Here is a 114,692-nt window from a genome sequence, read left to right as displayed (position 1 = left end):
ACAAGCTCGTGAGCTTTGGCACCCGCCATACCTTATCGGATACCAAAAGCAAGAAGCGCGGCATTGGCGCATCCCGCAATTGGGTGGAAGACGAGTTCAAGAAGTACAGCAAAGCCAGTGGCGGCCGCTTGAAAGTCGAGCAGGATACCTTCACCATCAAGCCCGACGGCCGCCGCATCAATCGGCCGGTAGTGATGGCCAACGTCATGGCTACATTGCCCGGCACCGACCCCAACGACAAGCGCATCTTCGTGGTGAGCGGACACATCGACTCGCGCGTTTCCGATGTGATGAACGCCACGGCCGACGCCCCCGGTGCCAACGACGACGGTTCCGGTACAGTAGCTGTGATGGAACTGGCTCGGGTGATGAGCAAACAGCAATTCCCGGCCACCATCATCTTCGTGGCAGTGCAGGGCGAAGAGCAGGGCCTCTACGGCTCCACGCACATGGCCAAACGCGCCAAAGCCGAAAACTGGAACCTGGTGGCCATGCTCAACAACGACATCATGGGCAACTCCACCGGCCATGATCCGGAAATCAAGAATACCACGCAACTGCGCGTGTTCAGTGAAGGCGTGCCCGCCAACGAAACGCCCGACGAAGCCAAGGTACGCCGCACTTTATCGTCGGAAAACGACTCTCCTAGCCGCCAACTCGCGCGCTATATCCGCACGGTAACCAAAAATCACGTAGCGGGCCACGAGGTGGTGCTAGAGTATCGTCCCGACCGGTTCCTGCGCGGCGGCGACCACACGCCGTTCAATCAGCAAGGCTTTACGGCCGTGCGCTTCTCGGAAATGAACGAAGACTTCCGCCACCAGCACCAGGATTTGCGCACCGAAAACGGCGAAGAATACGGCGACCACGCCAAGTTTATGGACTTCGCGTACCTGCGCAAAAACACCGGTGTGAACCTGGCTACGCTCGCCAACCTGGCCCTGGCTCCTGCCGCTCCCGAAAACGTGGGCGTACTCACCGCCAAGCTCACGAACCGCACTGAGCTTCAATGGGAAGCGCCCAAAGCCGGCGAAAAGCCAGCTGGCTACTACGTGCTGATGCGCGAAACCAGCACCCCGGAGTGGCAGCAAAAGTTCTTCGTAACGGACACCAAAGCCGACTTGCCCCATAGTAAAGACAACTTCATTTTCGGGGTGGTATCCGTAGACGCCGAGGGCCACGAAAGCCTACCCGTAACACCGAAGCCCGTACGCTAAGCATTTCAATTTAGGTTCTGCAACCGCCGCCTATCTGCACCAAGTGAGTGCAGGTAGGCGGCGTTGTTTTGTGTTAGTTAGCCGCATCAGCAAGATTGATTTCTTTACCAGCTTACTGTGCAGCCTGAGTTAGGTGCATCAACACCCATTTAGGTGGGTTTTACACAATCGTTAATCAAGTTTATAGTAGCTGTTCAATAGCACCTATGATGCTGGCTCAGTGCCGAATAAATACAAGCCATTCAATATCACTTATTTGCTTTTTATCTACTTCCTAGACACTATCGCTAACTACTACATAGCACAATACCTAGTTATTTAAAACAGGATAGCCTGTTTTTAGACGAGCCTACTAACGTAAGAGCACAACCATACAGGGGTCTACGAAAACCATTGCATACAGGAGAGTGCGGGACGGCAACGCGAAATTTAACAGGGTACTTTCTGTGGAATTTATTGAACCTCACCCCCAGTCTTATGGACAAACTCTATGGCTTGACTCGGAAGCTTCCTGTTGCAGCTGCGCTAATGGCAATAGCGCCCGCCGCAGTGGCCCAGGCAGTAACCGGTAAGGTTACTGCCGACGATTCGAAGGCCCCCCTGCCCGGCGTTACGGTTGTATTGAAAGGTAGCACCACAGGCACAGCAACCGGGGCAGACGGCAGCTTCTCACTGAATGTTCCTAACCGGCAGGGCACCCTTATTTTCTCCTTCATTGGGTATGCCACGCAGGAAGTGCCAATTAATGGCCGCTCGGAGGTTTCCATTGTCTTAGGCACCGATACCAAGGCGCTGCAAGAAGTAGTGGTAGTCGGCTACGGATCCCAAAAGAAAAGCGACGTAACGGGCGCTTTGTCGTCGGTTTCGGAAGAGCAGATTCAGCAGGTAACCACCCAAAACCTGACGCAAGCCTTGCAAGGTCGGGCGGCCGGGGTGGACGTAGCCGGCGGCAACTTCCGCCCCGGCGAAACACCCGCCATCCGCATACGCGGCAACCGCTCCATCCGGGCTTCCAACGAGCCGCTGTACGTGGTCGATGGTATTCCGCTGGCGCAGGGTACGGGCCTCAACGACTTCAACCCACAGGATATTCAGTCGGTGGAGGTGCTCAAGGACGCTTCGGCCACGGCTATCTACGGTTCGCGCGGGGCCAACGGCGTCGTGATTGTGACCACCAAGCGCGGGCAGGAAGGCAAGTTCACACTCAACTACAACAACTATTTCAGCATCGACAAGGCCTCGCGCACGCTGGACCTGTTCAACGGCGGCGAGTTCCTGGAATTGCAGCGCGAAGCCAACCGCAACACCAATGCCTACGCGCCCCGCTACGCTGACCCCGCTCTGGATTTCTCTTTGTTCGGCGCAGTAGACCTCAACGCCTGGGAAGGTATTGCCGACGGCTACGAGTGGATAGACCGCGAAAACCGGGTGGTAGCCAAGCGCCCAACCACTGAGGCAGAGCGCGCCCTCTACGGGGCCAACGTCACCGAGATTCCCATCTATGACCCGAGCAAAGTGCGCACCACCGACTGGCAGAAGCTAGCCCTGCGCACCGCCCTCACCCAAAACCACCAAATCAGCGCCAGCGGCGGCAACGACAAGTTGCGCGCCTCGATGTCGGTGGGCTACCTCAACCAGGAAGGCATTCAGAAAGGTCAGGATTTCACGCGCTACAACGCCCGCGTCACCCTCGACTACAAGGTCAACAACGTGATAACGCTGGGCGCTTCTACCAACGCCAGCTTGTCGGTGCAGAACTACGGCCCCGACATCTACGGTCGCGCCACTGGTCAGATTCCGTACGCGACGCCGTATGCGCCCGACGGGACGTTTATCGTTAGCCCGGCGTTTGTATCTACCATTTACAATCCGCTACGCGAGGCCGAAAATGCCTTCAATGAGCGGCGCGTAACCCGCTTCTTCGGCAGCTTCTACGGCGAAGCGAAGCTCCCCATTGAAGGGTTGCGCTACCGCCTCAACGTAGGGCCCGACTTCCGCAACAACCGCACGGGTATTTTCCAGTCGGCGCGGGCTATTGCCCGGGATGCTGGCGGCCCCAACTCCACGTCCTTCGCGCAGTACGACCAAGGCCAGAACTTCACCTATGTGGTGGAAAACCTACTGTTCTATGACAAGCAGATCAACGAAAACCATAGCCTCGGCATCACGGCCCTGCAAAGCGTGCAGGCTGACCGTAGCGAAAGCTCGTCGATCAGCGCCGTGAACTTGCCCTACGACAGCCAGAAGTGGTACAACCTAGGCTCGACGTATCAGGCGGCGGCCAACGGCTTCGGCACTGGCTTTTCTAAGCGCACCTTGGCCTCCTGGATGGGTCGCATCAACTACAGCTTCCTGGACCGCTACGTGCTGACGGCTACTGGCCGCGCCGACGGCGCCTCGGTGCTGGCCCCGGGCAACAAGTGGAGCTTCTTCCCCTCGGTGGCTTTGGCCTGGAAAGTGCAGCAGGAAAGCTTCTTACGCGGCGTAGAAGCCATCAACGAGTTGAAAATACGCGGTGGCTACGGCACCGTAGGCCAGGCTTCCGTGGATCCTTACACCACGGGCGGCACCCTGCAGCGTTCCTCTTACGCCTTCAACGAAACCCCGGCTTACGGCTACTCGCCCACGCCCGGCACCTTACCGAACACGCTTGGTGGTATTCCTAACCCCGAATTGCAGTGGGAACGCACCTCAACCGTCAACTTGGGTTTGGACTTCGGCTTGTTCCAGAACCGGATAAGTGGCTCGGTGGAAGTATACCGCGCCAATACCACCGACCTGCTGCTGCCGCGGGGCTTGCCTACGGCTGGCGGGGTGGCCAACATCTTGCAAAACATTGGGGCAACACGTAACAGCGGTATCGAAACCAGCCTGACCACCATCAACGTGGAAACGGCGGGCGGCTTCCGCTGGGCCACCGACTTCATTTACACCCGCAACAAAGAGGAATTCGTGAAGCTGGCTTCCGGCGCGCAGGACGACATCGGTAACCGCTGGTTTATCGGGCAGCCCCTCGGCGTGTACTACAGCTACCAAAACGCGGGCATCTGGCAACTCGACGAAGCGGATGCCGCCAAAGTATACGGCTTGGTGCCCGGCGACATCAAAGTGGTGGACCAGAACGGCGACAACATCATCAACGCCAACGACTACGTGATACGGGGCTCGAACCGGCCGAAATGGACGGGTAGCGTCAACAACACGTTCACTTATAAAGGCTTCGAGTTGAGCTTCCTGGTGTACGCTCGGGTAGGTCAGCTGGTGGCTACCGGCATCACGCCGGGCTTGAGCGGCGTGTTCCAGAGCCAGCAAGTAAACTACTGGACGCCGAACAACCCCACCAACGAATTCCCACGGCCTACTTACAAAGCCGAAGCCCGCAACAACGAAGGCTACGCCTTTGTGAATGGCAGCTTTGCCCGGGTGCGCAATATCTCGCTCACCTACACCGTGCCGCAGGCCATCAGCTCGAAAGTAAAAATGAGCAACCTGAGCGTGTATGCTAATGCCGTGAACCCCTTCTTGTTCACCAAGTTCAAAGGCCTCGACCCCGAAGCTACCGACGTCGGCACCACTTCCGGCGAACGGGCTCAGGCCCGCAACCTGGGCACCAAAAGCCTAGTGTTCGGCTTGCGCGTAGGATTCTGATTCAGGACTTTTTCAATTGCCTAACCTCATGAAAATCACCCGTACTGTACGCCTTGCCTCCCTGACCGTCCTGATGGGACTCGGGCTGGGCTCGTGCAAAGATTACTTAGAAGAAGAACTGGTTTCCACGCTCACCAACGACTACTTCAGCACCGAGCAGGGCTTGGAAGACTTGGTGAAATCCAGCTACGAGCAAACCCGCTACAAATTTGCCTTAGAGCACTCCTTCGCCATGTTCAACTATGGCGTGGATGAAATGACGAGCGCCGACCAGATCAACGTGGAGTGGTGGAACCGCTACGACAACCGCCTTAACTCTTCAGATGGGTTTGTAGATGGCGTGTGGACAGCCGACTACGACGGCATCAACCGCTGCAACATCGGCATTTCCCGCATTCCTGGTATTCAGGGCACCACCACGCTCCGCACCGACGCGCAGAAAACGCAGCGCTTGGCTGAACTTCGTTTCCTACGGGCATATTACTACTTCCAGCTAGTGCAGCAGTACGGCGCTATTCCGTTGCTGCTGGAGCCCACCGAAGGCGTGAAATTGGACTACACCCGCGCCCCCGTGCCCGATGTGTACCGCACCATCATAGCCGACCTGAAATTCGCGTCTGATAACCTGGCTCCAACCACGCCAGATTTCGGCCGGGCTACCAAGAATGCCGCCATGCACTACTTGGCCAAGGTGTATCTGACGCGCGGCAGTGCCGTGACCGACGTGCGCGGCCAGAAGCCGACCGACATGGACAGCGCCGCCTACTACGCTGACCAAGTCATTACCTCGAACCGCAACCCGCTGGCGGCTAACTATGCCGATCTATTCGATGTAGCTAACTCGCCTACTACTCCTTTCTCCGTTGCTAACCCCGCTACCTACACCAACAGCGTGGCGGCGCAAACCAACCGCGAAGTCCTCTTCTCGGCGCAGTTCAACAACATCGTGACGTTATCTGGCCGCTTCGGCAACCGGGTACACTCCTATTTCACGCTGCAGTACGACAACGAGCCAGGCATGAACCGTGACGTGCTCAACGACCGGCCCTTCCGCCGCGTGATGCCCACCAATTATGCCATGGACATCTTTGATCGGCGCAACGACTCGCGCTTCTATAAGATAATGAAAACGGCCTGGATAGCCAACCACACCAGCGCCTCTAGCTACCCCCGCTGGACGGCTGCCGACGCTCCTACGCCGGCCCAAGTAGGTCAGCCGAAGTTCGCTATCAACGATACAGCCTTCTACGTCATCGTTAACACCCGCGAAAACCCGATTCCGCAGGCGCAAATCAACCGCTCACGCTACAAAATATTTGCCCGCTTCGTGCGCAACGCCGCTGGCAACGTAGTGACGGGAGCCTACGACCCAACCGGCACGCTGGCCCTGCGCAACAAGTTTCCGCAGCTCATCAAGCACACCGACCCCTACCGGCCTAGCGCCGCCGAAGAAGCTGGTACTAAGGATGGTTTGTTAGCTCGTTCGGGCGAAACGTACTTGATTGCAGCGGAAGCCTATGGCCGCAAAGGCAATTACACCAAGGCCCTTGAGTACATAAATGTGCTGCGTCAGCGGGCTGCTTACAAAGCTGGTGAGGTGAAGCCCTCCGTGAACTGGCGCGTAGAAGGCGGCACCCGCGGCGACGTTACCAGCTCGTATCCGGCTATTACGGCCCGGCTGACCAACTTCACCACCAACGACCCCAAAGAGCTTTATCCGAGTTCGGTAACTACCACTGAGCAGCGTTTCATCCACTTCATCCTGAATGAGCGCACTCGTGAGTTGCTAGGTGAGTTGCACCGCTGGGAGGACTTGGCTCGTACCGAAACGTTGCAGTTGCGGGCGCCACTTTTCAACCCGGATGCTGCAGGCGCTACCGATCCTAAATTCAAGCTGCGCCCTATTCCGCAGACCCACTTGGAGCGCATATTCCGCAACGGCCAGCCCCTCACCAACGAGGAACGCCAAGCAGAGCAGAATCCAGGGTACTAGTACTGCAGGCAGGTTTTGAAATAAAAGGGAGTGAGTCAATTGTGGCTCACTCCCTTTTTGGTTTGTCCTGCTTTCCGCCCGCCAACCCTTCCATAATGGCAAAGGTGCGCTCCAAAACAGTAGGGTTAGGAATTCAGGCGTATGGTCAACAGCTATGATTTGGGCACATAACTAGGCTTTGTCTCATCGTGAAAAAGCCTTTTGGCAAGCAGTACGAGTGGATAAGTAAGGACACAGGTTATAAACTCCGTAACCAGTTGCTAAGGCGGCACCCGCTTTGTGACGGAAGTGGCACGGATGCATTAGTAGCTACCCGAAGCCATTCACCATTTCACGACTTTCTTACTGCCATGTCTTTCCTTGCTGTCATCTTGCTTATTGTTGGTTTTCTATTGCTCGGCATCCGCATTGCGCAGGAATACGAGCGGGCCATTGTGTTTCGACTGGGCCGGTTTACGGGGGTGCGCGGACCGGGCCTGTACTGGATTATCCCTTTTATTGAACGGCGCGTGACCATCGACATCCGCACCAAAACCGTGGACCTGGAGCAGCAGGAAACCATCACCAAAGACAGCGTTACCATCAAGGTGAATGCCGTGCTGTGGTTTCGGGTGGTTGATCCGGCAGCGGCCATTATCAAGGTGGCCAACTTCAACCAAGCCGTGTACCAGCTGGCCGTCACGGCGCTGCGCAACATCATTGGGCAGCACCAGCTGGATGAGGTACTGCGCGGCCGTCAGCAAATCAACGCCTCGCTGTTGCAGCTCGTAGATGCGGCCACCGAGCCGTGGGGCGTAAAGATTGAGCTAGTGGAAATCAAGGACGTGGAGATTCCCGAATCTATGCAGCGGGCTATGGCGCGCGAAGCCGAGGCCGTACGCGAGAAACGGGCCCGCATCATCAAGGCCGAAGCCGAGTTGGAAGCCAGCATCAAGCTCACGCAGGGCGCCCAACAGATGGAAAACAGTCCCATGGCGCTGGAGCTACGCCGCATGCAAATGATATCCGAAATCGGCATCGACAACAGCACCACAACGGTGGTCTTGATTCCGTCGGAATTCAGCCAGGCCGCCAAAAGCTTAACCGCTATGGCCAAGCCTCAGACCATGTAGCAAGGAAAGAGCGAGGTAAGATGCGGAGAAATGCAAATTATGTTTTTACTTGCGCTCCGAAGCCCGCCCAAGTGCCCGCTTCCCTTTCATATGACCACCTCCCCTTTCGTATGCGCTTTCGTTGCCCGGCCTTCGGCTGGCACTAAGCGCGTGTGCGGAATGGTCAAGAAATGCAAGAAACAGATTCCGGCCTGACCGTCGTTGCTGTTCCTTGCACTTAGTTGCTCCTGAACTCACTGCGCCGGTCCTCTTAGGGCCGGCGCTTTTTTTTGCTCTTCCGTCTTAGTATTTCGTTCTTCACCTGTATGAAAGTTCTCAAGTTTGGCGGCACGTCCGTCGGGTCGGCACAGCGGATGCGCGAAGTAGCCGAATTGATTTACGCGCCCGAGCAGCGGCGTATCGTGGTGTTGTCGGCTATGAGCGGCACCACCAACACGCTTGTTGAAATTGCCCGGCTGCTCCACAACGGCGACCTAACGGCTGCTATGTCGCGCATTGAAATCATGCGGCAGGACTACCACATGGTAGCCCGCGAGCTGCTGCCCGACGCCACTGTGGCTGCGGCCGCCATCAAGCACCTCGACGGTATTTTCCGCAGCATCTTCGACCTCACGCGTCAGCCCCTGTCGGCTTCCGGCGAACGAGTGATTTTGGCGCAGGGCGAGTTGCTAAGCACTTACCTGTTTCACCAGTACTACACGGGCGTTTTAGGGCGCGAGGCGGTGCTGCTGCCTGCCCTGGATTTCATGCGCATCGATGCCGACGACGAGCCCGACGCCGCCTACATTCGGGAGCACCTGCAGGCACTACTCGCGCAGCACGCCGATCAGCAATTGTTTATTACGCAGGGCTACATCTGCCGCAATACCCAAGGCTTTATCGACAACCTGAAGCGCGGCGGCTCCGACTACTCTGCCTCCCTGATTGGGGCGGCCGCCGAAGCCGCAGAAATCCAAATCTGGACTGACATCGACGGGCTGCACAACAACGACCCACGCGTAGTGAAAGACACGTATCCACTGCGCGAATTGTCATTTGATGAAGCGGCCGAGCTGGCGTATTTCGGAGCGAAAATCCTGCACCCAAGCTCGGTGCTGCCAGCCCGCCAACACGGCATTCCGGTACGGCTGCTGAACACCATGCAGCCGGAGGCTCCTGGCACCCTTATTTCCAGCAAAACCGGTCAGGAGGCTATTAAGGCGGTGGCCGCCAAAGACGGTATCACGGCCATCAACGTGAAGTCGAGCCGGATGCTGCTGGCGCATGGCTTCCTGCGCAATTTGTTTGAGATTTTCGAGCGATACCGTACGTCTATCGACATGATAACCACATCGGAAGTCGCCGTGTCCCTCACTATCGACGATGCCTCCCGCCTTCCGCAAATTCTAGAGGAACTACGCCGCTTCGGCACCGTGGAAGTGGACGAGCACCAAACTATCATTTGCTTGGTTGGCAATTTGGTGCAGACCAATTACGGGGCGGCCTACCGGGCGTTCGAGGCGCTGAAAGACATTCCGATGCGCATGATTTCCTACGGCGGCTCGCCCAACAACATCAGCGTGCTCGTGCATACTGCCGATAAAGTGCAGGCGCTGCGCGCTTTGAACGATGGCTTGTTCCGGCGGCCATCTTCCTCTCCTAGCCTATTCTCGGAAAAAGAAGGGGAACTAGCGCTGTAAGCACACGCTTTTCCGCATATCACTTAGTTATCTCATCATTTTTTGATTCTCAACCACCCCTAGCTAGCCTACCGACTGCGCGTTATCAATAAAAGAAAGCGGCTTGCTGCTCCTCTCTTTTATACTGCGCCGGCAGTTGGAAAAAGAACTACGAGTAGGGTTTCGCATACCATGTCTTTTCAACTGTCTCCCGCGCTGCTTACGCAGCCCACGCCCTTCTACCACTACGACCTTGGCCTGCTCGACCAGACCCTGACGGCTTTGCAGCAAGCCGCCGAGCCGCGCAATTTCCTGGTACACTACGCCCTGAAAGCCAATGCCAACCTCCCGGTTCTGGAACGCATCAAAAACCGCGGCCTTGGGGCCGACTGCGTAAGCGGCGGGGAAGTGCAACGTGCCCTGGATGCCGGCTTTGCCCCCAACCACATTGTATTTGCCGGCGTAGGCAAGTCGGATGCGGAAATCAACCTGGCGCTGGCCGCCGATATCTGGTGCTTCAATGCCGAATCGACAGAAGAACTGGCGGTGCTGGACGCGCTGGCCGGCGCACAAAACCGGAAGGCGCGTGTGGCCCTGCGCGTGAACCCCAACGTGGACGCCTACACGCACCCGCACATCACGACAGGCCTTGCAGCCAACAAATTCGGCATCAGCTTGACTGATTTGCCGGGCGTAGTAGCCCACCTGAGTTCGCTGCCGAACCTGGAGCTAGTGGGTCTGCATGCGCACATTGGCTCGCAAATCACCAATTTGCAGGTTTTTGCCAAGCTCAGCGAGCGGCTCAACGAGTTACAAACGTCCCTCAGCGACCAGGGCTACAATCTGCCGCACCTCAACGTGGGTGGCGGCCTCGGCATCAACTACGAGCAACCCGACGAGCAGGCCATTCCTGATTTTGAAGGCTACTTCTCGATGTTCGAACGCCACCTCATTCGGCGGCCGGGCCAGCAAGTGCACGTGGAGCTAGGCCGAGCCTTGGTGGCGCAGTGCGGCACGCTCATAAGCAAGGTGCTCTACGTGAAGCAGAGCCAGCAAACCAATTTCGCCATCCTCGATGCGGGCATGACCGAGCTGATGCGCCCAGCCCTCTACGGCAGCTATCACTACATCCAAAACCTGAGCAGCAACAGCACCGAGCAGCTTTACGACGTAGTAGGCCCCATCTGCGAATCGTCGGATACGTTCCGCAAGGGCGTGCTGCTCCCCGAGACGCAACGCGGCGACTTAGTGGCTATTCGCTCGGCGGGTGCTTACGGCGAGGTAATGTCGTCGGGGTACAATCTGCGGGAGAAGGCCGCTGCTGTATACGTGGGCGAGTAATAAGCCTAGCAAGGGGTACCCCTCTTCTATCCGGTTTCCAAAACAGCAACGCGTCCCCGGCTTCACACATGGAGCCGGGGACGCGTTGCTGTTTTGGCTGACTACCTTTTATTGATTTCCAGGATAGCTCAAGCCTTCGTCGTACTTAAACAAGACATAGCCTGGCGCTTCCTTGTAGCCTGGCACATCTTCTTGCTGCTTTTGCACTACTTCCTCGGAAACCGGGGTTGTGAACGGCATCTTGCCCGTGGGGTTAAACTTGCCCGTCACCACATCTAGCAGCGCTTCGGGGGTGGTACCGAAAGTGGCCAACACGCCTAGGCAACGGCTTTTCGTGCTTGCATTATACACCTCGTCGATAACCCACGGATTGCTGTAGTTAACTGCCAGAATCGTGGGCTTTTTGGCCATAAGCGCCTTGATGTAAGCAACCTCCACCGCATTCTTCGATAACGACAGGTACAGCGGCCCACCATCTGAGGCAAACAAGGACTTGCTCATGGGCTTGAGCCAGAGCAGCACAACGTCGGCCTCTTCGGGCGTGCCCACAAACTCTACGGGGTACGAACTGCCCTTAGCGGCATACACTTCCCCGGCTCCGGTGGCGGGTGCGTTGCCGGCTTTTTGGTAAGACTCGAAGTACACCTTGGTTTTCGCCTTTAGCGGCAACGCCTTGGCCTCGTTGCGCAACAGCACAATGGACTTGCGCAAGGCCACCGCCGCCCGGGCCGCCGACTTCGGATTGTTCACGATTGTCTCGGCTGCGGCTTCGTCCACGTACGGATTTTCAAACAAGCCCAAGGCAAACTTCTCCAGCAACAGCCGCCGAACTGAATCGTTGATAAGCGGCATATCGTCCGGGTTGCTTTCGACGGTTTTCAGAAGCTCGGTGGGGTCGGCGGTGCCGGAAAACAGGTTAACGCCCGCTTGCAAGGCCCGATGGTACCGCTGGGTGATGGTTAGCTCTTCGGCGCCCCAAGGCATCATTTCAATGGGGCCGGTGTCGGAGTTGATGATTCCCTTAAACCCTAGCTCGGTACGCAGCAAGTCTTTGATAACGGCTTTGTTGTAGGCGTAGGCTATCTGCTCGTACTTCGTACCGACCGGCATCGAATAGTACGGCATGATGGCGGAAGTACCCGCCTTAATTGCTGCCTTAAAAGGAATCAGGTTGTTGGCAAACTGGCCGCCCGGAAATACCTCTTTCTTGCCCCAGTCGAAGTGCGGGTCTTGGCCGCCCTCCCCGGCTCCCCCACCTGGGAAGTGCTTGGTGGTAAGTGCCACGGAAGTCGGGCTGAGCGTGGGCCCTTGGAAGCCAAGCACTACTTGGGTTATCATTTGCGCCACCCACTCGGCATTCTCGCCAAAAGTACCGTCTACGCGTTGCCAGCGGGGCTCCGTTGACAAATCGGCCATGTACATGTAGCCTTTGCGCAAGCCAACCGCGGCCCACTCCTGCCGGGCAATGTCGGCGAATTCACGCGTCAGCTTCAGGTCTCGCATGGCCGACAACCCCAACTCGCCGGGCCACTTCGAAAAAGCCGTAGTCCCGACGCTGGTACCAACCGCTGCGGCCGTCGTGATATGGTTGCGGGGATTGGAAGCCACAATGGCCGGAATGCCCAACGGCTGGCTCTCACACAGCGCCTGCAGCCGATTGGCCCATTCCGCCGTTGTGCGGGCACTCACATTGGCCCGCAGAATAAAGTGCCGCTGGTGAAATTGGGTTACCGCTTTGGTAGTGCCAGCAGCAGTCATGATGGGCACGGGCAACTGTTTGCGCGTGAACATGTTGGTGGACGTAACCAGATCCTCTTCGTTGAACTGGCTGGTAATGGGCTCCTTGTTTTTGGGTGCTTCAAACGCCCAATCATTCTGCAGGCGAGTGGAGCTAATGAGCATGAACCCCACCTTTTCGGCCACCGACATGCGTGCCACCAGGTCTTGCGCCCGCGCTTCTGCTGGCAAGCGCCAGTCTTCGTATGTATCGAGCTTGCCGTTCTTGTTTAAGTCTTTGAATTTCAGCCCGCCTATTTCCAAGACTTTAGCTGACCGGCTACCCAATACGGGCTGCTCCACCTTGGCTTTAGCTGGTTGATGAAGTGTCTGAAAAGCCCCAAGAAAGACAACAAGCATCATACCCACCGATGCTGTTACGTAAGTCTTACGCTGCTGCCGAACAATAATCCGGGCGCCCACAAGCAGTCCGCGGAATTTCTTAACTACAGTTTTCATAAAGCAGAGCAAGGGTGGGATGGGCAGGCAACGCCACCTAGCGCTGCCAAGTAGTTAAGTACTTAAATAGCAGCTAGATTAAACTAGAGTACAGAAGATTTATTCACGAAAACGTTATCGGTAAAGCATTCTGGCAAAAGCATCTCTCTAGCCTCTGAAGCGTAATGCCATACAAGCCAGTTCGGATCATTGACACCCTTGGTGTTCCACTTGCTATTGTCTAAGCTGAATCCAGTTTAGAAAGGCGCATTAGGTTAAGTAGGATCCTTTCTTTGTCTGCTTCTACTGTTCCTTACTTATCTCTTGTCCACTTAACGCGCAGGATTCTCGACTCCTTTTTCGTAGTCGGGTCCAGACGATATATCTCCAGTATCTCGGTGTCCTCGTTTACTATCGTGTACACCTCTTTCATGTCTTCCTCGATACCCGCTGAATTGTTCTGTTTGTAGCGCATAGAAAAGGATTTGCTCGCCTCATCCCAAGGGCCTTCCATCGCAACACCGTTGCCGCCATCCTGAATCATGGCCCGGGTAAATACTTTTTTAGTAGCGTCGTAGCCCGTGGTTCGTACCCCGGTGAGAAGCTTGCCCCTGATGTTCCATTTAACCTCCGACACCTGATATAGACCTCCCATTACCATGGTGTTTGTGAGCGTCGATGTGCTGGTTATGGGGGGTGTATCGGGCGCGAACGTCATGGTTGCCTCACCGGTCCAGGCGCCATTTGATCGAGCTAGCATTTTATGGAAATCGGTAGAAGCGGGTGCTTTCAGGGCGGAAGCCGCACTAACGGGCGAAGTGGCCTTTCCTTTGGTCGATACCAATGCCTGTTGGCTCAAAGCAGCGTGCGCCACGAAAAGGCTGATAAGAATACTAAGTGTAGTCGTTTTCATGTTGTCTGTAGTAATTAAGAGGACGATGAATAGACACTATATTACAAAAAGCAAGCTTATATATTAATTAATTTTAATTATTAATAAAACAAGATTACAATTAATTGCCAGCTGTTTTTTGTGACACTTATACGCTTACACAGAGCTGCTACACAGGCAAAAGAAAGGGCAGCTTGCACAACCCAATGGCCGCGCTTCGGTTAAAGAGAAACCACCTCTTTACTGTCCGCCATGAAAATCCTGCTCACTGGTGCCAATGGTTATATCGGCCAACGCCTGCTGCCCTTGCTAGTGGAAGCCGGCCACGAGGTTGTGTGCTTGGTGCGGGACCCACGCCGCTTCGAGTTGCCAGAGCGTTTGCGCACCCGCGTAACGGTAGCGCAAGGCGACCTGCTGAAGCCAGATTCGCTGCGGGACCTGCCTACTGACCTCGACGCGGCCTACTACTTGGTGCACTCGATGAGCGGCAACAACAAAAACTTCTTTCATTCCGAGCAGCAGTCGGCGCGGCACTTTGGGCAGTACCTCGATACCACCACAGCCCGGCAGGTAACTTATCTTTCCGGCATCGCCAACGACCACGACTTGAGCACGCACCTACGCTCGCGCAAAGCCGTGGAAGAGGTGCTTGGCAACTGCAAAGCGGCCCTGACGGTGCTTCGGGCCAGCATTATCATTGGGTCGGGGTCGGCGTCGTTCGAGATTATCCGAGACTTGGTGGAGAAGTTGCCCGTGATGGTGACGCCCCGCTGGCTGAACTCGCGGTGCCAGCCCATCGGCATCCGCGACGTGATGCACTACCTCACCCATGTGCTCGACAACGAAGCTTGCTTTAACCGCTCCTTCGACATTGGCGGCCCCGACGTGCTAACCTACCGCGAGATGCTACTGAAACTAGCTGCCGTGCGTGAGTACCGGCGCTACATCGTGACGGTGCCGGTACTCACGCCGCGGCTGTCGTCGTGGTGGCTGTTTCTGGTTACGCGCACCACATTTTCGCTGGCGCAAAGCCTAGTGGAAAGTTTACGTAATGACACCGTAGCCGACCCTAAACGCAGCATTGCGGAAGTGCTGCCGCACAAGTGCATGACTTACTACGCCGCCGTAGAACTGGCCTTCCAACGCATCGAGCAAAACGAAGTGGTGAGTAGCTGGTCTGATGCGCTGAGCAGCGGCGTAATGCCCCGCAACTACATGGACCACATCCAAATTCCGCAGTTCGGCCTGCTCACCGACCGCCAGACGCTGCGCTTCACCCGGCCTCCGCAAGAAGTGCTACAAAACGTGTGGAGCATCGGTGGAGAGCGGGGCTGGTATAAGGTGGATTGGCTCTGGCGCGTGCGCGGCCTCATGGACAAGGTAGCCGGCGGCGTAGGTTTACGCCGTGGCCGCCGCTCACCTACCAGCCTGCGCGCCGGCGACCCACTCGACTTCTGGCGCGTGCTCGTAGCCGACCGCAAAAGCTGCCGCCTGCTGCTCTACGCCGAAATGAAGCTTCCTGGCGAAGCATGGCTGCAATTCCGCATCCTGCCCAACGACGACGGTTCGCACACGTTGGAGCAGTTGGCCGCCTTTCGCCCGTACGGACTGGCTGGCCGGCTTTACTGGTACTCCCTGGTGCCGTTTCACTTTATCATTTTCCGGGGCATGATCGAAAACATCGTGCAGTACGGCGAATCAACTCCGTTTCCTCAGTTAGCGGCTCCTGCCAGCTAGATTGGCTGCCTATGATGGTGTAGGAGAAGACGGCCAAACATGGTCTAGGTGGGGTAGCAAACCACTATCTTCGAGCGGTTTCCAGAGTTTTTCCACCCTATTCTCGCTACCTCCTACTTAGGCATCTATGCTGAAACGCTACGCTTTTTTATTGTTCTTACTGCTGTTCTGGCGGGCAACTCAAGCCAACAACCTCACGGTTTCCAACGTCAGACTCGTCAACATCACGAGTGGCACGGCCGACATACAGTTTGATATTCGGTGGGACAATTCTTGGCGAGATGCCACCAATTGGGACGCCGCGTGGGTGTTTGTGAAGTACCGGGCTGTTGGCTCCAACAATGGGTGGAGCCATGCCACCCTCGGCGTCAACCGGCCGGTAGTACCAACCGACGTAGCCTTCAGCGACACGCCCGACGGCACCGGCATCCTGCTGCATCGGGCGCGTACGGGTAGTGGTAGTTTTGCCGCGACCAGCGCCCGTGTCACGTGGAATGCGCTTAGCAACGGTGCGATGTTGACGGGCTCGAACTTTGAAATCAAGGTTTTTGCCACCGAGATGGTATACATCCCCGAGCAAGCCTTTAACCTGAATGCCACCACGCAAAGCGCTCTCGACAGTGAGTTTGAAAGCGTAGCTGGTTCGTTGAGCCGGATTGAAAACGAAGCCGCATTGCCAGTAGGTGCCCTCCGATGGATAAACACCGGCTCGGGCGGTAGCGGCAACGAACTATCGATAGGGGGCACCACCTACGCCGGTTCAGCTGCCTTGCCAGCAACTTACCCGAAAGGGTTTGGCGCGCACTATTGTATGAAGTACGAGCTCAGCCAGGGTCAGTACACCGACTTCCTCAATTGCCTTTCCCGCACCCAACAAGTGCGGCGGGTGCCCGTCGATATTAGCGCCGATAGTCCCGCTGGCGGTAACACTTATGTAATGGTCCCGACGGGCTTAGCCAGCACCCCGCAGCGCAACACCATCACGTGTCCGGCCAGCGGCATGGGCACCACCTCGCCCGTGGTATTCAGTTGCGCCCGCCCCGACCGAGCGGCTAACTTCTTGATCTGGGCTGATGGCGCTGCTTATCTTGATTGGGCCGGTCTGGCTCCGATGACAGAGCTGCAATACGAAAAGATTTGCCGCGGCCCGGAGCCCGTGGTAGCCGGAGAGTACGCCTGGGGCAATGCCAATATCACGGCCGCTCGCACCATCAGCGGCCCCGAAAACGGCTCCGAAACCACCGACCAAGCGGCCAATTGTGCGTATGGCAACGTCACCTTCATGGGCGGTGACGGCGACGTGGGGCCGCTACGCTGCGGAATTTTCGCAAAAGCCAACACCACCCGCGAGCAAAGCGGCGCCACTTACTACGGCGTAATGGAAATGACTTCCAACTGCTGGGAACGGTGCATCACGGTGGCAGCGCAAGATGGCGGGCAGCCTACGAATGCCGGCCTGTTCGATGGCCGGCCCGGCGACGGCGCGCTAGCCGCCAATGGCGACCACAACCAGCTAACCTGGCCCAACAGCACCGATGCGCTTGGCTCCAATTTCCGAGGTGGCAACTGGAGCCGCCCCGACGTGTGGGCGGCCGTTTCGGATCGGCGCTACGGCGGCGGCGCCATCGCCGACCGCACAGGCCACCGCTCCATCCGTGGCGTCCGGACCATGAGCGGCTCCACGGCTCCTAGCACTCCAACCGGTTCGGGCACGGGCTTCAGCAACACCAAGTTCTGGGGCGGCGCTTTCGACGGGTACGCCAGCAGTTCACCCGCTCTGGTACAAGCCGTCCGCAATGCATGTGCTACTTGCGGGCAAGTGGCGGCGGTAGTGCTTCCGCAGCCACTCACCGAAACGGCTGTGCTGCGCCTAAGTGGCCGCCCCGCCCTGCGCAATGCTACCCTACTCCTGCGCGATGCCCTAGGCCGCTCGGTACGCCAGTTTTCCCACCTGAGTGGTCTGGAGTTGCCTTTCAACTGCGGTGGCCTCGCACCGGGCGTGTACTTCTACGAAGTCCAGGAAGCTGGAGAACCCGTAGTCAACCCGGGCCGGCTGCTGATTGAGTAGGTTGGTAAGAATCTAAAAGCTTGAGACCTTGCAAAAACTGGTAGACCAGCGCGTCTATAAAATCCCTATAACGATATTATAAACATCTATTTTATAGCTCTTTGCACAATATTACCTGTAGTATATGAAGTCTAAATACTTGCAACTTTGGCTTAGTCGCAACGAGGCTATTATTTAGTTTAGGAGATATATCAGAGCCCAAGCGTATACGACCAATATTAGATGTATCAGCCTACCTAATTACGAAGTCCAATAAGCCATTAAACCTGACTCTGTTTACTATTCATTTATGCTACTCGGTTATGAGGCCGCTCTTTGAGAACAAAAGATCAAAGAGCGGCTTCCGAGTTTTCAACGACGATTTAACTCCCTGCTGATCTGCAGTTGCTACTCAGCTTTATTACCAGTGTCCATGCCAATATTCACTACCCTTCTATTGCCTTCACCCGAGGGGCATCATTACTACACTATCTGCTATGTGCTGGCTTTTGCAGTGCAGCTGGCGTTGCTATTGCGTGCAGGCTATCAGCGCGGCTACCCGCTCCAAACCTGGCTGGTGCTCTTGGCTGCTAGCACGCTGGCCTTCATTGTGGGCACCAAGTTGATAACCCTACCCACCGAAGCATGGTCTGTGCTGCAACACGGAGCGTGGCCAACTACTACGGCTCGCTCGGTGCTGGGCGGCGGATTAGGTTTTATGGTGGCCATAGTGCTGTTGCGCCGCTGGCTAGGCTTTAGCTGGCATGTAGTTGATGCGTTTGCGATGCCATTTTGTGCGGGCCTGGTCGTGCAATGTATGGGCTGCCTACTGACGGGGTGCTGCTTTGGTGAACCCACAGATGGCAGTTGGGGCCTTAAGTATGCGGCAGGTACGTTGCCTTACTATTGGCAGCAACAGCAGGGTTTGCTGCCAGCGGGGGCGGCGCACTCGTTAGCGGTCCACCCCACGCAGCTTTACACGCTGCTGCTATGCGCTGGCTCCGGCCTAGTGCTCTGGCTGACACGCCACCGCCAGTGGCCAGCGGGCAGCTGGGCCCTGTTGCAAGCTGGATTACTCGTGCTGGGGCGGTTTGTCATCGAGTTCTGGCGCGACCCGGCCGGAGAACCAGTTGGCGCAACTGCTGTCACGCTCGGAAGCTTTTCCATGCTTGAACTGCAATGGGTATTACTGCCCTACGCGGTGCTTTTGCTAAGCGCCTGGGGTTTCCTGACGTATCGAACTCGCTTTGTGTCACCCGTACCAGAGGCTGTACCCGCCAATCAGCCAGTGCGCAATCTACTAGTTGTGGTAGGCTTGTTAACCAGTACCATCTTACTACCCGTAGGTGCGCTTACCTTCCCAGAGCTGATGGTAGTGAAAACGGTGCTACTCGCTGTAATTGTACTAGCTACGGGCACCGTGTTGCATGGCGCCATGACCACCCAACGAGTCGGCTTGCCCTTGGCTCTTATGTCGGCCATACTGCTCTTTACCAACCAAGTGCCCGTCGATTCAACTGGCAATGGACAGCATTGGTCGGCAGCAGTTGGTGGTGGCAGCGGAGAATTCAACCGAGAACAGCAACCCTACGATTCGGAAGGATGTGGAAACGGGCCCCCTGTCCGCCCTTTTCATCATAAGTACAAATCGGTCAGCGTTGACGCAACTAGCACTTGGCATCCACGCTCAAAATCTTCTGAGGCGGAAAACGAAGTAGGTGTTCGATTGACGGTAGGCCGGGATGAGCAACAGGCTTTAGATGTATCAGAGCCTATAAAGACCAAGACACTTATAGGCCTTAACCCCCATGTCATGATAAACCGGCGTAGCATAGGCATTGGCGGCGGCTTGATCATTGGGCCGTCAGGCTATTACGCGTTGAAAGGCGATACCTACAAATCCAAAGCAATAGCTCCACACTTCACGGTCTGGCTTGGACGGCGGGAGTATATCTATGTTCAAGGCGACCTTAATACACCCAACCAAGGCCTTGGCAACCCAGCTTCCCGCGTAGGTATCGGCTCCAGATTCCACTCGGGTGGACGCTACAGTTTATTGGCAGGGCTTGCTACTGGAGTTGGCTACCCTACCCCTACGGGTAGCCGTAACCAAGCATTTTTCCTAGAGTCCAGTTTGCAGGTGGCACCTCGCTTGAAAGTGCTACCCTATTTAACACTAGGTGGCCGTGAGTTCCGTCAGTTGCATTTGCAAGTGCGCTACGACCTACCAAATGGCCGATAAGTTTTTAGCTCAGCCGCCTCACCAGCCACATAATTCCACTCAGCAGCAAACTAATCAGCAGCATTGATACGATGGGCGCATACAGCCGGAAGCCGGGCCGCTCAACGCGAATATCACCTGGCAGCCGGCCGAACCAGCTAAGCAACGAGCCACCTCCAAGCCACAAGAAACTGCCAAGGGCCGCAACGGCAAGGCCGAGAAGGACGAGCGTTTTACCAAGTTGGGGAGTCATAGCCGACCCTGAGTTAGCTGTTACATGAACGTGTATACGCTATACGTCACTACTAGCGCTGTAAATACGCCAAACGCTATCCACTCCACACGTAGGCTGAAATCCTGAGGATAGCTGCTCCGAATTCGTGCTTGCCCCCAAATGCTAGCAAACAGTGTTACCACTAACAGCGGAAACATTACCTCTATGGATATGATGCTCCGTGAAGACAAATAAATGACTAGCAGCACCGGCAAGCCCATACAATAGGCAGCCAAACGCGGGAAGAAGGTAGACTGATTCATGCAGGCAGTATACTACTTAAGCAAACAGTTTCCTCTATCCCTGCCCGAATACTGGTTCAATGCGGCCTTCCGGGTTGATTTGCAGCACCGCCTCGTACCGCTGGCCCGACTTAGCCGACACAAAGCCACGAATGACCCCGGTCTTGCCTTTGCGCAGCAGCTGGTTCATCTGCGTGTCGCTCAGAGTTTTTCCACCCCACTCGAACGGCACCCGGAATTGGCAGTCTTCGCGGAAACGGGAGCAGCCGTAGGCAGCTTTGCCTTTGAGCATAGTACCGAGGCGGCACACCGGGCATGGAATCTGGCCGGGGTCGGTAGAGGTTGTGGGTTTGCTTTCGGCGGCGCGCACCAGTTCCAGGGTGCGCTGTGGGGTGAGGCGAATGGCGGCGTCGAACTTCTGGCCGGCATCATCCACGAAGCCTTTGATAACCGGTGTGCGGCCCTTAGCTAGCAACGGCTGCATCTGTTTGTCGGTAAGCTTCTTGCCTTCAAACTCGGTGGGTAGCCGGAACTGGCAGCCTTCGCGCCAACGGGAGCAGCCGAAAGCCGTTTTACCGCGTAGCACGTGGCCGTTGCCGCAGGCCGGACATGGCCCGAGCGCGCCGGGAACGGCAGGGGTAGGTGCCGCTTTAGGCGGATTAGCTTTGGTGGCGGCAGCTTTTTTCTGGCCTGTGAGGTCGGCTAACTCGGTTTTGCTCACGGTGATGCCGCGGCCCGAACCATCCTGCTTCACTTCCTGCACCATTTCGCGCACCAGCTGCTTGAGCTCATCCAGAAACAAGCCAGCATCAAGATTGCCGGCTTCTATCTGGCGCAGCTTCCGCTCCCATTGCCCCGTCAACTCCGCCGATTTGAGCGTGGGGTTGCGGATCAGACCGATGAGTTCAACGCCAGTGGCCGTAGGCAAAATCTTCTTCTTGTCGCGCACGATGTAGCCGCGCTTGAACAGCGTTTCGATGATGGCGGCGCGGGTACTCGGGCGCCCGATGCCGTTCTCCTTCATGGCCAACCGCAGTTCATCGTCGTCCACGTTGCGGCCGGCGGTTTCCATGCCGCGCAACAGCATGGCCTCGGAATACTCGCGCGGGGGCTGCGTTACTTTCTGGTCGAGGCGGGGCTTGTGGGGGCCGCTTTCGTCTTTCACGAAGGTGGGCAGCACGGTGCTTACGACATCATCGTCGCCTTCGCCCGCTGCTTTGGGCGCCGAGGGAGCCTGCTGCTTTTCCGGGTCGCCGTACACCACGCGCCAGCCAGGGTTCAGAATCTGGCGGCCCCGCACGCGGAACGGGTAACCGCCCGCCTCGGCCGTTACGGTGGTGTTTGAGACTTCGCAGTCGGGGTAGAAGGCGGCCAGAAACCGGCGCACGATGATGTCGTAAACGCTGCTTTCGTGGCCGCCGAGGCCGTTGGCACTGGCACCCGTCGGGATGATGGCGTGGTGGTCGGTGACTTTATTGTTGTTGAAGACCTTCGTGCTCTTGCGGATTTTGGTGGCCAACAACGGCGCCGTGAGGCCCGCGTAGCCACCTAAGCCGCGCAGAATATCCGGGATTTTCCCGTACTGGTCGTCGGGCAGGAAGGTGGTGTCTACGCGCGGGTAGCTCACCACTTTCTTCTCGTAGAGGCTCTGCACCGTCTTGAGCGTGTCCTCGGCCGAAAGTCCCAACTGGTTGTTGCACTGCACCTGCAAGGAAGTCAGGTCAAACAACGAAGGAGGCGTTTCGTACCCTTTTTTGATTTCGACGCCCGTTACGGTCAGGGGCACGTCCTTCACGGCAGCCATGGCAGCATCGGCTTCTTCTTGGCTAACGAAGTAGCCGCGCGCTTTCAGGCGGGCCTTTTCATCAGGTTCATCGTCGTCGGCCTTGCCTTTCTTGGGAGGCGCAACGTGGCTGAACATGGTGCCGCGGTATTCGGTGCGCAACACCCAATACGGCTCCGGCTTGAAATTTTGGATTTCGTGGTACCGGTCTACTAGCAGCGCCAGCGTGGGCGTTTGCACGCGGCCGAGGCTGAGCACCTGCCGCTGGCCGGCGGCGTACTTGAGCGTAAACAAGCGCGTGGCGTTCAGCCCGAGCAGCCAGTCGCCGACGGCGCGGCTCTTGCCGGCTTGATAAAGCTTGTCGAACTCGGCTCCGTCGCGCAGGTTGGCAAAGCCCTGGCGGATAGCTTCTTCGGTGAGCGAGGAAATCCAGAGGCGCTTGAAGGGCTTGCGGTACTTGGCTTCCATCAGCACCCACCGCTGAATTACCTCCCCCTCCTGCCCGGCGTCGCCGCAGTTTATCACCTCCTCGGCATCAGCGAGCAGGTTTTTGATAACGGTGAACTGCCGCACTACGCCGTCGTCGCGGCGCATGAGCTTGATGCCGAAGGTTTCGGGCAGCATGGGCAGGTCGTGGATGCTCCAGCGCTTCCATTCGGTGCGGTAGTCCTCGGGCTCCCGGAGCTGGCAGAAGTGGCCGAACGTCCAGGTGACCTGGTAGCCGTTGCCCTCGTAGTAGCCATCCATGCGGCGGTTGGCCCCCAATACGGTGGCGATTTCACGGGCAACGCTCGGCTTTTCGGCAATACAGACTTTCAATTCGTTGATTCTCGCTGAAGTGATGATGGCGCTGCTATGGGCAGCAAGGAATCAACAAAGATAACAGGAGAAAAAGTCGGTTGAGGTGTGCAGAAGTTAGGCTAGTGAACAAAGCCACTAGTAGAGAACCACATCAGTTCTGCTCACCTAGAATATCAATTCATTCATTGAAGCACTTGGGTATTGCGTCATGAATTCCCCTATCACCAATGATATACTAAAGTGATGCAACCCTTAAGTCGAGCCACTGGTCATGAGGATACTAGTCCTCCTTGTTATTAGTGACACAGCTTACAATAATTCTTCGCTTCGGCATCTTACCTCTACATCATGCGCAAATTCTTATTACCCCTTCTACTAGCTCTTAGTAGCCTTCCAGCCTTCGCTCAGTGGCAAGCTGTCAGTAACCCCGTGCCGATAAATTCCCCGCTGATAAGGGCTCAACTCGATGCTATTGATTCACAAACTGCTTGGTTTACTAACTATTCACCTTCTACTACTCAATTTTCGCGCACAATTGATGGTGGTCAAACTTGGCAGAACGTCGGGTTAGCACTTCCCTCCGGTGCTAGTTACACTTCTAATACCCTAGAAGCTGTAGATGCCCAGCACGCCTGGGCAATAATGAGCCGCACTAGTACCAGCACAGCTAACTCCACTTTGGAATTGTACTCCACCGCCGACGGCGGGGCCACATGGGTCCTACGCAAATTACCTGCTGTAACTAACCCAACAGGCATGCTACACTTCTTCAGTCTAACAGAGGGCGTTGTGTTGGATCGGGTATCGGGCGCCTTATATCGCACGACCGACGGGGGGATAAGCTGGCAGTTGCAAAGCACAACACCCGTGTTGTCAGCAGGCCAATTTTTGCTTAGTATGCGAGAAGCAAGCGGCGTACTTTGGGCCAATGTCTACAATGTGCAAGTACAGCCTGTTGCATTCTGGGCTAGCACTGACCGCGGCCTGACGTGGCGTAGTCAATCGATACCGGTCGCACCAAGTGGAGTGGTATTTCGGGATGCTCAGCACGCACTACTCCCTACTCCACAAGGCGGTATGTTGAGTAGCACCGACGGGGGCCTGACTTGGCAGAATGCCACTGCCCCCCCGTTCCGACTAGGACCATTGACACCTATACCAGGCACTCGCGCTTACATAGCAGGCGCTGAACACTGGATTGGAATTGCGAGTGACAAGGGCTCAGCGGTTACGTACGACGACGGCCAGACGTGGACAATACTAGAAAGCACCAACAGCTATCAAACTATACAATTCACTGCGCCTGATGCTGGCTGGCATCTTCGCGCTTCATTTGCTGCTCCCACTACATGGTATGAGTACGAAGGCATAGGACGCTACGTAGGTAATCCTTTAGCCAACCGCGCTGCTAACACATCAGCCCTTCAACTGGAAGTATTCCCTAATCCTAGCGCGTCAGGCTCTTTCACATTACAATTGCCCACCGCGGCGGGCCGCGTCAACAACGTACGCGTGTTTGATACACTGGGCCGCACAGTGTATCATGCCTCGGCCTTGCCTGCCGATCAACGTCTTGACCTAAGCCAACAGCTTAAGGGCCTGTATTCGCTGGAAGTACAGACGGATGCCGGCTTGTTACGGAGCAAAGTGTTGATAGAGTAGCCCATAACCTACCAAGAAGGTACTGTAGATAGCCATTCTGTTGCTACTATTCTCTCCAAAAAGAAGGCGCCCGGTCTTGTTGAGCAAGTAATCATGGCTTATCAAAACCAGGTGCTTTTTTAGACACCGGGCGTGAAACGGGACAGCCGCGCCGTGACAATGACTACTATCTAAAGATACGCGAAACCCCTCTGGTGTCTTCACCGAACCTACAAGGGCTGGTAGACTCGCTTAACGTCGAGACGCGTGAAAGCGCCTTTGCACATCATCGTGCTTTAAAAAGCGCTATTGCGCTCCAGATGACTTTCTCTGTACCTTCACCGTGGCTACGCACCGGAAACCCAGCCAACTTTGCGGCCCCTGATATACTTGGCGTGACTCTAGTTTCAGTTCCTGCGCGGAAGTCTTAAAAGAACCGCCTTTGGCCACGCCCTTGGTGGCCGTCATTTCGGCTACGTTGCCAATGATATGTTGCACTCCAAAGCCATTAAGTGGGCCGCTTGTGGTGAGTTGCAAGGGAAATTTCGCTGTGGAAGGCACACAGGTAAAGAGTTGGTTGCTGCCGGCCAAATAATAGTTCTCCTTCAGGTTGAACGGCAGTTCATAGGCTACCTCAGTGGCGGGATGCGGCAGTTGCTGTGCATCGAGGCAAGCCACTAAGCTTTTGGCCGCCCCTAGCTTTTGGCCTTTGGCCTTGCGAACGGGTTTGGTTTGTATCACCTCAAATGGGCGCGGACCCGACGGCAGGCCACCGGCGGCGCCTAGCTGCCATTCCATTTCCGTGGGCAATCGGTACTCCACTGTTACTTGATAATCGCGCAATTCGGGATGCTGCTTGCGAAACTCAGCACTCTGGAAATAGCCACGGTTGACCATGATACTGCGCCAGCGGCAATAGGCCAGCGCTTGCTCGTAGCTGATACCCACAACAGGAAAGTAGAAGTAGGCCGGCGTACGAAAATATGATTTGGGGGCTTCCTTTTGTTTGGGTGTCGGGGCAGGCTGCCAGGTAGTGGAATCGGGGAGTTGGCTGTTGTAGAACGTTAGCGCCGAGTCGCGGCGGATGAAGTGCAGGTATTCCAGCCAGTGGATGTTAGCTACTTCCGCTTGATCTACAAACAGGTTTTCGGCGGCACGTACGGTACCAGGAGGCACGGGGAGTGCGGGTGAGGCGGTGACTGAACGGCTACTTTGGGCCACCGAAGTCAAGGGTAATAAACTCGCTAGTAAAAGTAGCCCTTGTGCTACCGGCGCCATTCTTCTGGTTTGCATACGCTGCTGTGCTTGTTACGCCCACTCTGATTTCCATAGGCGGGAAAGCAACAAAGCTACCTCCGGAAAAGGTCGGTGCCGCCAAGTTCAACCACAGGCTAACAAGATTTAGCTATTCAAGGAATTCAACCAACTACGCACTAAACACGGCCGTAACTCCCTCATACTCCGGCAGCTTCGGCTGGCCGGGATGCCACGTCCTTTTCCACCTCCAAAACCAATCTTTCTACCTATGGAAACCAGCACTGCCGAAACTTCTAGCACCATTACCACCATCAAGACGCCCGCTTACGGCGCTACTAATTCGATTTTCAACGGCCTCAAGCGCATGGAAATCGAGCGGCACCCACCCCAGGCCGACGAAGTGCACATCGACATTCTCTACTGCGGGGTCTGCCACTCCGATTTGCATCAGGTGAAAAACGACTGGAAAAACACGGTGTATCCGTGCGTGCCTGGTCATGAAATTGTGGGCCAAGTCATCGAGGTTGGCAGCACCGTCACCAAGTTCAAGGTGGGCGACATCGTGGGCGTGGGCTGCATGATAGACTCGTGCGGCCAGTGCAAGCCTTGCCAGCAAGGCCAGGAAAACTACTGCCAAGGTCCGGTAAGCTGGACGGCCACCTACAATGGCCCCATGAAGCCCGACGGTAGCGGCGCTAACACGTTTGGCGGATACTCCACCAACATTACCGTGAAGGAGTCTTTTGTACTGCGTATTCCCGAAGGGCTCAATACCAGCGCTGTAGCGCCTATTCTGTGCGCCGGCGTTACTACCTATTCGCCTATGAAGCACTGGAACGTGAAGGAAGGTGACCGGGTAGGCATAGTGGGCCTCGGTGGGTTAGGCCACATGGCCGTGAAGCTGGCCAAAGCCCTGGGTGCTAATGTGACGGTAATCACCACGTCCAAAGACAAGCAAGCCGATGCCCAAGCCATGGGCGCCCACGAGGTGCTGATTTCCACCGACTCTGCCGCCATGAAGCAGCACGAAGCTTCGTTCGACTTCATCCTCAACACCATCCCCGACGCCTACGACATCAGCGACTACGTTAGCTTGCTCGACCTCGACGGCACCGTAGTAGCCGTAGGCTTGCTGGGCGAGTACAAAAAGCCGCTTAACAACATGGATATGGCCATGTACCGCCGCTCGGTCGCCGGCTCCATCATCGGTGGCATTGCCGAAACGCAGGAAGTCCTAGATTTCTGCGCCAAGCACAAAATTCTGCCCGAGGTCCAAATGATTTCCATGCAGGAAATTAACAAAGCCTTTGACGACCTGATGGACAAGGAAGTGCGCTACCGCCACGTCATCGACATGCAGTCGTTGAAAGAAGAAGCGTAATCATAGTTAACGAAGTTGCTCCTTCAGATTCTAGATTAGAGCTACAAGTTGACTCCCCGCATCTAGAAAGGGAGCTAGCTTGTAGCTCTAGCTTTTAAATGTTTATTCTTAAGACGCAAAACAGCCTTGCAGCAACTTCTAGATGGAAGTTGCTGCAAGGCTGTTCTACTTATATAACCTGAGTTCTGACTAGTAGGTACCCTCGGGCATTTCTTCGGGCCGCGACAGAGCACCCGCCATAATATTTACGGCACCGAGCAGCAAGAGCCCGTTACGAGCTTTTTTGTTGTCGGCGAAGCCAAACAGCCAAGGCGAAGCGGCGGCTATGACGCCTGCACCTATATCGAGCAGCAAGTGGGCTTTGAACGGTATTTTTTTAACTGCTCCCCACTCGGCGCGGGTGAACAGACCTACAGTTGCGACGTTGCCGGCCAGGAAGCGGGTTACCGCAACGGCTTTTTCTTCGTCTTCGAAGCCAGCGAGTTTGGGCAGGGCAAGTGCCATCGGAACATAGGAAAGGTCGGAGAAGCCATGCTGCTTACGAGAAATAGGCTGATTCATTCGGTTAAAGGTTAGATGGACAATAGAAATACCTACGCCAGAGGTGCAGAAAGGGTATTGTGGAGCTAGCACTAGGCCTTTGTATATTCAGAAAACACTAACTTTAGCAACGCATAGCCGCTACCACTTCCCGCATGATGCCCATCCGGCAACCCGACCTGTGGAACCGCATCCGGCGCTTCGAGCTGGATGATCCAACTGCGGCGTTTTCCTTTACCGACCGGCTGGCGCGCGAAAATGGTTGGCCTCTGGAATATGCTCTGCGAGCGGTACTGGAGTACAAGAAATTTATGTTTCTGCTGTGCCTGACCGAGCACCCGCTCACCCCCTCCGACCAGGTGGATCAGGTCTGGCACCTGCACCTGCTTTACACCCGCTCCTACTGGCTGGAGTTCTGTGAGCAGGTGCTCGAACGCCCTATTCACCACGGCCCCACCCGCGGCGGCGACGCCGAGCGCAGTAAATTCAACGACTGGTACGGCCAGACCAAGACGCTATACCAGGAGGTATTTGGTGCCGCGCCACCCGCCGATATCTGGCCCGACAATGAAACCCGATTTCGAGATGTAAACTTCCGCCGAGTGAACCTGAGTGCTTTTTGGCTGCTACCCAAACTTCGTTTCCGTCGCAAAACATGATTACCAGCCTACCCCCGCACTCCCCCGCCGAGCTGCTGTTGCTGCTCCAAAAGTACCACGACCCTAGTTTGCGCCGACTGCTGCGCGTCACGTTTCTCGATTTGCTGCGCCAGCAGGTACTGGCCATCAGCACCGAGCAATATCAGCCGCATGCGCAAGACTCAATCACGTGGCAGCAGTTCGTGATAGGTGGGCTCAAGCTAGCCACCCACCAAGCTTTGCCGCACGAAAAACTGCTACTCGACGCTTTCCGGGCCGATAATCAGCTGCGGATACCGTTCAAGCAATACGTGCGCATGATTTTCGAGAAAGCTCAGAGCGCGCGGGCGTATTACCAGCTTATCGAAGCAAATGCTCGCACCGGACAGCTGTTTTCGCAACACTGGTTTTGGCGTCTGACTAACACACGCTACTTCACTTCGAGCGGCAAGCAACTCCAGGAGGCCACCGAAAGCGAGTTAGCTCGTCTCGATAAAGATTTTGCCAGCCGAGCCGCCAGCAACGCCGTCGATGCTCACCAGTTCAGCCAGCAGCTCGGGGGCGTGGTGTTTCTGCTGCCTTCGTTCACTTCCGAAGTAGGCCGTCAGCTGGAACGGGAACTGCGCCAAATTCCGGAGCCGGCTTACGATACCAGCGCCGACATAGGCGACTCTGGCGGGGCCGACTCCAGCTGGCACGAACACAGTGACACCTTCGACAGCCATAGCGCCGGCCACGCCGACTCCGATAGCAGCGGCTGCGCCGGCGACAGTGGCGGTGATAGTGGTTGCGGTGGCGATAGTGGCTGCTCTGGCTGCGGTGGTTGCGGCGGCGACTGATGCATGTGGCCGTATAGGCTGTTTCTTTTAAGAAAGCGGGCAACTTCAGACTGAAGTCCACATCTTTAGGGCCTGAATCCTCTTTCTTCACTCACTTTCCTTTCATGAAGCACATTTCTGCACTGAGCTTGCTGATTCTGGCGGCCAGTGCCAACACACAGGGCCAGGCGCCTGCGGCACCGGCCGAGCCGGTTGGCCCCTATCGGGCGTCGGCCACCAAAATCAACGACCTGGTACACACCAAGCTTGATGTGCGCTTCGATTACGCCAAGCGCTACCTCTACGGCAAAGAGTGGGTGACGCTCAAGCCCCACGCCTACCCTACCGACTCGTTGCGCCTCGATGCCAAAGGCATGGATATTAAGGCGGTGGCCTTGATGAACGGGGAGCAGCAGCAGAAACTGAAGTTCGACTACGACCAAAGCAACCTGCGCATCAACCTCGGCAAATCCATGGCGCCGGGCACTGCTTACACCATCTACATCGAGTACACGGCCAAGCCCGACGAGTTGAAAGCGCAGGGCAGCGCGGCTATTACCGATGCCAAGGGCTTGTACTTCATCAATCCCGACAGCACCGAGAAAGGCAAGCCCGTTCAGATCTGGACGCAGGGCGAGACGGAAGCTTCCTCGGTTTGGTTTCCTACCATCGACCGGCCCAACCAGAAGACCACCTCGGAAATCAGCATGACGGTGCCGGCCAAGTACGTGACGCTCAGCAACGGGGCGCTGGTAAGCCAGAAGCCCGCGGAAGCCGGCCTACGGACCGACACCTGGAAGATGGACATGCCGCACGCGCCCTATCTGTTTATGATGGCCGTCGGCGACTTCAAAATCTATAAGGAAACGTGGCGCGGCAAGGAAGTAAGCTACTACCTGGAGCCAAAATACGCCCCCTACGCCAAGCAGATTTTCGGCAACACGCCCGACATGCTGGAGTTCTTCTCGACCCGCTTGGGCGTGGAATTCCCCTGGAACAAGTACGCCCAAATTGTGGTGCGCGACTACGTGAGCGGCGCCATGGAAAACACCACGGCCACGCTGCACGGCGACTTTGTGCAAATGACCGACCGGGAACTCCTCGACCGCCAGTATCAGAACGAGTCTGTAATTGCCCACGAGCTGTTTCACCAATGGTTTGGCGACTACGTGACGGCTGAAAGCTGGAGCAACTTGACCGTTAACGAGTCGATGGCCGACTTCTCAGAAGGCCTCTACGCCGAGCACAAGTACGGGGCCGATGCCGCCGACGCCCACAACTACCGCAACCTGCGCAACTACCTCTCTAGCCCCCCCGATGCCACCAAAAACCTGGTGCGCTTCCACTACGGCGACAAAGAAGAGATGTTTGACCTGGTGAGCTACCAGAAAGGCGGTGCCGTGCTGGACATGCTGCGCACCTACCTCGGCGACGACGTATTCTTCGCGGGCCTTCAGAAGTACCTCAAAGACAATGCCCTCGGCAACGGGGAAGCCCACCAAATGCGCCTCGCCATGGAGGCCGTTTCGGGTCAGGATCTGAACTGGTTCTACAACCAGTGGTATTTCCGGGCCGGCCACCCCGTTGTCACGATTGAGTCTTCTTGGGATGCGGCCAAAAAAGTACAGGCCGTAACGGTAAAGCAAACGCAGCCCGGTGACGTATTCCAATTGCCTTTCGCCATCGACTACTACGTGAAGGGCAAAGCCCAGCGCCAGCGCGTAACCATGACCGAAGCCACCCAAACCTTCCTCATGCCGCTCGACAGCAAGCCCGACTTGGTGAACGTAGACGCTGAGAAGACGCTGGTTTGGCAGCCCACTGAAAACAAAACTATAGCTGAATACGCGTATCAGTACGCCCACGCGCCCCTGTATCTGGACCGCCGTGAGGCCCTGTTGGCCGCTGCCAAAGAGCAGAAAACCAACACGGCTGCCCGCACGCTGCTCATTAGCGGCCTGCGCGACAAGTTTGCCAACTTACGCACGCTCACGCTGGAGCGCCTCGACCTAGAAGACAAGGCCGTGGCAAAGGCGGCCGCTCCTGCTATCCGCAAGCTGGTTAGCAGCGAGAAAGAAACTGCTGTGCTAGGCAATGCTCTTGTTGCTTTGGCCAAGCTGAAAGACAAGAAAGACGCCAAAACCTTCGCCAAGCAGCTAGCCGACAGCAAGTCTTACGGCGTGCAAGGTGCAGCTCTCCAAGCCTTAGCCCTCACCGATCCGGCGCAGGCTTTAACGAAAGCCAAGGCCTTTGAGACAGACGAACATGCCTCGCTGACGCAAGCCGTATCAGCTGTGTACGCCACGGCTGGCGGCACTGCCGAGTGGGCTTATATCCGTAATAAGTTTGATGCTGTTGGCCCCCAAGGCAAGTTTGGGATGCTCGAAGACATTGCAACCATGCTGCCCCGCCTCCAAGATCCTGCCGCTTTCACTGAAGGCGTCGACCGGATTAAGGCCATCGGCATTCAATACAAGTCGCGCGGTGCCGATAAGCCCATAATTGGCCTGCTACAGAGCATTACGAAAGACAAGGACAAGCCTGTATCCGCCGCTCAACAAGCCATTATCGATAAGGCTGTAACTGAGATTGAGCAGGCTAAGTAGAGCACTTATCTGTCATCACTCTGCACGGAGTGACCCATGAGCTAGGTAAAGCCCCTTCTGCAAATTGCAGAGGGGGCTTTTTGCTGTTATAAACCCGTTCAAATCATTCCACGGTCAGCACAATTTTTCCCGCGGCACTACCTTTTTCATTGTAGCGATGCGCCTCGGCAATTTCCTGCAGTGGGAACGTCTTATCGACAATAACGCGAATGGTACCAGTTTGTAACCAAACAGAAATCAGGGCCATATCGGAGCCGCTGTTTTTGGCCACGAATATGTGCGTCGTCTTATCGGAAAAGGCGGCCGCAGCCGTATCAACAAGAAGGTTGGTGGGATCGGGCGTGGTAGTCACGTAACGACCATTGCGCCGCAATGCAGCTTTGCTGGCTACAAAAGAGCTTTTACCAGCGGCATCGAATATGATGTCGTAGCGGCTTAAGTCCTTTGTGAAGTCGTGCTCTTTGTGGTTCAGGACCCGGTCTGCCCCGAGGCTGCGTACCAAGTCCTGGTTGTCAGGCCCTGCTACGCCGGTGACTTCGCCGGCGCCCAAGGCTTTAGCAATCTGCACGGCAAAGGACCCTACGCCACCGGAGGCCCCATTGATTAGCACTCGGTCGCCGGAAAGCAGTTGCGCTTTGTCGCGCAAGCCCTGTAAAGCTGTTAGAGCCGCCAAGGGCACTGCTGCTGCTTCCTCGAAGCTCAGCTTTTCCGGGATAAACGCTACTGTTGCTTCTTCCAGCACAACAAACTGCGCGTTGGCCCCGCCCACTCCGTCGCTGGGCATGCCGTACACACGGTTGCCGGGCGCAAACCGCGTAACATTGTCGCCTACTGCTACTACTTCGCCAGCTACGTCGCGGCCAGGTATCTTGGGGAATTTGTAGCCGGTGACAAATTTCAGCTCTCCCTTTCGCATTTTCCAGTCAACCGGGTTGACGCTGCTAGCGCGCACGCGGACTAGTAGTTGGTTGGCCTTGGGAATGGGCGTTGGCAACTCGCCATACTGCAGTACCTCGGCAGGGCCATACTGATTGAAATATGCTGCTTGCATTGCTGTGACGTTAGTGGAGCTACAGCATACGCAACCGCGGGCCCGAAGTCGGCTCCGGTCGAAACCGAAGTTTTGCACTGGCTGGCTTGTTACGAAGTTGTTAGTAAGCGAAAAACCGCCGCAGCCAAAGGCCACGGCGGTTTCAACCACACTTAACTAATAAAATAAACTTGCCGGAACGGCAAGACGGTTAATGCTAACTCACTGTGTGCATCAAATCTTCATTTTCTTCGGCGGGGCGCCTAATTCCTTCTAGCTGTTTGCACTACCCTCCTTTTAGAGGCTGTTTTATGCATTAATACCGTGTACTTTATTGGCTTTTATTCGGCGTGTTTCATGGTTTTCGTGCTGTAGATGTGCTCTAGTTTCGTCACAACGTCTTCATTTTCTTGTAACTCCTTCACCGTTACTGGTGTCGTACACAAGGCCGTGCAAACAAGCTAGGCGGGGTTAAGCAGTACATCTGTCAATTGGCAAACACAGGGGTCTTTAGTGGCCAATCACTTCGACCAACGGAATACCACGCAGTTCCAGGTTGATGCTCCGTTCCAAAGCTGTCTGACGAAAGTTGGCAATAGCTTCCAACACATCATAGTCAATCATCTGTGATTCAGTACCATCGATGATAACATGAGTTCCAGACGGGAACTGTTCTAATATGCGGACAATACTGGCCTTGTTTAGAAACGAAACGTGCTCACTCAGCTTAAGATGATACACTCCGGTGCCTTGCAACTCGGGCGTGGCGCGCATAAAAAAAGCTGACTCGTAGTGGGTTTTAAGGATGTAGAATATCCCTACGACCAACCCAATGGTAACCCCTTTCAACAAGTCGGTGAACAAAATGGCCAAGATGGTCACGATGAAAGGCAGGAACTGCTGCCAGCCTAGTTTCCACTGTGTTTTGTATAGCGCTGGTTTGGTAAGCTTGTAACCCACCAGCAACAACACCGCTGCCAGCGCCGAAAGCGGAATCTTGTTGAGAATTGTTTCCAGGAAAAGCAGGCTAGTCAATAGCAACAAGCCATGGAAGAAAGCAGAAACTTTGGTTTGGCCCCCGGCATTGATATTGGCCGAGCTACGCACAATCACGGCCGTCATGGGCAAGCCACCTAGCAGACCACTCACCACGTTGCCAGCTCCTTGCGCCATCAACTCGCGGTTGGTAGGAGTAGCGCGTTTGTGCGGATCGAGCTTATCCACTGCTTCCACGCTGAGCAAGCTCTCCAGAGAAGCTACAATGGCAATGGTGAAAGCCACCGTATAAGTAGACGACCGACTGAAAGCTGACCAGTCGGGCTGCGTGAAAATATTCAGCAAGTCGTTCCAAGACGATACAATTGGCAGCTGCACCAAGTGCTCGGGCCGCACGCGCAACACGGGTAAGGTAAGGTCTAGCAGCGAGCTAAGTGCAATGGAAAGCACCACAACTACCAGTGCCCCGGGTATCATTCGGAGAAGAGCAAAGCGCTTGCTCAGCACTTTTTCCCAAAGCAGCAACAAGCCCAGCGACAGCATCCCAATCAAAGCTGAGCCCCAGCCAAAGGAACGCAAAGCGCCACTCAGGGCCGAAAACGTGTTCTGCCCGTCGAACTGCAGAAACGTCATGTCTTCGAAATAATCCGTATCAGCGCCAAGCAAATGCGGTATTTGCTTGAGAATCAGAATAAGGCCAATAGCGGCCAACATGCCCCGGATAACTGAAGTGGGGAAGTACAGCCCAATAATACCAGCCCGAACTAAGCCCATTATTATTTGCAGTACTCCCGCTATGACCGTAGCGGCCAGTACGGCCTGGAACGACCCCAATGTTTGGAGAGCGGCCAGAACGATAGCCGTAAGACCAGCAGCAGGACCACTCACGCTAAGTTGTGAGCCGCTAAGCCACGACACCATCACCCCACCCACTATGCCCGTGATAATGCCCGCCAGCAAAGGAGCACCCGAGGCGAGCGAAATACCTAAGCAAAGTGGCAAAGCCACCAGAAAAACCACTAAGCCGGATGGAATATCCTTGCCAAGGTTGCTCAGGTAGCCAGCCTTGAGAGGCGAGGCAGCCGAAGAGGTTGAAGCCGCCGTTTGGATTGGAGCCTGAGCTTTAATTGACATAGGGAGGCTAGTGAAGAACCAAGCTATCAACTCAAATTGAGTTAGGCTGCACTGGAATTTTTACAAGTCTACGGGGCCGTAATTAAGACACAGTTAAAAAAGAGTTAAAACCAAATTAATTTGCACCTAGGCAGAATAGATACTACCCAACCGCTTTATACCAAGCACACTAGAGTTAAAACTCTCATCCCAATGCAGGCCACTCTAGCCACACCTGCGTGCCCTGATTCAATTGGCTTTCAACCCGCACAGATCCGCCGTGCAACGACATGATTTTGGCAGTAAGCGGCAGCCCAATACCGTGCCCAGGAATGGCGCGCATTGTTTCGGCCCGGAAGAACGGGACGAACACTTGCTGACGGTCAGCCTCACTCATGCCTACGCCATAGTCGCGCACTTCTAATACCACATCAGTGGCTGTTGTTGAAAGCACAGCTAGCACCGGCTCCTCGGAACCGGCTGAAAACTTACAGGCATTTTCCAGCACGTTCAGCAGAGCCGACAGCAGTAATGCCTCGTTGCCACGTACGGCAAAGGGTTGCCGCACCTTGGGCGGAATATCACCAAACTCTAAGTCGACACGGCAGGTAGGATGCCGACGCTGTACTTCCTCGTGGGCTTGCAGTAGCAGCTCATCCATTCTCACTGTGGTCAAGGGCACCTGCGAGGGGTCGTCGGACGCGCGGGCAATTTGCAGCAGGCCATTGGTGAGGTCCTTCAGCAAGCGGGCGGCATCGAGGGTGCTTTGCAAAACTCGGCGGTACTCTTGAGGGCTCCGCTCTTGCTGCAATAAGGCTACTTCCAATTCTCCAATCAGCACCGTGAGCGGCGTGCGTAGCTCATGGGAGGCATCGCGCACAAAGGTGCGCTGCCCGGCAAAGGCCACTTCAAGCCGGTCGAGCAGTTGATTAAAGCGCTTCGCTAAGTGCGCTATTTCGTCGTAGCCATCAGCCTGCGAGAGGCGGCGGTGCAAATCCGAAACGGTGATGCTGTCGACCTCACGCACCACTTTCTGCATGGGACTCAAGGCTTGGCCGGCGAAAAACCACCCCCCTATCCCCACAATGACCAAGGAAGCTAATAGCCCACCAATCATGATGTTGCGCAAGCCCAACTGCCGGTCGCGGGTATCAAGGTCAACCGAAGAGGCGACGACGACAAAGTCGCCGCGGCGCGCATCTCGGTAAAGCAGCCCTACTGTTTGATGAAAATTAGGCCCTATTTGCACTTGCCTGCCCTTTTGGCGAACCGCCATAAGCAAGCTGATGGGTATAGGCACTTCAGTGGGCTGCCCTTCCCGAAACACTACCCGGTTGGAGGTATTGTATACCCGCACTTCCTCTTCGGGCAAAGTACGGTAGAACTGGCGCAAATACCGGCGATACGAAGTTCGGCTAGCTTCATCGGCTCGGTTGGTACCATCCAAGTAGACGTGCGCCACAATACGAGCGCGCGCAAACAAGCTTTGCGTAAACGACTCTTGCCGCGCTTGGTAGGTGAAGTAATAAATCACCACCGAAAACAGCAGCAGCGTAACAGCTAGGATGGCAGCAAACTGCAGTGCCAAGCGCAGACGAATGCTCATGTTTTAGTGGTTTTAATTTTAGAAGAGGCAAGCATCGCCCGTAACCTAGCTGCACCTATCAGCACCACTACGTTACCGTTGCTCTCTATCGAAATTTATTCTTCCTTCATCACGTAGCCCATGCCTACTAGCGTATGGATTAGCTTGGGCGTAAAGTCTTTGTCGATTTTTTTACGCAGGAAATTGATGTACACATCAATCACATTGGACCCCGTGTCGAAGCTGGTTTCCCACACGTGCTCGAGTATGTCGACTCTGGAAATAACGCGGCCTTTGTGGCGGAGGAGGTATTCCAGCAACGAAAACTCACGGGCCGTAAGCTGAATAGGCTGCCCAGCCCGCTGCACTCGCTTGCTGCTTGGGTCAAGTGTAAGATCGGCAAGGTGCAGGATAGCCGCCGAAGAATTGGATTCAGGACGACGACGCACCAAAGCACGTACGCGCGCCAGCAGCTCCTGAAAAGCAAAAGGCTTTACCAAGTAATCGTCGGCGCCGGCGTCGAGACCCTTGATTTTGTCGTCTGTCTCACCTAAGGCAGTGAGCATCAGAATAGGTACGGCAGAATTAAGGGCTCGTACTTGGCGGCATACATCAAGTCCACTCAGGCCCGGCAGCAAATTGTCGAGGATAATAAGGTCGTGAGAACCGGCCAGGGCCATGCGTAGCCCGGTGGGTCCGTCCGTGGCTACCTCAACGGAATGTTGCTGCTCGGTGAGGCCTTTATGTAAAAACGACGCCACTTTGGGCTCGTCTTCCACCAACAGAATTTTCATGTGGGAGAAACTAGGTGTGGAACGCAGAACGAATTGGCCGAAGATACGGGGATAAAACTCGCTCCTGGACTATGCAACGCGTCTACTTGCTCTTTCGCGCTTGCTATTAGCGCGAATCTTAACCCACAAATAGCCGTTTTTTTTAGCTGCAGGCCAACAAATCGATGGAGGACACAAAAATTAAAGATGAAATACAAATGAAGTTGTTTTAATTCTATTTTAACCCTGAAGCTCATCTATATCCTATAGCTTTTAGCTAGCACCAAAGCCCACGAACAGATGTGTTTGGTGGCATTTTACCTAATCCGATTACCTGCCTGCACTACCAACGAAAAGACAACCCTTCACCCGCAAAATAAAAATAATTATATTTTATATTTTTCATTTTTAATAAATATTCCAATAAAATAGTTTTTTATATACAGACAAATAGAGCACAATAAAATAGCTTTAGGGCGTAATTAAGGCCCATTTAAGCCATACTCACCATATCTTCATCATTAATAAGATCATTTTAAATATAATTACATCTTCATTCCGAGCTACTTCATTTTACTCTATTCCTGTGACACCTGAGCAAAGGCAACTCGCCCTTGAAAATCTAGCCAACCCAAGCGATGCTACTGGGCCTCTGTTGCTCACTCAACTATTCGAGCAGGCGGCTATCCTTCATCATGATGTAGTGGCAGTTGAGTTCCACACATCTCGCCTTACCTACTCTCAGTTAAACCAAAAAGCGGATGCTCTTTCACAAGCTATCCTGCGGCATGCTCCTGACAACCCTATTATAGGCATAAGTACCTCCCGAGGTATCGAAATGGTAATTGGGCTCCTCGCCATCCTGAAAGCGGGCAAAGCCTACATACCGCTCGATCCTACCTATCCGGTAGCACGTCTACAGCAAATTATTGCTGGTGCTGGCATTACTACTTGCGTAGCCCCTACGCACGACCAGGCCATATTCGAAAGCCTTTCCTTGCAGACTGTCGCCTCCGATAAGGACTACAGTTACCCCATCCAAGCTGTGGCGGCATGGAACCAGGTGGCTTACGTGTTGTATACGTCGGGCTCAACCGGCGAGCCGAAAGGCGTGTGCATGGGACATAGCCCGCTGTTGAATCTGCTGCAATGGCAAAACCGCAGCTCGTGCGCCACCCGCGGAACGCGGACATTGCAATTTGCTACGCTCACCTTCGACGTTTCCTTTCAGGAAATCTTCGCCACCTTCAGTACGGGTGGCACCTTAGTTCTTATCGACGATGATTTACGCATTGACTTTACAGGGCTGCTAGCGTTTATCGAGCAGCAGAAAGTTAACCGGGTATTTCTGCCTTTCGTGGCGTTGCAGTATCTGGCCGAAGCGGCCGTGAACGAACAGCTGTTTCCTACTTGCTTGGCAGAAGTCATGACGGCAGGAGAGCAACTCAAAATCACGCCGCAAGTCAGAACCCTATTTTCTACCCTCCCAAACTGCACACTCTACAACCAATACGGCCCGACCGAGTGCCACGTCGTAACGCAGCTAACGCTGGCAGGCAATGCCGCTAGCTGGCCGGAGTTGCCCACTATTGGGCAGCCTATCGACAAGACCTTCGTCGTGGTTGTTGATAGCGCCCTGAACGCTGTTGCGGTAGGCAGTAGTGGGGAATTGTGCCTAGGGGGCGCCTGTCTGGCCGAAGGGTACCTAAATCAGCCCACTTTAACGGCCAGTAAGTTTATCAATTGGACCTCGCCGGCAGGAGAGAACATCCGCTTGTATCGCACCGGCGACGTTGGTTACCTCACCCCCGATGGCACCATTGAGTTTCAGGGCCGCCAAGACGACCAAGTGAAAATTCGTGGCCACCGCATTGAGTTAGGCGAAGTGGAGGTGATGCTCAACACCATCAGCCACATCAAGCAGGCGGTGGTAGTAGCCCGCACCTACGACGACGGCGAGAAGAAGCTATTAGCGTATCTAGTTTCCAAAACCCAGAACCAAGACACAGCTGCTGTAAGGAAAGCTGTGGAAACTAGCCTGCCCGACTACATGATGCCATCGGCGTTTGTGTGGATGGACGAGCTACCGCTAACTACCAGCGGTAAAGTCGATAAAAAGGCGTTGCCCGTGCCAGGCCTGCAACGACCTGACCTTTCCACTCTTTACCGAAAGCCTGCTTCGGGATTAGAAGAGAAACTTACAGCTCTTTGGGCTGAGCTGCTTTATCTGGATAAAGTTGGGGCCGACGATAATTTTTTCGAGCTAGGCGGCAACTCATTATTGGCGCAAAAGACGGTGGCGGTGCTAAAGCTGAAGCACCAGCTTTCCCTGCCCATAACAAAGCTCTACCACTACCCCACCGCGGCCGGAGTGGCAACCTTTCTGGGTCAACAGCCAGCCACAGGGGCTAAGCCCACGCAAGCACAGGATCAGCAAAGCCAGCCAGGGGCCGATATAGCTATTATTGGCATGGCGGGCCGCTTTCCTGGCGCTGATAGCATCACTGAACTGTGGCAACTGCTCAAGGAAGGCCGGGAAACCACTCGCTTCTTCACCACCGACGAGTTAGATGCCATCATTCCAGCGCAGCTAAAAAACGACCCGCTTTATGTGAAAGCTCGGGGCGTTATCAACCATGCCGATGCGTTTGACGCCAGCTTCTTTGGCTTGAATCCGAAGCTAGCGGAACTAATGGACCCGCAGCAACGAGTGTTCCTCGAAATTGCTTGGGAGGCCTTGGAGCAAGCAGGTTATCTGCCGCAGTATTATAAGGAAAGTATCGGCGTATTCGCGGGCACCGGCAACAACACCTACTACCAGCACAATGTGCAGCCCAATCGGGACTTAGTAGAACAGGTAGGTGGCTTTCAGGTGATGACGGCCAACGAGAAAGACTACATAGCTTCTCGCACGGCTTATCAGCTAAACTTGAAAGGCCCGGCAGTCAGCGTTTACTCGGCCTGTTCCACTTCTCTGCTAGCTATAACCCAAGCGGTTCAGAGCTTGCGGAGTGGCCAATGCACAGTGGCCTTAGCTGGAGGCGCCAGTATCACGTCGCCTATGTACAGCGGCCACCTCTACGAAGAAGGGGCTATGCTCAGTGCCGATGGGCACTGCCGGCCGTTTGATGCTGCGGCTAAAGGCACGGTGTTTAGCGATGGGGCCGGTGTGGTGCTCCTTAAGAGCCTGGCAGCCGCTCGCCAAGACGGTGATACTATCTATGCTGTAATTAAAGGTGTAGGCATCAACAACGATGGCGGCAACAAGGGCAGCTTCACGGCCCCTAGTGCCGAAGGGCAGGCAGCCGCTATAACAATGGCTTTGGCAGATGCCCGCATCGAGCCTTCTACCATCGGCTATGTGGAAGCCCACGGCACGGGCACCCCCATTGGCGACCCAATCGAGATAGAAGGCTTAACGCTGGCTTTTGGCGAACAGGCTGGTCGGCAGCAGTGCGCGTTGGGCTCTATCAAGAGCAATATGGGGCACCTCACTACGGCAGCCGGCGTCGCGGGCTTAATCAAGGCTACCCTGGCACTGCACTACAAACAGTTGCCTCCTTCGCTAGGCTTCACCACTCCGAATCCGCATATCGATTTTTCCAACAGCCCCTTCTTCGTAAACAACCAGCTCCGAGAGTGGCAAGCGGGCCAAGGTGCGCGCCGGGCAGGCGTAAGCTCGTTCGGCGTTGGGGGCACCAATGTCCATGTGGTACTGGAAGAGTTCGAGAACGAGCTTGCTGTCTCAACCCAAGGACGCAAGGCTCAACTGCTTACGTGGTCGGCAAAATCAACGGCTAGCCGGGACGCTTACGCTCAGCGCCTAGCCACTTGTTTGCAGGCGCCATTTCAGCCTGAATTGGCCGATGTGGCATATACGCTGCAAAAGACGCGGGCCCCATTCGCGCACCGTCGTTTCGTGGTGGCGGCAACCCCCGACGAACTAGTACAGGCCCTTCAGACCGAACCCACTTCGCTCGCCGGGGCCAATACGCTGCAGGCAGTACCGGGCGAAGTGGTGTTTTTGTTTCCTGGTCAGGGTGCGCAGTACCTGAATATGGGCCGCACTTTATACGAACAGGAGAGTGTGTATCGGCAAGCAGTGGATACGTGTGCCGAGTTGCTGCTCCCACACCTCGGAGCCGACATCCGGCACATTGTGTATCCCAGCAGTATTATTTCCGGAGTTGAGGATACGCTAAAAAATACCCGCTATGCCCAGCCGGCACTGTTTGTTACCGAGTATGCGTTGGCCCAACTTTGGCTAAGCTGGGGTATCGAGCCATCCGTTTTTTGCGGTCATAGCATCGGCGAATTTGTGGGAGCTTATTTGGCGGGCGTTTTCACCCTCGCTGAGGCGCTTACTCTCATTGCGGTGCGCGGCCGTTTAGTAAGCGAACTGCCCCGCGGCAGCATGCTTTCGGTACGCCTGGAAGCAGAAAAACTGCAAGGCCTTCTACCCGCAGCACTATCGATTGCCGCAATCAACAGCAGCAAGTATTGTGTGATAGCAGGCGAGGACAGTGCGGTTGCCGCGTTTGCTATGCTACTGGACGACAACAAAGTTCCGAACCGCGTTTTACCCACCAGCCATGCCTTCCATTCTGCTATGATGGAACCAGTTGTGGATGAGTTTCGGCGCGAGGTGGAGAAAGTAGCCCTACGCCGACCTCAGAAACCTATTGTCTCCACCGTTTCGGGCACGTGGCTGACCGACGCCCAGGCTACCGACCCGCAGTACTGGGCCCAGCACCTCCGGTTACCAGTCCGCTTTGCCGATGCCCTTGAGACACTTTTCCAGCAAGACACTCCCCTGCTCCTGGAAGTGGGCCCTGGCAGTGTCACGTCCACGCTAGCTCGCCAACAGCGCAACACCCGGCCCGTTACGGTGCTCTCCAGCTTGGGCACACCCCACGGCACACACACCGAGCAGCACACCATGCTAGAAGCGCTAGGCCAGTTATGGCTGCACGGGGTGGAGCCCGCCTGGGACGCCTTCTATGCTACTCAAAACAGACGCAAAATCACCTTACCCGCCTATTCCTTCAACCGCAAGCCCTGCTGGGTAGCGCCCCCCGCAATCAAAGTCACCGTAGACTCTCGGCCGGTGCCTGTGCTACCTCAGGTTGAACCTACTACGCACCTCGCTTCAGTCCCTATGAGAAGAGATACCCTATTTGCTAAAGTTAAGAACCTAATTGAAAACGCTTCAGGCATTGAAATGGACGGGGTAACGCCCGCCATGAGCCTGTTGGAAATCGGCCTTGACTCCTTATTGCTAACGCAGCTGTCTATTACTTTAAAGAAGGAATTTAATGTTCCCATTACCTTCCGTCAGCTAAACCAGGAATACGCAACGCTAGAAGCACTTGTCACTTACTTAGACAACAAGCTCCCTCCGGAAGCATACCAACCTGTAGCCCTCCCGCAACCAGCTAGTGTGAGTGCCCCCGTAGCGCCGGTTCTTCCGCCCGTGGCACCTGTAGCAGCAGCGCCCAGCCCCAACGGTGATACCATGCTAGGACTGGTAGCCCAACAACTGCAACTACTGTCGCAGCAGGTTATGCTCCTGCAAACCAGCAATCCGGCAGCTTCCTACGCTCCGGCGGCTCCTGCTGCGTTGCCAGCCCCAAGCCAGCCAATAGAAGAGACGCAGACCATAACTAAACCCGCCTTGAGTGCGGAGGAAGAAGCAGAACTAAAGAAACCATTCGGCGCTACTGCCCGCATCGAACGGCAAGCAACCGAACTGAGCGAACTGCAGCAGGAATTTTTATGGCAGCTCACGTCTCGCTACAATCAAAAAACGCGGAGCAGCAAAGCGTACGCACAGCAAAACCGCGCCCACATGGCTGATCCGCGTGTGGTTTCGGGGTTCAAGCCGCTCACCAAGGAAGTGGTTTACCCTATTGTGGTCAACAAGTCGAAAGGCAGTTCCCTCTGGGACATTGATGGCAACCAATACATTGATGCTCTAAACGGATTCGGCTCCTCGATGCTGGGGCATCAACCCGCGCCGATTGCCGAAGCCTTGCATCATCAGATTGAGGAAGGCTACGAGGTAGGTCCGCAGCACGAGCTAGCTGGCGAAGTCAGCAAGTTGATATGCGAATTCACTGGCTTCGACCGGGCCGCCTTGTGCAGCACAGGCTCCGAAGCAGTACTTGGCACGATGCGCGTTGCCCGCACTGTAACCGGGCGCTCCTTGATTGTGGCCTTCACCGGCTCCTACCACGGCATAGTAGATGAAGTACTGGTTCGCGGCACCAAAAAACTGGTATCGTTTCCGGCCGCCCCTGGCATCATGCCGGAAGCCGTGCAAAACATGCTTATCCTGGAATACGGCACCGACGAAAGCCTGCGCATCATCCGGGAGAGGGCGCATGAGCTGGCAGCCGTGCTGGTGGAACCAGTTCAAAGCCGCCGCCCAGAGTTTGTACCTATCGAGTTCTTGAAGCGAGTGCGGGAAATAACTGCTGCCTCCGGTACCGCCCTGATTTTCGACGAAGTGATTACGGGCTTCCGGATGCATCCGGGGGGCGCGCAAGCTCTATTTGGTATCAAAGCAGACCTAGCATCTTATGGCAAAGTAGTAGGTGGCGGTTTGCCCATCGGGGTTATTGCTGGCCAAAAAACCTTCATGGACGCCCTCGACGGCGGGTTCTGGCAGTACGACGACGCTTCGTACCCAGAAGTAGGCGTCACGTACTTCGCGGGCACCTTTGTGCGACACCCTTTGGCACTGGCGGCAGCCAAGGCGTCGTTGCTCTACATGAAGGCGCAAGGGGCTGCTTTGCAACAACGCCTTACTGCCAAAACCGATCAACTAGCCAATTCGCTAAACACCGAACTAACTCGGCAGCAACTGCCATTTTTTGTCGCGCATTTTGGCTCACTCTGGAAAATTAAATTCAGAGAGGATATTCCGTATAGTGAATTATTATTCACCCTGATGCGGGAAAAAGGAATACACATATGGGATGGGTTTCCTTGTTTCATGACGGAGGCACATACTACCGAAGATATAAATCAGATAATCACTGCTTGCCTCGATAGTATTGATGAAATGGTGAAGGCCGGTTTCTTTCCTTCCAGCTTATACAGCGCAAAAACGCCGCCCAAACAGCAAAATCTTATTTCACCGAATATTCCTCCCGTCCCAGGTGCCAAACTAGGCAGAGACAGTAAAGGAAACCCTGCTTGGTATATTTCCAATCCTGAGCTTCCAGGCAAATACCTGAAAATAGATTTAAACTAAAATCTATTGCTGTACAGAATACTAATTCGGCTCTCTCATTAAAAGCCAAGTTGCTATTCAATTACGCCTGCTTTTCAAATTAAGTAATTGAGTGCCCTATTTATTAAAACGCAACAAACAAATGTTACCTGAAACTCAAATAGCAGAGCTCGGATCTGATAACACATCATTTGCGGTTGAGTTTGATCCATTTGCCGGACCAGAAATTGCCCGAGTTGGGCTAACCACTGCTCCCCAATTAGAGATATGGCTTGCCTGCCTGCTAGGAGGCAATGCTGCTAATAGAGCGTACAACGAGTCGTTTTCCCTGCGCTTCACTGGCTCGCTAGACGGCCGGGCAATGCAACAGGCCCTACAGGAAGTGGCAGATAGGCACGAAGCGCTTCGCTCCGTCTTCAGTGCAGACGGCAAATACATCTGCGTATTCACGCGTGTTGAAGTCCCATTTTCCTACCAAGACCTTTCCAGTCTTCCCCTCAACAGAAGGGAACTGCTGACTACAAAAGCTGTTGCGAACGATGCCGAGCACGTATTTGATTTAGTGCAAGGCCCCTTGGTAAAGGCAACGCTGCTGAAGCTAACTGATGATCAGTATCATCTTATTATAACGGCCCACCACATCGTCTGCGACGGTTGGTCGCTGGGTATTTTGCTACAAGATGTAAGTGTGCTGTACTCGTCTTATTCGCAAGGCGTATCGGCTGCCCTACCCGCGCCTCCTAGCTTCAGTGAGTACGCTGATGAACAGCTGCTATTCCAGGCGAGCAAAGAATACAAGCATACGGAGGCTTTTTGGATAAATCAGTACAAGGATACTGTACCCGTTGTGGACATGCCAACGGATTTTCCGCGGCCACCCTATCGCACGTACGCTAGCGCCCGGCTAGATTTTTCGCTTTCTAATGAACTGGTCGCCAGAGTAAAAAGAACAGGGTTACAGGCCGGGTGTAGCTTTGTGACAACCCTACTGGCAAGTTTCGAAGTGCTGCTTCATCGTTTAACGGGGCAGCAGAGTATTGTAGTCGGTATACCTACTGCCGGCCAACCAACGAGCGGGAGCCAACACTTGATTGGCCATTGCGTGAATCTACTTCCCCTACGCAGCGAACACACCGCAACCGACAGTTTCAGCACGTATTTACAGCAACGCAAAACATATCTCTTCGACGCCTACGAGCACCAAGGGTTGACATTTGGCAGCCTCCTGAAGTCAATCAATATTAGCAGAGATGCCAGCCGAATCCCTTTGGTTCCTGTTGTATTCAACGTGGATATGGGGCTTGCCAATGGTGTCAGCTTTCACGGACTTACCTATCAACTGCAAAGCAACCCTAGAGCTTTCGAGACATTCGACTTGTTTCTTAATGCGAGTGGCACGGAAGAGGAAGTAGTACTAGAGTGGTCGTACAATACGGCTCTATTCAAGGCAGAAAGCATCAAAAATATGATGACTACGTTCGAGCAATTGCTCGATGAAGTCACTGCCAATCCTAATTCAACTCTAACTCCCCCTAGAAAGAATAGCGCAACAAATTTGCCGAGGGCTTACCAGGTACTTAACAATACTACAGTTAGCTATTCATCAACCGGTTATTTACCTGATTTAATTCAAGACATTGCCTATAAGCATCCGGCTGCTATTGCCGTTAAATTCAATGAAGCTACGCTCTCCTATTATCAACTTAACGCAAAAGCTAACCAGCTAGCGCGTTATCTTCTGGCCAAAGGTTTATCCGCTGGCGACGTCGTTGGCATTGCCCTCAATCGGTCGCAAGAACTGCTTGTAACCCTACTGGCCGTATTGAAATGTGGAGCTACCTATTTACCACTAGACCCCACTTATCCTGCGGACAGATTGGAATTCATGCTACAGGATTCTAAGGCTTCATTTTTATTGAAATCGAATACGCTTGGTTCCGGTTTCCATGACAGTATCAGTGTGGATATCGAAGATGCACTATACCAAGCGGAACGCTATTCCACAGACGCACTAGAAGTAGCCATAAGTGGTGATGCGGTAGTGTATATCCTTTACACCTCTGGTTCTACTGGTTTACCCAAGGGAGTACAAATCAAACATAGTGGCTTGGTGAACCTGCTGCGTAGTGTTCAGCAGGAAGTTGGTATTTCAACTGCTGATAAACTACTGGCTATCACTACCATTTCATTTGACATGGCTGTGCTCGAGCTTTTCTTACCCTTGGTAAGCGGGGCTATGGTTGTGGTAGCTGACAGCAAGGCAACCAAAGATGGGAATGCACTACGGCACCTCATCGAAGCTGAGGCAATTACCGTCATGCAGGCCACTCCTGCCACTTGGCGGATGATGCTCAATGCTGGTTGGACAGAACAGTACCCCCTGAAAGCAATCAGTGGCGGCGAAGCACTACCCGAAGATCTTGCCCAACGTCTCCTTGCAAGGTGTGCTTCGCTTTGGAATATGTACGGCCCGACGGAAACGACTATTTATTCATCTTTCAAACAGCTCACGCACGCAAATGAATTAATTACTATTGGTAAGCCTATTTCTAATACCCAATTCTACATTTTAGATGAGCAGTTTAATCTTGTAGAACCTAACACAATAGGCGAGTTATACATAGCTGGCGATGGTCTGGCCAAAGGATATCTTAATAGACCAGAACTAAATCAAGACAAGTTTATAAATAACCCTTTCTCATTGACTGATGGCGAAAAGATGTATCGCACCGGCGACCTAGCCAAACTAGTCGATACCGGAGAAATTCAATATCTAGGTCGTGCCGATCAGCAAATAAAGATTAGGGGCTATCGAATCGAGCCTGGTGAAATTGAGCACCAGCTTTCTAGCATCAATGAAATACAAGAAGCCGTAGTTATAGCTAAGTTAGACAGTTACGGCATGACTCGGTTGGTAGCTTATGTTGCTGTCCGAAATTTCAATTCAGCCACCGACTTCAGCACTCGCATTATGAGTTGGAAAAATAGCTTAGCTAATAAGCTTCCTGTATTCATGCTTCCTAATGACATTATTGTCATTAGCTCAATTCCCAAAACCCTAAATGGTAAAACCGATAGAGCGGCTTTGTTGTCGTACGTTAAAGTAGACGAAACAAAAGCTGTTGAACGGCATGATGGACCACGCACTGATATAGAAAAGCTGGTAGCTGATATTTGGAAACAATATCTGCAAGTGCCAACTGTCGGCATTTTCGATGATTTTTTCAAGCTAGGTGGCCACTCTCTTATTGCAGTGCAGGTAATAGCCCAGTTGGAAAAAGCGACCGGTAAAAAATTACCGCTTGCAACTTTATTCGAAAGCTCCACTGTAGAGAAACTTGCGGCAGTGCTGCAGATGGACAGCAAGTTTATAACCTGGGATTCTCTTGTGCCAATTAAGCCACAAGGCAGCAAGACGCCCCTTTACATTGTGCATGGCGCTGGGCTAAACGTCTTAATTTTCAAGGCACTATCAAAAAACTTAGACCCTGAGCAGCCAATTTACGCCTTGCAAGCCAAGGGATTGAATGGGATTGACGAACCGCACGGAACCATAGAGGAAATGGCTGCGCATTACATCTCCACTATAGAAAGAGTAAACCCTAATGGTCCTTATGCATTGGCTGGCTATTCATTTGGGGGAATTATTGCTTTTGAAATGGCCAAGCAGTTGAAAGCAGCAGGCAAGGCAGTGCCATTTCTTGCCATGTTCGACACCTACGCTGATCAGCCAGACCATTTCACGCCGTTTCTTACTAGATATACTAAGCGGTTCTTGTTCTTCCTGAAGCGTATACTTTTCTTCTTCGTCCTATTGCGCAAGAGCCCCAAAGCTACTATTCAATATAAAGTAGAAGCCATTCGACGGGACTTTCAAAAGTTAAAATACAGCAAAGAACAATATTACGAAGAAGTCTACGGCCATTCTTATAAAATGGCATCAATGCACAAGAGTGCTGCTCATAAGTATAAGCTGACTCCACAAAATATAAAAATCGAACTATTCAGAGCGAAAGACAGAACATATTATGTAGATGATTTCGAGTATATGGGCTGGGAACCATTTGCTCTAAATGAAATTTCTATTCATGAAGTCCCTGGTGACCATAATTATATGTTTGCACCACCACACGACGAAGAAACAGGCCGCATATTGCAGTACGCATTAAATAAGATAAAGTAATTTTTACCGTTTAATATGACATGGCATTATCGTCGGTTCAATGTTACTCGATTGAAAATATTAAATGGGACCATTTTACATCTAAGCCTATTGAACGACACCTTATAAATATATTTTTCATTACTACTTCATTACACAACCACTTAATAAGCTCGCATCAAAATATATTATCTAGTGAAGAAATAGACAAATCCCAATTTTACCATCATGTACCTAAGAGAGAAAAGTATATAGTAAATAAGTGCTTATTAAAAATTTTATTAGGCGCTTATCTTGATAAGAGCTACCATACTATAGAATTACTACCCGGCCGCAATGGTAAGCCAGAGATAACCAACCAGCCGAACTTGCATTATTCAGTATCCTATTCTGCTGATTACATGCTACTGGCCATTGCACCCGACGATATTGGTGTGGATGTAGAATGTGTTAGGCACGATTTTCACTTCCAAGACGTTGTCGATTTCAGCTTCAGTCCAAAGGAGAAAAATTTTATCAAGGAAAGCGCTGACCCAACTAAGGCTTTCTACACACTCTGGACCCGCAAAGAAGCACTAGTGAAGGCTACGGCCCAAGGCATTAACGACGACTTCAACTACATTCCATCGTTGAATGGCTCTCATCTGATAGATCAAGCCAAGCTGATCACTTCCTTAGACTGGACAACCAGCAGCTTCCCTATTGGCACCGACTGTATCGGAGCCATTTCTTATCCTTTCGCATTAAACAGCAAGGACTTTGCCTTCTATACTGTTGACACTATTCCCTCAGCATTGTACGCCCCTAGCAATCAACTGGTAATCAATACAATATGAACTAGTTAGTTTTCTGTTTTGCGACCAACAATCAGATTCAAGAACTTAAGCCTATCTATTCTAAATCATGCTATATCGCGCCTTACTTGCTTTTGAAGCCGTACTATTAACCTAGCATTTTACCTCAACAGTCAAGATCCTACTTTTATTTGAATAGACAGCTACTTCATTCGATGATCTGCTAGCAGAAAATAAAAAATCCCCTCACAGTGGCGTGAGGGGATTTTTTGTGGGCCCAACTGGTACACTAGTTTTGAACTCCCCTACTGAACACCGCTTGTTCAACGCTTCGACGAGTACTCGAAGCTCGAGCTGACAAGTTTTGTACTCCGGTGTTCAGCCTTTGTTTTACCAGTGTTTTACCCGGCCTTCAATAGCGGCATGGCGCGGTGCTTATATACCTTATCCGCGGTCTCGTCTACCTCGGTTGAATTGTAGCGGTCAACATAGATTTCCGTTGTGCTCCGCTGCTTATGCCCTAGCAGTGCTCCGACCTTGCCCAAGTCGCCACCGTTGGCCCGGTCGGACTCGGTAGCCAAGGTGCGGCGCGAAGAGTGGGTACTGATCTTTTTGCTGATGCCGCACTTATCGGCTCCGAGCTTGATATTCTTATTGAGCTTGGCCGTTGCCTTCTTGATGCATTGCAGCTGGTCCCGCTCACTTAGCTGATCGTAGTCAGCATCTAGCCACGGCAAGATGTACGCTTCGGGGCTGACACCTTCCTCGGGACGTAGCGAGTCGAGAATAGCAGTGAGCTGCGCAGACTCGGCAACGGACTTATCGGTGTCGCCTTTATCCATGGTGAAGTAGACGCGGCCAAATTGCCGGTCTTTCCACTTCAGCCGCAGCACCGCCCCTACCCTACTGCCGTGTAGATAGAAACAGATTAGGTACGTGAGCCGGGCTATGTGCTGCATTTGCGGCAAGTGTACCCTTTCATAAGCTGCTAACTCGGCATCGGTAAGCCATACCCGCTTGGGGCGGGATTTGGGCATTACATAGTCTTCCAACGGGTCGTTATCCCGGCTCAGGAATTTAAGCTTGATAGCTCGCTTGATATAGAGCCGCAGCGTTTTCAGGTTTTTGCGGCGCGTGGTCGGGTTGTTGGGCAAGTCCCGCAGGTAGTTTTCAAACTCCTGCATCAGTTCCTCACTCAGTAACTCGAAAGGAAGGTGGGGACGCCAGGCAGCAAACTTGTTGATGACCGCCGCGCGGGCCTCGTAGGTAGCGGGCTTGAATTGCCGCCTATCTACTTGCTCCAGACTTTGCTTCATGAAGGCAATAAAGTCTAAGTCGGTGGAGCTGGCAGCGGGTGTAGTATCGTGCCGCTGTAGGAAGAGTTGCTTGAGCTGCGCTGCATCGGCTGTCGGATGATGCTTGGCTAAGAGCTTGGCATCAGCTAGTATTTCTACCAGGTCGGCATTGTAGCGGGCATATAGCCGGTGACTTGTACGTATCCAGTTCTCTTTCTCCAGCTTGCCTTCGGGGTTCCACTGCTTCATCGCTACGGCAATGCCGGTGCTGGCGTAGCGGGGTTGCCGATTCGCTGTGATGCGTAGCCACACTTCATACAGCCCATCAGCATTAGGCTTGTGTGCAAGAGTTATTTTGAAGGTAGCGGACATTTTACTCTTCAGCAGGCTCGTATACCTTCTCCCCGACCTTCCACATACATAGGATATCGCCTAGCTCAATGGTCATAACTTCACCGTTGCTGTCGCTGGTGAGTTCAAGGTTGCCATTCTTATTGCTAGTAATGCGCTTGATAATGAACATGCCATTGCGCAAGCTCATTGCGTGCACGCCGGTGGCGTATTGCCAATCACCATCTTGCACTGGGCGCACTGTAACACACACCCTATCCGCATAACGTGGAGCCATGCTGTTGCCCCTGATTTCTAATACGCGAGCGTCACTATAATCTCTGCCTTCTCGTTTCAACACCCACATTGTTTCATACTCCTCTGGTAACGAGTCCATGCAGTTAACTGCAAAAGAGCCGTATGCCGTTCTGTTAAAGAACGGCAGCTCGACATATTGAGCATCAGGGATTATTGCTACTGTATCGAATGAATTGGTCGTTGGGGCCGTTTGGTTGCCCAGACGGATATAATCAGGTGTGGTTTTAAGCACCTTAGCTAGCTTCTCAAGCATATCAGGCTTAATGCGGGCTTGAGCCTGATTTTCATAATACCAAATTGTATTGGTGCTCAAGCCGACAGCATCGGCTACGTTAGCCTGAGCTAGACCCTGGCGTTCCCGTAGCTCTTTTAAGCGGCTGCCTTGCGTATCCTTCATTACTGTTTTTAGCCCTATTGCATCACAAAGCAATACAATCTATCACAATCTGTGAAACTTTATCACAGAGAATTTTGGTTTATCACAAACTTTCACATATACTTGTATTGTCTTATCACAAACCACAACTGTAATGATGGCCACAGCCCCCCCAGACACCTACCAAGTACGTGCAGAGGTAGACTTAGCAACCGAATTAGCCCTTAAACGAGAACAGGGCCGTATTCAAGAGGCGACCGGCAAGCGACCTCGTATCGAACAGGTTGTTGCCAATGTCCTAATTGAGTGGGGTAAAAACCGCAAAACAGGCGGCTAATTTTTTTGCCTTGTTCATCACAAAAAATCACAAAAATTAGAATCAATCACATTTTATCACATAGAGTCTCTAATAGCTATGACAAGCCTAGAACAATTAGCTGCTCTGCCTAACCAATATCAGCAGCTTGAACAGCGCCTTGTGCTCTTAGAGCAGCGACTTACAGCCTATGTCGAGTCAGTCAATGATGAGGTGGATACACATGAGGCCCTAAAGCTAACTGGCATTAAGTCTCGCACCACGCTCATTGAAGAGCGCAAGCGGCCTGGCACACTGCTTCAATACAGCAAGCATGGCAAGAGCGTCAGCTACTCTCGCAAGAGCTGTATCGACTACAAGCTAGACCGCCGCCTCCATCAGTACCCCGCCACCTCCTTACGGATAGCCTCCTAAATCTTCCTCCCGCTTCATTCTTCTAGCCGAGATGAGCCTAGCCACTGCCTCTATTAATCCTGCTTTCACTGTAGTTCCAGGCTATCTGCCGACTCGTGAAGCCTTAGCCTTCTGGCTGACCAATCCGCTGCTACTGGCAGTACACCCCCGCCTAATTGCCGAGCGCACCGAGCAATACCCCGGCTGGAATAGCCGAGAGCAGCTAGGCTTATTGACTCGCTTAAAGTCTTGCCGAGATAAGCTGAAGCATCAGCAAGCCGTGCGCTGTGACTCACTGCCAATGGCAGAGCTACTACGCCTCATCAACTCGCATGAAGCAGTGCTCAGTGAGCAGGAGCGGGTGAACGTGAGAGCCTTTGCCTTCCGCCTGCACAGCTCAGAACACCAGTGGTACTACGACTTCCTGCAAGCTGCCTTCGCGCTACGGGAAGAAGCTGAGTACCAAAAGCAAGCCGCCTAACCCCTTCTTCTTTTCACCCTTTAGCCATTCTAGCCGATGGACTATCAAGCAATTGACGCGCTGCGCGTCGCCAATCAGGTAGCACAAGCCAAACACGATGCTACCCAGGATTTAATCCTAGCGCTTACTGCCGATGGGCAGTTGAGCCCGCAACAAGTTAGAGCCGCTCAGGCCGCTTGCAAGCCTTTCAAAGTCGCAGCGGACAACGCGCACAAGGCTTACATGAGCGCTGTAGCGGAGCAAACCGAAGAAATCGAAAGCAAACTGCCAATGGCCGCCTTGCGCCTGGCCGCCGAGAAGCGCATCAGTGTGCGGCGCTTGCTGCTTCAAAATTTCGATAAGCCTGCCTTATCTGCCCTGGTGTAATGGAGCCGGTCAAAGTGCCCTGCCTCACCTGCGCTTGCCGCCTTACTGATCTAGTCACCACCATCCGCTCCTTACTCAAACCCACCCATGAAAAAGCTGGAAATCTTCCTCAAACGGCTTGACCCCTTCTTAGTCGAACTCTTCTGGCGAGTGCTGGCCTGCCTTCTGATCAGCACCGTGCTCGGTGTCACCATCGGCAATTTCCTCACCCAATAGGGCAAAAAGAAAGGGGCCCCGCCCTAGCCGACGGTGCCCCCAAATCCTAATATTTCTTCAGAACGTCACAAATATAGATGGAAACTTCGAAAACCGAATCTCAACGGGATAAATTAAATCGGCTATTTAAGTCCTATGGCCTTCTAGCTGAAGATGTGCATAAGCACAACCACTATACGATCATTCGCCGCACTGGCATTGAGAAGATAGCGGCCAAAGAGGGAATTCGCATCACGTTTGAAGTGTGCACTGCTCAGGCGGATTATGCGGCAGTAAAGGCCACGGCGAAGAAGCCAGTAGGCACCAAGTTTATAACGGTGGAGTCCTTTGGTAGTGCTTGCCAAGCCACTAGCCAGAACAAGTACTATCTCGAAATGGCAGAGAAGCGGGCCAAGAGCCGCGTTATCCTGCAAATCTCTGATCTATATCAGGAAGGGGTGTACGGTGAAGATGAAGCCGACGACTTTGCCCGTAGTCGCAATCCCGAGCCGGAAGCGCGCCCCTTAGTGCCGGCCGCGCAAGAGCCCACGCCGCCGGCTTCAGCCGCCCCGGCTCCCTTCGTTACACCCGACCAAAAGGAAGAGGAGCCTCTTGATAAAGCTATCGTGGTGGCCATGCTCAAGGATGCGGATACGCTGGATGATCTGCGCGGCCTGTGGCTCGGTGAGGCCAAGCCCTACCACAATGATATAGATGTGTATCAGGCGAAGGAAGACCGGAAGGTGTACCTGCAACTCAATCAGAAGCTAGCCTAGTCATTGCCGCCCTGCTTCCCGCCGGTGGCAGGGCTATTCCTTTCCAATCGATTCGAATTGCACTCATGTTAGAGAATAGAAATTCCCCTATACAAGCTCCGCAGATAACCTCCCTATCTGCTTTGTGCACGGCTATTGAGCGGGGTATGTCGAAAGAAGATGCCCTAGCCGCTTACTATAGCCAGCGCACTACCGAGCAACTAGAAACAGAACAGAGTGAGTGCGCGAAGACTACGGCCCGCTGGGAAGAGGCAGGCCGCTTGGATCAGGTAAGTATTCAGCGGGGCCGGCTAGTGGCTATTGGTGCCGAACTGAGCAAGCGGAAAGGACTGGCAGCATGAACCTACGTACTCAACTAGACTTCTTTCACGATGCAGGGCCGGACGTTCCCGCTTTGGTTGCAGCTGGTGCCTTGTTCGTGGTGAACCACAGCGGCGGCAAGGATAGCCAGGCTATGCTCATTCGTTTGATAGAGCAGGTGCCAGCCTCCAACCTGTTAGTAGTGCATGCGTCACTTGGCGAGGTAGAATGGCCAGGTGCTTTAGAGTTAGCCCAGCAACAAGCTGAAGCAGCGGGCCTGCCATTCATAGTGGCACGAGCTGGTAAAACCTTCCTCGAATTAGTACAGCATCGTTTCGAGAGGTATCCACACGCCCCAAGCTTCCCACAAGCGGGCAACCGTCAATGCACTTCCGATCTGAAGCGTGGTCCTATTGAGCGAGAAATTCGCCGGTATGCTAAGGCTAATGGCTTTACTACTATCATCACTTGCATGGGGCTGCGGGCCTCGGAAAGTGCAGGCCGTGCTAAGGCTTTGCCGTGGCGCCTTAATCAAAGTGGCTCGGTAGCTGGGCGCACTTGGTATGAGTGGCTACCTATTCACACGCTCTTTACAAGTGAGGTGTTTGCTATCATCCGTGAAGCTGGACAGGTGCCCCATCATGCTTATGCCCTAGGCAATGAACGCTTAAGCTGCTGCTTCTGCATCATGGCCAGTCAAAACGACTTGCGTAACGCGGCTCTGCATCGGCCCGAGCTATATGCTAAGTACGTGGCCCTAGAAGAGAGCACTGGCTACACCATGCACATGAGCCGCAAAAGCCTACCAGAACTCACTGGCTTATCAGTACGGCAAGCTCAGCGCCTTCATGAACTCAATACCCCATGAGACAGGCCCAACGCTTCCTACACGCCGAAACCGGCGGCTCCTACAAACTACCGACTACCCGCGCTATGCTTCCTATCCGTCAAAATCTAAACCGTCTCACTTCTCTCAATCGCACCCAGCGCGCGGTGCTGATTGAGGTTGTAACGATGGCAGAGAATGGCAAGCATAAAGCCTTCACGACGGGCAACAATCATTTGGTTGAATGTATTGGCGGCACGGTTCGCACTATCAGCCGAACCCTAGCAGTACTTGAACGCTTCGGTCTGATTGCCTCCACTGGTGCCACTAAGCTGCGTCGTATCACACCAGCGGAGCGGCTGCGCGCTTGCTACACTGGTACTGAGCCTGAGCAGTTCGCTGCCGTGGAAGAGCTGAATGCAGCGCTCGACAAAGAAGAATCCAATTTGTCTATAGACACAAAATCAAGAATGTCTATAGACAAAACGGAAATGTCTATAGACAAAACAAGTGATGTCTATAGACATTCAGAGTCAGTGTCTATAGACATTCAGGGTAGTGTCTATAGACAAACAGGGTCGCCTTATAAGGAAACCAACAACGAACAGTATAAAGAACAACAGAAGGAGGAGGAGGCGCGTGCGCTTCGGTCCGCCCTCGCCACCGCCGAAAAAAAAATAGAGGCGTTGGAAAATGAAAATGCAAATCTGGTTTCTGACCTGAAGACAGTTACCCACCAACGGGACCAGCTTCGCCACACGCTGCTAGGCCAACGCCCTGACGCGTCGGCTTCGCACACTGAGGGGGGGCCGGCGCTGCGAGACTTCGCCGCCTCGCAGTACAGCACCGAGGCGGGCTTTCGGGCCCTAGCCGCGAAGATCAACTGTGCTACGGCCTGTGCCGCCTACTACCTGCCTGATATGCGGACCAAAGCCGAAGGGCTAACGCCTCGGGACGAAACCGGCTGGAAAAACTACGTGCACAGCTGGCTTCGCAAAGAGCGGGACTCGGAAGCCGGCCTGGTTACCAACCTGGCTACGCCTAAGCTGGCGAAGGCCGGGCAAGTGGAGAAGCGAATGAGTGCCATTGAGCAAGCCATGGCACTAGATGACAACGCAAACTTCTAGCCGTATGAGCACTGCCTTAGCCCTACGCCCGGCCCTGCAACAGCAACTACCGCCTACTCTGTCTCCGCAGATTCGGCAAGCCGCCGCCTTGCTGCTCAGTGAAGAGCCGACCGCCTTATCCTACACGTCGGTTGATCTGCGCAAAGCTCTCTACCAGCCCATTAGCGCGGTGGCCATGCTGGTAGGACACAACAACTCGCTTTCCGATCCGAAGGACTTGCAGATGATGGGCACCGCCCTGGCTGCTGTGGTACACCGCCGGTTCCCGTCCTTTCGGATGCCGGAAATAACTGAGGCCCTGGTACGGGGGGCCTCGGGCGAGTGGCCCCTACCCAACGGGTTCCTGGCGCCCACGCTACCCAACTTCACCCACTGGCTTAGCTGCTACCAGCAGCAATGCCGCTCCGAGGCGCTGAAGGTGTTACAGAAAGTTGCCGAGTCGCAGCAACCGCAGCTACCTGCACCCGACTTCGAAAGCCAGTTGCCCGAAGCTGTAGCGCAGCTGGCAGAGCATGTGGTAGCGCTCGGCACCTTCCCGGCGGAGCTTGACCCCGGCAACCTAGCCTACGAATGGCTCAAGCGTATTGGGGCCTTCAATGGCTTCAAGACGCAAGCCGAGTATGCGGCCATGATGCGGAAGGAATCTATTCTGCTCACCAAGGCCCGCGCGGCTGATCAGAGCCACCGGCACCAGCTCAACTCGTTTGCCGAGGCCCTGCGTAAGGGGTGGCCTTCTGATCATCCGCTAGCCAAGTCAGTGCAGAATAACTGCAAGAAGCGCTTGCTACGGGAATGGATACGCTACCACATCGCCCGCCAAACTGATCTCAGAACCTGGCTTACTGAGCTGAGCCAACAACGCTTAGCCGCATGAGCAGCGTCAGTAAAAAGCGCGAATACCTGCGCACGCAGCCCACCGAACGGCTCCCCAAGCTGCTCACCATTTATGCCCAAGATCAAGAAGCAGTGAAGCTTATCGAAAAGGAAATTCAGAAACGCCAACAACTATCCGCATGAAAACACCTATCACACTTCGCCAGATCAGCATTCTCCGCAAGGCCTGTGAGGAAGCCACGCCGGCGCCCTGGCGTGTTGCTCCGCCTAATTCTCGCTTTGGCTGTATTCTCTCGGCTCAACCTGACATCACCAAGAATACCCTCATGCTAGGCCACGGCCTGAGTGAAGAGAATGCCAACTTCGCTCAAGCTGCCCGCGCGTGGATGCCGCGGCTACTGGATGAAGTAGAAGCTATCCTACGGGCACAGCTCGACCCCTGCCCCCGCCCCCCGTTCGGTTGGGCATGCTGCAAGGGCGCTGGCCACGAAGGGCCCTGTGCTATGCGGCAAACGGATGAGTGCTTAGACCTGCCTTGGTTGCAGCCGCTACAGGCACTGCCTACCTGTGATGGGATATGCGGTGATTCTAGCTCGTAAGCTCACTTGCGACTAGTGGTGCATATAGTGGTAATTAACTCCCTGCGTGCCATGCTGAATGCGCAGCTTCGTCAACAGCAACCAAGTAGTTGCTTGGTGTCGTGCATCTTCATCAGTGAAGAGACTCGCAGAATTATGCACTGCTGACTGTCGCTGCAGAAGTGTCAAACGCATAAAAGCGTGCGCCGGCTCTTTTCCTTCTATGCTTCTCTCATAGGCATGGGTCTCGTGAAGAGTAGTACGAAGCGTATCCCGCATCAGTCGATGGGAATGCAACCAGTCTTTGCGCTCGGAACGGGTCAAGCTTTCCCACCACTGGTTCCACAATGCTGTTTCGCGTTTCGCCTCCTCAACTCTTTGCTGCTGTAACTGTGCTAGATTTTCCATACCACCTTCCATTTAGCAGGCCAAAATATGATTAGATCGAAAATAGAGCAACCTGAACTATGATACGCACCGCCTCCCGAGTGGATGCCAACCAAAAGCAAATCGTGACCGCACTGAGGCAAATAGGTGCCTCAGTGCTCCACGTGCATCAGCTCAAGAACTGCTTTGATATCCTAGTGGGTTATCGAGGCCGAACCTTCCTCATCGAAATCAAGACTTCCCCAAAGGAGAAGCTGACCGATGGAGAAGCCGAATTCAAAGCCAGTTGGCGCGGCTCTGAATACCACATCGTCTACTCGGTAGACCAAGCCATTCGCCTCGTAACCGCCCCCGCCCTACCTGCTATGAAAACCAACTGCCTATGTCAAACATCTACGCCTAGCTAAAAACATGCTTACCCTACTTCAGCTATCCTTCCCATTTGCACCAGAAGCCGCCCCTGTTGCCCTTATCACTCGTCGCCGCTATATCAGACACCAGCGCAAGCACGTGCTCTGGCTACAGCGCAATTATTGCATGTATACCCTGAAGGAGGCCGCAGCCCTATTGGGTCTTACTCCAGCCAAGGTGCTCTATCTCTGCCGCACCCACCAGATCAAGAAGCGGGCTCCTAATCGTAAGCCACACCCGAAGAAGGTGAAGGTGTTGGAATTCGCACATAATCCAATTTTGGCAGTAGCCGCCTAGTAGGTTCGTACTACCATGAAAAAGGAGAAGGAGAAAGACGCGGCCCAACTCGCACTCGAAAAACTGCCCCCTCAGCAACGCAAATTTGTTGAGGCTTACTGTTTGTCGTTCAATGCCACGAAAGCGGCCCTAGAGGCCAAGTACAGCGCGAAAACTGCACGTACTCAGGGTAGCCGCCTGTTGACAATTGTTGACATACAAAAGGCGGTGAAGGCAGTGCTTGCCACGTCGGCTATGGAGCCCGAAGAGATTGCCGCCCGGTGGACTGCTCTCGCTCGAGCTGGCCTGAGTGACTTCTATACGAAAGTCGAGTATGAGGAGCGGAGTACAATTCAGCAGCCGTTGGAGGAAGCCATAGCGCAGATGTGGCAGGAATACGAATTCGATAAGGAGTATACCTACCGCTCTGCTGAATTGCTAGGGTTGAAGGATGAGGCGCTTTCGGAGTATGTAAAGGACTTGGTGAAGCAGGAAACCCGCCTGAAGCTGGATGAGCTGCGCTACCGGATGCGTCTGGAGCGAGACCCGAAAGCCTTCCGCTTTATAGACGGGCCGAAGGTGAAGAAGGAGCGGATGGAGTTGGACCTAGTGAAGGCAGAGCAGCTAGGTATGCTCGACTTGATTAAGAGCATTGTGCCTGGTGAGTTCGGTTTGAAGGTGGAACTCCGCAGTCCGGATGCTGCCATGGATAATCTAGCCAAGTGGCGCGGCATGCTCACCAGCAAAGTTGATATCACCACCGGCGGCGCGGCCCTCGGTGGTCCCGACCTCTCGAACCTCAGTGATGAGGAACTAGGCCAGTACGAAACTTTACTCCGCAAAGCCACTCCGCCTAAGTCGTGATTGCTACCCTAGACCATGTGTTAGCGGAAGCCTGCAAGCGGCGCTTCTTTCGCTTCTTCTGCGAGTTCTGGGAAACCATTGAGTCAGTCGAGCTGCGCTTGAACTGGCATATTGAGTTTGTCTGTGACGTATGCCAGGAAGCCTACGAACGCTGGGAGCGTGGCGAGGATGCCGAAGATGTACTCATCAACATTCCCCCGGGTACGAGTAAGAGCACCATCGTAAGCCAGCTCTTCAATGCCTGGTGCTGGCTTCGCACGCCCGGCATGCGCTTCCTGAGCTCGTCTTACTCTTCCGACCTTGCCGTAAGCCACGCAATCAAAACGCGGGACTGTCTGAAGTCCGATAAGTTTCGCCGGCTCTTTCCCGGCCGCATTGAATTCAAGGCGGATGTTGATGGTAAGACCAACTACCGCAATACGTCGGGAGGGCAACGGTTCGTGACTTCTACCAACGGCTCGGCTATCGGTGTGCACGCAGACTGCATTGTCATTGATGACCCGCTGAACGTGAAGAAAGCGGCCTCGGATGTGGAACGTAAGTCTGCTGTAAGCCATGTGCAGCAAGGCTTGTCTACTCGTAAGACCGATAAGCGCCGCTCCTTCTCCATTATGGTGATGCAGCGGCTTCATGAGTTGGACCCCGCCGGCGAATGGATAGCCAAGAAGAAGCGGCTTCGGCACATCTGCTTACCTGGTAGGCTCAGCAAGGACATAAAGCCAGTCGAGGCGAGTACTCGGTATGTGTCGGGCCTGCTAGATCCAGTGCGCCTAGATGAGCATGCGCTTCAGACGCTGCTAGCCGATATGGGGAGCTATGGCTTTGCTGGGCAAGTACAGCAGACGCCCTCCCCAGAAGAAGGGGGCTTGCTGAAGAAGGCCTGGTTTAAGAAGCTCACGTGGCCTGAATTCTTGAAGCTGCCTGGTGCCGTTGGTGCTGTGTGGAATTTCGATGCTGATACCGCTTACACCAACGATCAGAAGAATGACCCTTCAGCCGTGATGGCCAGCGCCTACCTAGGCCAGAACCTGTATGTGCGGCATGTGTCGGAGCACTGGCTAGAACTTCCCGAGCTGAAGCGGAAGCTACTGGAGATAGTGAAGCCAGAGAACGGCTATACCACTATGAGCCGCTTCTATGTCGAACCCAAAGCCACTGGTAAGAGCGTAGTGCAGGAGCTACGCAGCATCTCGCAGCTGAACGTAGTGGAGGCTCCTACGCCGAAAGATGACAAGCCCACGCGAGTAAATGCTGTTGCTCCATTCATTGAGGCGGGCCGGGTAATTCTGATTGATGGCTCTTGGAATGATGCCTTCATAAGCCAGGCCGCAACCTTCCCTACCGGCGCGCATGATGACATGCTCGACTGTCTGACGCAGGCCATAGCCCGCTACAACAAGCCAAAGACAAGCGGCTTTGCTTGGAGCTAACCACTTATAAAATCTATCCTTTCATTTTCTTTCAAATGCCACAGCACACCCTTACACCAGAGTATGAGCAAACCCTACGCGAGTTTGCGGACCGGCTTCCAATGCCCTCAGTAGAGCAACCACGCCCGATGACTGGCGCCGAAATCATGGAGCAATATCCTGACATGAAGCAGATTGATGGGAAGGACGTGAATCCGAAGCAGCTCTACAAGGTCGGTACCGGTGTGACGGCAACCAACCACTTCCGCCGGCTGAAGAAGGCTTATGAGGAAGGAGGCCAGCCCGCCGTAGTGAAGTACCTGGTGCCGTACATTGAGTTTATCCGGCCTGAGTAATGAGAAACATCATTCTTCGTGACGTAAAGAAGAAGGCTGTTGCCACTGGCCAGCTTCCCGAGGGCTGGCATGAGGTGACGCTAGGCACCTTTCTAAAGTATCAGGAGCGGCCTGATCAGATCCGCCCTACTCCGCTGGTACTCTCTATGCTCACCGGCATTTCGGAAAACATCCTTGCCGATGACGTAAGCCTATGCGTGCCGATCTGGAAGGAGCTGACTTGGTTTGAGAAGACGCTTCCCGACGGGGAGCCCGTCACCAGCTTCACACTGGCCAGCATCGAATATGAGCACGTGGGCAATCTGCAAAAGATCAATGCAGGCCAGTTCGAAGCCCTGACGGACTTTATCCGGGACCATAAGTCAGATCCAGTGCAAGCCTCACCTTATTTGCTGGCAGTATTCTTCAAGCCTAAAGGCAAGGAGCAAACCCCATGGGTAGTCGAGAACACGGCAGAGGCATTTCGGGAGTTACCGATGAGCATTGCCTACCCAGTGGTGAAGGATTTTTTACGGACTGGGGCGAGCTCTGCCCTCAGTATCCAGACCTATTTGGCGGTTCAGCCAAAAGCAGAGCATCTGCTTCAGACCCTCGAAGCTACTTTGCAGAGTCCTGGGGCTTCGAAATCGTACTCCAAGAGGTTGCTACGCTATCTTTCACGGATGTGGATACGGTCCGTGCGAGGCCAGCTCTGAGCGTGCTGAACACCGCTCAGTTTCACCGTGAGAAAGACCGGCTCAATGCAAAGCCCACCCACTAGGGGTGGGCTTTTTGCTTGATACTAGTTATCCTGATCTGAATCAGAATCGTGATTTGACTGGTTAGGATAACCCGAAATGACGCCTCTCCAGCCGGTCAGATCCTTGCCATGCACATCAAAAGCAACAACACGAGCATCATCAATTGAAACACCATATGGCGCTGCTTTCGCCCGAATTGAGCTCATCGCTTCCTCCTGGGTATACTCCGGGTGAAACAAGACATTATGAGGCAATGCGGTTTCAATTTCGGTGGCACCATCGGTGGTAAGAAACCCTCTAAAAGCATCTAGAAAGCCAGAAATGTGCATCAGATCATGCCGTATCTCTTTCTGATTGTAAGGAAGCTCAAATGTTAGAATGCAAGCCATAGAGGAGGGATTAAGGTTAGGTGCTCAAGAATACATAAAAGCCCTGCATAGTTGGCTTTTTTGTCACAGAATGAGCCGCTACCCTTTCTAGGGTATGCAACCTCTCGACTACTCCGGCGCCCTCGACTACCTGATAGGTCTGGGCACCCGTCATAAGCAAATTAAAGAGTCCCGTAGCGGCTCCTTTGATCCGGACCCCAAGGGTGCAAGCAAGTGGCCACTGTTCTTCATTGAAGAGGAGCCGGAGGCCAGTGAGCTCAACCCCGGAGCCGACATCTTCTCCTTCGCTTTTCAGATCCTGACCAAGCCAGAGCGCCAGGGTGGCACGCCTACGCGCGTCATGCTCCAGCAAATGAAGGTGCTCGGTGATCAGCTCGTGGAACAGATCCGACGGGAAAACATGGTCGTGCTCCATAACAAGCCTTCTAAGCTGGCCATTGCCGGCACCGGCTCGGACTCCCTGACTACCGGCTGGCGCTACGAGGTGCAGTTGCAGGTGATCAACTCCCTGGACCGGCAAACCAATGAGGACCATTTCGAGCCTCTTCCTACTGCTTAATTTTTTACTATTCATACAATGCCACTAGACTTAGACGATCTACAATTTCCGGACAAAGCGGACGGATCAAGTTTCTTTTTCGGCGCCGAATGCAATGCCATTCGGGACGCAATCAACAAGCTTAACGCTGGCCTGAGGGAGTTAGCCGAAGGTGGTGATGCGCCCGTCGTGGCGGTTAATCCTACGCACCGGACGGGCGCCAGCTTACCAGCCAACTCACTCGGCGTAGATGCTGATACCTACCTCAATACGGTGACCGGCTACTTCTACCAGCGCAAAGCGGGGGTGTACGTCTTCATCATGGCCACGAAAGGAGCTGATGGAAAGTCGGCCTATCAGAGCTGGCTTGATGCTGGAAATGTGGGCAGTGTTCAGACCTTCCTTAATTCACTCGCTGGTGAAGATGGGGAGGATGGAAGCCGGGGCACGCAGTGGTACCGCGTGTTTTCCAAGCCCGCCAACACGTTTGGGCAAGAAGGGGATTTTGCTTTCGAAGCGATTACGCTCAAGACCTACCGGATCTACCACAAAGAGAATGGCGTTTGGGAGCTGATTACTGATCAAAGCGCCGAACCAAGTTCAGTGGTTGCCCCTCCAGTCCCAACCACGTACACGGCCACGCTCCAGAGCTATACGGCTACGTGTGGAGTAGATAAGCCCGGAAGCGGCCCTTCGGTAACGCGCACCAACGCCACGGAAACGAGCACCGTCAGCCAAGCCGATGCCAACGCCAAGGCGCTGTCCGTAGCCCAGGCGCAAGCCTTGGCCGCGCTGGTGTGTACTGTTGCTCCAGGGAATGTGTTGCCCACGGCCAATGCTGGTAGTGACGCCACGATTCAGCTTCCCACGAATACCATTCAATTGCAAGGTTTAGGCTCGGATTCTGATGGAAGTGTGACTTCCTATCAGTGGACGCAGATAACCGGCCCGAACACGGCGGCGCTTGGCTCTTCCACTAGTCAGAACACCACGGCGGCGGGACTGGTGGCGGGAGTGTACCAGTTCCGGCTCACGGTCACGGATGATAAAGGCGGCACCAAGACCGATGATGTAGTCGTGACGGTTAATGCGTCGGCGGGCACTACCTATCAGGTAATGGTGGAAGCAGACAGCACGGCGGCTTCGCTAGAGCGGAACGGGTCGGCGGATGCCTTTTTAGAACAGCTTCATGCGCGTATGGCTGCGGAAACGCAGTTCACCGGCTGGCTTAACTTCGGTTGGGGTGGCGACACCTGGACTCAGGGAGCCGCCTCCATTCAAATGAACTCGGCAGCGCAGCGCGCCGAAGTATTAAGCGGCAAAAGCAGCACGGCGGCCAAGAACATTCTCTTCCTGTATGCTGGCATAAACGAAATGCAGTACGGGGCGAGCGCGCAAGCGTCCTATAATGCGCAGGCGGCACTCGTTTCTTACTATCAGAGTCAAGGCTTTACGGTTATTGTCAACACGATAACTGGCACGCGCAGCCCGCTGAGCCCGGAAAACTCGGAACTCTGGCAACGTATCCGGGCCTATAATAACTTGTTGCGGACGGCCTTCAACAATGGGCTGAACGGGAATATCCTGATGGATATTCAGACGCACCCGCAAATGGGGGGCTACGATGGGCCGCTGAATACTGAATTTTTCCGTGACCTGATCCACTACACCCCGGCTGGCTCGTCAGAGATAGCCGACTTCGCACAGCGCGCCTTGCCGTTTGCCGTTGCGGGTACGCGTCGTGTTATCAACTATTCGGGCACCAGCACCACGGCCACGCTAGAGGAGATACCAACTACTGTCTATACCTTTTTTGACTCGGGCGACCGGGCGAACGGGGCGGTGAACAATGGTTGGGTAAATCCAGAAATGTTCGTCATTGAATCAAATAAATTCAAGTCGGTTGGCTCCTTTAGCTCCGCCCCGATGGTGCGGCCTGCCAATGAAGCAGGCAACCGGCAGCGGGGCACAACCCGCGTTGTCTGGGCTGGTGGGGAGCGCACGTATGGAACCGTGTGTAGGTACAACCAGGGCGGCAATTATTACATGGCCTACTTTGTGGACGCGGGTACTTTCGTCAACATTGGCTTATTCCGCATCAACAGCTTTACGGGCGTAACGCAGCTTACTTTTCAAACCAACATCAACCCGCAACCGCTGGTAGTAGGCACTACCTACAGCTTAACAATGGTGGCCTTTGGTGACCGTATACTAGCTTCCCTCCTCGCTCCTGATGGTAGCGTATTGGCGGGGGTAGACTATACCGACTCAGCACCGGAAAAACTAAGCAGTGGTACGTGTGGCCTGACCGCGGGGAGTGCTGGCTTAGAATATCTGGACTTCTTCACGTCGGACGTATAGGGCAATGCTTGATGTTCTAGCACTAACCATTACCACAATTGGTCATTGGTAAAGCCATCGTTCTCTGCTCGCTCCTTCTTGCGGCGTTCGTCGCGTAGATACTGGTAGTAAGGGTTTTGCTGGCGGCGCCATAAAAAGTAGCACCCAATAAGAAGAGCCGCTACTAATGCTAAAGCGAAGTATCCTTTCCCTCTTTGGGGGGCGGCGACTAGTAGAATCAGGAACTCATGCATAGAGATAGGGAATAGGCCGCAAAGATACAGGCCAATCTAGGATATAAGGCAGTGCCCCACAGCACTATAAGCACTTAGTGCTGTGGGGTGAGTAGGCGGTGCGCAGGCTTTTCCACAAACTGATATAACAGCCATGCCACACACACAAGTAGTAAAAAACGCACGCCCATATTCTCGGTTACAAAGCGCGAGATGGCGGTGTTAAGTACTCCTAAATGAATTAAATAGAAGGCATAGCTGGATTTGCCGAGTTTGTCCATCAAAGGGGTCTCTAGTACTTTCCGCAGCAACGTTTGCTCGGCTAGTAGTCCAAAGAAGAACAAGGCTACTCCAATTGGCAGCACCACATTATTGACCAGTAATAAGGAAATGGTTTTAGCAGTACCGTAATAGTAAAATTCGGTAGCCATTAGAGCTGCTATACTTCCAGCAATCCACAACAACCCAAACACAGTAGCAAATGGCTTGCTTCTGACCGAAGGAGTGTTGCGCTTCACGTATAAAGCCAAAGCTATTCCACAGATAAACTCAAAGCTGCGCCCCAAAAAAGTCACGTAGAATATAAAGCCTAGGTTGCGGAAAAACCCAAAAAACTGATGTATGGGGCGCGATAACTCAAACAGCATAACGGCAACCAGCGCTAGGACGACTGGGGCAATCCACAAGGACCACCTGCGCCAACGAATAAGTAAAAACAAGATTGGTGCCGCTGCATAAAAGCTTTCCTCGACGGTAAGGGTCCAACCTTGAGCAATTCCCGTGACTTTTAAATCATCAAAAAAGCCTCGTAGAAAGGTCAGGTTTGTGAAGATGATAAACGGTTTATCCCAATTAATACCACTAATCCAAGGGCGGTCTGCATAAACTTGAGGCCACTGCTGCATCAAAAGGAATGTGAGACAGGTAAGCAAAAAGTAAAGCGGGTATATCCTTGCTACGCGCTTGCGGATATAGCCTGCAAACCAAGATGCACTAATCTCGAACCGCTCATAGTAACGAACAGTAATCAGGAACCCTGACAAGACAAAGAAGATTGTTACTCCGATAAAAAGCTGGTCTTTAAATAAGGCCCACCAAGTTCCCGCATCAGCAGATTCATGATGAATAAATACGATATAAGCGGCAATTGCTCTAATGCCAGTAAGGGCCGGAAAATATAACGCTGAGGTAGTTTTAAGAGGCTCAGCATAGGTGATTGTTGTACTAGTAGGCAAGTGGTATAGGTTAGATGAACTGCAAATATAAAGGACGATATGGCAAGCGAGCTACGCTTTGGAATGGTCACTGCAGGTCTGACGGCAAGACTTGAAAGGTGGATCCTTATGATGAAATGTTATCTTTCCGCCTCGGAAACGCACTATGCTTAATATTAATCGCAAGAAAAAGCACCGCCGGTCAAAACGTTATCGGCCAATAAGCCTTCAGACCAAAATTGGATGGGTGTTGGTTGCACTCATTATCTTCTTTCTAATCTTTGTTGTTTCCCGCTACGGCTGGTAGTACATCCCCTCCTTAGAACACTTCGCCCCGACCTCCCCAGGCCGGGGCTTTTTTTGTCACAGAATAGCATGGCTCCCTTTCTAGGGTATGCCAACCCCTTCCCCTATTCGTGACATCCTGCTAGCCATTGGTGAGGCAATCCGGGCGGAGCTGCTTCGCCTTGCGGACGCCAACGGCAAGTATCCCCTCCGCTCCAACTCCAAGCTCAAGCAAACGGCGCGAGTAGAGGTTACGCAGGGTCGGGGCACTAGTGGCCGCTTCGAAGGCTATACCGCCAACAGTGCGCTTCAGCTCTACGCTGAAGAGTACGCGGTGTACTTGGATGCCGGCCGCAAGCCCTTCACCAAGAAAGTCCCGATTGCCGCGCTGGTGCAATTCATCAAGAACCGCAACCTCCGGCTACGAGACCGGCAAACGGGGCGCTTTTCCCGCAAACGGGTAACACTCAAGGGCAAGGATGGGGCGCCGAATGTGAGCGTGAATCAGCTTGCCTTTATGATTCAGAATGCCATTTACAAGAACGGCATCCGCGGCAGGCACTTCATTCAACCCGCGTTCGACCTAGGCCAAAACCTAGTCGAAATCTACTTGGACAATCAGCTTTTAGATTCTATCAGCTACCAACTCGACCGCCAGTTACTAACGGTCTAATCCTGCTTTCATGCCCGCAGTTCCAACGATCCTAATTCAAAACTTCTCTCAGAGTTGTACGCCAACCGGGGGGCAAATCAGCTTTTATTTGCGCGTGACAGGCGGTTCCGGGGCTGCTGAGACAACCTTCTGGACGCTGAGCAAGCGCACGCCAACTGGACAAGAAGTGGTGTATAGTGGCAATAAGCCCGGCCCCTACAACAGCTTCAGCCAAGCGGGTATTCCAAATGGAGAATACCTATTGGACGCCAGTAGCAATGACTTCGCCGCAATTCCCAAGAGCGTAACCATTAGCTGCGCAGTCATTCCGCCTATTGATCCGCCTGGTGATGGTGGCGGTGGCGGAGGGGGCGGCCCTATTGAGCCGCCCGTACCAACGTGCAATGATCCGGAAGCCGACAATTACGGCTCCACCGCTAACGGGGGTGCGTGTGTATATTCAGATCGGGTTACGGCAGAAGAGCTACCGGAGCTGGTAGCCAACGGTTCGCCGGTACGGGCAACCCTGCATTCCGCGCGCGTGGGTGGCACGCCGGCGAAAGCCTACGTGGATATCTACCTGCAACCAAATCCGAATGCAGGCGGGGTAATCATCCTCAATGGGCACCGCCTCGAATACGGGCCGCTAGAGAAAGCCAACCGGTTTCTGGATGCGCCTTCCTTGGCGGCGGCTCTACGGGCAGTGCCGGAGCTGGTTGCGCGCCACGAGATTGTACAGCCCTCGGCAACGCGGGTGTACGTGATGGCCCTGGAGGAAGGCCCCGCCTGGAATCCAGTGGCCTCCACTACGGATCCCGACCACTTCCACATCTACCATCACGAAGGCGCGCCGCGCTATCATAGCCAGCGGCGAAGCGAGTGGGGCGTGTACTGCGAAGTGTGGGCTGGGTGCGGCTCTGACTTTGGGGGTGTGACCAAGAAGAGCAGAGCCAAGCTAGCCATGAAGCTGGAGGTGCGGTACCGCCCGGATAACAACTATGTGTTCGACATAGCCGACGCCTTGCGCCAGTATACCTCGCATGAGCTGGTGACGGTGCCCGGCCATATTCCTTCCCGGATGGTGAGTTACTTCCTTCGCTTCGGGGAGATGTACGCGGATCAGCCCAACGGTTTCCGCCGGCGGCGCAACATCTACGAAACCGGCGTCAAGTGGGCCTTGGAGGCAGTAGAGGTGCCTGAGGAGTTGGCAACCGGTTTCCGGGTGCTGAGCACGCAACCCCTCCTCCGGCAAGGAGGGGCCTATCAGGTTACGTACCTGCTGCTCTCGGCAGCGGTGGCCAGCACGCTGGAGGTACTGGCTACCGAGCGGGACTTTGCTGGCGCAACCACTACCACTGCTCAGGATGCATTGCCCGGTATCACGGCTATGGGTGGCGTGTACTGCTTTCCCTGGCAATTCAACCCCTCCAAGCGTACCGGCACGCTCGGCTTTAAGCTGCAACCCGGAGCCGAGGAGATACGGGTACTCAACCTGAGGATTGCGCCAGCGGATGTACGGAGCCTCACCTTCGCCAACCGGCAAGGCGGGCATGATACGGTAGTGTTCGCCGGCATGGAAGAAGACAGCCTGAAGCGAAGTCCGGCAACCTTCCAAAACGGCCAAGGGGAGCAGATCCGCCGGGTTGAGGTAGACCTTCCTAAGCGCCTGCACTCCGGTTTACTGGAACTGGCCTACTGGCGGTGGCTGCGGCTGGAACTGGCTAGTGCTCCCTCCGGCTGGATCGGGCAAAAACCAGTCACGATTAGTGATTTCGACGCCCAAGGCGACCCAATAAAGGCCGAATACACGGCATCAGTGGAGCATAAGACCGCCCCCATCAGGGGGCTGAGCAACTAAATGAGGGCTATTTATCTGGAAATTGATGGTCAGGTAGTGGATTTACCGGCCAATTCGAAGGGTTTAATCAAGCTCATGCAGGCGCAAAACGCCTTGGCGGAGCTGGAAACGCGGGTTGGGGAGTACTCTTGGCCCCTGACGTTGCCCCTAACGCGCCGTAATTGCATCGTTTTCGAGCAAAAACAGCACCCTCAAACGCTCGATAAGTTCAGCAAAACCGATTACAGCTACTTCTTACGCTGTGATTCGGAAGTGTTTTACGGCACTTTCCGCCTGTCGAGCATCAAAAATGGCTTTACCGGTCAGCTCTTAGGCGAAGGCTTTAGCTGGGCGCTGGCCTTGGCCAACAAAAAGCTAACGGATCTGCGCTTTGCCGAGGTGGAATACAACGGCTCGCAGCTGGAAGCTATCCAAGCGCTCACCTGTGATCAGACGGATATTCAGTTTCCATTGGTCAGCTATGGCAACTTCTTCATTCCCGCCTCGACCACCACGAACCAAGAGGGTGAAGAGGAAGAGATACCTACACCGCCTCAGGCCACGCTCAGCTATCCGCTCAGCGTGGATGATTATTACTACGGGGTCTACTACCGCAACATCATCCGGCAGATTTTTCAGGAAATCGGCTGGCAGGTGCAAGGCTCGGTGCTCGACCTGCCCGAAGTAAGAGAGTGGGTGCTGACGTTGGCCGGAGGCGACATGAGCAAGGCCTGGGCCTGGGGCGGGCTGTTGCCGGCTTCCTGTGCCCGGCCTACGCCGGAGCGTTATTTCAGCTACTATGGCCGGGGGCCGCTCAATGGCTTCACCAACTCAACCATTGCCTTTGACTCGGAGCTGGACATTGCCTACTTCATGCCCCGCACCCAGCTCGTACAGCCCGGCGGCACGAGGGCGCTGGCCAGAGAGTATGCCGAGTACCTGGCGCCGAAGGAAGGCGTGTACGACTTCAGTGCGGAAATCAAGGTTACGGCAGCCACACAGCACGTAGACCGGGAAAACGATACCCGCGACCCGGCGCCCTACTTCAACAAGTTTGCGCCGGTGCTGGCGGCCCTCGTAGTGTTCCGCGGCGGGGAAGGCTACGCGGGTGCTGATGGGGGAATTTGCGCAACAGGTAGCTTCGCGCCTAATCAGGACCGGGTACTTTCTTCGGTGCGCCTCGACATTGCCGGCGGCTGGAACCTGCGCACCGGCACTTTCCCGCTGAGCGTATCCAATCTGTACTTGGAGCCCGGTGATACCGTTCGGCTGTTGCTCTTCGCCCGTCGACGCTACTCGCAAACCGGTGACGGGGTAGATGCTTACAAGCGCGAAGAGTTCAGCGTTACGGCTACCAGCAAGTTTGCTTGCACTCGCTACGAGGGTGAGCTGACGCTACAGCCTTCCGCCGGCTTGCCGGCCTTGCTGCAAAAGGACGTGGTGAAGGATTTCATGAAGCGCACCAACACGGTACCGGTGGCGGATTTCTCGCAGCGCGTGGTGACGCTCATGCGCCGGCAGGAGCAGCAACGTGCCGCCGGCCCGGCGCTGGAGCTATCCGACCTCGTGGATCCGGAAGCGGTAGAGCACGTGCCGGTGCTCGGGGCCGGAGTGGGCCTGCTTTCCTTCCGGCCGGCGGAGGCTGAAGACTCGGGAGAGAAAGCCCCCTTGGTACCAGCCGAGACCGATGTAGTGAAAATTACGGTGGGCAAAGGCCCCGAAGAAAAAACCATCAGCACCCTGTTTGCGCCCGTTGCTGTGCGGTCCTACCGGCTTCCCTCCGGCGGGCGGGTGGGCATTCCCACCATAGCCAGCCTGGAAACGCTCAAGCAAAATTGCTCGGAAGTGGACTGGGATCTGAGCAGTCTGGTGCCCCGCTTGGTGCGGTACCGAGGCACGGACCCAGCGTATCAGATTCCCTTCCAGCTCCGGCAAGTGCCCTTAGCGGTAGCGGACTGGAGCGGGGCCCTAGCCTGGGACGGGGAGCAAGGGGCAATACAAGCCTTCTATGCTGGCACCGTCGGGCAAGCCCAGCGGGGCCACGTGAGCAAGTTCCCGGCGTGCCTCTCACCGCAGCTCTACCGCCAGCTTACGCCAGGCCGGGAGGTGTGGCTATTCGGGGGCCAATACACTGCCGAAACTGCCTCCGGCTTTGATCCGGTGGATGAGGCAGGACAAACTTCAATCGAATTACTGAGAGTAATCTAATGGCCAATCAGAGGAAAGTATACACCATTGAGATCCAACTGGACTCAGCCCGCCAGCAGCTGGAGGATGCCAACAAAAAGCTGAAGGAGCTGGATGAGCAGCTTCAGGGCTTGGACCGCAACAGTGATCAAGCGAAGGCACTGATTGCGGAAATGGCAAAGTTGGCGAAGGAGGTTGACGGGCTTACGGGTGAAGTAGGTGACTTCAGCTCCGCCCTCGACGATCTGAAGCCCGGTACCATTCCCGCACTGGAGGCGGAAATTGAAGAACTAGAGGAGGCGCTTCGGAGGACTGTCATCGGCACGAAAGAGCAAGAAGCTGCGCTGATCAAGCTCGGCAACGCGAAGGGCAAGCTCAAAGAGTTGGAAGATGCTGTTGACGCCTTGGACCCCAAGATGAAGGCCGCTGCGTTCGCTGACTTCGCCAATGGAGTTGTCGGAGCGTTTGCCATTAGCACCGCGGCGGCAGAGACCTTCGGCCTTAGCTCCAGTGTAGCGGAGGAATATCAAAAGAAGCTTCTTACGCTCATTACCGTGATGGATGGCGTAGAGCAGGTGTCGCGCGCCCTGAACTCAGAAACCCTCTCGGTGGTGAAGAGTAGCCTTGCTTCTGCCAAGGCATTCCTGGGCATGGGAGAAGCGGCTAGCACCGGGGCCAAAGTCACGAGGGCCGCGCTGATCAGCACCGGCATTGGGGCAATTGTCGTGCTGGTAGGCTTGCTGATTGCCAATTGGGACAGCCTGACGGAGTCCGTCCGAGGCTCCTTCACCTGGTTTGAAAAGGTGAAGGCGGTTACCTCTGGGCTGTTCAATGGGCTGATTGAGGGAGCCAAAAGCTCCGGTAAGATCCTGCTCAACCTATTCAAAGGGGATGCCGCTGGCGTGCTGTTGGAGGCGCGCAACTTCGGCAGTAAGGTTGGCGCGGCTTATATGAAAGGCTATCAGGACTCCTTGTTCGAGGATTACAAGCGCGTTATTCAAACGCAGCTTGATGAGAATGAGCGGTTCCTGAAGATTCGGCAAGCCCAGGGCAAGGAAACCTACGAGCTGGAAAAGAAGATTTTACTCGATAAAATCTTGCTTGCCAAGCAAGGTACCGAGGAAGAGAAAAAGGCACGCCGGGATCTAATTGGCGAATTGGCCGCTCTCAATGCGGCGCATAAGAAGCAGGAGGCAGAGGATCAAAACGCGCTGAATGTAGCCCGTTTGCAAGCGGCCCTGACGGGTTTGGAGACGCAAAAAGCGGAGTACTCGAAAGCGTATCAGAACTACAGTGCGCAGATCAGTCAACTGGAGCTGCAGGGGCAACTCTCTGCTGAGGCTGCCGAGGAGCTGCGGGGCGCGCGGCTAGCCAAGATCATGGATGAGCAGGCCCAGCGCGTGTTCGCCCAACGCCTAAAGATTCAGCGGCAGGAATTGGAAATCCTGAAAACCGCACCGCAGGTGAATGGGGCAGCAGTGCTTGCCAAGGAGGCAGAAATTGCCCAGACACTGGAGCAGAAGCGCCAGGCGTTAGGCGCCAATGAATTCGAGGCCTTTAAAGCGCGCAATGCCAACCTGGAAAAGCTGGAGCGTATTTCGGAAACCGAAAAAGCGGAACGACTGGCCAAGCTTCGGGAAGAGTTGGGCGCGAAGATCAATGATGGTACCGCTAAAAAGCTGGATCAGCTCAGCAAGGAAGCGGCGGAGCGGGCGCGCATTGCCGCCAACAGCGTTACGCCGGTTGGCGAGTTTTTGCTGATCAAATTATTCGGCGTTTCGGCGGATAAGGTGGAGGCCGTGAAGCAGGTCATCAACCAGGCCGTATCGGATATTGCCAACTCGCTCAATTCGATTGCGGATACGCTGCTTTCAGATGCCCTTGGTGAAGTAGAAGAAGAGTTGGCTGTGGCGCAAACCGCCTATGATGAAGCCTCTTCGAAGTTGGATGCTACCCGAAGCAAGCGGGAGTCAGATGAGGAAGCCCTGAAAACCGCTACTGGTGCCCGTCGTGATTTCCTGATTGCCCGAATTCAAAAGGAGCGGGCCGAAGAGGAGCGCCTAGCCGCTGCCAAGGCCAAAGCGGCCAAACAAGAGCAGGAAGCCCAAAAGGAAAAGGCCCGGCTGGAGAAGGAACAGCAGAAAGTCACGGCGGCCAACACCCTTGCGGCGAGTGCCTACAATGCGGTGCTGGCAGTGCAGGCCGCGTTGAAAGCCGTAGCCAAAGGTTCCGAGGTGCCGTTCCCGGCCAACGTGTTTGCCATTGCGGCGGGCCTTGCTGCGGTGGCCACGGCGGTAGTATCCGCTCGTAGTCTCGGCAAGTCGCTTGGTGATGGTGGGTTGCTGGAAGATGGGGGCGAGATCAAAGGTGGCAGCCATGCCAGCGGCAATGATGTGCCGGTGATGGGTGGCCGCTACCGGGTAGAGGGGGGCGAGATGATTACGCCGGTTGATGCCACGCAAAAGAACCGCTCGGCACTGGAGCTGATTCGCACCGAGGGCCGCCGGCGAACGCTGCTCCCCTCCGACTTCGCCCAGGCCGGCAACTACCGCGTACTGCCCGCCCCTATCACGCGGACTCAGGGGAGTGCTCTGGCAGATGGCGGGATTTTGGGTAGTGCTCCGGTTGGCAGCGCCAGCCCTGAGGGTAGCGGTATCACGCTAGCGGAGGTAGCGGCTCAGATCCAGCAGACAAATGCGCTCCTAGCCCGCGTAGTGAGCAGCAATGATGCGATTGCCAGCTACGGCCCGGCTCAACTGGCAATCGGTCCGGGGGAAGCGGTGGCGATTGATGGCCAGAAGAAATTAGCCGAGCAAGCCTCGGCTCCAGTGCGGCTCTAAAATCAGGTAGCTGAAAATATTTCTGTCACAAAATCGCTCTTCCGCCTTATATGGTTGGAGAGATGTAAAAAGGATTGGGAGAAAGAGCCGCGCTTGGGTAACGCGGCTCTTTTTTTTGTCACAAAATCAGCACTCGCCCTTATATGGGTGTGAGCACGAAGAGCAAAACCCCGAAGCGTTATGCAGTAAAGTTAGACCAGGCCGATCCGGCCAAAGGATATCAGCTGGTTTCGCTGGTAGCCAAGCCCGCTATTGAGCAGGGCTGGGTAGCGTTGGCCGCCGCGGAAGACACAACGGCCAAACGCGTCCACTTGTCCACAGAGCCCGCAAAGCAGGTGCTCACCGGCCCCGTTCTGATTCCAGATCAGAACATATACCGCAATGATCCCGAGCCGCACTACATCTTCTTCTCCGCTGAGGAGATTGAAAAGATTGCCCATAAGCTCATGCTGGAGGGCCGCACTACGCAGACCAATGAGGACCACACAACGGAGCTTTCCGGCAACGTGGTTCGGGAGCTGTGGATAGTGCTGGACTCGGAAAAGGACAAAGCGGCTGCACTCGGTCTCGATATGCCAGTGGGTACGCTCATGATGAGTTTGCACGTGCCGGATACTGACTACTGGGAAAAAGAAGTGGTCAGCGGCAACAAGACGGGCTTCTCGATTGAGGGGCTTTTCGATTTCTCAGAGGTCAAACTTTCAGCCGAGGCTAGCCCGGCACCTTCTAAAAAAATGGATTTCAAAAGTATTTGGGCACGGCTCTCAATAGTTGCCAAAGGGGCCAACGTAAAACTCGCAGAGGTAGAATTAGCTGATGGCCGTTTGGTCGATGTCGCGGAGGATGGCACTGTGAAGCTGCTCAACGATGAAGGTGAAGCCGGAGACGCGTTACCCGATGGTGACTATGACTTAAAGGAAGGGGGCAAACTCTCTGTCGAGGGTGGGAAGAAAAAGGCGGAGAGTGCCCCCGCTCCTAAAGAAGAGGAGAAGTTGGATGAGGAGAAGCCAGAGGATAAGCCTGACACTCTCGCAGCGGCTAAAGAAGCACTAGCTGGTGTTGCTGAGGAGACGGATGCCGCCAAGCTGACTGCTCAGATCAAGAAGGCTCTTGCTGCCTTAGGTGTGACTGAGCTGAGCGCGGCTGTGAAGCTGGAAGCGGTGGCCATGGCTGATGGCAGCACCTTCAATCTTAACCCCATCACTCGCCTGGTGACGGACTCAACCGGTCAGGTAGTAGGTACGGGCGCTTATGCCTGTGCTGATGGCTCCTACTTCAAAATCAACTTGGATCAGTACTGCTACCAGATTGATAAGGACACTTACGAACGCAGCCTGAAGCTTGAAGCTGTCGAGAAAGAATTGGCTGATGCCAAGCTTGAACTCAGCACCCAACCTGCTACTGGCAAGCTGAAGCTTGGCGGTGAGGAGGAGTCAAAGCCTATGACGCCTGCTCAATTGCGCTTGGCACGCGCTGAAGCTACTCGCTAAACCGGCAAGCCGCCACCTCAATAAATTATTTCACTTTTTTTATAACTGCCTACAATAATGGCTTTTACCTACACTCCTTTTAAGCACACTGGTAAACACGCTTCGGAGATCTTCTCGGAAGTAGTTGAGGAGGCGGCTACCACGGCGCAAAACCTGATCACCTTTTACGATAACGTAAAGGACGAAATCAACCTGACCACCTTCTCGGGTGAACCAGAGTTCGACGCGTATCAGGAGAAGATCCGGGAAGCTGACCTGGACAACTACGCTACCGAGTTGGAGGCGTCTGATTACACCATGGTACCAAAGAAGATGCAATCCATCATCCTTTTCGAGATGGATAAGCTTCGTGGTACTCGCTTTGGCGAAAGCATGAAAGCCGGCGCGAACAACATCCAGTCGACCACTTTCGAGTCAGCAGCCCGCACGCACTTGACTCCTCGCTATGCTCTGGCATTCGAGAAAAAAATCTGGTGTTCTATCACTCCTGCTACCAAAACCCTGATTGCAAACAGCAATACAGCTACGGTTTCGCAGAAGGCTTGGGCCGCTGCTCAGACCACGAGCGCGAAAAACGTGGTAGATGGCTTGATCGCTAAGGCCATTTTGGCTGGTATTAAGCCTTTGTCGGCAACGACCATCACGAGCACCAACCTCAAAGACCAATACGAGAAGCTGTTCGTTGAACTGCCTTCCGCTGTTTTGGGCAAGAAAGAGTGCTTGGTGTACGCTCCGCATTCGCACAAGCTGATGATTGATATTTTCAATACCAATCAGACGTACCGCGACATTTTTAAAGTGAGCGGTGATGTTTACACATTCCACGGCAAGCGGATTGCATTCGTTTCGCTGCCTGAAAACAGCTTGGTATCGGGCCTCGGTCCTGAGTTCGGTGCGGCTACGGATCTGCTCTCAGACTCCGTAAGCTTCGAAATCGGCAAGGTGAATAACGTTGGTGACCAGATGTTCAGCAAGCTCACTTGCTCGCTGGATACTGGCATTGTGGTTCCATCGCAGAAGGTGCTTTACATCTAAGATGAGCCGGAATCAAAAACCAATAACGGAGGCTGCCAAAGTGGTAGCCTCTGTTCTGGCACCCTCCGTCCCGGTTACAGTGGCCACGATGGCAGAAGCTGGTTTTCCGGAGGTGCTGACTGAGCAAGAGTCAGAGCCGGATACCACGCCGCCAACGCCGCCCGCTTCTGACGCGGAAGATCTGCCAGTGAGCATAGATCTGGAGCTATTCGCTCAGCACATGGAAGCGCTGCCAGTAGAACTCTTCGAAAAGGCTCTAGAGGTGATGCTGGCAGAGGCACACATCCGGAACCTGATTGGTGAGATGGAGCCCTTGGCGCTGGCCACTGAGCAGGAAGATGAGCCGGTAGCGGATGAGCACGCTTCAGTACGCGAGCTGCTGACCCGTCACGGCCTGAAGCAGGCTTGGCAGGATGAGGCGGGCAACTACCACTTCGACGAAAAGGCCGCGCAAGCTGCCCAGGCTACCACCGTTATAACCGCACAGGTTTAAATGAAACTTTCAAAATCGCATAAGCGCGTAGCACGCTATTCCCAGGGTGGCCTATCGCTGCTCATTGCCCTGAGCACTCTTAATGCTGCGGGCCTCAGTAACCTCATCATCACGCGCGTTCCTGATCCGGAAGATGCAGATGAGGAAATTATCTCGGATATCAAGTTGCGGGCTGGTGCTACCATCCACCGCTACGAATTCGAGGAAGATCAAGCCTACTACTCGGACAGCACCCAGTTCGGCAACAACATCTACCCTAAGCACATGCTGGGCGTGAAGTTCGCTGGCAAGACGGTGGGCTTAAACAGGCTGTCGAAAGTTGCCGACCTGACCCGCGTTACCGGTATTTGCAAAACCCGCATGGGTGAAGTGGTCATTGTTGGGGCTGACAACGGCCTTAAGAATGAGCAAAACAACTCGGGTTCGGGCTCTGCTGGTGGCGACTTCAACGGCTTTGACATGGTAATGGGTGGCGCGGAAAGCCGCAAAGCGGAGTTGGTGCCACTGCCTGTTTTCGAAGCCTTGCTTGCCCAGATCGACGGGGCTGCGGCTCCTGCGGCTCCAGCTGGCGGCGGCGCTTAATCGAGTCCCGCCGTGCTCTACTCACTACTAGGCACGCAACAGGTGGCGATTGGGGGCGTGAAAACGCTCTTGGTCGCCCCTTTTGCTAGCGGCTTATTTGCCTACGCGGATCAGGATATGTCCCTAATCAACAGCTTCAGCGGCCTGAGCGGCTGGCAGCGCTTTGAATGTGGAGACGCTTCCGAGTTCGGGGAAGGCTACAACCCAACGAAAAACGGTGATCAGTATAGCCAGGCAGTTTCCGTGCTGGTACCCGCCCTGAGCAAGGAGCGCCGGTCTGTGCTGCAGGCCTTGCTTAAGGAACCGGTGTTGTGCCTGGTGCTCGACTACAACGGCAACTGGTGGCTATACGGTCAGGACAGGGGCTTACGGGTTCCTAAAGCGCAAAACAAGGGCGGTGCCTACCGGGGAGAATCCAGCTTCTCCTTCAGCCTGGAAGGCATTCAGGATGAGGCCGCGCGCGTAGTGCTCCGCTCCTTCATCAATCTCATTTTCAACAACACGACACCGGTAGTTCAGCCCGGTGGTGGTGTGGTCATTACGCCGCCGGCGCCGTTCGGTGGCTTCGCTTACAAACTACCTGCCCCTCTCGGCATCCGATAACTTATGGAGTCTTCGTCTATTCAAATCCAGCTAGCGGCTATTGAGGTTCCCGAACCGAAGAAGGATGATACCGCCGGCGTCATCTATTGGGGTGCCAAGCACTCCTTTATGCCGACGCTCTTGGATCTGATTCGGCATAGCCCTACGGCAGCGGCCATGACGCGCCGCCGGGCGTTGTTCGTTGCCGGGTCAGGCTTCACCACGGATGCCGACTTGTACCCGGTGCTGGCAGCGTTTCTTAAGAACGTGGCCAGCACTGGCAAGTACCGCACCGCTAATAAGCTGCTTCGCCAAATCAGCAAGGATGAATCTAAGATTCAGGCCTGGGCCATGCAGGTGGTGTGGAGCAAGGATGGCAAGTACATTACGGAGCTGTACCCGCAGAAGGTGAAGACGGTGGCTCCCGGCCCGATGAATGAGGAAGAGGAAGTGGAGTACTACATGCTCTGCCGGGACTGGAGCAAGCAAGACAAGTTTCCACCCCAACGGATTGCGGCCTTCAATCCGCGGACCGCAAAGCAGGATAAGGTGCAGCTCTACTTCTGGTTTGCCGAGGACTCGGATACTGAGTACTTCCCGGAGCTGGAACTAGCACCAGTGCTCAACTACATGAAGATTGAGGGCCGGTTAAGCAAGTACCATGACAACCGGGTTGCCACTCGCTTTGGCATTGATACTATTATCACCATTCAAAAGGGGCCGGTGGATGAGCAGGATCCAACGGATGCCACGAAGACTATTTCAGCTAAAAGCCAGCGGGATAAATTCACCGAGGGCATAAAGCAGAAGTTTCAGGGAGAAGACGCGGAAAGCATCTTCTTCATTTGGGGTGATGGCTCGACAGACTCAGCCGATAAGATGGCGAAGGTCCAGAGCGTAACCACCGTTACAGCCGAAACCTTCAAGTCTGTTGCCGAGGAAGCGCAGCAAGCTATTATGTCCGTTGGCGGCGTTACCAGCCCCGCCGTTATCGGCTTGCCTGGTTCCGGCTCCTTAGGTGGCAACGCCTCAGAGATTCGGGAAGCTTATGAGATGTACTTCAATTCGGTGTGCAAACCGGTGCAAGTGTCTATTCTGGAAGCTTTCTATGATGATATCCTGCCTTACGTGAAAGGCATGGAGGATCTGCCTGGCTTAGATGAGGATGAGCCCGCCTTGGATATCATCACCAATCTACCGGTGAAGTTTATGTTCTCTGAATCCACGCTGGAGAACATCCTGGATGATGATGAGCTAAGGAGCATGATCAACTATGGCCCGGCTAAAACGCCGGAGGATGATCCGAACCAGAAGCCTCAGCTCACTGAAGCTCAAGCCGCGCTTAGTGGTTCGGTTGGTGGGCAAAGCTCTATTGATGCCATGCTTTCGCTGTTGGCCCAGAAGCTCACCACGCGGGAAAGTTGCGTTTCCCGCCTGAAGATCTTCTATGGTATGACGGAAGAGGAAGCCCAGGGCATTGTACCGCAGCCTAGCACGGAAACAGTAGAAGTAGCGCCAGGCACTATCAAGTGATAACGCTACTAAAAAGGGCTGAAACCTTAGAAAAGCGGAAGGATAAAGTTCGCTTGCTGAAGCTGGCAGCTTATTCAGAAAGGTTGCTGCTCTACTACCTCAACCAAGTGCCGTGCGTGTTTGCCTTTCGGCTAGCCGACACCAAAGAAAACCGCGCAAGAGGCCGCGTAGGGCAGCTTTCCGGATTCCGAACGGGGGTGCGAAATCCGAATTTCATTCCGAGCACTCAGCGGGCCAAAAGCAAAAGCGCTGGTAAGACCCGCTACTATGATCAGGGCCGCCAGAGCTGGCGCAGCTGGCGGCCGGGCTTGCTGGTTTCGGTCACTGCCTTTTGGAGTGAAGAGCTGCAAGCCTTTGTCGATACGCCGCAGGAAGCCGGCATTCTAGCCGGCAAGGAATTCGAAGCTAAACCAGCCAAGGAACCTAAACAGGACGCCAAGCGTGCCGAGCGTGCCGCCAAACGAGAAGCGGCAAAACGGGAGCGAGAGAAGATCAGGAAACGCCTTAAAAAGAAATAATTATGAGTGAATTAAAACATCTTATTACGGCGGAAGAAATTCCTGATCGGACCGTAGCTCAGCCTAATGCTGATCTGCATAAGCTCAGCCTCGCTATCCCGCTAGCGGAACGCAAACACCTCAAGAAGCTCCTAGGGCCGGCGCTATTTGCCGAGCTACTGCTGAGCGTGCAAACGGCAACCACTGATGATGAGCCCCTAGCGCGCCTCGCCAACTTGGATGAGCTGAAAGATATGCTCTGCCAGTGGGCATTGGTCGAGGCCTGGCCTAACTTGCAGGTACACGTAGCCGAGGCGGGCATAGTGGTAAAGAACGGGAAGGAGGTCAGCACCAGTGCTGATGAGAAGTTGGCTCAGAAGACGCTTGATAGCCATATCAGTACCGCCAACTTCTACTCCTCGGAGCTTACGGCTTGGATGGTAGAGCATAAGGCGGATTATCCATCTTACGCCCCGCCACTAGCCGCGGCCCTGTCTACAATGCCGGTTGGGGGTATTGACCTCGACTAATGCGCGCCTTCTCGCAATCCTTCGTACTTCTGATTACTAGCCCGCGCAGCCTAGACGTGCTCAGTACTGGCTTCAATCTTTCGCCCTGGGCCCTTATTGTTCGGACCTATCTATTTGATGACTGGCAGTTTTTAGGCTTTCTGCTTACGCTTATAGTAGTCGATACAGTAACCGGAGTTATCCGCTCTTGGCAGAGAAGCCAGATCAGTAGCCGGGGCTTCAGCCGCTTCTTTACGAAGGTGCTGGTTTACTTATCCTTGTTGGTGCTGGCGCACGTGATGACGAGCTTCACCATAAAAGGCAAAGTAAACGTGCTCTTCCAGTGGTTCGACACCTTTGTATACTGTGTAATGATGGCTCGGGAAGCGCTAAGCGTGCTGGAAAACCTGGCTACCATGGCTCCCGAGCTAGTACCTAAAAAGCTAATCAAGCGCCTGGCGCTTTTCAGTGAGGATCCGGAAGCCGCCTTACCGGTGATAGCGCCAGAACCGGAGCCGCAACCCGCGCCGGTACCTGAGCCGGAAGCAGTAGAGCAGCAATTAGCCCCGACCGGATAAGGTCGGGGTCTTTTTTTGTCACAGAATCAGAGCTGAGCCTTTCTAGGTAAACAACCTAAGGTTAAGCCCATGAAAATTGAAGTACGGCGGCGGAAAAGCACCGACGCCAGCACCCTCTCTGAGTGGTTTGTAGATGGGGTTTTTGAGTGTTACGGCATTGAAGATGTAGTGCGGCCCGCCGGCGTCAAGATCCATGGCAAGACAGCCATTCCCCCTGGTGAATACCAGGTAGAAGTAACCTTCAGCAACCGCTTTCAGAAGCCGTTGCCCCTACTCGTAAACGTGCCGGGCTTCGAAGGCGTGCGCATTCACCCGGGAAACACCGCAGCTGATACTGAAGGCTGCTTACTGCCTGGCACTGGTGCCGGCCGGGACGTGGTGACCAATTCCCGAGTAGCCTTTGACAAGCTGTTTCGCAAGATCCAGGCGGCGAAAGGACGGATATCCATCCTTATCAAATAAGCTAATTCTTAAATCCAAATAGAAGACATGAGATCTTTTCGAGGAATTTGGGCGCTTGCCCTATTATGTGTGGGTGGTTTGGTGGGGAGCGGTGGCTGTGGGTGCGCGGCTATGCGCCAGGTTGATGATGGCTTTCCGAGTAGGAGTTGGCCCGCGCCTTATCAAGCGCGGTTAGACTCCGCTAGCAAGGCGGTGAAGGATTCCGCCGGTATAACAAAAAGCACGACGCCAAGCCCGGCGGTAGCTGCACAAATAGCGCCTTCGCCGCCGGCTGTTAAGAAGGGCCTCTTCGCTTCTGTTTTTAATAAGAACAGTAAGCAAACCAAGTACAAGAACAGCACAGTCATCTATCAGACTGGCAGCAGCAATACCGCTAGCACCAGTGCTGACGAGCTGAAGCTGAAAGGCGCCAGCTCCTATGCTCAGGACTCGGGAAGTGTAACCACGGCAACCAAGGGTGCTTCGGTAGCAGTTGGCCCGGGAGCTAAGGCAAGTGCAAGTGTCGAGCAAGCCGGCTGGCCATGGTGGTTGGTAGTGGTTGGCCTGGTGGGTGGGCTCTGGGCCGGCGCGAAATTCAATTCCCGGCTTCGCTGGCTTCCGTTCTTAGCCGTGCTCCTCATGCTGAGCATGAGCCGGGCCTGGGCTCAGGGGCCGCAACTCTTCGTACATAAAACGAGATTCGACTACGGTAGCGCCAAACAAACAGAGCGCTATCAAGCAAAGCAACGCCGCATAGCCAAGCGCAAGGCCAAACAGGAAATGGATAAGCTGGAAGCAGAGTATTGGGCCGGCCAAAAGGAACTCGCTCGGAATCGAAAGAAGCAGGCCAAACGCTTGAAGCGGGACCATCCATAGTTTCACCAGAGTTCTAATAGATATAAATTAAAAAAGGCTTCAAATTCGAAGCCTTTTTTTTGTCCTACACTAAGTAGAATTTTTACTGAAGCCCTTCATAGGAAGCAGTGAACAAGCCCTGCAACATGGTTTTGATTTGGCGGATCTTGTGCCCTACGGTGCGGTAGTTCTTGCCCGTCAGTTGCTCGATATCCCGGTAGCTCTGGCCATTGACGTGTAGCTGAAATAGCGCTACATCCGCCGGCGTGCAACGCTCACTTAATTCGTAGTTGATTTGATCCGCTAAATGGGCGCGGGAATCATAATCAATCACGTGCTCTTCCTCCAGCTCCATCTCACTTGCCCGCAAGGGCTTCAAGCGCTTAGCGGCTTGCTTCTGCTCCTGACGCAAATTCTTGATTACACGCCAGATATAAAACTGGTAGCCTTCCCCGTAAAATCCATGCGCTTGAATTGTCTCATGCGCCCGCAATACCGCTTCCTGAAATAGCTCTCGGCCTGCTTCATCGTCGCCTCCGCTTATTCCGCGGGCGAATTTCAGTAACGTAGCACGGTGTAGCTCAGCAGCTTTCAGGCAGGCGGTAGCTTGATCTTCGAAGGTGAGGCTGGGAGAAATCATATTCGAAGCTACCGAGCTGCCGAGCTGATTTCTGTGCTATGTGCGATTTGGTTGTAACCGAAACTCGGTTATTTACGTCGTTTCGCACGTTTGTTGATAAGAGCCTAACCAATCTATATATAGTATAAGATGTTAGTTGAAGCAGCGCTAAAAGTAGGTGTATATCTTTTCGCAGACATCCATAGGGGGTACTAGGTTCAATATGAATGCGGTCTTATTTAGTGCACAATGATAAGAATTAGTGTCGCCGGAAGTACTGTACAAAGAGCCGTTCACTTATTTGATACAAGGCATATGCTACACACGTCACTAGTGGTAAAGCCAGCCAATAATAGCGGGCATAGATGAGGGTTTGCCCGGTCAGAAATACCAACCCTGCGTAGCATAGAATTAGCAGGGGAAAGTGATATAGGTAGAGCGAAAAGCTAAAAATACCAACTTCGTGGAAAGCCTTAAGGAGTAGAGTTTTCGATGACACTCTTTTGGTTAATAAAGCACTCATACACCCTACAGCGAGTAGGGCAGCTACTGCCCCAGAGAGGTTTTGACGATGGAGAAGAGCAAGCCCTAAAACGAGTGCAAATAGGATAGTGATGGTACCTGCTAGTGCCCACTTTGGAATTCGCTGAGCAACTTCAAGCCAACGCGTGTTTGTGCATACATCATAAAAAGCGACGCCTAAAGCAAAATATCCGTTATAGGTGAATAAATACGACTGTAGGAAATGATTAGTCGGGGCAAGCTCCAGAATACCTACAAGAAAGGCTATTAGAGAGATAATATAGTACAGGCGAACATTATAAAAGGCTAGTGGCACCAGTAAATAGAAGATTGCTTCTGGCAGTAAAGACCAATACACATTATTGTAGCCGATGTGTAAGTTTTGCAGTGGGCGAAAGGTGAGCGCTCGTATGAAGGAGGCTGAGTCTATTTGCCGTAACTCCTGCATGGCCAGCGCTAAAGACCGATTAAGCTCTCTATCGGAACCAGCCACAAAGGCTTTTGGCGCTAATTGATGAGCTAGTAGTAGGCATCCTACCGCTAGGAAGCAGGCGACTACAAAGGGCGGGTATATACGTTTGACTCGGTTGAGATAAAAACTATGCGCAGTGCCCTGTTTTTTTAACTCAGCATGGCGGATAAAAAAGCCGGACAACACAAAGAAAAAGACTACCATCTCATAACCTGCCCCACTCAACATATCGAGTGCGAAGGCTAGGTACTCAAGCAAACCCCATTGAGCGCGAGGGTGAGCAAGCAAATATTGCTGGCCACCGCACCAGAGGATGAATTTGGCATGATACACAACCACGTAAAATGCACAAAATCCGCGTAGACATTGAACATCGTCTAATTCTGAATAGCTAAGTAATTTAAAAGGATGGCTAGAATATGAAGTTTTGACTGTTGAAGTAGAATACATAGAGAAAAGCAAAATAGGTCAAGGAGCCGAAATATAAGCCAGTTTATTAAGTAGCATTCTGCAAAAGCATAGACGAGGCAACCTCTGGCAGTGGTATAACCTGAATACGGCGTAGTGCAAAACTCAAAATATATTCACTAAGTACTTCTTAGTTAAAGCAGCGCCGAAAGCAATCATGCAATTCGTCATAAATATCCATGGGTGTGCTCGGCTCGATATGGATACGGGCTTTGTTGGGGGCAAGCTCCAGCGAGTAGCTGGTATCAATGCTGCTGGCCTGCTCTTCGAAGTAGAGGCGGTGCCGCTCGGCTACTTGCTGCACACAGTCGGCAAAGGCTTGTTGGCGAGAAATAGAGTCGAGGTCAAAAGATTCAGGCGCTTGATTAATCATATTTTATCTCATGCAAGTACAAAATAGTTTTAGCTAGTAGTTGAGTAGAGAACTCATTTAAACTTTTAAATGCTTTTCATCTGATGGTGAACACAACAACTTCTTTGGGTACGTGGCCAGCAAGTTTGGCTAGTACGGCAATAGCGGAGGCAAAGGATTTGCGGGCACTCTTCATTCCCTCGTTAGGCCGGGTGGGGTTGCGGTAGTCTAGATATTCATTGTCTTGAAGCCGATACCCGAGCGAGTTAGGCTGGTGATCCATCCAATGACAGGCCTGCCATTCCTTAACGGAGGCGGGAGCCCCTCGCCAGATGAGCCGGTAGCCTGGCAGCATACGCACTTGCTGTAGAAATATGGCCAACGTTTCCTCGACTTGCGGGCCGGCCACTACGATGCGCCCATTTAAATAAACTAGGGCCAAATCCGGTAGCCGCTCCACGTGTTCAGCAAATGTTTTACCTATGTTTTACCAACATCAAACAAAAACGCCTCCTACAGGGTGTAAGAGGCGTTTTCATAGGTTTTCTAGTGGGCCCAACTGGGCTCTTCGTTTTTACTGCAAACGCCTGACGAATAACGCATTACTACTAGGCTCGAAACGTGGGGTATGGTTTTGGGCAGGAATCCGCTTTTTAGTGCACGCGCACCGGTCTGCCCCGCTCTCCTCGCTTGGGGGCTCCCGTCGGTTCGGGACGGCCCGTTTCCGCCTCGCCAAAGAGCACCCACAGCACGTCCGCCTCGGGGTGGAAGGAGCGGAGTTGGTAGAGCTGCTTGATGTTGCAGTGGTAGCGGCCGATCTCGATCTGGCCGAACGTGTTGGGATGCACGTCCAACTGCTCGGCCAGCTCGCGGTAGGTGGCGAAGCTGCCGGCCTGCTGGAGGCGGTCTAGTTCGGCCAGGAAACGCAGATCCATCGCGGTAATGGAGAAGTCAGGGAGTGCCATATCAAGCGACATATTAAGAGCGGAGTAAGCGAGCTTTCTGCTGTAAGAATTCTTCGTTGGTCAACTCCCCCGCATTGCGCAGGGAGCGGAGTTTGTCTAGCTCATCAGCGATGGAGGGAGCGGCTGGGGCAGGAGCTGGGGACGGGGATTGGACAACCACCTTTTGAATGGGAGCATCATTGCTCAGTGCCCAGATGAGGGCCGCGATCCAGCCCAGGATTGTCCAGCCCAAGAGCAGGTTTAGGACGAGGATGGACGTGGCGTTGCGCTTGCCCTTAGCGACAATGGCTGGGATAAAATAAAGTAGTCCCATGATCACTAAAGCCGCTCCTCCCGCGACTTCATTGCCCATGATGAGGAATAAGGAACCGAATAAAGAATTGCTCATAGGGGAAAGAATTAATTGATTAAACCCTGGCTTTCTAATTTCTTTTTAAAGTCTAGTAACTCTTGAATTGCTTCTCCCTGACGGGCCAATTCTACATTCACATCAAATCGGGGATTTACAAATTGCCTAGACAGTTTGCCCACTGCCACCCAGACTTCCCGGATTTGCTGTCCATCAATGAATTGAATAGGGAATGCGGCATTGTCGGAATGGAGAGCTAATTCCCCCCGCTCATTTAATCTATTGTTTACTCGCTTGACGAGGACGTTCTCCTCGGTCACGACGACATGGACATACATGTCCCTGATGTCTCTGTCCCATCGCTCCACGTAGCGACAAATCACCCAGTCCCCATCATAGAGCGTGCTCTGCATGGATTCTCCACTCACCTGGAAGGCTCTGAAGCTTCCATTCATATAGGCTGCGTCAGGGAGACGAAAGGAAGGGAGCTTCTCAATAAACTCATGGTTTAGGAATCCCCCCGAGGCATAGCCAGCCGCGGCCCTGACCGAGACTAATTCAATATTCTCCTCATTGTCTGGTCCTACTTGGACAGCCAGAATGCGTGGCTCAGCCCCCTTGTAGGGTGCTTGCTCTTCCTTGACCATACTCTTAGGGAGATGATGCTCTACGTCGGTCATAGGCTCTTCTCCGAGTAGGAGCCAACGCATCCGTAATTGCGGATACGCATTGGCGATTTTTTTCAGCATCTCTAGTCCGGGTTTATTCTCCCGCTTACCAAAGAGGTCACTTACCATCCCAGTCGAGAGACCGGTTTCCTGCGCGAAGCGCCGCTGTACACCACCGGCGTACTGGTCGATTAGCGTCTTAATCCGCTGATTAATTGAGTCTTGGGTTTCGGACACGGATTAATTGAAAAAATATATGCGCAGTAACGTTTGGAATGTTCGCTATTGCGCATACCTTTGAAACAACAATAACAACAACAACAGCCGCAATATACGACTTACCGGAAACTGCCTATGGAAACCACCGTCCCCACGATGCGCCAACTGATGCCTGAAGGATATATCGCTGAGCTGGCTGTCCGGACCGGCATGAGCAATCCTTCCAACATCGTCCAACTGGTCAAGCGTGAGCAAACCACAAGCAAGCACTGGCCAGCAGTAAAAAAATTAGCTCTGGAGACGAACCCAGAAGGTCTCTCCCAGTGGGAGGCAGCTCACCTTCCCCAGCAGCAGGCTGCATAACTAAGCTTACCCACTTCTGGCATCCGCCCTACCAGTGACCAAATCCAAGACAATGGGATATCGCCTCAATCCTCGCAACATTCTCGGTACCGCTGCTGATGGCTCGGTGCTGTATGCTACCCGCCCTGCCAAGCCAAAGGCCACTATTACAGGCGAGTTGGTCCACTACAATGACTTCTGGATTGGCTTTTTAACTCCGCTTCCAGACCGCGGGTGCTGGATGATTGAGCAGCCGAGCGAGATGGGCGGCGCAGGCGAGGTGGTGTGTGGCAAGAAGGAAGCAGTAGCACGCTTGGTTGAACTCTACTGGCAATGGGCCAACGAATAATGGCAAGGACGGAAGGAAGTGGTTGGGGAGCGGGGCCTCTGCTCTACCAAATCTGCCCACAATGCGGCAAGAAGAAGTGCTACTATGACCCTATGCCTTTAATGCATATGCGGCACTACATGCCTTTTCGATGCACTGCCTGCAAACAACGCAACGACTCACCGGCCCTGCTCAAATACATGACAGCTAAAGCCGCATCTCAAAATTAAAAATATTACCCAAGGCGGCGGCCACCGCCTTTTTATACACCACACCTTTTTCTCTTACCCATTTTCCTCATGAAAATCTCAACCTCCACTCCGCTCTATAAGCTCGCCACTCCGGAAGGAACGCAGTTTATATCGCAGCCCTGCCTAGGCGATCAAATCGCGGTGAGCAGCAAGGCTGGTCATTTCAGCATGCCGCAGCCCATCATTGGCTGGGCCCGTGGCACCGACTCTGAATTAAGTCTCTACACCGCAGGACGCGACAGCAGCCTGTTCCGTCTCGCCCTTGAAGAAGGATGCGAGGACGAAGTCTTCTTCTCGGGAAAAGTACCCGATACCCTCTGCGAGTACCGCCTCGATGAGTACGCCCCTGGCGCGTTGCTCTACTTCCCCGTGCCGTTGGCCATGCCGGCTTTAATGAATGTTTCACGCATGCAAATCGCGGCCTAGCATGAAGAAGCCCTATTTCACCGTCGACAAGTACACCCACCGTGCTTACCTCCAAGATGGGCGGGTGGTTGAGATAGATAAGATTGTCCACCAGAACTGGCCCATCATCCAGATTAAACCTGCCTTCATGGTCTCATCAGCATGTGCTGATGAGACTTATGTCGGACAGGAAGAATTCACGGCAGCCTACAATGCTCTGCTTTCCTCTGTGCAGGAGGTAGGAACGATTCTAGGTATCGCCAACAGCGTTGCCCCATCCCCTTCCACCCCAAAGCGCGCCTCTTCTCGCCATGCCCGCACTGCAAGCCAAACGCTCTCATAGGGTCTCTCCCGGTTTTCCCTCGACAGTTGAGCCAACCGACTTATGCAAGCAAACAACGTCCCTGCCGGCCAGCCCCTGCTGTGCCCTGCCTGCTTCCAGGAACTTCGACCTCCCCGCCCTAGCGGGTACTACGAGCGCTTAGTAGCGCTGACTGCAGCCACGGCACTCCTGCTGGCGATAGCCTTTTAAAACAAGCGAGCCGCAAGCGCGGCCACGCTTACGGCTCTCCTCTTAACCATCAACCTCCTCAAAATCGGCTGATCGTATGGCAAATATAACACAATCAACTAAACCCGTTTTCAATCTCACCGAGCAGGCGCAGTGCCTGCACCGTGAGATTCGAATGCGCTACGCCGTCTACCCAGGACGGGTGCTTAACAGCAAAATGAGCCAGGACGAGATGGACCGCGAGATCGGCACGATGCAGGCCGCAGCGGATTCCCTCGAGAAAATGGCCAAGAACGGCCTGTTCCGCGACTCGTGGAATATCATGGCTGCTAGCCGCTCCCTTAGCAGTCAGGACTTAGTCGCCCAACTGGTTCAGACCCAGAACAAGGCAAACGGTCTAGCGGAAGCAGGTGAGCTGGTGCAGGCCTACCAGGAGGCTGTCAAGTTAGCTGGGTACACGCTCCGGTTAGCGGAGTTAATCAAAGAGATCCATGAACGCACTTCGGGTGAGAATCATGATTTCTCGGCATCTACTACTGCCACAGCCGTCCCAATGCCTCGGGTACCTATTCCAGCAGGTATTGCCGCAAAGGACCTAGGCCCGAACTACGCTAGCCCAGAGCTTCGGCAAGAAATACTCGACCTACTGGGTCATCCCGCCATTGATCGTCAGGAGAAGACCAAACAACTCCTCAACATCAATCGCCGCACCACGAAGCAGGCAGAGGAAGCTATCCAACGCTTGAAGTACATCATCTCGGAGAAAGAGGGTCCTATTGAATACCGCAAAGCATCCTGAGTTATGATCCTAGTAGACTTCAATCAGGAACCCATCAAATCGATGTTGATGCAGGCGTTCCATTCTCAGTCCCTCTCCTTTCTAGAGCAGCAGCCAAAACCCGATCCGCAATACACCTGTGAGCAGGTAGCCGATATTCTGAACGTGGACGTGGATACGGTTCGCTCCTACCTCAAGCTGCCAGCTGGCCATCGTCGCCACCTCGCCCACGTCCAGACCTCTGACTCGGCCCGGGGCAACCGCATCCGCCTGAGTGCGGTGCAGGACTGGCAGGAGCGCAACAATGCCACTCAGGTCGTGCTGGAAGAAGCGCAGCTCATTGTCTCCCACCGCCGGCCCGCTCGGCGCAACAAGGCCGCCTGATGCATGTCATGCCCAACATCGGTCTAGCCCTGCAACTGGCCATCTACCATCAGTTGCAGCGCAAAATAGTCTCGGCCCGCAAATGGGCCCGCTGGTGTCCCCTCAAGCTCTTCAAGCGCAAACTCGCCAAAGCGGAACGGGAAGCCACGGAGTACGCTACCTCGCTCATGGAACAGGTTCCCTCCTCGCACGACGAGGCCGTCCATGCCCTTACTGACCCTCACTCGTCCAGTTCACTTCTCTCTTAGCCTTCTTTATGTCTTCCTCTATATCAAAGTTCACCGTATCCGCTACCGCCTTTGCTAGGGCGGTAGCCCAGGTTACGCCCGTCGTGCCCAGTAGTCCCTTGGTTTCTATTTTGGAAACTGTGGTGCTGGTCGGTACTGGCTCTGTGGTTGGCGCCGCTGCCAGCTTAAAACTGGTGTGTTCCAATCTCGAAACGCAATTGCTGGTGAGTCTGCCCGTGGATTGTTTTTCTAATTTCATGGTGTGCATTCCCGCGAAGACCCTGCTCGCTACCTTAAAAGGGTTTCCGGACGCACCCGTTACGTGCGAGGTGGATGAGACCAACAACATCTTAACCCTCTTATTAGGCCGCAGTCGCTACAAAATGGTCGGGGAAGCTGTCAAGGACTTCCCACGCATGTCCCCACTAGCCAAGGTCTTTACTACCATCACCATGCCCGAGCAGATGCTTCGGGCTGCGTTGGTAGCGACCCTTTCTACTGCCTCGACCAACGATTCACGGCCCGCATTGAATGCTGTGATGTTTGAGGCTCGTAATCACGATGCCGAGAATGCGCCGCTAAGGCTAAGGAATTCTCCGCAAAGCTTGAGCTTGGTAGGCATCAGCAATAATCGACTCTGCCTGTGGCAGGCTGATGCGCAGGACGAGCGCTACGAAGAAGTTACCTGGGATAAGCCGACTAAATTCTTGGTTCCTCGTCAAGCGATTCAACTGCTGATTTCTCAGCTCAATCCTAAGTCTGCGGACCCTATTGTGCTGCATATCGATGAGACCAACATCCGCACCTCGTCGGGTAGCTGGGTGAGTCGTTTACTGGCTGAAACACCCATGGAGTACCGGCAGGTAATTCCTGGTCTTGGCGGCCAGGTAGCCGAAGTGGATCGGGATGAGATGCTGACAGCCTTACGCAGATTGGCTATCTACACGCCCGACAAAACGGACATGGTGGTGCTCAACTTCAATAATGCACGGGAGCTGCAACTCAGCGCTGACAACCACTTGGTAGGAAACGAAGGCAACGAGACGGTTAGTTGCGCCTACGATGGCAACGATATGATGCTTGCCTTTCCTAGTGGGCATTTGGTGCAATTGCTCAGCATTTGGGATAAGGGCCGCGTCCTGTTCCATTTAGGTGGCACGAAGAAGCCGACGGTAATCACTCTAGCGGAGGAAGGCGACGTGCCTACCATTACCTGCACGATCATGCCTAGCTACTTGCCAGAGGCGATAGCTGCTTAGCGTTATTTACTATGAAAATGCCAGCCTTCCAGTTCTATCCTGCCGATTGGCGGAAGGACCCCGGCGTTCAGGCTCTGGACCGACACGACCGCTCGGTGTGGTTCGACATGCTGTGCATTATGCACGAGTCGGACGAGCGCGGGGTGTTGCTCTTGGCGGGCCGTCCAATTCCGGAAGATGCTCTTGCGCGCATGCTGAATTTGGATAACCAAACTTTCAACCAAACGCTGAATAATCTCCTGACTTATGGAGTCGCTAGCCGACGGGAGCAGGATGGTGCCCTGTATTCCCGCAGGATGGTGCGTGACCAAGCTAAGCGAGAAGAGCAAGCCGAATACGGCAAGAAGGGTGGCAACCCTGCCCTTTGTGAGAACTACAACGTACCTGGTTTCCTCTATGTGGTGCAGCGCGCATCAGACGGGTGGGTAAAGATTGGTATTAGTAGTGACCCATCACGGCGGCTTTATAAGCTTCGCTACCAACGTAAAGGTGACTCGCTGGAGTTGCTCGCTTCCTTGCGCGTTGATGATATGGGCAAGCGCGAAGCCGAGCTTCATCATCAATTCAAGCACCGTGCTAGTGGTGAATGGTTTGCCCTTAACGAGCAGGAGTTGGATACCCTTATTTCTACCCTTAAGGGTAAATCCAAGGCAGATGTAAGGCCTTCATCTTCATCTTCATTTTCATCTTCTACTTCGATAAACACACCCCCTACCCCCGGTGTGCGCGAAGAAAAAAATGAAGTGGCTGCGCCAAAAAAAAATGAGGGGCCTGTTCTGGTAAAAGATCAGCACACTGAAGACCCAGTCGCGTCGGCTGCGCACACTAAGGCCGCGGCGCCGGCGCTCGATTTGCGGCCCGAGTTTCGGCCTGACCCCGATTGGGCCCCAGCGATGCGCTTAGTAGCCGAGCAGATGATCGCCTACTGGGGTCTGTCGGAATACCAGCAGCAGCAGCGGATGGCCATCACCCGGTTCTGTCGCACGATCTTCGAAACGGGGCATGGAAACTACCTCCGCGAGCAGTTCACTGCCTACCGGGCCTTCAAAGACCTCACCTGCGAGCGCAAACACGACTGGAACTCTTTCATCGGCAAAGAGGCCGAGGCGTACCAGAACCCCGAGGCAGGCTGGAATAAAACAAACTGGGCCGATGCGTTGACGCAGGCCGCAAACAATCCAAAATATGCAAGCGCTCAACATCGCCTCGGCAATGGACCAGCTGCGTCCGCAGGCCGGGCCACGACTCTCGACCGAGAATCATACACTGGCCGCCGACCTGCTGCCACCTCCGCTGCTGCCTGATGCCATCGACCTGCAGCCCGCGCACATCGAGCATGCCCTGCGGCTGGCTCGGCTCCAGAAGTGGGGCGTACTGAAGCGGGAGTTCAGCAAGTGGCAGCAACTGCACTGCGACCTTGTGCACGACGAGATGACAGATACCTGGTTGTACGTGGTGCGTGAGCGCTACCAGGACGACGTGCCTCCCTTCTGCCCAAAAGAGGAAAAGGAGGTGGAGCTCACTGACGCGGAAATGCAGGATGCGCTGCAGCAGATGCAGCAGCGCATGTGGGGGGAGTGGAATGCTCGTTACGTGGCCGCGGTACGCCAGCAGCAGGACGCCCAGCTGCGCCAGCAGGTACCCGTGGTCGCCACGGCCCGGCAAGTGGCAGACGCGGCCTGGGGCCGTGGCTGGCATCTGCTCAGCCAGATGACCCCTGCCCGGCCGTTCTCGCTCACCTCTGAATCCCAGCCCGTGTTTGATCTGCTAGTGTGGTATTTCGCGGGACGGGAAGATAAATTCCTGGAGCTAGCCCAAAGCCTGGGCGTGGAGTCGGCCAGTCTGCACAAAGGCATCGCGCTGCTGGGACCGAAAGGAACCGGTAAAACCCTGTTGCTGCGGGCTTTCCAGCAGAATCCGAACCGTTCCTACGGGATGGTAACGGCGAAGCGGGTGGAGACGGCCTTCCGCTCCGGGGACGATGGTCGCCAGCAGCAGGACGTGTTCTGCGGGAAAGGCGGACGGGCATTGTGCATCGATGATGTGTGCACCGAGGAAACCAAAGTCAGCGACTACGGTAACAAGGAAAATCCGATGTCGCGGGTGCTCCTGGAGCGCTATGACCGGTATCAGCAGGGCTTGCTGCCTCGGTGGGCTACGCATCTGAGCAGCAACAATCCGCTGTACCGCACCCCCAAAACGCCACGGGATATGCACTCGTGGGAAGAGCTGTACGGTGACCGGGTGGTGGACCGCCTGCACGAACTCTGCAACATAATTCCTCTCTTAGGAGATAGCCGTCGGTTATGACTATTGATGCACTACAAAACCGGTTGCCGCATCTCTCCGATAAGAAGCTGCACCGTTACCGTCACCAGTTCAAGCTATATGCCAACCGGGTCGAGCTGCTGGAAAAAGAGGCAGCCCGTCGCGAGTTGAAGCGCAGGCCTTCTGGCAAAACCACCACGTTACGGGTGCCCTCCCGCCTCAACTACCAATGAAAAATGCCGCCGAAGTGCTCGCCCACCTGGGGATTGACGAGAACCACCCGGGTCCTTTCACCTACCAGGAGCTACATGCTGTAGTTGAAAATGTACTGGCAGATATGCCACAGGAGCTACAAGCCAAGCCAACAACTTGTGTGACTGAGCTAAATGTGGAGGTTAATGCAAAGATGTTCATTCTGCGCCGAGATGATGATGCTAATGCTGCCCCACTTCGAATCAGATGATAGACTTCGAATTGATTGCAATTGTGTGGGTTATTGGCGGCCTAGCTATGGTAGGACTGACTCTAATCGGGTCTCAAGGGTGGACTGGTTTAGTGGAAGAAGAAGAGAATGACAACACAGGTTATCCTCTGCTGAGTCCTAAAGAGAGCGCCGCTTTCCTGCTACTAATGGCCTTCATCGTGTGGCCTTACTTGTTCATAGAATGTTTGCACCGCGCTTTTAAAAATTCCAGCAAATGAAAACATATCAGTATCAGCATTCAGAAGGTCGCATCACCGACAAGCAATTTTCTTCCGATGCCACAGCCCTGCGCTTTCTGGAAGAAATTGGCCCGAAGTGGCAGCTTGTTACGCCTATATGCGATGCCGTGTGCTTGCCCCCAGTGGGCGACCCATCTTTGGAATACGATGATGAGGTGAGAATAAACTACGCGGCTGACGTGAAGCTCGATGGCATGAAAATCGGCTCTACGCACTGCATCAATATCGCAGGCCCAGGGCAGGGGGAGATGATTCGCTGGTTCGGCAAGAACGCCAATAACACCGCTTCCGGACAGGCCCACAATCACGTCATGATGGCCGTGCTGGATGTTATTGGCTGGCATGAGCAGGATGAACGCTCCAATGGGTAAGACAACGCTCCCAGCTCACCTGCTTTCCCGCATCGTGCATGACACCAGCCGGGCCCCACCAGCCGATGCGCCCAAAGTAGCTAAGCCGCGTACCCGCAACACGTCGGCCACCAACTCGCTCACGTCGGCTATTCGGGACATGCTCACCTACGAAGGCTGCACCATCTGGCGCCACAACAACGCGGGTGTGTACGACAACCAGCTGCAATGCTACCGGGCTAACAGCAGCAGGAAAGGACTACCCGATACGCTGGGCTTCTACCGTCGCACCGGCCATTTCGTGGCAGTGGAAGTGAAGTACGGCAAGGACACGCTCACGCCTGAGCAGCGGGATTTCTTGGCTGATGTGAAGGCTGCCGGTGGCTTTGCCTGCGAAGGTCGCAGCCTGGAGCAGGTCCGGCGAGAGTTTAATGAATGGAAACTAGGTATAACAAAAAGCACGAAGACATGAATAATCCAGAAGAACACCCAGCATCCAGTGTTTATCATTTGCAGAAAGCTGGTACAGTCACTATTCACCAACTAAAGACGTGGCCTGAATATTTCTGTCAAGTAATTGATGCAGCTAAGAACTTTGAATTCCGGATAAACGACCGTGATTTTAAGAAGGGCGATCTATTGATGCTTCGTGAATGGGACCCCTCAACAGAGTCTTACACTGGCCGGTCTTGCCGTCGGAGTGTCGTGTATGTTCTGCATGAATTCCCCGGTATGCTACCTGGCTATGTCGTAATGGCACTTTCTCATTTGGTATTTATTGATGCCAAACCAGAGCCAGGAGCTACAAATGAAGTGCAAGAGGCGGTAGCGCATGTTTTACGCCTTATGCGCCACGCTGTTAACACTGAAATGTCTGGCTCGCTCAATCGTCTTGGTCGAGGTCAGTGGTTAGGGATGATGGCTGAGCGTCGGCGTAACAATGAAACGGCAGATACCCTGGCAGGATATTACGGCTTATGCTTGGGGCCATGGCCAGAGACCACAGGCGAATTCTAAGTCATGAAAAAGCTGCGCCATCTCGCTCGTGACATCGACCCAGAGACCGGCGACGTTGAGTATTTCAAAAAGGGCTATACCTGTCGCGAAATAAAGTTTGGCTGGTACCAAAAGCAGTCCAAGCGCCCACCCAAGGTGCGTAAGTCCGACCGCAAAGCCCGCAAAAAGCAACGCGCCAATCGGCTGGAGCATTACAACTGCCCACCCCGACCCCTTTTCCATACCAGCACGCCGCAGATTAACAAAAAGGCCCGCTACCAGCTCAAAATGGAGGTGTTCCGTCGGGACCGCTTCACCTGCCAGCAGTGTGGGGCCCGCAACAACCTAACCCTCGACCACTACATCCCGCTCAGTCGTGGCGGTGGGTGGCACCTGGACAACCTGCAGTGCCTCTGCCAGCGCTGCAACGAGGAGAAGGATAACAAAATGCCTTACGAACGGCAAGCTGCTTAAAAAAGATTGAATAGGATTTAAAAAATACCTCGAAATCGAAGCCTTTTTTTCGTCATATAAAACACATGAAAAGTCATGATGCAATTCCTTGAATTCACATTCGCATCCTTCTGGCGCTTCGCTGGCATTGTGGTGCTCTTATGCATTGTCGTTGGCGGCGCAGTGGGTGTATTTGGCTCACTGGGAGCTGCCATCACTCACCGGCCAAAACGATAGCCACTCAATAACCCTCGACCATTGCCACTTATCGAGGGTAATCACACAATCATTTAAACATCAACATTTAATACAATGGATTATAAGCCCACCGCCTCGAATCGCTTGTTTCATGGTGATTGCAAAAGCCTTGAGGAAGCAATAAAACTCCAAGCCGTTGCATTTCGCGCAGAAGCCTCGGACTATAAGAGTTTTTCACACGCCGACGACTTTCAGCAGGCATGGTATGACGACTTGATAAAGCAAGCCGAAGTGTGCGATAAACTTCTACATGAATATCAAGACACGGTGGTTGCAGCAACTCGGACTGCCGAAGAAACCCTGCTAATGAAGTGGTCAAAGTGCAGCGATGAGACCACCAAAAACATTGCTGACGCAGGTAAAACAAAGGATTGGTCACTGCTAGCCATATAGGTAACATCCGATAAGTGGCCCTTATCGGATGTTACCTAAAATCTAATCAACCCTGCAAAATGAATATTGAAGCCCTACAAGCCGCCAAAACTGCCTTTGTCGCCACTATGCAATGGAACAACGAGTCCACTGAGCACGAAAAGAACCTTGTTCTAGGTAACCTCAATGGTTTCATCTCCTACCTGGAAAGCCAGAACCCAACGACGGACATCATCAAGATTCGCACTTATCAATTTCAGTACGGCATCCTGCACTTGAAGGAATCAGATGCGAAAACACTAAGCCTAACAGAAGTCACGGATAAGTTCGGACATGGGAAAGGACCACTGCTGGATGCTTGGGATGATGTAATGGACGTGCGCGAATTCAATGCTCTTGAATCGTTTACCGAGCAATAAGCCTAACATCCGATATGTGAACCTCATCGGATGTTACAAATCCTCCCATCATTAACAGATAATTCAATGACACCTCAAGAAGAAGAAGCTCTGCGCACCCGCGTATCCAACCTGCCCGTCACCAGCCAAGAACGCGCCGATTTTATAGTACTGCTAACGGAGATAGACCGTGTGCGCACGGCTATCCAATTAACACCGCCCTCGCTGGCAGTCACTTTAACCCCAGGTAACACGCAGCAAGTGTGGGTAACAAACCCCACAACGGGCGGCGGTCAATGGATAACGGTTGTGCAAACACCCCCCGCTTGTGTTAATGCCATGTTTACGGTGCCGGGTACTGACACTGGTCATATAGACATTCCTGCATAGCATTTTACAAACGAACCATTAACAAGTGTCCAGCTACTATTCGATGGGACGAATCACAAAAACGGAGGCAATAAAGCTAATGTCAGTTGAGATAACACAGCTTAAGGCTGAACTCAATGAGGCTGACCGCCGGGCTGGCGCTGCTGAACGTCTTTTAGCCAACTTAGAAATAGACATGCACAAGCTGCGATCATGGCGAGACGAGCAGAAGCGCAAGGCAGGCTATATGGATTTCATTTCTTTCGATGTCGTGTGGAAAGAGATACTAGAAAAGGCGCAGCTATACGACAAAGGACTGTGTGCTGTAAGGTCAATTCAGCACGAGGTAAAAACACCTTCCCAGGTTCCGTCATCTGCGTCTGCCATTCTTACCCCACAGTGGGTACTTGACACATTCGGTGATGGGCCAGGCGAGCCCGACCTCACACCCTGATATTTCTGACGTGTTTTTCTGGCGTAATTGTATGTACTTTACATACAATTACGCCATTACCATTCATTACCACCTTTCATTTTTCGACATGGCCACGGGACAGCCTGACGAAACCGCTACTAATCAACCGGGTAAGTCACTCACCAAGCTTCAACAAGGATTTGCCGAGCATTTCGCTCGCCTCTGGAAGGGCGCACCTGCCTACCGCCTGGCCGGTGGTGCTGAGAAGGGTGCCAAGCAAAACGCGAAGAACCTGCTCAAGGATGAGCGCATCGTAGCGGCAATCAAAGAGGAAGCCGCTAAGCTGGGCATGACAGTCGATGAGGCTACCGTCCGCATGTCGGACTGGGGTCGGGTCACCATTGACGATGTGATGACCAAGGTGGAGTACGAGGAGAGCACCACCGTGCGTCAGCCACTAGAGTTGGCCATAGCCGAGATGTGGAAGGAGTACCAGTTCGATAAGGAGTACACCTATCGTTCTGCTGAGCTACTCGGCCTCAAAGGCGATGAGTTATCTGAGTATGTCAAAGACATCGAGAAGCGTGAGACTCGCATCAAACTGGATGAACTGCGCTACCGCATGCGTCTGGAGCGAGATCCACAGGCCTACCGTCTGGTTGAAGGCCCTAAGGTCAAAAGGTACCGCATGGAGCTGGACCTGGTCAAGGTGCACGACAAGAAGGCGGGCCACATGATCAAGAAGATCGTCCCCAACAAGCACGGTTTGGCTGTCGAGCTGCACGACGCCAAGGATGCCGTCAACACCATGCTCAAGATTCACGGGGCCTTTGCGCCCGTCAAGGTGGATCATACCACCAATGGCAATGACATGCCTGGTTCCAACATCATGATGCCCGACAATGGGCGCGATTAATTCACATAACCCACCCGCAATTGCCATGAACAAAAAACAAGTCAACACTGCCGCTCGCGCCTATGCCCTGGAGGAGTTAGGTGAAGCCCAGTTTAAGTCGAATAAAGACGCTGTGCGTTCGATTACCGACAACTTCAAGGCGGGTGCTGCCGCTTGCCAGAAGTTGTTTAAGCCAGTTGCTAAAACACCAGTCGAAAAGTCAAACTTCGAACGGGTTTGGAACGACTTCTGGAAAGACATCTGCACCAATCCAAATGGTAGCATCAACCTTGAGCAGGTCAAGCGGGAGCTTGCAGACTACCATGGCATCCTAGAGGAAGTTAGCAAGGTGTACGACACACTCACACGTGGCAATATTTCCAAGCCCAACACACTGGCCAGTGCGGTCATTGCCGAGGTAGAGCGCATCCATCAGGAGGAACTGGATGAATTGGAGAAGGAGCTCACTGAGGATGACGAGGAGCAGGAATAGTTAGGCCCATGGAAGAAACCAACGATTTCCCATCAATCACTGGTTTGCCTAAGGATCGTCGCTTAGGGCATCCTGGCATGAGCTTCACTTACATCAGTCGCTATGGCAATCTGCTGCGACGGTTTGGGCTCAACAAGCGTGGTACTAGGATCAAAGGCTTACGCTTTACATCGCGTCGTTGTGAGGCTATTGTAGCGGACAGGCGCTATAAGGGCTGTGATGACGATGATATCCACTACTGCTACGACTTTTAGCTATGACAGCCGTACATCCTGAAGCGAAAGTCATCACGCCTCAGCCTGGCTTCCAGATGTCGGCGCTCAGTACCTCAGCGGATATCGCCATCATCGGTGGTGGTGCTGGTGGGGGTAAGACCTATGCCCTGCTCATCGAAGCCTCCCGCCATCGCTTCAACAAGGATTTCGGGGCTGTCATCTTCCGTCGCACCTACGCGATGGTCACCAACGAAGGTGGCCTATGGGACACCAGCAAAGACCTCTACCCGATGGTAGGCGCCAAGCAGGGCGACCTCGAATGGCGGTTCCCCAGTGGAGCCCGCGTCTCGTTTGCCCACATGCAGCACGAGAAAAATATGTTCGACTGGCAGGGCACGCAGATCCCGCTGATTGTCTTCGACGAGCTCACCCACTTCACCCAGAAGCAGTTTTGGTACATGCTCTCGCGTAACCGCTCCATGTGCGGGGTGCGTCCCTACATCCGGGCCAGCTGTAACCCCGATCCTGATAGTTGGGTAGCTGAGCTGATTGCGTGGTGGATTGGCGAGGATGGTTTCCCGATTCCTGAGCGAGCGGGTAAGCTGCGCTACTTCACTCGCGACAACGATACGATGGTCTGGGGCGATACGCCTGAACAGGTCATAGAGCAGGCCCCGCATCTATTTCAGGGCGAACTGGCCGCGACCCGTCCCAAGTCGCTCACCTTTATTCCGGGCAGCATTTACGAGAACAAAAAGCTGCTCGCTGTCAACCCGGAATACTTAGCCGGCCTGATGGCCCAGGATGAGGAGACCAAAGCGCAGCTACTGGAAGGTAACTGGCGGGTGAAGATTGACGGACTGGCTTTGTTCGACTTTAGTCGCATTAATGATTTGTTCACCAACTACCCCGTAGCTGAGCCTGCCCCCCGTAAGTGCATCACCTGCGATGCGGCTGGCTTTGGGCAGGATAAGTGCGTGATAAAAGTATGGATCGGCTGGTCCGTGGTGGCCATCACCGTGATTAGCAAGACCGGCTCGCGTGACATCGTGGATGCTATTGAGCCACTACGCCGGCGCTACAACGTGGCCCAGTCCGATGTGCTGGTAGACCAGGATGGAGTCGGTGGGGGTGCTGTAGGACTAGGTGGCTATCAGGGCTTCAGCGGTGGTACTCCGTCCCTGCCCGATCCTGAAACCGGCGAGAAAGAGGCCTACAAAAACCTGAAGACGCAGTGTTACTACCGCATGGCAGGCCGCGTCAACCGGGGCGAGGTCCGGATCGAAGTCACGCCGGATAGCTGCCTCATTGATGGCGTGCGTACCACCAAGATGAAGGTAGGCGCAGCCGTAGTCGATGTGCGCGACATCATCAAGCAGGACTTGAGAGCCATCAAGCGGGCCAAGGACACGGCGGAAGGCAAGAAGCAGATTAACTCCAAGGAAGAGCAGAAGATCATTCTGGGGCGCTCACCCGACTTCGGGGACTGCTTCTCTTTCCGCGAGTGGTTTGAGCTGCAACCAGTGGTGAAGAAGGGCTTTATGAAGCGGATAAATTAATCCTGTGCTATGCGTTGTTGTAGTTCCGGAAATAATGTATGTATTTTACATACAATAAAGATGTTTTCTAACCTTACCTCCTGCCATGGCCACGTGCACGCGCCCCGCTTCTCTTACTGCCCCCGCTAAAGTGGATTGCGCCGTCCACTTCGGCCAGATCGTTCGCTTCGCTTACCGGCGCCGTATCACTGCCGCTGCTTTCGCTACGGAAGCCGCGATGAAAACACTGGCAGCCTGGACGGCCGCTTTGACAGCAACGGATGAGACTAAGATCATCCTCACGCCGATCTTCACCAGCTTCGTTATTCCAGGTTCGGAAGCGCAGTTTGCTGGCGAAAACGATAACTCATCCGTGAATGGCAAGGGCTACCTCACCGGCTACAACGCGGTGAAGCCAACCGGCTCCTTCGTGGGTCTGCCCGGTGACATCAAAGGCACGCTGGAGCTGCTCGAAGATGAGAGCCGCGCTGAACTCGGCAGCGATCCGGTGGAGCTGTGGGGTATCACGCCCGACAACCGCATCATCTCGCTCGGGGTCAAAGGCATTCCGTTCAGCAACTATTATATCAGCTCGGTGGACAGCCAGGGCTTCAAGGCGCTAAACCTGAACACGTTCGGCTTCTCGCTGGACGGCAAGTGGGACAAGGGTGTCACGATAACGCAGGCCGAATTCGACCTGGTAAGCCTGTACCCAGAGGCCTAATGGCTGGCAAGTCGGAGGAGTCGCAGCCGGACGTGGTCTGGTTGCACTCCAAAAGCTTGGGTGAGGAGCGGCCCTTCTCCCCTGCGCATGCCGCCAAGCTTCAGGCACTCGAAGCCAGGTTAGGACAACCCGACTGGCTCCCCGTTCAGGCCCCTTCTCCTACCCCCGACACCACTGCCCCAGCGGCAAATGATCCTAAGCCCCGAAACCGTAGTCGCACTTCTGGAAAGCCCCGCTAACGCGTCGGCCATCGAGGCTTGCTTGCACCATGAGCAGCGGCTGCAACTGCACGCCGTTCCGCACTTGGACAGCACGCGCCGGCCCCTCGGCTGGCGCTACTTGCGTGAGCGGGCTCGGAGCATGATGCCAGTCGATGAGGCGGATCGGTGGGAACAATGCGTGGATGCACCCCTGCCCAGTACGGACGTAGTCGAGGATATTTTCACGGGGTTACGGCGCGTATTCGAGGCCCAGGATGGCTTGATTCACTGCGAACTGGCCACACCTGAGCTGGAGACCGACTTCGAACAGTACCGCACCAGTCAGCGTGAAGCCGACTTCTGGATGGGTACCGCGTTCACCGCTGTTGGACGCCGGCCGCATTCGTTTTTGGTGGTCGACATGGCCAGCGAGCAGCGTACGCCACGACCTGAGCCGTATTCCTTGCTGGTAGAGCTAGGCGACGTATGGGATGTAGCCCTCCGCGAGGACGGCACCTGTGAGTACCTCATGTTTGCCTTGCCAGATCAGCGCGAAAACGATATCCGCATCGAGCGGGTCGCTGTTTACGATGACGCGGCCTACATGATCTGGCGCCGGCCGGAAGGCACGCAAACCTGGGCTGAGGAGCTCAACAACGCGCACATTCTGGGCTACTGTCCGGCTCGCGTGCTCTGGAATCAGCCGATGGACAAGGCCATCGAGCTGCCGCGTCAATCTCCGCTAACGGGCGTGCTCGGCAAGCTCGACAAATATGTGTTCTGGGAAGGCGCTATCGAGTACGCTCGCCTGCACGGCACATTCCCCATCACCTGGGGCTTCGAGGAAGAATGCAGCTACAAAAATGCAGACGGTGAGTCTTGCCAGAACGGGGTTATCAACTACATCAAGTCGTACGAGACGCTCACCACGGGCGAGCAGCGGGCCAACTACAGCTCCATGCCCTGCCCCGCGTGTAAGCTGCGGCCAAAGCTCGGTCCCGGCACCTACGTAACGGTGCCAGCTCCCTCCAAGGACATGCCCGATACTCGTGACCCCGTGGGCCGCGTCAATCCGGATGTCGACGTACTGGAGCACTTCCGCGCGATTCAGCAGCAGCGCCGGCAGGATTTGCTCCGCTCGGTGCTTGGTGGTGGTGGTGAGCCGGAAAACCAGCAAGCCCAGAACCAGAAGCAGGTCATGTCCGGGTTTGAAATCAAGCAGGACGTGCTGGTGGAGTTCAAAAAACCACTGGAAGAGGCCCGTGCCTGGGACCTGCGCACCAAAGGCCGATTACGCTACGGCAATCTGTTTCGTAGCGCCACGGTCAACATGGGCGAGCGCTTCTACCTCAAAACGCCGGAGCAGCTTGCTAAGGAAGAGGAAGAAACGCGCAAGTCGGGCCGGCCGGTGTACGAGCTGAGCCAGCAGCGCACCTTCCGCTATCAGACGCTCTACCGCAACAACCCAGCGATGCTGGACCGCATGCAGATCCTCTCCGATCTGGAGCCTTATCCAGAGTACTCGGTAGATCAGATTCTGACCATGCTCACCACGGCCGCCGAAGGCAGCTATGTGCTGACCTTATTCGATGCGAACCTGCTTCGGCTTAAAGTCGATTTCGGCCGCTACCTCACCCGCTTTGAATCGGAGCAGATGGATGTGCGTCGCTTCGCCTCGCTCCAGCCCTATCATATCAAGCTTGCCTCCATCACCCAAATTCTACTTTCATATGTCAACGAAAGCCAAAACGGCGCCAGCGGCCAAAGCAGTCGCCAAACCGAAACTAGACCTCAAAACGCTCCAGGCCCAGCAGCTTAGCGGCGAAGACCTCACCACGGCCAAAGGCAATGGTGATGACTCGTATGAGTTTCCCGAGCACGAAGCGCAGTTCATTCACCTCAAGTTGACCCGCAAGGAAAACGACCCGGTGAAGAAAGAGTACGTCACGATTGAGAAAACCGTGAAACTCTATCCGCTGCAGTATGAGCGGATGGAAAAGAACGGCACGTTCGCGGAGTACGACTCGCAAACCATCCTGCATGATCCCCGCACCAAAGCTGCAGTTTCGGAAGCTTCAAAGCCCGCGCAGCCTGGTCAGGCCAAAGAGCCGATGACGCCTATCTCCACGCTGCCCAGCCTGCAGGACGCACAGATGCGCTACAAGCAGGTCTATGAGCAGGATGCCCCTGCCGTTGGCTATGATGAGCTTGTCGAGCTCATCAAAGAAAAGAACGGTCTGACTGACGAAGAATTAGAAGAAACCGCCACAGTCTAAGTGGTAGAGCCGGTCCCCGCGGGTGGGATCAAAGGGGGCCGGCTCTTTTTTATCCCACCTGTAGTACCTCATCATTCACCAGCGCTATACCCCACTCGCATGGCCAGCCCAGTTCATTTCCCTGAAGTAAATGCCGTCTTAAACAAGCCGGAAAACATGAGTGATGAGGAGTGCACCCCACTTCCCATCATGCGCACGCCTAAAGGTGAATGCGTCAGCTGCTGGCGCTTTACCGAGGAAGAAATAGCTGGCATCAATGCCACGGGCTGTGCTTTCGTCGGGGTGCTCTCAGGCCACACCCAGCCCCCTATTTGGGTGCATGGTGCTATGCCAGTACAAGACGGACCCGAGCCAGCAGAAGCGGCTGCTCAGGACGAAGACAAACAAGCCGCTTAATCATTTTCCCACCCATAACCACCGACTGAACGGGACTCAGTATGGCCATTACCGACAACACCTTTACGCCTGAAGAACTGGACACCACACTTGCGGCCAATCCAGCGCTCAAAGATCACCTCGTTGACGCGGTGAAAAAGCTTGGGTATGTGGCTCGCACCACGGATGAAGAAAACACCTTCATCGGCAGTAAAACCAAGGAAATCTATGATGGTCTGGACAAGGACATCTTCGATACTTCGGGCATTGCCAAAAATCCAACCGAGAAGACCTATGAATTCGCTAAGCGCGTTATTGGTGGTCTGAAAACCAGCGTAACCGAAGCCACTACGCCGCTGCAAACCAAGATTGCCGAGCTGGAAAAAACCATTGCTGATGGCAATGGAGACGCTACGCTGCGGGCACAGCTGGAAGTGCTGCAAAAGAAGGAAGAAACCTACCAGAATGACATCAAGGACCGCGATACCAAGCTGTTCCAAAAAGATGTGATGCTGGATATGCGTGATGGGTTGCGCTCCATCAAGTTCGATCCTTCCGTGAAAGAGTCGGTGGTAAAAATTCTAGTGAAAAATGCGCAGGATGACATTCTACGCATGGCCGCCGCCCAGAAAAACGCCGATGGCACGGAAACCGTGGTGTACATCCGCGACGGCAAAACGGTGCTAGATGACAAGAATCAGCCGGCTGATGCTGCCTACATCCTGCAGGACATGCTCAAGGATATTGTTGAAGCTGGCCAGCAAGGTGCTGGTGGTGGCGCCGGTGGCAATGGCAGTGGTGGGAATGGTGGCAACGGCAGTGGCGGCCGTAAGGCATTGCCCGCTGCGCTGCCAGCTACTGTAAAAAACCAGGGCCAGCTCATGGACTTCCTCAAGGAGTTTGGCCTAGCTGCTGATAGCAAAGAATACGACGAAGCCTTCGACAAATTCAGCGCGGGGCTTCCGCTGCGATAAGTAACCGGGCCGGGGTAGCAAGGGACGCTACTCCGGCCCGACCCAGTGCGCTTACCCTCTGCTTCGGGTTACGGGACGACCTGGCAGGCAATGTTTTATTTCTCACCTTACCCCTTCTACTACGATGCCTTCCATCGTCCAAACTCTCAAACAAGCAATGCGCACCCGCTATCGTCGTCGCCCAGGTGGGCTCGACTCGCTGGAATTGCGCGGTTCCAACTACGGTGCGTTGGCACTCTATCGCAAGCAAACCGCTTCGGCTACGGGCATCATGACGCCCGATCTGCGGGCGGCCCTCAAAGCTAGCTTCGGCAACACGGTGCAGGTGCCCGTGATCGACTACGATAACCCGACCATCGGCAACGTGCGGACCTGCGCCGTGCAGGTAGGCGGCTTGAACTCCAAGCTGGTGACGTTCACGTTCTTCACCTTGGCCTTCGGCTTCCCGATGATTCCGTCGCAGCATATCAACAACGATATCAGCTACGAGGACACCTTCTATCGCCTCTTCGAAGCCCGTCGCCTCAAAGTGATGGAAGTGCTCGACCAAGGCTGCGTAGACCACCTGGAACTGAATAAGAACCAGTACTTCCCGTCTTCTATCACGGCCTACTTCCCAGAAGTTGCAGACGCGTTGCAGGTAGCTCACGAAGACCGCTTGGAGTTCTACAACTACGTGCAGTCTATCCTGGAAACGATGGATTTGGGCGGCACGCCGGACGTGTTGGTGAACCCGATGGCCATGGCCGACGTGCGCACCCTCACCAAAGCAGGCCAGACCGACCAAGGCGATTTAAGCTACCTGCTCGATGGCGTTGGCTCGTTCTTCTCGTCCAACCGCGTCGTAGCTGGTGCTGGCAACCGTGCTTCCATGTACTTGGTAGCCGATGGCACTGTGGCCATGGAAAGCCGCATCGACCCAGACTGCGAGCGTGGCGTTACCCACGGTGGTGCCGACAACCCAGTTCGCGAGTGGACCTCGCAGGACGTGCCTGGTGTAGGCGTGATGGGCTTGTTCTACCGTGCTGACTGCTCGGACCAGTCGGCTCCGTTGGCTGGCCAGAACCTGCAGGCCCTGACCCGTACGTCAGTAGAAAGCTATGAGTGGAGCGCTGACTTCGTGCGCATCAAGCTTTACAACTCTGATGAAGCCGGTCGTTTCTTCCCTGCCATCAAGGTAGAGCAGAAGCTGCCTGCTTAGGCATAGCCAGTAAAAGAGTAAAGGCCCGTCCCGGTGTCGGGACGGGCCTTTTATTTTTATAAACCCACCCGACATGAACAGAATATTCTTCGACACTGAATTTACAGGCCTGCATCAAGCCACCACGCTCATTTCCATCGGTATGGTAAATGATCATGGCGATTCCTTCTATGCTGAACTGACTGACTTCGATCAAAGCCAGGTGAATGATTGGCTCAGAGAGAATGTGTTAAGCCATTTAGTGCTGCACGGGGCAAACAACAGCTTCGATACGACGCACAGGATGAGCATGCGGGTGAAGGGTGATTCAGGTTTTGTCAAGCAAAAGCTAACAGAATGGCTGGCCTTGAACGGCAATGTCCAGATGTGGTCTGACTGCCTTGCTTTCGACTGGGTACTGTTCAACACGCTCTTGGCAGATTATTCACAAGGGTATCCGCAGTTGCCTAGCAACGTGCACTACATCCCGATGGATATCTGCACCCTGTTCCAACTCAAAGGCGTCGATCCGGATATCAACCGTGAAAAATTCGGTCTAGGTGAAGCGCTCACGCAGATGCCCAAGCACAACGCGCTTTGGGATGCCCAAGTCATAAAAGCTTGCTACGACAAGCTGGTAGCCTAGAAACTTGCCATGTTCAACAGCATCAAACTAGCCGCTCTGCTCGCGGCAACCATCGGCTACCGTTCCTCCTACGCGGGCAGCCCAGATGAGCCGGTCGAATTACCTGCGACTTTAAAGGCCGCTGACGACAGCCTCGCCGTGCAGGAAATCCATCCGCTGCTTACCCTGCGCAACATCCGGCAGGCGGCTCCGCAGATGACTGAACTGGGCTTTGTGAAGTACCTGGACCAGCAGCGCAAAACCGCGGCTCTGCAGGTGCTGCAAGCCTTCCAGGAAAAACGGCAGCTTACAGGCACGGGCAAGCGCTTGCTGCAGGACTTGCCGCTGACGGAAGCTAGTGGGCAGTATCGCAACAAGATCATTCGCCAGGGTCGGTTTGTGGGGCTCGCGTTGCGGCCCAAGGCCGGCCACCGTGACATCGCGATTCGCATCACGGCCGTGGGTACCCAGTTCACTGAACGAGTGCCAGATTTCACGCTGTCAGTGTTCCATAGCTCAGATATGACCACGCCCGTCAAGGAGGTGAAGCTACCCCGACTGGACCGGGTGTATTTCGAGTGGACCCAGCTGGAAGAGGTGATTGATTTGAGTACCAAGAAAGGCGGTACGTGGTACATCGGCTACTACGAGGACAAGATGAGCGCCCAAGCCATCCGGCTCGATCAGAACCTGCAGCTACGGCCTGGCCAGTGCTGCGGCAACGCGTACGTGCAGTACGATAAGTGGTCGCCCTACGTGCAGGTGCTGCCATTTTCGCAGGCCACGCCCACCGCCGAGGTGGCGTACCAGTCCGACACCAACTGGGGCTTGAACCTGCGGCTGGAAGCGAGCTGTGACCTGACCACGTACCTGAGCGGGCAGTTGCCTGCATTTGCTTCGGCATTTCAGCTACAGCTTGGGGTGAACCTGCTCAAGATGATGGCGCACAACACGCGCGACAACGGTCTGGCAGACGAAACCAAAGCATTGGCCCTGCTGGAGCTAAATAACCGCACCAATAGTCAGGAAGGCATGCTCACGCGGCTCGAAACCGCATTGAAGGCCGTAGATGCGGATTTATCAGGCATTACTTCCATCTGCATGCCCTGCGCTCCCAAGCCAGCAGCTATTAAATTTAGTGCACTCTGATGGGTTTGGAACGGCTCGACTTCCTCGCTAAAGCGTTCAGCCGGCTGCCGCAGGCTATTGATGGGCAGATCGAAGCGACGGTACGCGACAATGCGCCGTTTCTCGAAGATGCCAACACGGCCCAGCTGGAGCGCGGCAAGGACAGCACCGGTGCCGATATCACGCCAGAGTATACCGACTTCACTAGGGCGTTGAAGGAGATCAAAGGCCAGCCCGCTGATAAGGTCACGCTGCGGGATTCCGGAAATTTCTATACCTCAATTATTGCTAAATTGAGTGGCAAGAGCGTCGAGCTAGTCGGCACCGACCCCAAGACTGATGAATTAGTAGAAAAGTACGGCCCTGACATTCTGGGCCTCTCCGACCTCTCCCTGGACGAGTTTCGTCAGGACTATATCAAGCCCGATTTACAGCAAGCCACCCGCACCACGCTAGGACTATGACCCATTCCAAAGAAGAGCCGCTATTCAAGGAACTCAATGATGGCACCATCTTCATGGCCCAGCAAATCTGGCTAAATGAGGATACTGGGCTACTCGAATCCGCCTCTGGTGCCTGGGAATGGGAGCAAGCAGCAGCGGTGCTAACGGCTGTTGAGCCCACTCAATTTCCTATGGTTGAAGGCCCAACCTGCTCAATCCTATGGGCTGGCAATCACTTACATATTCGGGCTGAATTCCGACAAGTACTAGAAGCTTATCTGCGCTACAAAAAGCGTTATGGTGGGCAATACATTCGTCTTCTAGCCAATTAATATGGCCGTATCCTACCTCACGCCTGATGCCCCCATTCTGCCCTACGCCATTGGCTTGGATGCTGAAATCCAGAAGCTGCAGCTAAAGCTCATCGAGCGCCTGAACTGGCTGCAAGTCAGCTACGGCAAGGCGTACCGCCACAGCGAGGTGCGCGACAGCAAGAAAGTGTACCTGCCCAAGGTGTACGATGGTGGTGGGGAGTACCGCGACGTGCTGCCCAACGACAACGTTGTCTCCCAGTCCTTTTTCCTGTCGAAAGACCCGATCAGCGTGCCGGGTAGTGAGCCAGCCATCGGCTCGGTGCCGCTCACCCAGAGCCTGGATTATATCTTCTGGGGTAATCTCACTCTCATTGATGAGAGTAAGCCTTATCGCTTCGAAGCCGAGTTGCTGCGCGAAGTATTAGAGGTATTCAACTCGCAGGGTGTGTTGGTGCAGCGCATCTACACCACGCCTGAGGAGGTCTTTCGGGGCTTTACCGTGGAAATGATTAAGGACAAGGTCCTGCAGCATCCGTACGTCGGCTTCCGGATACAGATCGACGTCAACATCAGCAATGCCCTGTGCACGGTGCCACCACCATCGGACAAGGAAAATCTATTAGCCCTACGTCGGGGCGGCTTCTTACGCTTACGCTCCTAATATGCTGGTTCAACTGCTTGCCTTGGTTGTTTTGGTAGCACTCACCGCAGCCACCTTCATTATTTGCTTTGAAAAGTGGGGCTGGCTACGGGCCATGGAAGTGCACGGGCCCGGTCGGTGTGATTTCTGCCTGGGCTTTTGGATCGGCGTAGTGCTGACAGTCAACGCCGTGGCGTGGCTGGCCCTGCCGTGGTGGTGGGTGCTGGGCGCGTTGCCAGCAGCGGCGTTATGCCGAGCCGTGGTAAATTTTTCCTCGGAATAATGTATGTAATTTAAATACATTCTTATATTTGCTATCACAAAATGTGTTTGTAGGTGGGCTAAAGAAACCTTTAGGGCAATGCAGTCCTTAAGTCCAGCAGGCTTAATTCATGAAGTCGAGTACTTCGCAGAATGTAATCTGACTGGGCATGCACATACGAGGGTAGCTCAGTTGGTAGAGCGCCTGGTCGGTTAAACCAGGAGGTCGGACGTTCGAGTCGTCTACTTCGTTCACTCCAACCCCGATAGGGGGCGAAAGCAGGCTCGGCCTTGCCGCTGTCGTTGTATGACAAGCGGATGTTAGCGTTGAAACCTGAGCACTTGCCTGATCAGCAGGAAGCCCCCGCAGACATTGCCAGCGCCAGTTGGCACACATATCCTCGACTAAGAGGGGAAGTACCGGTGGAAAGCATTTGATTGCCACCTATGTGTTCCTTTCTTCAGCTGGATGGCGCCCGGCCGGTAAACGGACAAAGCCCTGACTGCCTCCCCAGTCAGGGCTTTTTGTATAATGCTATGATTGAGTTGCAGTCTGCAAAGCGCTTAGTGATAGGTCATAGTCGCCATTGAGGCTACCGTGCAGCTTGAGTAGTTCACCGTAGCGCACCCGTTCGTTTCCTAGTAGCGTCCATATCACGTTCGGTGGACCAAGTAAGGACTTTCTTATCGGACCCGTGCCGCGAATGAGCCAGTCCATGTTCACATCCGGGTACGCCACTGCTATTTTCTCGATCACTTCAAAGCCGGGCTTGCTCTGCCGTTCGCCTACGATATAGCCAATTGTATTCGCCGTAACTCCTATTTTTTGTGCAAATGTGTTCTTATTTAACTTTTCACTTTCAATAAGCGTAGCAATTCGCATATTCACAGTCTCCATTCTATCCAGGGTTTATTGGTCAATTTGGATTATGTTTGTAACAGTATTGCAAATGTACTAACAGTATTGAAATAGCAAAACATTAATACATGCGTGTAGAAAGCTTAGTCGGGACCGCCAAAAAACTACGTTTGTTGCAGCGAGACGCACATTATTTTACCGCCACGACGGACCTGATGGGTCCTGCCCTACCTGCAGGTACGACTGTTGCCGCTGAACGGGTGCATCCCGAATGCTACTCTGTTGTGCAAGAGGGCATGTACGTGGTGACCCTGGGCCCCGTGGAAATTATCGGCCGCTTGCGGGAAGAAGGGGTGCGCGCCAACCGCATCACGCTTTATTTCGACAACTCCGACGAGACCTGCGATGTGCTGCTGAGTTGGGACCCCGAGCAGTATCGCCTGTTTCGCGTGCTCGCCATTATCGAAGATCCAGCCAAGCGCTAGACTTAGAGTCCCTCCTCATCTGGGGAGGGACTTTGCTTATTGCCTGATAATGTATGTATTTTACATACTATATGGCAGGACCTATCAGTTTCGAAGATTTATTCAGTTCTCTCGGGCCCGGTGCCAAGGAGTTACAGGAATTCACGACCTCCATTCAGGGGCTGAACCGAAACTACCGCGCGTTTGCCAAGAACCTGGACAAGGATGCCGAGCGCATCAACGGGGGCCTCTCCTCCATTCAGGCTGCCGTCGCTGGCGTCAAAGCGCAGCTCGCGGGGGCCAACGTAGGCAACGAGCAGCAGCGCTCCGGCATCAGTGCCTTGGCGGCCGAAGTGGCTCGCCTCGCCAAAGAGCAGGACAGCTACAAGCGGGCACTGGAAGGTCAGAACACGATTCGCCGCACCACCAAAGCGGCCACCGACGAGCTCACCAAGAGCCTGCGGGAGCAGCAGGATGCGCTGAAAAAAGCGTACGCCGAAGGCAATGTAGAGGGTGCCAAGACAGCGGCCATCCGGGTGATGGAGTTGAAGCGGCAGACCGATCAGCTCAGCAAGGCCATGCGGGGTGTCAACTCCGACTTCACCGCGGTATCGGGCTCCTACAATCGGCTGAGCCTGGATACTCAAAAGTTAGGCGACCGCATTCGCGCCCTGCCAGGTGGCTTTGAGGCTACCAGCAAAGAAGCCAACGAACTCAAAAAGCAGTTCAGCGACAACACCCAGAAGCTAAAGGATTTCGATCGCGAGCTCAACCAGAACTTCCGCGAGGTCGGCGCCTACGCCAAGGGCATTCTCGAAGCCGTAGCCGCGCTCGAAAAGCAGCGTGGTAGTTTGCAGGCCAACATCGGTGCGTTGCAGCAGCAGCAACGGGCGACGGGCCTCACGTCCGAGCAGCAGGACCGGCTCCAGAAAGAGATTCGCGAGACCGAAACCGAACTGGGCAAGGTCAACAACCAGCTCAAAACCTACGGGGTGCAATCCTCGCAGGCCAGTGGCTTCACAACCGGTTTGCAGAAGTCGGCGGGTGGCTTGGCCCAGTCGTTTGCTGGTGCCTTTTACGGCATTCAGGGCCTGGCCAACGGGATTCAGCAGTTGTTCGAAAAGAACGTGCAGTACTCGGATCAGGCGGCCGACGTGCGCAAAGCTACAGGCCAGAGTGCCGAAGAATTCGAAGACTTAGCCGATGCGCTGAAGAAAGTCGATACCCGTACCACGCTCGCGGGGCAGCTTGATATTGCCAAAGTGGGTGGTCAGCTCGGCAAGACCAAGGACGAGATCGAGGATTTCACCAAGTCGATTGATGTAGCTGTACAGGCCCTAGGGGATGACTTTTCGGGTGGTGCCGAGCAGATAGCTACCGAGCTCGGCAAGATCGAAGTGGTGTTTCGCAAAACACTAGGTCCGGACCAGAACCAGAACCTGATCAACATCGGCTCGGCTATCAACCAGCTTGGTGCCGAAGGGGCCGCGACCGCACCGTTCCTTTCCGACGTAGCGCTGCGCGTAGGTGCCACGGCCGCTAACGCCAGGTT

113 protein-coding genes and 1 tRNA gene (2 of these 114 only partly in view) are annotated in these 114,692 nt (G+C 54.2%); 90 read left to right on the top strand and 24 right to left on the bottom strand.

The window, feature by feature from the left end; translation table 11 throughout:
- The 6 genes from P1X16_RS05455 to lysA form a co-directional block, all read left to right on the top strand.
- A protein-coding gene (locus P1X16_RS05455) for a M20/M25/M40 family metallo-hydrolase (protein WP_277226845.1) crosses the window boundary here: on the top strand, nucleotides 1-1,217 show its 3' portion. 142 nt of this gene lie to the left of the window's left edge; 1,217 of the gene's 1,359 nt are visible here — the last part of the coding sequence; the start codon falls outside the window, past its left edge; it ends in the stop codon at nucleotides 1,215-1,217.
- A gap of 477 nt (nucleotides 1,218-1,694) precedes the next feature.
- Nucleotides 1,695-4,865 (top strand): TonB-dependent receptor, encoded by a 3,171-nt coding sequence (locus P1X16_RS05450; protein ID WP_277226844.1) that lies wholly within the window; start codon nucleotides 1,695-1,697, stop codon nucleotides 4,863-4,865.
- Between the two features lie 28 nt (nucleotides 4,866-4,893).
- Entirely contained in the window at nucleotides 4,894-6,858 is a 1,965-nt protein-coding gene (locus tag P1X16_RS05445; RefSeq protein WP_277226843.1) for a RagB/SusD family nutrient uptake outer membrane protein, read from the top strand.
- 350 nt (nucleotides 6,859-7,208) lie between these two features.
- Nucleotides 7,209-7,970 (top strand): slipin family protein, encoded by a 762-nt coding sequence (locus P1X16_RS05440; RefSeq protein ID WP_277226842.1) that lies wholly within the window; start codon nucleotides 7,209-7,211, stop codon nucleotides 7,968-7,970.
- 305 nt (nucleotides 7,971-8,275) lie between these two features.
- Complete coding sequence (locus P1X16_RS05435) at nucleotides 8,276-9,649, top strand: aspartate kinase (RefSeq protein ID WP_277226841.1); 1,374 nt, start codon at nucleotides 8,276-8,278, stop codon at nucleotides 9,647-9,649.
- Nucleotides 9,650-9,820: 171 nt separating this feature from the next.
- Nucleotides 9,821-10,969: a diaminopimelate decarboxylase gene (lysA, locus tag P1X16_RS05430; protein ID WP_277226840.1), complete on the top strand. Its 1,149-nt coding sequence runs from the start codon at nucleotides 9,821-9,823 to the stop codon at nucleotides 10,967-10,969.
- 108 nt (nucleotides 10,970-11,077) lie between these two features.
- Here lysA and P1X16_RS05425 read toward each other — a convergent pair whose 3' ends face one another.
- Together P1X16_RS05425 and P1X16_RS05420 are read right to left on the bottom strand one after the other, a co-directional pair.
- Nucleotides 11,078-13,105, bottom strand: coding sequence for a glycoside hydrolase family 3 N-terminal domain-containing protein (locus tag P1X16_RS05425; RefSeq protein ID WP_277229460.1), 2,028 nt, complete (start codon nucleotides 13,103-13,105; stop codon nucleotides 11,078-11,080).
- Between the two features lie 391 nt (nucleotides 13,106-13,496).
- On the bottom strand, nucleotides 13,497-14,096 hold the full coding sequence (locus P1X16_RS05420) for a DUF1579 family protein (protein ID WP_277226839.1): 600 nt from the start codon (nucleotides 14,094-14,096) through the stop codon (nucleotides 13,497-13,499).
- A gap of 231 nt (nucleotides 14,097-14,327) precedes the next feature.
- Between P1X16_RS05420 and P1X16_RS05415 the strand changes: the two genes are divergently transcribed.
- The 3 genes from P1X16_RS05415 (at nucleotide 14,328) to P1X16_RS05405 (ending at nucleotide 20,101) form a co-directional block, all read left to right on the top strand.
- The gene (locus P1X16_RS05415) at nucleotides 14,328-15,812 is read left to right on the top strand and encodes an SDR family oxidoreductase (protein WP_277226838.1); all 1,485 of its coding nucleotides are present in this window, start codon (nucleotides 14,328-14,330) and stop codon (nucleotides 15,810-15,812) included.
- A gap of 127 nt (nucleotides 15,813-15,939) precedes the next feature.
- Entirely contained in the window at nucleotides 15,940-17,880 is a 1,941-nt protein-coding gene (locus tag P1X16_RS05410) for a hypothetical protein (protein ID WP_277226837.1), read from the top strand.
- Nucleotides 17,881-18,292: 412 nt separating this feature from the next.
- Nucleotides 18,293-20,101, top strand: a complete 1,809-nt coding sequence (locus P1X16_RS05405) for a prolipoprotein diacylglyceryl transferase family protein (protein WP_277226836.1) — start codon at nucleotides 18,293-18,295, stop codon at nucleotides 20,099-20,101.
- 4 nt (nucleotides 20,102-20,105) lie between these two features.
- Here the strand turns inward: P1X16_RS05405 and P1X16_RS05400 are convergent, their stop codons facing one another.
- On the bottom strand, nucleotides 20,106-20,333 hold the full coding sequence (locus P1X16_RS05400; protein ID WP_277226835.1) for a DUF2905 domain-containing protein: 228 nt from the start codon (nucleotides 20,331-20,333) through the stop codon (nucleotides 20,106-20,108).
- Between the two features lie 318 nt (nucleotides 20,334-20,651).
- The gene (locus P1X16_RS05395; protein ID WP_277226834.1) at nucleotides 20,652-23,198 is read right to left on the bottom strand and encodes a type IA DNA topoisomerase; all 2,547 of its coding nucleotides are present in this window, start codon (nucleotides 23,196-23,198) and stop codon (nucleotides 20,652-20,654) included.
- Nucleotides 23,199-23,936: 738 nt separating this feature from the next.
- On the opposite strand from P1X16_RS05395, the gene P1X16_RS05390 reads away from it, so the two are divergent.
- Nucleotides 23,937-24,842 (top strand): T9SS type A sorting domain-containing protein, encoded by a 906-nt coding sequence (locus P1X16_RS05390; protein ID WP_277226833.1) that lies wholly within the window; start codon nucleotides 23,937-23,939, stop codon nucleotides 24,840-24,842.
- 285 nt (nucleotides 24,843-25,127) lie between these two features.
- Here P1X16_RS05390 and P1X16_RS05385 read toward each other — a convergent pair whose 3' ends face one another.
- Nucleotides 25,128-25,997, bottom strand: coding sequence for an SUMF1/EgtB/PvdO family nonheme iron enzyme (locus P1X16_RS05385; protein WP_277226832.1), 870 nt, complete (start codon nucleotides 25,995-25,997; stop codon nucleotides 25,128-25,130).
- 349 nt (nucleotides 25,998-26,346) lie between these two features.
- Here P1X16_RS05385 and P1X16_RS05380 point away from each other — a divergent pair, with 349 nt between their 5' ends.
- On the top strand, nucleotides 26,347-27,459 hold the full coding sequence (locus P1X16_RS05380) for an NAD(P)-dependent alcohol dehydrogenase (protein ID WP_277226831.1): 1,113 nt from the start codon (nucleotides 26,347-26,349) through the stop codon (nucleotides 27,457-27,459).
- Nucleotides 27,460-27,648: 189 nt separating this feature from the next.
- Here the strand turns inward: P1X16_RS05380 and P1X16_RS05375 are convergent, their stop codons facing one another.
- Entirely contained in the window at nucleotides 27,649-28,020 is a 372-nt protein-coding gene (locus P1X16_RS05375; protein ID WP_277226830.1) for an SPW repeat protein, read from the bottom strand.
- Between the two features lie 134 nt (nucleotides 28,021-28,154).
- Here P1X16_RS05375 and P1X16_RS05370 point away from each other — a divergent pair, with 134 nt between their 5' ends.
- The 3 genes from P1X16_RS05370 (at nucleotide 28,155) to P1X16_RS05360 (ending at nucleotide 32,061) form a co-directional block, all read left to right on the top strand.
- The gene (locus P1X16_RS05370) at nucleotides 28,155-28,658 is read left to right on the top strand and encodes a hypothetical protein (RefSeq protein WP_277226829.1); all 504 of its coding nucleotides are present in this window, start codon (nucleotides 28,155-28,157) and stop codon (nucleotides 28,656-28,658) included.
- Entirely contained in the window at nucleotides 28,619-29,476 is an 858-nt protein-coding gene (locus P1X16_RS05365; protein ID WP_277226828.1) for a hypothetical protein, read from the top strand. Before P1X16_RS05370 ends, P1X16_RS05365 begins: the two co-directional genes overlap by 40 nt.
- Before the next feature lie 104 nt (nucleotides 29,477-29,580).
- Nucleotides 29,581-32,061 carry a M1 family metallopeptidase gene (locus P1X16_RS05360; protein WP_277226827.1) on the top strand — a complete coding sequence of 827 codons (2,481 nt, stop codon included), beginning with the start codon at nucleotides 29,581-29,583 and terminating at the stop codon, nucleotides 32,059-32,061.
- Between the two features lie 103 nt (nucleotides 32,062-32,164).
- Here the strand turns inward: P1X16_RS05360 and P1X16_RS05355 are convergent, their stop codons facing one another.
- The 4 genes from P1X16_RS05355 to P1X16_RS05340 all read right to left on the bottom strand — a co-directional run bounded on the left by P1X16_RS05355 (nucleotide 32,165) and on the right by P1X16_RS05340 (nucleotide 37,579).
- The gene (locus tag P1X16_RS05355) at nucleotides 32,165-33,262 is read right to left on the bottom strand and encodes an NAD(P)-dependent alcohol dehydrogenase (RefSeq protein ID WP_277226826.1); all 1,098 of its coding nucleotides are present in this window, start codon (nucleotides 33,260-33,262) and stop codon (nucleotides 32,165-32,167) included.
- Between the two features lie 339 nt (nucleotides 33,263-33,601).
- The gene (locus tag P1X16_RS05350) at nucleotides 33,602-35,221 is read right to left on the bottom strand and encodes a SulP family inorganic anion transporter (RefSeq protein ID WP_277226825.1); all 1,620 of its coding nucleotides are present in this window, start codon (nucleotides 35,219-35,221) and stop codon (nucleotides 33,602-33,604) included.
- 184 nt (nucleotides 35,222-35,405) lie between these two features.
- On the bottom strand, nucleotides 35,406-36,806 hold the full coding sequence (locus P1X16_RS05345) for a HAMP domain-containing sensor histidine kinase (protein WP_277226824.1): 1,401 nt from the start codon (nucleotides 36,804-36,806) through the stop codon (nucleotides 35,406-35,408).
- A 95-nt stretch (nucleotides 36,807-36,901) separates the two neighbouring features.
- Entirely contained in the window at nucleotides 36,902-37,579 is a 678-nt protein-coding gene (locus tag P1X16_RS05340; protein WP_277226823.1) for a response regulator transcription factor, read from the bottom strand.
- A gap of 634 nt (nucleotides 37,580-38,213) precedes the next feature.
- On the opposite strand from P1X16_RS05340, the gene P1X16_RS05335 reads away from it, so the two are divergent.
- The 3 genes from P1X16_RS05335 (at nucleotide 38,214) to P1X16_RS05325 (ending at nucleotide 49,793) form a co-directional block, all read left to right on the top strand.
- Nucleotides 38,214-44,816 carry a polyketide synthase gene (locus P1X16_RS05335; RefSeq protein WP_277226822.1) on the top strand — a complete coding sequence of 2,201 codons (6,603 nt, stop codon included), beginning with the start codon at nucleotides 38,214-38,216 and terminating at the stop codon, nucleotides 44,814-44,816.
- Nucleotides 44,817-44,907: 91 nt separating this feature from the next.
- Entirely contained in the window at nucleotides 44,908-48,978 is a 4,071-nt protein-coding gene (locus P1X16_RS05330) for a non-ribosomal peptide synthetase (RefSeq protein WP_277226821.1), read from the top strand.
- A 380-nt stretch (nucleotides 48,979-49,358) separates the two neighbouring features.
- The gene (locus P1X16_RS05325; RefSeq protein WP_277226820.1) at nucleotides 49,359-49,793 is read left to right on the top strand and encodes a 4'-phosphopantetheinyl transferase superfamily protein; all 435 of its coding nucleotides are present in this window, start codon (nucleotides 49,359-49,361) and stop codon (nucleotides 49,791-49,793) included.
- A gap of 359 nt (nucleotides 49,794-50,152) precedes the next feature.
- On the opposite strand, the gene P1X16_RS05320 is transcribed toward P1X16_RS05325, so the two are convergent.
- Nucleotides 50,153-51,418: a site-specific integrase gene (locus P1X16_RS05320; RefSeq protein WP_277226819.1), complete on the bottom strand. Its 1,266-nt coding sequence runs from the start codon at nucleotides 51,416-51,418 to the stop codon at nucleotides 50,153-50,155.
- Nucleotide 51,419: 1 nt separating this feature from the next.
- On the bottom strand, nucleotides 51,420-52,091 hold the full coding sequence (locus P1X16_RS05315) for an XRE family transcriptional regulator (RefSeq protein ID WP_277226818.1): 672 nt from the start codon (nucleotides 52,089-52,091) through the stop codon (nucleotides 51,420-51,422).
- A 394-nt stretch (nucleotides 52,092-52,485) separates the two neighbouring features.
- Between P1X16_RS05315 and P1X16_RS05310 the strand changes: the two genes are divergently transcribed.
- From P1X16_RS05310 to P1X16_RS05260, 11 genes are all read left to right on the top strand, one after another.
- Nucleotides 52,486-52,800 carry a hypothetical protein gene (locus P1X16_RS05310; RefSeq protein ID WP_277226817.1) on the top strand — a complete coding sequence of 105 codons (315 nt, stop codon included), beginning with the start codon at nucleotides 52,486-52,488 and terminating at the stop codon, nucleotides 52,798-52,800.
- A gap of 31 nt (nucleotides 52,801-52,831) precedes the next feature.
- Nucleotides 52,832-53,260, top strand: coding sequence for a hypothetical protein (locus tag P1X16_RS05305; RefSeq protein ID WP_277226816.1), 429 nt, complete (start codon nucleotides 52,832-52,834; stop codon nucleotides 53,258-53,260).
- 36 nt (nucleotides 53,261-53,296) lie between these two features.
- Complete coding sequence (locus tag P1X16_RS05300) at nucleotides 53,297-53,626, top strand: hypothetical protein (protein WP_277226815.1); 330 nt, start codon at nucleotides 53,297-53,299, stop codon at nucleotides 53,624-53,626.
- Nucleotides 53,627-53,713: 87 nt separating this feature from the next.
- Nucleotides 53,714-53,842 (top strand): hypothetical protein, encoded by a 129-nt coding sequence (locus P1X16_RS05295; RefSeq protein ID WP_277226814.1) that lies wholly within the window; start codon nucleotides 53,714-53,716, stop codon nucleotides 53,840-53,842.
- A 155-nt stretch (nucleotides 53,843-53,997) separates the two neighbouring features.
- Nucleotides 53,998-54,597, top strand: coding sequence for a hypothetical protein (locus P1X16_RS05290; protein ID WP_277226813.1), 600 nt, complete (start codon nucleotides 53,998-54,000; stop codon nucleotides 54,595-54,597).
- 146 nt (nucleotides 54,598-54,743) lie between these two features.
- Nucleotides 54,744-54,938 carry a hypothetical protein gene (locus tag P1X16_RS05285; RefSeq protein ID WP_277226812.1) on the top strand — a complete coding sequence of 65 codons (195 nt, stop codon included), beginning with the start codon at nucleotides 54,744-54,746 and terminating at the stop codon, nucleotides 54,936-54,938.
- Nucleotides 54,935-55,765, top strand: a complete 831-nt coding sequence (locus P1X16_RS05280; RefSeq protein ID WP_277226811.1) for a phosphoadenosine phosphosulfate reductase family protein — start codon at nucleotides 54,935-54,937, stop codon at nucleotides 55,763-55,765. The genes P1X16_RS05285 and P1X16_RS05280 overlap by 4 nt, the downstream gene beginning before the upstream one ends.
- A complete protein-coding gene (locus P1X16_RS05275; RefSeq protein ID WP_277226810.1) occupies nucleotides 55,762-56,850 on the top strand; it encodes a hypothetical protein in 1,089 nt (362 codons plus the stop codon). The genes P1X16_RS05280 and P1X16_RS05275 overlap by 4 nt, the downstream gene beginning before the upstream one ends.
- A 4-nt stretch (nucleotides 56,851-56,854) precedes the next feature.
- Nucleotides 56,855-57,724 (top strand): hypothetical protein, encoded by an 870-nt coding sequence (locus tag P1X16_RS05270; RefSeq protein ID WP_277226809.1) that lies wholly within the window; start codon nucleotides 56,855-56,857, stop codon nucleotides 57,722-57,724.
- Nucleotides 57,721-57,867 carry a hypothetical protein gene (locus P1X16_RS05265; RefSeq protein WP_277226808.1) on the top strand — a complete coding sequence of 49 codons (147 nt, stop codon included), beginning with the start codon at nucleotides 57,721-57,723 and terminating at the stop codon, nucleotides 57,865-57,867. Before P1X16_RS05270 ends, P1X16_RS05265 begins: the two co-directional genes overlap by 4 nt.
- Entirely contained in the window at nucleotides 57,864-58,283 is a 420-nt protein-coding gene (locus P1X16_RS05260; protein ID WP_277226807.1) for a hypothetical protein, read from the top strand. The genes P1X16_RS05265 and P1X16_RS05260 overlap by 4 nt, the downstream gene beginning before the upstream one ends.
- Nucleotides 58,284-58,295: 12 nt before the next feature.
- On the opposite strand, the gene P1X16_RS05255 is transcribed toward P1X16_RS05260, so the two are convergent.
- Entirely contained in the window at nucleotides 58,296-58,670 is a 375-nt protein-coding gene (locus tag P1X16_RS05255) for a hypothetical protein (RefSeq protein ID WP_277226806.1), read from the bottom strand.
- A 59-nt stretch (nucleotides 58,671-58,729) separates the two neighbouring features.
- On the opposite strand from P1X16_RS05255, the gene P1X16_RS05250 reads away from it, so the two are divergent.
- The 6 genes from P1X16_RS05250 to P1X16_RS05225 are packed head-to-tail and all read left to right on the top strand — an operon-like array spanning nucleotide 58,730 to nucleotide 62,660.
- Nucleotides 58,730-59,056 carry a hypothetical protein gene (locus P1X16_RS05250; protein ID WP_277226805.1) on the top strand — a complete coding sequence of 109 codons (327 nt, stop codon included), beginning with the start codon at nucleotides 58,730-58,732 and terminating at the stop codon, nucleotides 59,054-59,056.
- A gap of 4 nt (nucleotides 59,057-59,060) precedes the next feature.
- Entirely contained in the window at nucleotides 59,061-59,357 is a 297-nt protein-coding gene (locus P1X16_RS05245) for a hypothetical protein (protein ID WP_277226804.1), read from the top strand.
- Between the two features lie 15 nt (nucleotides 59,358-59,372).
- The gene (locus tag P1X16_RS05240; protein ID WP_277226803.1) at nucleotides 59,373-60,200 is read left to right on the top strand and encodes a terminase small subunit; all 828 of its coding nucleotides are present in this window, start codon (nucleotides 59,373-59,375) and stop codon (nucleotides 60,198-60,200) included.
- On the top strand, nucleotides 60,197-61,630 hold the full coding sequence (terL, locus tag P1X16_RS05235) for a phage terminase large subunit (RefSeq protein ID WP_277226802.1): 1,434 nt from the start codon (nucleotides 60,197-60,199) through the stop codon (nucleotides 61,628-61,630). The genes P1X16_RS05240 and terL overlap by 4 nt, the downstream gene beginning before the upstream one ends.
- A 35-nt stretch (nucleotides 61,631-61,665) precedes the next feature.
- A complete protein-coding gene (locus P1X16_RS05230; protein WP_277226801.1) occupies nucleotides 61,666-61,965 on the top strand; it encodes a hypothetical protein in 300 nt (99 codons plus the stop codon).
- Nucleotides 61,965-62,660, top strand: coding sequence for a hypothetical protein (locus P1X16_RS05225; protein ID WP_277226800.1), 696 nt, complete (start codon nucleotides 61,965-61,967; stop codon nucleotides 62,658-62,660). The genes P1X16_RS05230 and P1X16_RS05225 overlap by 1 nt, the downstream gene beginning before the upstream one ends.
- An 86-nt stretch (nucleotides 62,661-62,746) precedes the next feature.
- Here the strand turns inward: P1X16_RS05225 and P1X16_RS05220 are convergent, their stop codons facing one another.
- Complete coding sequence (locus tag P1X16_RS05220; RefSeq protein ID WP_277226799.1) at nucleotides 62,747-63,094, bottom strand: hypothetical protein; 348 nt, start codon at nucleotides 63,092-63,094, stop codon at nucleotides 62,747-62,749.
- A gap of 94 nt (nucleotides 63,095-63,188) precedes the next feature.
- Between P1X16_RS05220 and P1X16_RS05215 the strand changes: the two genes are divergently transcribed.
- Together P1X16_RS05215 and P1X16_RS05210 are read left to right on the top strand one after the other, a co-directional pair.
- Nucleotides 63,189-63,653: a hypothetical protein gene (locus P1X16_RS05215; RefSeq protein ID WP_277226798.1), complete on the top strand. Its 465-nt coding sequence runs from the start codon at nucleotides 63,189-63,191 to the stop codon at nucleotides 63,651-63,653.
- Nucleotides 63,654-63,671: 18 nt separating this feature from the next.
- Entirely contained in the window at nucleotides 63,672-65,993 is a 2,322-nt protein-coding gene (locus tag P1X16_RS05210; RefSeq protein ID WP_277226797.1) for a GDSL-type esterase/lipase family protein, read from the top strand.
- 29 nt (nucleotides 65,994-66,022) lie between these two features.
- Here the strand turns inward: P1X16_RS05210 and P1X16_RS05205 are convergent, their stop codons facing one another.
- Complete coding sequence (locus P1X16_RS05205) at nucleotides 66,023-66,226, bottom strand: hypothetical protein (protein ID WP_277226796.1); 204 nt, start codon at nucleotides 66,224-66,226, stop codon at nucleotides 66,023-66,025.
- Between the two features lie 74 nt (nucleotides 66,227-66,300).
- Nucleotides 66,301-67,440 (bottom strand): acyltransferase, encoded by a 1,140-nt coding sequence (locus P1X16_RS05200; protein WP_277226795.1) that lies wholly within the window; start codon nucleotides 67,438-67,440, stop codon nucleotides 66,301-66,303.
- 373 nt (nucleotides 67,441-67,813) lie between these two features.
- Between P1X16_RS05200 and P1X16_RS05195 the strand changes: the two genes are divergently transcribed.
- The 15 genes from P1X16_RS05195 (at nucleotide 67,814) to P1X16_RS05125 (ending at nucleotide 83,836) form a co-directional block, all read left to right on the top strand.
- Nucleotides 67,814-68,377 carry a hypothetical protein gene (locus P1X16_RS05195; protein ID WP_277226794.1) on the top strand — a complete coding sequence of 188 codons (564 nt, stop codon included), beginning with the start codon at nucleotides 67,814-67,816 and terminating at the stop codon, nucleotides 68,375-68,377.
- Between the two features lie 10 nt (nucleotides 68,378-68,387).
- Nucleotides 68,388-70,214: a hypothetical protein gene (locus P1X16_RS05190; RefSeq protein WP_277226793.1), complete on the top strand. Its 1,827-nt coding sequence runs from the start codon at nucleotides 68,388-68,390 to the stop codon at nucleotides 70,212-70,214.
- Entirely contained in the window at nucleotides 70,215-72,401 is a 2,187-nt protein-coding gene (locus tag P1X16_RS05185; RefSeq protein WP_277226792.1) for a hypothetical protein, read from the top strand.
- Nucleotides 72,401-75,220: a hypothetical protein gene (locus P1X16_RS05180; RefSeq protein WP_277226791.1), complete on the top strand. Its 2,820-nt coding sequence runs from the start codon at nucleotides 72,401-72,403 to the stop codon at nucleotides 75,218-75,220. Before P1X16_RS05185 ends, P1X16_RS05180 begins: the two co-directional genes overlap by 1 nt.
- A 143-nt stretch (nucleotides 75,221-75,363) precedes the next feature.
- A complete protein-coding gene (locus P1X16_RS05175) occupies nucleotides 75,364-76,710 on the top strand; it encodes an XkdF-like putative serine protease domain-containing protein (RefSeq protein WP_277226790.1) in 1,347 nt (448 codons plus the stop codon).
- Between the two features lie 57 nt (nucleotides 76,711-76,767).
- Nucleotides 76,768-77,745 (top strand): hypothetical protein, encoded by a 978-nt coding sequence (locus tag P1X16_RS05170; protein WP_277226789.1) that lies wholly within the window; start codon nucleotides 76,768-76,770, stop codon nucleotides 77,743-77,745.
- A 1-nt stretch (nucleotide 77,746) separates the two neighbouring features.
- Nucleotides 77,747-78,238: a hypothetical protein gene (locus tag P1X16_RS05165; RefSeq protein WP_277226788.1), complete on the top strand. Its 492-nt coding sequence runs from the start codon at nucleotides 77,747-77,749 to the stop codon at nucleotides 78,236-78,238.
- Nucleotides 78,239-78,820: a hypothetical protein gene (locus P1X16_RS05160; protein WP_277226787.1), complete on the top strand. Its 582-nt coding sequence runs from the start codon at nucleotides 78,239-78,241 to the stop codon at nucleotides 78,818-78,820.
- Nucleotides 78,821-78,832: 12 nt separating this feature from the next.
- A complete protein-coding gene (locus P1X16_RS05155; protein ID WP_277226786.1) occupies nucleotides 78,833-79,423 on the top strand; it encodes a hypothetical protein in 591 nt (196 codons plus the stop codon).
- Nucleotides 79,424-79,426: 3 nt separating this feature from the next.
- Nucleotides 79,427-80,935: a hypothetical protein gene (locus P1X16_RS05150; RefSeq protein WP_277226785.1), complete on the top strand. Its 1,509-nt coding sequence runs from the start codon at nucleotides 79,427-79,429 to the stop codon at nucleotides 80,933-80,935.
- Nucleotides 80,936-81,018: 83 nt separating this feature from the next.
- Nucleotides 81,019-81,453, top strand: coding sequence for a hypothetical protein (locus P1X16_RS05145; protein WP_277226784.1), 435 nt, complete (start codon nucleotides 81,019-81,021; stop codon nucleotides 81,451-81,453).
- 2 nt (nucleotides 81,454-81,455) lie between these two features.
- Nucleotides 81,456-81,962 carry a hypothetical protein gene (locus P1X16_RS05140; protein ID WP_277226783.1) on the top strand — a complete coding sequence of 169 codons (507 nt, stop codon included), beginning with the start codon at nucleotides 81,456-81,458 and terminating at the stop codon, nucleotides 81,960-81,962.
- A complete protein-coding gene (locus P1X16_RS05135; RefSeq protein ID WP_277226782.1) occupies nucleotides 81,962-82,519 on the top strand; it encodes a bacteriophage holin in 558 nt (185 codons plus the stop codon). Before P1X16_RS05140 ends, P1X16_RS05135 begins: the two co-directional genes overlap by 1 nt.
- Before the next feature lie 69 nt (nucleotides 82,520-82,588).
- Complete coding sequence (locus P1X16_RS05130; RefSeq protein ID WP_277226781.1) at nucleotides 82,589-82,981, top strand: DUF5675 family protein; 393 nt, start codon at nucleotides 82,589-82,591, stop codon at nucleotides 82,979-82,981.
- A gap of 27 nt (nucleotides 82,982-83,008) precedes the next feature.
- Nucleotides 83,009-83,836 carry a hypothetical protein gene (locus P1X16_RS05125; RefSeq protein WP_277226780.1) on the top strand — a complete coding sequence of 276 codons (828 nt, stop codon included), beginning with the start codon at nucleotides 83,009-83,011 and terminating at the stop codon, nucleotides 83,834-83,836.
- 82 nt (nucleotides 83,837-83,918) lie between these two features.
- Here P1X16_RS05125 and P1X16_RS05120 read toward each other — a convergent pair whose 3' ends face one another.
- The 7 genes from P1X16_RS05120 to P1X16_RS05090 all read right to left on the bottom strand — a co-directional run bounded on the left by P1X16_RS05120 (nucleotide 83,919) and on the right by P1X16_RS05090 (nucleotide 88,467).
- A complete protein-coding gene (locus P1X16_RS05120; protein WP_277226779.1) occupies nucleotides 83,919-84,455 on the bottom strand; it encodes a hypothetical protein in 537 nt (178 codons plus the stop codon).
- Between the two features lie 238 nt (nucleotides 84,456-84,693).
- A complete protein-coding gene (locus tag P1X16_RS05115; protein WP_277226778.1) occupies nucleotides 84,694-85,878 on the bottom strand; it encodes an acyltransferase in 1,185 nt (394 codons plus the stop codon).
- 148 nt (nucleotides 85,879-86,026) lie between these two features.
- Nucleotides 86,027-86,269, bottom strand: a complete 243-nt coding sequence (locus P1X16_RS05110; RefSeq protein ID WP_277226777.1) for a hypothetical protein — start codon at nucleotides 86,267-86,269, stop codon at nucleotides 86,027-86,029.
- Between the two features lie 76 nt (nucleotides 86,270-86,345).
- Nucleotides 86,346-86,690 (bottom strand): hypothetical protein, encoded by a 345-nt coding sequence (locus tag P1X16_RS05105; RefSeq protein WP_277226776.1) that lies wholly within the window; start codon nucleotides 86,688-86,690, stop codon nucleotides 86,346-86,348.
- Nucleotides 86,691-86,901: 211 nt separating this feature from the next.
- Nucleotides 86,902-87,213, bottom strand: a complete 312-nt coding sequence (locus P1X16_RS05100; RefSeq protein ID WP_277226775.1) for a helix-turn-helix transcriptional regulator — start codon at nucleotides 87,211-87,213, stop codon at nucleotides 86,902-86,904.
- A gap of 13 nt (nucleotides 87,214-87,226) precedes the next feature.
- On the bottom strand, nucleotides 87,227-87,526 hold the full coding sequence (locus tag P1X16_RS05095; protein WP_277226774.1) for a superinfection immunity protein: 300 nt from the start codon (nucleotides 87,524-87,526) through the stop codon (nucleotides 87,227-87,229).
- A gap of 86 nt (nucleotides 87,527-87,612) precedes the next feature.
- Nucleotides 87,613-88,467: a LexA family transcriptional regulator gene (locus P1X16_RS05090; RefSeq protein ID WP_277226773.1), complete on the bottom strand. Its 855-nt coding sequence runs from the start codon at nucleotides 88,465-88,467 to the stop codon at nucleotides 87,613-87,615.
- Between the two features lie 117 nt (nucleotides 88,468-88,584).
- On the opposite strand from P1X16_RS05090, the gene P1X16_RS05085 reads away from it, so the two are divergent.
- The 37 genes from P1X16_RS05085 (at nucleotide 88,585) to P1X16_RS04905 (ending at nucleotide 112,070) form a co-directional block, all read left to right on the top strand.
- Nucleotides 88,585-88,812, top strand: a complete 228-nt coding sequence (locus P1X16_RS05085; RefSeq protein ID WP_277226772.1) for a hypothetical protein — start codon at nucleotides 88,585-88,587, stop codon at nucleotides 88,810-88,812.
- Nucleotides 88,813-88,864: 52 nt separating this feature from the next.
- Complete coding sequence (locus P1X16_RS05080) at nucleotides 88,865-89,140, top strand: hypothetical protein (RefSeq protein ID WP_277226771.1); 276 nt, start codon at nucleotides 88,865-88,867, stop codon at nucleotides 89,138-89,140.
- Nucleotides 89,141-89,418: 278 nt separating this feature from the next.
- On the top strand, nucleotides 89,419-89,796 hold the full coding sequence (locus P1X16_RS05075) for a hypothetical protein (protein ID WP_277226770.1): 378 nt from the start codon (nucleotides 89,419-89,421) through the stop codon (nucleotides 89,794-89,796).
- A 1-nt stretch (nucleotide 89,797) separates the two neighbouring features.
- Nucleotides 89,798-90,118: a hypothetical protein gene (locus P1X16_RS05070; RefSeq protein ID WP_277226769.1), complete on the top strand. Its 321-nt coding sequence runs from the start codon at nucleotides 89,798-89,800 to the stop codon at nucleotides 90,116-90,118.
- Nucleotides 90,119-90,383: 265 nt separating this feature from the next.
- Nucleotides 90,384-91,085, top strand: a complete 702-nt coding sequence (locus P1X16_RS05065; RefSeq protein ID WP_277226768.1) for a hypothetical protein — start codon at nucleotides 90,384-90,386, stop codon at nucleotides 91,083-91,085.
- A 3-nt stretch (nucleotides 91,086-91,088) separates the two neighbouring features.
- The gene (locus P1X16_RS05060) at nucleotides 91,089-91,448 is read left to right on the top strand and encodes a helix-turn-helix domain-containing protein (RefSeq protein WP_277226767.1); all 360 of its coding nucleotides are present in this window, start codon (nucleotides 91,089-91,091) and stop codon (nucleotides 91,446-91,448) included.
- A gap of 8 nt (nucleotides 91,449-91,456) precedes the next feature.
- The gene (locus P1X16_RS05055) at nucleotides 91,457-91,696 is read left to right on the top strand and encodes a hypothetical protein (RefSeq protein WP_277226766.1); all 240 of its coding nucleotides are present in this window, start codon (nucleotides 91,457-91,459) and stop codon (nucleotides 91,694-91,696) included.
- Between the two features lie 8 nt (nucleotides 91,697-91,704).
- On the top strand, nucleotides 91,705-92,934 hold the full coding sequence (locus P1X16_RS05050) for a DNA polymerase III subunit beta (protein WP_277226765.1): 1,230 nt from the start codon (nucleotides 91,705-91,707) through the stop codon (nucleotides 92,932-92,934).
- A gap of 11 nt (nucleotides 92,935-92,945) precedes the next feature.
- Nucleotides 92,946-94,238 (top strand): GIY-YIG nuclease family protein, encoded by a 1,293-nt coding sequence (locus tag P1X16_RS05045; RefSeq protein WP_277226764.1) that lies wholly within the window; start codon nucleotides 92,946-92,948, stop codon nucleotides 94,236-94,238.
- The gene (locus tag P1X16_RS05040) at nucleotides 94,147-95,244 is read left to right on the top strand and encodes a hypothetical protein (RefSeq protein ID WP_277226763.1); all 1,098 of its coding nucleotides are present in this window, start codon (nucleotides 94,147-94,149) and stop codon (nucleotides 95,242-95,244) included. Before P1X16_RS05045 ends, P1X16_RS05040 begins: the two co-directional genes overlap by 92 nt.
- Nucleotides 95,241-95,435 (top strand): hypothetical protein, encoded by a 195-nt coding sequence (locus P1X16_RS05035; protein WP_277226762.1) that lies wholly within the window; start codon nucleotides 95,241-95,243, stop codon nucleotides 95,433-95,435. Before P1X16_RS05040 ends, P1X16_RS05035 begins: the two co-directional genes overlap by 4 nt.
- Complete coding sequence (locus tag P1X16_RS05030; protein ID WP_277226761.1) at nucleotides 95,432-95,665, top strand: hypothetical protein; 234 nt, start codon at nucleotides 95,432-95,434, stop codon at nucleotides 95,663-95,665. Before P1X16_RS05035 ends, P1X16_RS05030 begins: the two co-directional genes overlap by 4 nt.
- 235 nt (nucleotides 95,666-95,900) lie before the next feature.
- Complete coding sequence (locus P1X16_RS05025) at nucleotides 95,901-96,296, top strand: hypothetical protein (protein WP_277226760.1); 396 nt, start codon at nucleotides 95,901-95,903, stop codon at nucleotides 96,294-96,296.
- On the top strand, nucleotides 96,289-96,747 hold the full coding sequence (locus tag P1X16_RS05020) for a VRR-NUC domain-containing protein (RefSeq protein WP_277226759.1): 459 nt from the start codon (nucleotides 96,289-96,291) through the stop codon (nucleotides 96,745-96,747). The genes P1X16_RS05025 and P1X16_RS05020 overlap by 8 nt, the downstream gene beginning before the upstream one ends.
- A complete protein-coding gene (locus P1X16_RS05015; protein ID WP_277226758.1) occupies nucleotides 96,744-97,292 on the top strand; it encodes an ASCH/PUA domain-containing protein in 549 nt (182 codons plus the stop codon). The genes P1X16_RS05020 and P1X16_RS05015 overlap by 4 nt, the downstream gene beginning before the upstream one ends.
- A 3-nt stretch (nucleotides 97,293-97,295) precedes the next feature.
- Nucleotides 97,296-97,745 carry an HNH endonuclease gene (locus tag P1X16_RS05010; RefSeq protein WP_277226757.1) on the top strand — a complete coding sequence of 150 codons (450 nt, stop codon included), beginning with the start codon at nucleotides 97,296-97,298 and terminating at the stop codon, nucleotides 97,743-97,745.
- A 291-nt stretch (nucleotides 97,746-98,036) separates the two neighbouring features.
- Entirely contained in the window at nucleotides 98,037-98,375 is a 339-nt protein-coding gene (locus P1X16_RS05005; RefSeq protein WP_277226756.1) for a hypothetical protein, read from the top strand.
- 59 nt (nucleotides 98,376-98,434) lie between these two features.
- The gene (locus tag P1X16_RS05000; RefSeq protein ID WP_277226755.1) at nucleotides 98,435-98,773 is read left to right on the top strand and encodes a hypothetical protein; all 339 of its coding nucleotides are present in this window, start codon (nucleotides 98,435-98,437) and stop codon (nucleotides 98,771-98,773) included.
- Between the two features lie 66 nt (nucleotides 98,774-98,839).
- Nucleotides 98,840-99,142, top strand: coding sequence for a hypothetical protein (locus P1X16_RS04995; RefSeq protein ID WP_277226754.1), 303 nt, complete (start codon nucleotides 98,840-98,842; stop codon nucleotides 99,140-99,142).
- Between the two features lie 43 nt (nucleotides 99,143-99,185).
- Complete coding sequence (locus P1X16_RS04990; RefSeq protein ID WP_277226753.1) at nucleotides 99,186-99,575, top strand: hypothetical protein; 390 nt, start codon at nucleotides 99,186-99,188, stop codon at nucleotides 99,573-99,575.
- A 31-nt stretch (nucleotides 99,576-99,606) separates the two neighbouring features.
- Complete coding sequence (locus P1X16_RS04985; protein ID WP_277226752.1) at nucleotides 99,607-100,452, top strand: terminase small subunit; 846 nt, start codon at nucleotides 99,607-99,609, stop codon at nucleotides 100,450-100,452.
- A gap of 25 nt (nucleotides 100,453-100,477) precedes the next feature.
- Nucleotides 100,478-100,924, top strand: a complete 447-nt coding sequence (locus tag P1X16_RS04980) for a hypothetical protein (RefSeq protein WP_277226751.1) — start codon at nucleotides 100,478-100,480, stop codon at nucleotides 100,922-100,924.
- A gap of 256 nt (nucleotides 100,925-101,180) precedes the next feature.
- Nucleotides 101,181-102,698, top strand: a complete 1,518-nt coding sequence (locus tag P1X16_RS04975; protein WP_277226750.1) for a terminase family protein — start codon at nucleotides 101,181-101,183, stop codon at nucleotides 102,696-102,698.
- A gap of 85 nt (nucleotides 102,699-102,783) precedes the next feature.
- Nucleotides 102,784-103,401: a hypothetical protein gene (locus P1X16_RS04970; protein WP_277226749.1), complete on the top strand. Its 618-nt coding sequence runs from the start codon at nucleotides 102,784-102,786 to the stop codon at nucleotides 103,399-103,401.
- Nucleotides 103,401-103,640, top strand: a complete 240-nt coding sequence (locus P1X16_RS04965; RefSeq protein WP_277226748.1) for a hypothetical protein — start codon at nucleotides 103,401-103,403, stop codon at nucleotides 103,638-103,640. Before P1X16_RS04970 ends, P1X16_RS04965 begins: the two co-directional genes overlap by 1 nt.
- Nucleotides 103,591-105,420: a hypothetical protein gene (locus P1X16_RS04960; RefSeq protein WP_277226747.1), complete on the top strand. Its 1,830-nt coding sequence runs from the start codon at nucleotides 103,591-103,593 to the stop codon at nucleotides 105,418-105,420. Before P1X16_RS04965 ends, P1X16_RS04960 begins: the two co-directional genes overlap by 50 nt.
- Nucleotides 105,332-105,877 carry a hypothetical protein gene (locus tag P1X16_RS04955; protein ID WP_277226746.1) on the top strand — a complete coding sequence of 182 codons (546 nt, stop codon included), beginning with the start codon at nucleotides 105,332-105,334 and terminating at the stop codon, nucleotides 105,875-105,877. Before P1X16_RS04960 ends, P1X16_RS04955 begins: the two co-directional genes overlap by 89 nt.
- Before the next feature lie 99 nt (nucleotides 105,878-105,976).
- Nucleotides 105,977-106,273 carry a hypothetical protein gene (locus P1X16_RS04950; protein WP_277226745.1) on the top strand — a complete coding sequence of 99 codons (297 nt, stop codon included), beginning with the start codon at nucleotides 105,977-105,979 and terminating at the stop codon, nucleotides 106,271-106,273.
- A 41-nt stretch (nucleotides 106,274-106,314) separates the two neighbouring features.
- Complete coding sequence (locus P1X16_RS04945; RefSeq protein WP_277226744.1) at nucleotides 106,315-107,226, top strand: hypothetical protein; 912 nt, start codon at nucleotides 106,315-106,317, stop codon at nucleotides 107,224-107,226.
- A 124-nt stretch (nucleotides 107,227-107,350) separates the two neighbouring features.
- Nucleotides 107,351-108,427, top strand: a complete 1,077-nt coding sequence (locus P1X16_RS04940; protein ID WP_277226743.1) for a hypothetical protein — start codon at nucleotides 107,351-107,353, stop codon at nucleotides 108,425-108,427.
- 73 nt (nucleotides 108,428-108,500) lie between these two features.
- Nucleotides 108,501-109,052 (top strand): 3'-5' exoribonuclease, encoded by a 552-nt coding sequence (locus P1X16_RS04935; RefSeq protein ID WP_277226742.1) that lies wholly within the window; start codon nucleotides 108,501-108,503, stop codon nucleotides 109,050-109,052.
- 9 nt (nucleotides 109,053-109,061) lie between these two features.
- Nucleotides 109,062-110,180: a hypothetical protein gene (locus tag P1X16_RS04930; RefSeq protein ID WP_277226741.1), complete on the top strand. Its 1,119-nt coding sequence runs from the start codon at nucleotides 109,062-109,064 to the stop codon at nucleotides 110,178-110,180.
- Nucleotides 110,180-110,623 (top strand): hypothetical protein, encoded by a 444-nt coding sequence (locus P1X16_RS04925; protein WP_277226740.1) that lies wholly within the window; start codon nucleotides 110,180-110,182, stop codon nucleotides 110,621-110,623. Before P1X16_RS04930 ends, P1X16_RS04925 begins: the two co-directional genes overlap by 1 nt.
- On the top strand, nucleotides 110,620-110,934 hold the full coding sequence (locus tag P1X16_RS04920) for a hypothetical protein (protein ID WP_277226739.1): 315 nt from the start codon (nucleotides 110,620-110,622) through the stop codon (nucleotides 110,932-110,934). The genes P1X16_RS04925 and P1X16_RS04920 overlap by 4 nt, the downstream gene beginning before the upstream one ends.
- A gap of 1 nt (nucleotide 110,935) precedes the next feature.
- Complete coding sequence (locus P1X16_RS04915) at nucleotides 110,936-111,577, top strand: hypothetical protein (protein WP_277226738.1); 642 nt, start codon at nucleotides 110,936-110,938, stop codon at nucleotides 111,575-111,577.
- Between the two features lies 1 nt (nucleotide 111,578).
- Complete coding sequence (locus P1X16_RS04910; RefSeq protein ID WP_277226737.1) at nucleotides 111,579-111,839, top strand: hypothetical protein; 261 nt, start codon at nucleotides 111,579-111,581, stop codon at nucleotides 111,837-111,839.
- 156 nt (nucleotides 111,840-111,995) lie between these two features.
- A tRNA-Asn gene (locus P1X16_RS04905) sits at nucleotides 111,996-112,070 on the top strand.
- Nucleotides 112,071-112,352: 282 nt separating this feature from the next.
- Here the strand turns inward: P1X16_RS04905 and P1X16_RS04900 are convergent.
- Complete coding sequence (locus P1X16_RS04900) at nucleotides 112,353-112,715, bottom strand: hypothetical protein (protein ID WP_277226736.1); 363 nt, start codon at nucleotides 112,713-112,715, stop codon at nucleotides 112,353-112,355.
- An 89-nt stretch (nucleotides 112,716-112,804) separates the two neighbouring features.
- On the opposite strand from P1X16_RS04900, the gene P1X16_RS04895 reads away from it, so the two are divergent.
- Nucleotides 112,805-113,161: a hypothetical protein gene (locus P1X16_RS04895; RefSeq protein WP_277226735.1), complete on the top strand. Its 357-nt coding sequence runs from the start codon at nucleotides 112,805-112,807 to the stop codon at nucleotides 113,159-113,161.
- A gap of 71 nt (nucleotides 113,162-113,232) precedes the next feature.
- A protein-coding gene (locus P1X16_RS04890; RefSeq protein ID WP_277226734.1) for a phage tail tape measure protein crosses the window boundary here: on the top strand, nucleotides 113,233-114,692 show its 5' portion. 3,025 nt of this gene lie beyond the right edge of the window; only the first 1,460 of its 4,485 coding nucleotides appear in the window; it begins with the start codon at nucleotides 113,233-113,235; its stop codon lies beyond the right edge, outside the window.

It is taken from the genome of Hymenobacter sp. YC55, assembly GCF_029433095.1.
Classification (GTDB): domain Bacteria; phylum Bacteroidota; class Bacteroidia; order Cytophagales; family Hymenobacteraceae; genus Hymenobacter.
The sequence above is the reverse complement of the archived record's forward strand: the minus strand, read 5'-3'. Positions and strand labels throughout refer to the sequence as shown.

Coding starts and splice junctions, on each gene's coding strand:
- P1X16_RS05450 (WP_277226844.1), top strand. CDS start 1,695: ATGGACAAACTCTATGGCTTGACTCGGAAGCTTCCTGTTGCAGCTGCG.
- P1X16_RS05445 (WP_277226843.1), top strand. CDS start 4,894: ATGAAAATCACCCGTACTGTACGCCTTGCCTCCCTGACCGTCCTGATG.
- P1X16_RS05440 (WP_277226842.1), top strand. CDS start 7,209: ATGTCTTTCCTTGCTGTCATCTTGCTTATTGTTGGTTTTCTATTGCTC.
- P1X16_RS05435 (WP_277226841.1), top strand. CDS start 8,276: ATGAAAGTTCTCAAGTTTGGCGGCACGTCCGTCGGGTCGGCACAGCGG.
- lysA (WP_277226840.1), top strand. CDS start 9,821: ATGTCTTTTCAACTGTCTCCCGCGCTGCTTACGCAGCCCACGCCCTTC.
- P1X16_RS05425 (WP_277229460.1), bottom strand. CDS start 13,105: ATGCTTGTTGTCTTTCTTGGGGCTTTTCAGACACTTCATCAACCAGCT.
- P1X16_RS05420 (WP_277226839.1), bottom strand. CDS start 14,096: ATGAAAACGACTACACTTAGTATTCTTATCAGCCTTTTCGTGGCGCAC.
- P1X16_RS05415 (WP_277226838.1), top strand. CDS start 14,328: ATGAAAATCCTGCTCACTGGTGCCAATGGTTATATCGGCCAACGCCTG.
- P1X16_RS05410 (WP_277226837.1), top strand. CDS start 15,940: ATGCTGAAACGCTACGCTTTTTTATTGTTCTTACTGCTGTTCTGGCGG.
- P1X16_RS05405 (WP_277226836.1), top strand. CDS start 18,293: ATGCCAATATTCACTACCCTTCTATTGCCTTCACCCGAGGGGCATCAT.
- P1X16_RS05400 (WP_277226835.1), bottom strand. CDS start 20,333: ATGACTCCCCAACTTGGTAAAACGCTCGTCCTTCTCGGCCTTGCCGTT.
- P1X16_RS05390 (WP_277226833.1), top strand. CDS start 23,937: ATGCTACACTTCTTCAGTCTAACAGAGGGCGTTGTGTTGGATCGGGTA.
- P1X16_RS05380 (WP_277226831.1), top strand. CDS start 26,347: ATGGAAACCAGCACTGCCGAAACTTCTAGCACCATTACCACCATCAAG.
- P1X16_RS05375 (WP_277226830.1), bottom strand. CDS start 28,020: ATGAATCAGCCTATTTCTCGTAAGCAGCATGGCTTCTCCGACCTTTCC.
- P1X16_RS05370 (WP_277226829.1), top strand. CDS start 28,155: ATGATGCCCATCCGGCAACCCGACCTGTGGAACCGCATCCGGCGCTTC.
- P1X16_RS05360 (WP_277226827.1), top strand. CDS start 29,581: ATGAAGCACATTTCTGCACTGAGCTTGCTGATTCTGGCGGCCAGTGCC.
- P1X16_RS05350 (WP_277226825.1), bottom strand. CDS start 35,221: ATGTCAATTAAAGCTCAGGCTCCAATCCAAACGGCGGCTTCAACCTCT.
- P1X16_RS05345 (WP_277226824.1), bottom strand. CDS start 36,806: ATGAGCATTCGTCTGCGCTTGGCACTGCAGTTTGCTGCCATCCTAGCT.
- P1X16_RS05340 (WP_277226823.1), bottom strand. CDS start 37,579: ATGAAAATTCTGTTGGTGGAAGACGAGCCCAAAGTGGCGTCGTTTTTA.
- P1X16_RS05325 (WP_277226820.1), top strand. CDS start 49,359: ATGCTACTGGCCATTGCACCCGACGATATTGGTGTGGATGTAGAATGT.
- P1X16_RS05320 (WP_277226819.1), bottom strand. CDS start 51,418: ATGTCCGCTACCTTCAAAATAACTCTTGCACACAAGCCTAATGCTGAT.
- P1X16_RS05315 (WP_277226818.1), bottom strand. CDS start 52,091: ATGAAGGATACGCAAGGCAGCCGCTTAAAAGAGCTACGGGAACGCCAG.
- P1X16_RS05310 (WP_277226817.1), top strand. CDS start 52,486: ATGACAAGCCTAGAACAATTAGCTGCTCTGCCTAACCAATATCAGCAG.
- P1X16_RS05305 (WP_277226816.1), top strand. CDS start 52,832: ATGAGCCTAGCCACTGCCTCTATTAATCCTGCTTTCACTGTAGTTCCA.
- P1X16_RS05300 (WP_277226815.1), top strand. CDS start 53,297: ATGGACTATCAAGCAATTGACGCGCTGCGCGTCGCCAATCAGGTAGCA.
- P1X16_RS05295 (WP_277226814.1), top strand. CDS start 53,714: ATGAAAAAGCTGGAAATCTTCCTCAAACGGCTTGACCCCTTCTTAGTC.
- P1X16_RS05285 (WP_277226812.1), top strand. CDS start 54,744: ATGTCGAAAGAAGATGCCCTAGCCGCTTACTATAGCCAGCGCACTACC.
- P1X16_RS05280 (WP_277226811.1), top strand. CDS start 54,935: ATGAACCTACGTACTCAACTAGACTTCTTTCACGATGCAGGGCCGGAC.
- P1X16_RS05275 (WP_277226810.1), top strand. CDS start 55,762: ATGAGACAGGCCCAACGCTTCCTACACGCCGAAACCGGCGGCTCCTAC.
- P1X16_RS05270 (WP_277226809.1), top strand. CDS start 56,855: ATGAGCACTGCCTTAGCCCTACGCCCGGCCCTGCAACAGCAACTACCG.
- P1X16_RS05265 (WP_277226808.1), top strand. CDS start 57,721: ATGAGCAGCGTCAGTAAAAAGCGCGAATACCTGCGCACGCAGCCCACC.
- P1X16_RS05260 (WP_277226807.1), top strand. CDS start 57,864: ATGAAAACACCTATCACACTTCGCCAGATCAGCATTCTCCGCAAGGCC.
- P1X16_RS05255 (WP_277226806.1), bottom strand. CDS start 58,670: ATGGAAAATCTAGCACAGTTACAGCAGCAAAGAGTTGAGGAGGCGAAA.
- P1X16_RS05250 (WP_277226805.1), top strand. CDS start 58,730: ATGATACGCACCGCCTCCCGAGTGGATGCCAACCAAAAGCAAATCGTG.
- P1X16_RS05245 (WP_277226804.1), top strand. CDS start 59,061: ATGCTTACCCTACTTCAGCTATCCTTCCCATTTGCACCAGAAGCCGCC.
- P1X16_RS05240 (WP_277226803.1), top strand. CDS start 59,373: ATGAAAAAGGAGAAGGAGAAAGACGCGGCCCAACTCGCACTCGAAAAA.
- P1X16_RS05230 (WP_277226801.1), top strand. CDS start 61,666: ATGCCACAGCACACCCTTACACCAGAGTATGAGCAAACCCTACGCGAG.
- P1X16_RS05225 (WP_277226800.1), top strand. CDS start 61,965: ATGAGAAACATCATTCTTCGTGACGTAAAGAAGAAGGCTGTTGCCACT.
- P1X16_RS05220 (WP_277226799.1), bottom strand. CDS start 63,094: ATGGCTTGCATTCTAACATTTGAGCTTCCTTACAATCAGAAAGAGATA.
- P1X16_RS05215 (WP_277226798.1), top strand. CDS start 63,189: ATGCAACCTCTCGACTACTCCGGCGCCCTCGACTACCTGATAGGTCTG.
- P1X16_RS05210 (WP_277226797.1), top strand. CDS start 63,672: ATGCCACTAGACTTAGACGATCTACAATTTCCGGACAAAGCGGACGGA.
- P1X16_RS05205 (WP_277226796.1), bottom strand. CDS start 66,226: ATGCATGAGTTCCTGATTCTACTAGTCGCCGCCCCCCAAAGAGGGAAA.
- P1X16_RS05195 (WP_277226794.1), top strand. CDS start 67,814: ATGCCAACCCCTTCCCCTATTCGTGACATCCTGCTAGCCATTGGTGAG.
- P1X16_RS05190 (WP_277226793.1), top strand. CDS start 68,388: ATGCCCGCAGTTCCAACGATCCTAATTCAAAACTTCTCTCAGAGTTGT.
- P1X16_RS05185 (WP_277226792.1), top strand. CDS start 70,215: ATGAGGGCTATTTATCTGGAAATTGATGGTCAGGTAGTGGATTTACCG.
- P1X16_RS05180 (WP_277226791.1), top strand. CDS start 72,401: ATGGCCAATCAGAGGAAAGTATACACCATTGAGATCCAACTGGACTCA.
- P1X16_RS05175 (WP_277226790.1), top strand. CDS start 75,364: ATGGGTGTGAGCACGAAGAGCAAAACCCCGAAGCGTTATGCAGTAAAG.
- P1X16_RS05170 (WP_277226789.1), top strand. CDS start 76,768: ATGGCTTTTACCTACACTCCTTTTAAGCACACTGGTAAACACGCTTCG.
- P1X16_RS05165 (WP_277226788.1), top strand. CDS start 77,747: ATGAGCCGGAATCAAAAACCAATAACGGAGGCTGCCAAAGTGGTAGCC.
- P1X16_RS05160 (WP_277226787.1), top strand. CDS start 78,239: ATGAAACTTTCAAAATCGCATAAGCGCGTAGCACGCTATTCCCAGGGT.
- P1X16_RS05150 (WP_277226785.1), top strand. CDS start 79,427: ATGGAGTCTTCGTCTATTCAAATCCAGCTAGCGGCTATTGAGGTTCCC.
- P1X16_RS05140 (WP_277226783.1), top strand. CDS start 81,456: ATGAGTGAATTAAAACATCTTATTACGGCGGAAGAAATTCCTGATCGG.
- P1X16_RS05135 (WP_277226782.1), top strand. CDS start 81,962: ATGCGCGCCTTCTCGCAATCCTTCGTACTTCTGATTACTAGCCCGCGC.
- P1X16_RS05130 (WP_277226781.1), top strand. CDS start 82,589: ATGAAAATTGAAGTACGGCGGCGGAAAAGCACCGACGCCAGCACCCTC.
- P1X16_RS05125 (WP_277226780.1), top strand. CDS start 83,009: ATGAGATCTTTTCGAGGAATTTGGGCGCTTGCCCTATTATGTGTGGGT.
- P1X16_RS05120 (WP_277226779.1), bottom strand. CDS start 84,455: ATGATTTCTCCCAGCCTCACCTTCGAAGATCAAGCTACCGCCTGCCTG.
- P1X16_RS05115 (WP_277226778.1), bottom strand. CDS start 85,878: ATGTATTCTACTTCAACAGTCAAAACTTCATATTCTAGCCATCCTTTT.
- P1X16_RS05110 (WP_277226777.1), bottom strand. CDS start 86,269: ATGATTAATCAAGCGCCTGAATCTTTTGACCTCGACTCTATTTCTCGC.
- P1X16_RS05100 (WP_277226775.1), bottom strand. CDS start 87,213: ATGGCACTCCCTGACTTCTCCATTACCGCGATGGATCTGCGTTTCCTG.
- P1X16_RS05095 (WP_277226774.1), bottom strand. CDS start 87,526: ATGGGACTACTTTATTTTATCCCAGCCATTGTCGCTAAGGGCAAGCGC.
- P1X16_RS05085 (WP_277226772.1), top strand. CDS start 88,585: ATGGAAACCACCGTCCCCACGATGCGCCAACTGATGCCTGAAGGATAT.
- P1X16_RS05080 (WP_277226771.1), top strand. CDS start 88,865: ATGGGATATCGCCTCAATCCTCGCAACATTCTCGGTACCGCTGCTGAT.
- P1X16_RS05075 (WP_277226770.1), top strand. CDS start 89,419: ATGAAAATCTCAACCTCCACTCCGCTCTATAAGCTCGCCACTCCGGAA.
- P1X16_RS05070 (WP_277226769.1), top strand. CDS start 89,798: ATGAAGAAGCCCTATTTCACCGTCGACAAGTACACCCACCGTGCTTAC.
- P1X16_RS05065 (WP_277226768.1), top strand. CDS start 90,384: ATGGCAAATATAACACAATCAACTAAACCCGTTTTCAATCTCACCGAG.
- P1X16_RS05060 (WP_277226767.1), top strand. CDS start 91,089: ATGATCCTAGTAGACTTCAATCAGGAACCCATCAAATCGATGTTGATG.
- P1X16_RS05055 (WP_277226766.1), top strand. CDS start 91,457: ATGCCCAACATCGGTCTAGCCCTGCAACTGGCCATCTACCATCAGTTG.
- P1X16_RS05050 (WP_277226765.1), top strand. CDS start 91,705: ATGTCTTCCTCTATATCAAAGTTCACCGTATCCGCTACCGCCTTTGCT.
- P1X16_RS05045 (WP_277226764.1), top strand. CDS start 92,946: ATGAAAATGCCAGCCTTCCAGTTCTATCCTGCCGATTGGCGGAAGGAC.
- P1X16_RS05040 (WP_277226763.1), top strand. CDS start 94,147: ATGGACCAGCTGCGTCCGCAGGCCGGGCCACGACTCTCGACCGAGAAT.
- P1X16_RS05035 (WP_277226762.1), top strand. CDS start 95,241: ATGACTATTGATGCACTACAAAACCGGTTGCCGCATCTCTCCGATAAG.
- P1X16_RS05030 (WP_277226761.1), top strand. CDS start 95,432: ATGAAAAATGCCGCCGAAGTGCTCGCCCACCTGGGGATTGACGAGAAC.
- P1X16_RS05025 (WP_277226760.1), top strand. CDS start 95,901: ATGAAAACATATCAGTATCAGCATTCAGAAGGTCGCATCACCGACAAG.
- P1X16_RS05020 (WP_277226759.1), top strand. CDS start 96,289: ATGGGTAAGACAACGCTCCCAGCTCACCTGCTTTCCCGCATCGTGCAT.
- P1X16_RS05015 (WP_277226758.1), top strand. CDS start 96,744: ATGAATAATCCAGAAGAACACCCAGCATCCAGTGTTTATCATTTGCAG.
- P1X16_RS05010 (WP_277226757.1), top strand. CDS start 97,296: ATGAAAAAGCTGCGCCATCTCGCTCGTGACATCGACCCAGAGACCGGC.
- P1X16_RS05005 (WP_277226756.1), top strand. CDS start 98,037: ATGGATTATAAGCCCACCGCCTCGAATCGCTTGTTTCATGGTGATTGC.
- P1X16_RS05000 (WP_277226755.1), top strand. CDS start 98,435: ATGAATATTGAAGCCCTACAAGCCGCCAAAACTGCCTTTGTCGCCACT.
- P1X16_RS04995 (WP_277226754.1), top strand. CDS start 98,840: ATGACACCTCAAGAAGAAGAAGCTCTGCGCACCCGCGTATCCAACCTG.
- P1X16_RS04990 (WP_277226753.1), top strand. CDS start 99,186: ATGGGACGAATCACAAAAACGGAGGCAATAAAGCTAATGTCAGTTGAG.
- P1X16_RS04985 (WP_277226752.1), top strand. CDS start 99,607: ATGTACTTTACATACAATTACGCCATTACCATTCATTACCACCTTTCA.
- P1X16_RS04980 (WP_277226751.1), top strand. CDS start 100,478: ATGAACAAAAAACAAGTCAACACTGCCGCTCGCGCCTATGCCCTGGAG.
- P1X16_RS04975 (WP_277226750.1), top strand. CDS start 101,181: ATGACAGCCGTACATCCTGAAGCGAAAGTCATCACGCCTCAGCCTGGC.
- P1X16_RS04970 (WP_277226749.1), top strand. CDS start 102,784: ATGGCCACGTGCACGCGCCCCGCTTCTCTTACTGCCCCCGCTAAAGTG.
- P1X16_RS04965 (WP_277226748.1), top strand. CDS start 103,401: ATGGCTGGCAAGTCGGAGGAGTCGCAGCCGGACGTGGTCTGGTTGCAC.
- P1X16_RS04960 (WP_277226747.1), top strand. CDS start 103,591: ATGATCCTAAGCCCCGAAACCGTAGTCGCACTTCTGGAAAGCCCCGCT.
- P1X16_RS04955 (WP_277226746.1), top strand. CDS start 105,332: ATGTCAACGAAAGCCAAAACGGCGCCAGCGGCCAAAGCAGTCGCCAAA.
- P1X16_RS04950 (WP_277226745.1), top strand. CDS start 105,977: ATGGCCAGCCCAGTTCATTTCCCTGAAGTAAATGCCGTCTTAAACAAG.
- P1X16_RS04945 (WP_277226744.1), top strand. CDS start 106,315: ATGGCCATTACCGACAACACCTTTACGCCTGAAGAACTGGACACCACA.
- P1X16_RS04940 (WP_277226743.1), top strand. CDS start 107,351: ATGCCTTCCATCGTCCAAACTCTCAAACAAGCAATGCGCACCCGCTAT.
- P1X16_RS04935 (WP_277226742.1), top strand. CDS start 108,501: ATGAACAGAATATTCTTCGACACTGAATTTACAGGCCTGCATCAAGCC.
- P1X16_RS04930 (WP_277226741.1), top strand. CDS start 109,062: ATGTTCAACAGCATCAAACTAGCCGCTCTGCTCGCGGCAACCATCGGC.
- P1X16_RS04925 (WP_277226740.1), top strand. CDS start 110,180: ATGGGTTTGGAACGGCTCGACTTCCTCGCTAAAGCGTTCAGCCGGCTG.
- P1X16_RS04920 (WP_277226739.1), top strand. CDS start 110,620: ATGACCCATTCCAAAGAAGAGCCGCTATTCAAGGAACTCAATGATGGC.
- P1X16_RS04915 (WP_277226738.1), top strand. CDS start 110,936: ATGGCCGTATCCTACCTCACGCCTGATGCCCCCATTCTGCCCTACGCC.
- P1X16_RS04910 (WP_277226737.1), top strand. CDS start 111,579: ATGCTGGTTCAACTGCTTGCCTTGGTTGTTTTGGTAGCACTCACCGCA.
- P1X16_RS04900 (WP_277226736.1), bottom strand. CDS start 112,715: ATGGAGACTGTGAATATGCGAATTGCTACGCTTATTGAAAGTGAAAAG.
- P1X16_RS04895 (WP_277226735.1), top strand. CDS start 112,805: ATGCGTGTAGAAAGCTTAGTCGGGACCGCCAAAAAACTACGTTTGTTG.